The sequence below is a fragment of the Exiguobacterium sp. SH5S4 genome (genome assembly GCF_004337045.1).
GTDB classification, from domain to species: domain Bacteria; phylum Bacillota; class Bacilli; order Exiguobacteriales; family Exiguobacteriaceae; genus Exiguobacterium; species Exiguobacterium aurantiacum_A.
In genome coordinates, this window is the sequence record NZ_SJUQ01000011.1 from 1 (window position 1) to 83,702 (window position 83,702).

81 protein-coding genes and 1 rRNA gene are annotated in these 83,702 nt (G+C 50.1%); 25 read left to right on the forward strand and 57 right to left on the reverse strand.

Annotated features, from left to right (window positions below):
* Positions 1–233 precede the first annotated feature (233 nt).
* The 5 genes from EVJ32_RS07710 to EVJ32_RS07730 form a co-directional block, all read right to left on the reverse strand.
* On the reverse strand, positions 234–635 hold the full coding sequence (locus tag EVJ32_RS07710) for a hypothetical protein (RefSeq protein WP_131457771.1): 402 nt from the start codon (positions 633–635) through the stop codon (positions 234–236).
* Positions 636–735: 100 nt separating this feature from the next.
* Positions 736–1,440, reverse strand: a complete 705-nt coding sequence (locus tag EVJ32_RS07715) for a hypothetical protein (RefSeq protein ID WP_131457772.1) — start codon at positions 1,438–1,440, stop codon at positions 736–738.
* A gap of 24 nt (positions 1,441–1,464) precedes the next feature.
* The gene (locus EVJ32_RS07720) at positions 1,465–2,418 is read right to left on the reverse strand and encodes an ABC transporter substrate-binding protein (RefSeq protein WP_131441310.1); all 954 of its coding nucleotides are present in this window, start codon (positions 2,416–2,418) and stop codon (positions 1,465–1,467) included.
* A gap of 19 nt (positions 2,419–2,437) precedes the next feature.
* The gene (locus tag EVJ32_RS07725; protein WP_035386808.1) at positions 2,438–3,439 is read right to left on the reverse strand and encodes a FecCD family ABC transporter permease; all 1,002 of its coding nucleotides are present in this window, start codon (positions 3,437–3,439) and stop codon (positions 2,438–2,440) included.
* On the reverse strand, positions 3,436–4,500 hold the full coding sequence (locus tag EVJ32_RS07730; RefSeq protein ID WP_131457773.1) for a FecCD family ABC transporter permease: 1,065 nt from the start codon (positions 4,498–4,500) through the stop codon (positions 3,436–3,438). Before EVJ32_RS07730 ends, EVJ32_RS07725 begins: the two co-directional genes overlap by 4 nt.
* A gap of 137 nt (positions 4,501–4,637) precedes the next feature.
* Between EVJ32_RS07730 and EVJ32_RS07735 the strand changes: the two genes are divergently transcribed.
* On the forward strand, positions 4,638–5,474 hold the full coding sequence (locus tag EVJ32_RS07735) for an aldo/keto reductase (RefSeq protein ID WP_131457774.1): 837 nt from the start codon (positions 4,638–4,640) through the stop codon (positions 5,472–5,474).
* A gap of 33 nt (positions 5,475–5,507) precedes the next feature.
* Here EVJ32_RS07735 and EVJ32_RS07740 read toward each other — a convergent pair whose 3' ends face one another.
* Genes EVJ32_RS07740 through EVJ32_RS07750 form a run of 3 tightly spaced genes read right to left on the reverse strand, consistent with a single transcriptional unit; the run spans position 5,508 to position 7,750 of the window.
* Positions 5,508–6,323, reverse strand: coding sequence for a MetQ/NlpA family ABC transporter substrate-binding protein (locus EVJ32_RS07740; RefSeq protein WP_131457775.1), 816 nt, complete (start codon positions 6,321–6,323; stop codon positions 5,508–5,510).
* Positions 6,324–6,348: 25 nt separating this feature from the next.
* Entirely contained in the window at positions 6,349–7,011 is a 663-nt protein-coding gene (locus tag EVJ32_RS07745) for a methionine ABC transporter permease (protein ID WP_071398721.1), read from the reverse strand.
* Positions 7,004–7,750, reverse strand: coding sequence for a methionine ABC transporter ATP-binding protein (locus EVJ32_RS07750; RefSeq protein WP_131457776.1), 747 nt, complete (start codon positions 7,748–7,750; stop codon positions 7,004–7,006). Before EVJ32_RS07750 ends, EVJ32_RS07745 begins: the two co-directional genes overlap by 8 nt.
* Positions 7,751–7,940: 190 nt before the next feature.
* Here EVJ32_RS07750 and EVJ32_RS07755 point away from each other — a divergent pair, with 190 nt between their 5' ends.
* A complete protein-coding gene (locus EVJ32_RS07755) occupies positions 7,941–9,725 on the forward strand; it encodes an SLC13 family permease (RefSeq protein WP_131457777.1) in 1,785 nt (594 codons plus the stop codon).
* A 48-nt stretch (positions 9,726–9,773) separates the two neighbouring features.
* Here EVJ32_RS07755 and EVJ32_RS07760 read toward each other — a convergent pair whose 3' ends face one another.
* A complete protein-coding gene (locus EVJ32_RS07760) occupies positions 9,774–10,517 on the reverse strand; it encodes a hypothetical protein (RefSeq protein WP_131457778.1) in 744 nt (247 codons plus the stop codon).
* Positions 10,518–10,709: 192 nt separating this feature from the next.
* On the opposite strand from EVJ32_RS07760, the gene adhP reads away from it, so the two are divergent.
* From adhP to EVJ32_RS07775, 3 genes are all read left to right on the forward strand, one after another.
* Positions 10,710–11,741, forward strand: a complete 1,032-nt coding sequence (gene adhP, locus EVJ32_RS07765) for an alcohol dehydrogenase AdhP (RefSeq protein WP_070328005.1) — start codon at positions 10,710–10,712, stop codon at positions 11,739–11,741.
* Between the two features lie 161 nt (positions 11,742–11,902).
* Positions 11,903–12,337, forward strand: a complete 435-nt coding sequence (locus tag EVJ32_RS07770) for a MarR family winged helix-turn-helix transcriptional regulator (protein ID WP_070328004.1) — start codon at positions 11,903–11,905, stop codon at positions 12,335–12,337.
* Between the two features lie 104 nt (positions 12,338–12,441).
* The gene (locus EVJ32_RS07775) at positions 12,442–12,966 is read left to right on the forward strand and encodes a CarD family transcriptional regulator (protein WP_016510581.1); all 525 of its coding nucleotides are present in this window, start codon (positions 12,442–12,444) and stop codon (positions 12,964–12,966) included.
* Between the two features lie 30 nt (positions 12,967–12,996).
* Here EVJ32_RS07775 and EVJ32_RS07780 read toward each other — a convergent pair whose 3' ends face one another.
* The 3 genes from EVJ32_RS07780 to mqo form a co-directional block, all read right to left on the reverse strand.
* Positions 12,997–13,692, reverse strand: a complete 696-nt coding sequence (locus EVJ32_RS07780) for a uracil-DNA glycosylase family protein (RefSeq protein ID WP_131457779.1) — start codon at positions 13,690–13,692, stop codon at positions 12,997–12,999.
* Between the two features lie 14 nt (positions 13,693–13,706).
* A complete protein-coding gene (locus tag EVJ32_RS07785; protein WP_131457780.1) occupies positions 13,707–14,195 on the reverse strand; it encodes a hypothetical protein in 489 nt (162 codons plus the stop codon).
* Between the two features lie 114 nt (positions 14,196–14,309).
* Positions 14,310–15,809 carry a malate dehydrogenase (quinone) gene (mqo, locus tag EVJ32_RS07790; protein WP_131457781.1) on the reverse strand — a complete coding sequence of 500 codons (1,500 nt, stop codon included), beginning with the start codon at positions 15,807–15,809 and terminating at the stop codon, positions 14,310–14,312.
* 242 nt (positions 15,810–16,051) lie between these two features.
* On the opposite strand from mqo, the gene EVJ32_RS07795 reads away from it, so the two are divergent.
* Positions 16,052–16,465, forward strand: coding sequence for a (deoxy)nucleoside triphosphate pyrophosphohydrolase (locus EVJ32_RS07795; protein WP_070328000.1), 414 nt, complete (start codon positions 16,052–16,054; stop codon positions 16,463–16,465).
* Positions 16,466–16,485: 20 nt separating this feature from the next.
* On the opposite strand, the gene EVJ32_RS07800 is transcribed toward EVJ32_RS07795, so the two are convergent.
* Entirely contained in the window at positions 16,486–19,365 is a 2,880-nt protein-coding gene (locus EVJ32_RS07800; protein ID WP_131457782.1) for a DEAD/DEAH box helicase, read from the reverse strand.
* 112 nt (positions 19,366–19,477) lie between these two features.
* Between EVJ32_RS07800 and EVJ32_RS07805 the strand changes: the two genes are divergently transcribed.
* The gene (locus tag EVJ32_RS07805) at positions 19,478–20,020 is read left to right on the forward strand and encodes a histidine phosphatase family protein (RefSeq protein WP_131457783.1); all 543 of its coding nucleotides are present in this window, start codon (positions 19,478–19,480) and stop codon (positions 20,018–20,020) included.
* Positions 20,021–20,067: 47 nt separating this feature from the next.
* On the opposite strand, the gene EVJ32_RS07810 is transcribed toward EVJ32_RS07805, so the two are convergent.
* The gene (locus EVJ32_RS07810; RefSeq protein ID WP_131457784.1) at positions 20,068–20,931 is read right to left on the reverse strand and encodes a DegV family protein; all 864 of its coding nucleotides are present in this window, start codon (positions 20,929–20,931) and stop codon (positions 20,068–20,070) included.
* Positions 20,932–21,190: 259 nt separating this feature from the next.
* Between EVJ32_RS07810 and mprF the strand changes: the two genes are divergently transcribed.
* Positions 21,191–23,689 (forward strand): bifunctional lysylphosphatidylglycerol flippase/synthetase MprF, encoded by a 2,499-nt coding sequence (mprF, locus tag EVJ32_RS07815; protein ID WP_236639499.1) that lies wholly within the window; start codon positions 21,191–21,193, stop codon positions 23,687–23,689.
* A gap of 47 nt (positions 23,690–23,736) precedes the next feature.
* Here the strand turns inward: mprF and EVJ32_RS07820 are convergent, their stop codons facing one another.
* The 4 genes from EVJ32_RS07820 to EVJ32_RS07835 form a co-directional block, all read right to left on the reverse strand.
* On the reverse strand, positions 23,737–26,127 hold the full coding sequence (locus EVJ32_RS07820; RefSeq protein ID WP_201738371.1) for a carbohydrate binding domain-containing protein: 2,391 nt from the start codon (positions 26,125–26,127) through the stop codon (positions 23,737–23,739).
* Between the two features lie 220 nt (positions 26,128–26,347).
* Complete coding sequence (locus EVJ32_RS07825; RefSeq protein WP_131457787.1) at positions 26,348–26,656, reverse strand: DUF1349 domain-containing protein; 309 nt, start codon at positions 26,654–26,656, stop codon at positions 26,348–26,350.
* Complete coding sequence (locus EVJ32_RS07830) at positions 26,631–27,170, reverse strand: NUDIX hydrolase (RefSeq protein WP_131457788.1); 540 nt, start codon at positions 27,168–27,170, stop codon at positions 26,631–26,633. The genes EVJ32_RS07825 and EVJ32_RS07830 overlap by 26 nt, the downstream gene beginning before the upstream one ends.
* Before the next feature lie 13 nt (positions 27,171–27,183).
* Positions 27,184–27,675, reverse strand: coding sequence for an LURP-one-related/scramblase family protein (locus EVJ32_RS07835; protein ID WP_131457789.1), 492 nt, complete (start codon positions 27,673–27,675; stop codon positions 27,184–27,186).
* 129 nt (positions 27,676–27,804) lie between these two features.
* Between EVJ32_RS07835 and mntA the strand changes: the two genes are divergently transcribed.
* Positions 27,805–28,212: a type VII toxin-antitoxin system MntA family adenylyltransferase antitoxin gene (mntA, locus tag EVJ32_RS07840; RefSeq protein WP_131457790.1), complete on the forward strand. Its 408-nt coding sequence runs from the start codon at positions 27,805–27,807 to the stop codon at positions 28,210–28,212.
* Positions 28,205–28,612: a type VII toxin-antitoxin system HepT family RNase toxin gene (hepT, locus tag EVJ32_RS07845; RefSeq protein WP_131457791.1), complete on the forward strand. Its 408-nt coding sequence runs from the start codon at positions 28,205–28,207 to the stop codon at positions 28,610–28,612. Before mntA ends, hepT begins: the two co-directional genes overlap by 8 nt.
* A gap of 89 nt (positions 28,613–28,701) precedes the next feature.
* On the opposite strand, the gene EVJ32_RS07850 is transcribed toward hepT, so the two are convergent.
* Positions 28,702–31,479, reverse strand: coding sequence for a glycoside hydrolase family 3 C-terminal domain-containing protein (locus EVJ32_RS07850; RefSeq protein WP_131457792.1), 2,778 nt, complete (start codon positions 31,477–31,479; stop codon positions 28,702–28,704).
* A complete protein-coding gene (locus tag EVJ32_RS07855; protein ID WP_236634040.1) occupies positions 31,476–32,558 on the reverse strand; it encodes an alpha/beta hydrolase in 1,083 nt (360 codons plus the stop codon). The genes EVJ32_RS07850 and EVJ32_RS07855 overlap by 4 nt, the downstream gene beginning before the upstream one ends.
* 290 nt (positions 32,559–32,848) lie before the next feature.
* Here EVJ32_RS07855 and EVJ32_RS07860 point away from each other — a divergent pair, with 290 nt between their 5' ends.
* Entirely contained in the window at positions 32,849–34,294 is a 1,446-nt protein-coding gene (locus EVJ32_RS07860; RefSeq protein ID WP_131457793.1) for a DEAD/DEAH box helicase, read from the forward strand.
* A gap of 408 nt (positions 34,295–34,702) precedes the next feature.
* Here the strand turns inward: EVJ32_RS07860 and EVJ32_RS07865 are convergent, their stop codons facing one another.
* Positions 34,703–35,896: a DUF4317 domain-containing protein gene (locus EVJ32_RS07865; RefSeq protein WP_131457794.1), complete on the reverse strand. Its 1,194-nt coding sequence runs from the start codon at positions 35,894–35,896 to the stop codon at positions 34,703–34,705.
* Positions 35,897–36,151: 255 nt separating this feature from the next.
* On the opposite strand from EVJ32_RS07865, the gene EVJ32_RS07870 reads away from it, so the two are divergent.
* Together EVJ32_RS07870 and EVJ32_RS07875 are read left to right on the forward strand one after the other, a co-directional pair.
* Positions 36,152–36,784: an HNH endonuclease family protein gene (locus tag EVJ32_RS07870; RefSeq protein ID WP_016509106.1), complete on the forward strand. Its 633-nt coding sequence runs from the start codon at positions 36,152–36,154 to the stop codon at positions 36,782–36,784.
* Between the two features lie 18 nt (positions 36,785–36,802).
* Entirely contained in the window at positions 36,803–37,045 is a 243-nt protein-coding gene (locus EVJ32_RS07875; RefSeq protein WP_131457795.1) for a hypothetical protein, read from the forward strand.
* 33 nt (positions 37,046–37,078) lie between these two features.
* Here the strand turns inward: EVJ32_RS07875 and EVJ32_RS07880 are convergent, their stop codons facing one another.
* Complete coding sequence (locus EVJ32_RS07880) at positions 37,079–37,549, reverse strand: peptide-methionine (S)-S-oxide reductase (protein WP_131457796.1); 471 nt, start codon at positions 37,547–37,549, stop codon at positions 37,079–37,081.
* Positions 37,550–37,654: 105 nt separating this feature from the next.
* On the opposite strand from EVJ32_RS07880, the gene EVJ32_RS07885 reads away from it, so the two are divergent.
* Together EVJ32_RS07885 and EVJ32_RS07890 are read left to right on the forward strand one after the other, a co-directional pair.
* Positions 37,655–38,173 carry a hypothetical protein gene (locus EVJ32_RS07885; protein WP_236636033.1) on the forward strand — a complete coding sequence of 173 codons (519 nt, stop codon included), beginning with the start codon at positions 37,655–37,657 and terminating at the stop codon, positions 38,171–38,173.
* Position 38,174: 1 nt separating this feature from the next.
* The gene (locus EVJ32_RS07890; RefSeq protein WP_131457797.1) at positions 38,175–38,372 is read left to right on the forward strand and encodes a hypothetical protein; all 198 of its coding nucleotides are present in this window, start codon (positions 38,175–38,177) and stop codon (positions 38,370–38,372) included.
* A 252-nt stretch (positions 38,373–38,624) separates the two neighbouring features.
* On the opposite strand, the gene EVJ32_RS07900 is transcribed toward EVJ32_RS07890, so the two are convergent.
* The 26 genes from EVJ32_RS07900 to EVJ32_RS08025 all read right to left on the reverse strand — a co-directional run bounded on the left by EVJ32_RS07900 (position 38,625) and on the right by EVJ32_RS08025 (position 63,570).
* Positions 38,625–39,515 (reverse strand): hypothetical protein, encoded by an 891-nt coding sequence (locus EVJ32_RS07900; protein WP_236636036.1) that lies wholly within the window; start codon positions 39,513–39,515, stop codon positions 38,625–38,627.
* 40 nt (positions 39,516–39,555) lie between these two features.
* Complete coding sequence (locus EVJ32_RS07905) at positions 39,556–41,007, reverse strand: MBOAT family O-acyltransferase (RefSeq protein ID WP_131457799.1); 1,452 nt, start codon at positions 41,005–41,007, stop codon at positions 39,556–39,558.
* A 68-nt stretch (positions 41,008–41,075) separates the two neighbouring features.
* Positions 41,076–42,482, reverse strand: coding sequence for an AMP-binding protein (locus EVJ32_RS07910; RefSeq protein ID WP_131457800.1), 1,407 nt, complete (start codon positions 42,480–42,482; stop codon positions 41,076–41,078).
* Positions 42,479–42,724 (reverse strand): acyl carrier protein, encoded by a 246-nt coding sequence (locus EVJ32_RS07915; RefSeq protein ID WP_131457801.1) that lies wholly within the window; start codon positions 42,722–42,724, stop codon positions 42,479–42,481. Before EVJ32_RS07915 ends, EVJ32_RS07910 begins: the two co-directional genes overlap by 4 nt.
* 241 nt (positions 42,725–42,965) lie before the next feature.
* Positions 42,966–43,919 carry a hypothetical protein gene (locus EVJ32_RS07920; protein WP_131457802.1) on the reverse strand — a complete coding sequence of 318 codons (954 nt, stop codon included), beginning with the start codon at positions 43,917–43,919 and terminating at the stop codon, positions 42,966–42,968.
* Between the two features lie 240 nt (positions 43,920–44,159).
* Positions 44,160–44,498 carry a hypothetical protein gene (locus EVJ32_RS07925; RefSeq protein ID WP_131457803.1) on the reverse strand — a complete coding sequence of 113 codons (339 nt, stop codon included), beginning with the start codon at positions 44,496–44,498 and terminating at the stop codon, positions 44,160–44,162.
* 217 nt (positions 44,499–44,715) lie between these two features.
* Positions 44,716–45,651: an aldo/keto reductase gene (locus EVJ32_RS07930; protein ID WP_131457804.1), complete on the reverse strand. Its 936-nt coding sequence runs from the start codon at positions 45,649–45,651 to the stop codon at positions 44,716–44,718.
* A 146-nt stretch (positions 45,652–45,797) separates the two neighbouring features.
* Positions 45,798–46,655 (reverse strand): DMT family transporter, encoded by an 858-nt coding sequence (locus EVJ32_RS07935; protein ID WP_131457805.1) that lies wholly within the window; start codon positions 46,653–46,655, stop codon positions 45,798–45,800.
* A gap of 104 nt (positions 46,656–46,759) precedes the next feature.
* A complete protein-coding gene (gene rlmH, locus EVJ32_RS07940) occupies positions 46,760–47,239 on the reverse strand; it encodes a 23S rRNA (pseudouridine(1915)-N(3))-methyltransferase RlmH (RefSeq protein WP_016509065.1) in 480 nt (159 codons plus the stop codon).
* A gap of 83 nt (positions 47,240–47,322) precedes the next feature.
* A complete protein-coding gene (locus EVJ32_RS07945) occupies positions 47,323–47,484 on the reverse strand; it encodes a CxxH/CxxC protein (protein ID WP_131457806.1) in 162 nt (53 codons plus the stop codon).
* Positions 47,485–47,521: 37 nt separating this feature from the next.
* On the reverse strand, positions 47,522–48,790 hold the full coding sequence (locus tag EVJ32_RS07950; protein WP_131457807.1) for a S1C family serine protease: 1,269 nt from the start codon (positions 48,788–48,790) through the stop codon (positions 47,522–47,524).
* Positions 48,791–48,839: 49 nt separating this feature from the next.
* Entirely contained in the window at positions 48,840–49,631 is a 792-nt protein-coding gene (locus tag EVJ32_RS07955; RefSeq protein ID WP_131457808.1) for an MBL fold metallo-hydrolase, read from the reverse strand.
* Positions 49,632–49,644: 13 nt separating this feature from the next.
* On the reverse strand, positions 49,645–50,469 hold the full coding sequence (locus EVJ32_RS07960) for a two-component system regulatory protein YycI (RefSeq protein WP_131457809.1): 825 nt from the start codon (positions 50,467–50,469) through the stop codon (positions 49,645–49,647).
* Positions 50,456–51,841: a two-component system activity regulator YycH gene (gene yycH / locus EVJ32_RS07965; RefSeq protein ID WP_131457810.1), complete on the reverse strand. Its 1,386-nt coding sequence runs from the start codon at positions 51,839–51,841 to the stop codon at positions 50,456–50,458. The genes EVJ32_RS07960 and yycH overlap by 14 nt, the downstream gene beginning before the upstream one ends.
* Positions 51,841–53,682 carry a cell wall metabolism sensor histidine kinase WalK gene (gene walK, locus EVJ32_RS07970; protein ID WP_131457811.1) on the reverse strand — a complete coding sequence of 614 codons (1,842 nt, stop codon included), beginning with the start codon at positions 53,680–53,682 and terminating at the stop codon, positions 51,841–51,843. Before walK ends, yycH begins: the two co-directional genes overlap by 1 nt.
* Positions 53,683–53,685: 3 nt before the next feature.
* Positions 53,686–54,396: a response regulator YycF gene (gene yycF, locus EVJ32_RS07975; protein WP_070329347.1), complete on the reverse strand. Its 711-nt coding sequence runs from the start codon at positions 54,394–54,396 to the stop codon at positions 53,686–53,688.
* 118 nt (positions 54,397–54,514) lie between these two features.
* The gene (locus EVJ32_RS07980) at positions 54,515–55,804 is read right to left on the reverse strand and encodes an adenylosuccinate synthase (RefSeq protein ID WP_070329346.1); all 1,290 of its coding nucleotides are present in this window, start codon (positions 55,802–55,804) and stop codon (positions 54,515–54,517) included.
* 173 nt (positions 55,805–55,977) lie between these two features.
* The gene (dnaB, locus tag EVJ32_RS07985) at positions 55,978–57,330 is read right to left on the reverse strand and encodes a replicative DNA helicase (protein WP_131457812.1); all 1,353 of its coding nucleotides are present in this window, start codon (positions 57,328–57,330) and stop codon (positions 55,978–55,980) included.
* Between the two features lie 17 nt (positions 57,331–57,347).
* On the reverse strand, positions 57,348–57,791 hold the full coding sequence (gene rplI, locus EVJ32_RS07990) for a 50S ribosomal protein L9 (RefSeq protein ID WP_070329344.1): 444 nt from the start codon (positions 57,789–57,791) through the stop codon (positions 57,348–57,350).
* Complete coding sequence (locus tag EVJ32_RS07995) at positions 57,788–59,779, reverse strand: DHH family phosphoesterase (RefSeq protein ID WP_131457813.1); 1,992 nt, start codon at positions 59,777–59,779, stop codon at positions 57,788–57,790. Before EVJ32_RS07995 ends, rplI begins: the two co-directional genes overlap by 4 nt.
* A gap of 150 nt (positions 59,780–59,929) precedes the next feature.
* On the reverse strand, positions 59,930–60,160 hold the full coding sequence (gene rpsR, locus EVJ32_RS08000; RefSeq protein WP_015880232.1) for a 30S ribosomal protein S18: 231 nt from the start codon (positions 60,158–60,160) through the stop codon (positions 59,930–59,932).
* A 41-nt stretch (positions 60,161–60,201) separates the two neighbouring features.
* Positions 60,202–60,729 carry a single-stranded DNA-binding protein gene (ssb, locus tag EVJ32_RS08005; RefSeq protein ID WP_070329342.1) on the reverse strand — a complete coding sequence of 176 codons (528 nt, stop codon included), beginning with the start codon at positions 60,727–60,729 and terminating at the stop codon, positions 60,202–60,204.
* A gap of 37 nt (positions 60,730–60,766) precedes the next feature.
* On the reverse strand, positions 60,767–61,054 hold the full coding sequence (rpsF, locus tag EVJ32_RS08010) for a 30S ribosomal protein S6 (RefSeq protein WP_016509090.1): 288 nt from the start codon (positions 61,052–61,054) through the stop codon (positions 60,767–60,769).
* A 130-nt stretch (positions 61,055–61,184) separates the two neighbouring features.
* Positions 61,185–62,285 carry a redox-regulated ATPase YchF gene (gene ychF / locus EVJ32_RS08015; RefSeq protein WP_131457814.1) on the reverse strand — a complete coding sequence of 367 codons (1,101 nt, stop codon included), beginning with the start codon at positions 62,283–62,285 and terminating at the stop codon, positions 61,185–61,187.
* 153 nt (positions 62,286–62,438) lie between these two features.
* Positions 62,439–62,642, reverse strand: a complete 204-nt coding sequence (locus EVJ32_RS08020; protein WP_016509068.1) for a DUF951 domain-containing protein — start codon at positions 62,640–62,642, stop codon at positions 62,439–62,441.
* On the reverse strand, positions 62,632–63,570 hold the full coding sequence (locus tag EVJ32_RS08025) for a mechanosensitive ion channel family protein (RefSeq protein ID WP_131457815.1): 939 nt from the start codon (positions 63,568–63,570) through the stop codon (positions 62,632–62,634). The genes EVJ32_RS08020 and EVJ32_RS08025 overlap by 11 nt, the downstream gene beginning before the upstream one ends.
* Before the next feature lie 170 nt (positions 63,571–63,740).
* Here EVJ32_RS08025 and yyaC point away from each other — a divergent pair, with 170 nt between their 5' ends.
* Positions 63,741–64,367, forward strand: coding sequence for a spore protease YyaC (gene yyaC / locus EVJ32_RS08030; protein ID WP_131457816.1), 627 nt, complete (start codon positions 63,741–63,743; stop codon positions 64,365–64,367).
* On the opposite strand, the gene EVJ32_RS08035 is transcribed toward yyaC, so the two are convergent.
* From EVJ32_RS08035 to mnmE, 5 genes are all read right to left on the reverse strand, one after another.
* Entirely contained in the window at positions 64,340–65,122 is a 783-nt protein-coding gene (locus EVJ32_RS08035; RefSeq protein WP_131457817.1) for a ParB/RepB/Spo0J family partition protein, read from the reverse strand. The two genes, yyaC and EVJ32_RS08035, sit on opposite strands and share 28 nt — an antisense overlap.
* Before the next feature lie 42 nt (positions 65,123–65,164).
* Positions 65,165–66,043 (reverse strand): nucleoid occlusion protein, encoded by an 879-nt coding sequence (gene noc, locus EVJ32_RS08040; RefSeq protein WP_070329337.1) that lies wholly within the window; start codon positions 66,041–66,043, stop codon positions 65,165–65,167.
* Positions 66,044–66,122: 79 nt separating this feature from the next.
* A complete protein-coding gene (gene rsmG / locus EVJ32_RS08045; RefSeq protein ID WP_070329336.1) occupies positions 66,123–66,839 on the reverse strand; it encodes a 16S rRNA (guanine(527)-N(7))-methyltransferase RsmG in 717 nt (238 codons plus the stop codon).
* 4 nt (positions 66,840–66,843) lie between these two features.
* The gene (gene mnmG, locus EVJ32_RS08050; protein ID WP_131457818.1) at positions 66,844–68,730 is read right to left on the reverse strand and encodes a tRNA uridine-5-carboxymethylaminomethyl(34) synthesis enzyme MnmG; all 1,887 of its coding nucleotides are present in this window, start codon (positions 68,728–68,730) and stop codon (positions 66,844–66,846) included.
* 15 nt (positions 68,731–68,745) lie between these two features.
* Positions 68,746–70,125, reverse strand: coding sequence for a tRNA uridine-5-carboxymethylaminomethyl(34) synthesis GTPase MnmE (gene mnmE / locus EVJ32_RS08055; protein WP_070329335.1), 1,380 nt, complete (start codon positions 70,123–70,125; stop codon positions 68,746–68,748).
* A gap of 170 nt (positions 70,126–70,295) precedes the next feature.
* Here mnmE and EVJ32_RS08060 point away from each other — a divergent pair, with 170 nt between their 5' ends.
* Entirely contained in the window at positions 70,296–70,472 is a 177-nt protein-coding gene (locus EVJ32_RS08060) for a nucleotidyltransferase domain-containing protein (protein ID WP_131457819.1), read from the forward strand.
* Between the two features lie 18 nt (positions 70,473–70,490).
* Here the strand turns inward: EVJ32_RS08060 and EVJ32_RS08065 are convergent, their stop codons facing one another.
* From EVJ32_RS08065 to rpmH, 4 genes are all read right to left on the reverse strand, one after another.
* On the reverse strand, positions 70,491–71,033 hold the full coding sequence (locus tag EVJ32_RS08065; RefSeq protein WP_131457820.1) for an HdeD family acid-resistance protein: 543 nt from the start codon (positions 71,031–71,033) through the stop codon (positions 70,491–70,493).
* 119 nt (positions 71,034–71,152) lie between these two features.
* On the reverse strand, positions 71,153–72,013 hold the full coding sequence (yidC, locus tag EVJ32_RS08070) for a membrane protein insertase YidC (protein WP_131457821.1): 861 nt from the start codon (positions 72,011–72,013) through the stop codon (positions 71,153–71,155).
* Between the two features lie 103 nt (positions 72,014–72,116).
* Complete coding sequence (gene rnpA / locus EVJ32_RS08075; protein WP_070329331.1) at positions 72,117–72,470, reverse strand: ribonuclease P protein component; 354 nt, start codon at positions 72,468–72,470, stop codon at positions 72,117–72,119.
* A gap of 157 nt (positions 72,471–72,627) precedes the next feature.
* Entirely contained in the window at positions 72,628–72,762 is a 135-nt protein-coding gene (gene rpmH, locus EVJ32_RS08080; protein WP_083274156.1) for a 50S ribosomal protein L34, read from the reverse strand.
* A 778-nt stretch (positions 72,763–73,540) separates the two neighbouring features.
* Here rpmH and dnaA point away from each other — a divergent pair.
* From dnaA to EVJ32_RS08120, 8 genes are all read left to right on the forward strand, one after another.
* The gene (dnaA, locus tag EVJ32_RS08085; protein ID WP_070329330.1) at positions 73,541–74,914 is read left to right on the forward strand and encodes a chromosomal replication initiator protein DnaA; all 1,374 of its coding nucleotides are present in this window, start codon (positions 73,541–73,543) and stop codon (positions 74,912–74,914) included.
* A gap of 197 nt (positions 74,915–75,111) precedes the next feature.
* Entirely contained in the window at positions 75,112–76,251 is a 1,140-nt protein-coding gene (dnaN, locus tag EVJ32_RS08090) for a DNA polymerase III subunit beta (protein ID WP_070329329.1), read from the forward strand.
* Positions 76,252–76,385: 134 nt separating this feature from the next.
* Complete coding sequence (gene yaaA, locus EVJ32_RS08095; protein ID WP_070329328.1) at positions 76,386–76,601, forward strand: S4 domain-containing protein YaaA; 216 nt, start codon at positions 76,386–76,388, stop codon at positions 76,599–76,601.
* Position 76,602: 1 nt separating this feature from the next.
* Positions 76,603–77,721, forward strand: coding sequence for a DNA replication/repair protein RecF (gene recF, locus EVJ32_RS08100; RefSeq protein WP_070329327.1), 1,119 nt, complete (start codon positions 76,603–76,605; stop codon positions 77,719–77,721).
* A gap of 54 nt (positions 77,722–77,775) precedes the next feature.
* Positions 77,776–79,704 (forward strand): DNA topoisomerase (ATP-hydrolyzing) subunit B, encoded by a 1,929-nt coding sequence (gene gyrB, locus EVJ32_RS08105; RefSeq protein WP_131457822.1) that lies wholly within the window; start codon positions 77,776–77,778, stop codon positions 79,702–79,704.
* Positions 79,705–79,726: 22 nt separating this feature from the next.
* Entirely contained in the window at positions 79,727–82,315 is a 2,589-nt protein-coding gene (gene gyrA / locus EVJ32_RS08110; protein WP_131457823.1) for a DNA gyrase subunit A, read from the forward strand.
* A 61-nt stretch (positions 82,316–82,376) separates the two neighbouring features.
* Entirely contained in the window at positions 82,377–83,366 is a 990-nt protein-coding gene (locus EVJ32_RS08115; RefSeq protein WP_131457824.1) for an HD-GYP domain-containing protein, read from the forward strand.
* 225 nt (positions 83,367–83,591) lie between these two features.
* A 16S ribosomal RNA gene (locus tag EVJ32_RS08120) occupies positions 83,592–83,702 on the forward strand; the annotation flags it as partial.

An 83,702-nucleotide genomic window follows, 5' to 3' on the forward strand; every position in this document is an offset into this window, starting at 1 on the left:
ACAGCGTCGCCCCGAGGGCACGCCGACTCCCGGGGGAACAGCGGGCAAGGCGAGACCCAGCAGCGACATCGTCGCGATGCGGCTCGCTGACCGCCCCCAGGAAAGCGGCGTGCCGGACAGGGCGGCTCGAAGGGCAATGAAAGCAGATGAGCGTCATCCCATCCGGGACGACGCTCATCTGCTTAAAATCATTTGAAGTTTTTCAGTGCCCTCCCACGTGGGGACGAGTTTTTTTATAGTTCAAACGACTTCCCAGTGTCCGGGATGAACAGGATCGACTCCCCCGTCTCCGTTTCAAATACATACGCGACAGTTGAAACGAACGGATTCCATTCGTCCCCGTTCGTTCGCACACTTTCCGTATAAGTGACGCTCCCGTGCGTTGTGGACAATTCTTGTTCCGCGGCAGCGACCGAGTAAGTCGGAATCGAAAGTACGGTCGTAGTGCCGACTAAAAACACACTCACAAATGCGGACCATACTTTACGTCTCGGATACGTGAGCTTCACTAAAATCAATATCGAAATCATCCAACCGATCGGCACACCAAATGTCGCCGCACCCCCGTACCAAGCGTCATTCACGTAAAGTAACGCAACCGCCACTATCAAACCGATTGTCCACCACAACTTCATCCCAATCACCTCACTCATATTATCTCAAAAAATAATAATTCTTCAATCGAAATGAACGCATTTAAAAACCGCTCGGCAACGCACGAGCGGTTTCAACAAATCAATTATGCAACAACGGACACGTTCCGCAACATGAGGAACGATCACGATTTTGTTTCACGTACGCCAAGCAACAATGTTTGCGCACATAATAGCTCTCAGTTCCATTATCGATTAGCTTGAACGTCATATTCAACGGATTTGCGCTTTTCACTCCGTCATCGATCAGCGTATGCAGGTTCTGACGATATTCGTCTGCATGTTCAGGCTCTGATTGCTCCATCTGTAAATCGATTTGAAATAGATTATGTGAAATCAGGCTATACATGTGAGACAATTTTGCTTTTGTTTCGTCTGAAACTTTTGTTAGCAAAGGAGTAAGGTGACTGGTAAGCCAGCGAACCCAGGCTTCGTTCGTGTCGTGTCCGTCTTGAGACGAAAACACGTCATATTTATGAATAACAAATTCCATACAACCATCCTCGATGCACCGAATCCCGCCGCTATTAAGACGTGGAATTACTAGACAATCGAATCGGTTGAATGCGTCGAGTAACCCCATGAACAAAACCGAATAGCGTTTGGCAAACAGTGTCCCTGCCACGACCGGATGACAGTTTTCCATTTGCTGTTGTTGATGCCGTAGAAGGGAAGAGACCACACTTGCATCCGTCAGCAACTCATCGTAAGAAAAGTCTAGTGATGACGTCGAATCGATCACAATTCCATATTCGTCTTTTAAATAGCGATGCATTTCATCAGTCATCATGACTCCTCCTTTCTGTGCGGCTTATTTCAGTAGATGTCCTTCAAGTTGATCCATGATCAAATTTCGTCCTTTAGGTCCCCAGGCCATGTATACCCAATAGTCGTCAGGATGAACTTGATTTTTTTGAACGGCCGGGACGGATTGCCAAAGGTTACTGTTTTTAATCTCTTCCATGTGAGCTTTCCCGTTATTGTCGACTTGGAAAAATAAATGGTCAGCGTCAATTTCAGGCACTTTTTCGAAAGATAATTCACTCGATCCACCATCCGCTGGTACCATGTTCGCGGCATTTAATTTCAGATTCTCATACATCAACGTGTTCAACGGATGATCTGTTTTCGCATAAATGTTAAGACCTCGATCTTTCGGGCGCACGCGAAGGAATGCAACTTTTTCATCCCCTAGTTCAGTTTCAAATTGCGCAGATAACTCTTCCGCACGATCATTTGTCTGTTGGATGATATTTTCCGCTTCTGTTTCTTTACCGAACACTTCTGCTACTTTCAAAAAGTTCGTCTCCCACTCTTTCGGGTCCACGTCTCCCTCTTCCGAACCAATCAATATGGTCGGCGCAATCGCGTTCAATTGGTCATAAGATTCTTTCAACCAGACATCCCCGATGATAACGTCTGGTTCTGTCGCCATAATCGCTTCAAAATTCCCTTGATATGGGTCACCGACACGCTGGGCATCTTTCAAATCTTCTTGTAGATAAGGCAAGACCCCATCGCCAATTTGCTCAAAACCATTCGTGACACCGACCGGCGTAATGCCGAGTGACAACAAATAATCTTCCCATCCAGGGACAAGAACGACTACCTTCTCAACATCTGATGAAAGTTCTGTCGTCCCTCCGGCATGTTCAATCGTTCGTTTTTCAGTCGTCGCTGTTTTCGTCTCAGTCTCTGACTGGGCACATCCAACACCGATCACTAAAAGGAGTGCCGCCATTGTGGCAAGCCATAAATGTTTCATATCTCATCCTGCTTTCTGTTTATATTTTTTTAGCGAGCAAATGTAAAAAGTAAGGGGCTCCGATGATTGCGATAACAATTCCCGCCGGTATCTCACTAGGCTGTAAAATAAGGCGTCCGATTGTGTCAGCTGTCAAAACGAGCAGTGCTCCCACTAGACCTGAAATCGGAATAACATACCGATGCTTTGTCCCGATCAGTTGCTTCGTCAAGTGAGGTGCGATCAAACCGACAAAGCTAATGCCGCCACCGACGGCCACACAAGCGCTAGCAACCGCTACCGCAATCCAGCTCAACCACAGCCGGGTCTGTTCCACTTTCACCCCTAAGCCGACAGCCATGTCTTCTTTAAACGTCAACACATCTAAATAGCGGCTGCGGTACATTAAGAGCCCTCCACCGATCAAGAGCCAAGGGAGCAGTGAAGCAACTTTTTCCCAAGAAGCACCCCAAATACTGCCGGCCAACCAAAGTTTTGTGAATTGGTACTGAAAAGGATTCAACGCAAGTGTCAATACGATCATTAACGCACTCATCCCAGACGCCACACCGATTCCAACTAGAATTAACCGAATCGGCGGTGTTCCTTCGTTCCGATTGTAAGCTAACACATAAATGATGAAGGCGGTTAGCACCCCACCGATTAGCGCGACCACCGGTAAGCTGACCGCTTGAATCCACTCGTTTGAAGTGGTCGGCAACAAAGTGACGAATAATACGACGAATAGCCCTGCTCCGCCATTGATGCCTAATATACCTGGTTCAGCTAAGCTGTTTCGCATCGTCGCTTGTAAAGTAGCCCCTGAAATAGCAAGTCCGAAGCCGATGAATGAAGCCAAGAAAATTCGCGGCAACCTCAAATCGAACAAGATCATTGTCTGTTGACTTGTCCCTTGACCGAAGAGGGTGTCTAACACTTCTTGTGGAGTAAGGGATATGAACCCTGAATTGATGCTATACAGTGCAACTATCCACCAACTCACAATGAGCATACCGGTCCAAACAATATATGGCTTTCTCATAGTTCACGCCTCGCTTTTCGCGCGATGTGTAGGAAGAACGGGACCCCAATCAAAGCTAAAATTGCACCCACTGGGATTTCATAAGGGGGATTGATGGTTCGGGCCAACAGGTCAGAGATAAGCAATAACAAAGCACCGTATATAGCAGAACATGGAATGATATATCGATAGTCAACCCCGACAATCCCACGAACCATATGAGGAACTACTAAACCGATAAAGCCGATCGGACCGACCATCGAGACCGAGGCACCAGCTAACAGTAGGACGACTAACGCTAGCATAAATTTTGATTTCCTAACGTCTTCTCCTAAACCAATCGCCACATCTTCACCAAGACTTAACGTCGTAACTTTGCGACTGAATAGAATCGCAAACATCAACATGGCGACAATCCATGGTGCCACGACTTTTAATTGTTCGAACGAAACACCGATGAGTCCTCCGGCATACCAAAATGCCACATCTTGCGACACTTTAAAATAGATGGTGACTGCTTCACTTAAAGCAAAAAATAAGGCCGAGACTGCCGAACCAGCCAACACGAGACGCAGTGCGGTAACTTGACCGTATAAGCTCGTCACACCGAACGTTAAACCCATACTTATTACAGCTCCGATGAACGTAATAAACATTAACAGCGTAAACGAGATGTTCGGGAAAAATACGAATGAAATCGCCAATGCGAATGCAGCGCCTGCGTTAATCCCAAGAATACCCGGATCCGCTAAGCTATTTCGTGTCACTCCTTGCATGATGGCTCCAGCTACGGCAAAGGATGCTCCAACGAGTATAGCCGCAAACACTCTTGGCAAACGCAAATCCCAAATCACAACGTGTTGGGCATTAGATGAATCATAATGAAAAATGGCGTCTTGAATAGCAGAGATAGGGATTGTGGCTGCCCCGACTGTAATTGAGTAACTTGACACAATCACGATTGAACATAAGCCAAAAAGTATCCAATACGTAAATTTAATTAAATTTGATTTTGCTTGAATGAGTCGCACGTCAATTCCTTTCCGCTTCTTTTCATAGATAATGATAATCATTATCAACATAAGTATTATTCTTTACCTGCCTCAATCAGTCAAGGCTATTTTGTATAAAAATAGTTTTTAATACAGTTCAAACGTTTCATTCCCCGGGAAAGTGGAATAGCGGACAAGAGAACGGATTTTGAATGAGGAGGCATTTTATGAACATTCCGACCATCAAACTACACGACGGTTACGAGATTCCGGCTATCGGACTCGGTACCGTCTTCTTACGAGGCGAGACCGGTGTCGACGCGATCACGAGCGCGATTCGCAACGGTTATCGTCTCATCGACTCAGCGATTCGCTACGACAACGAAGGGGCGCTCGGGGAAGCGGTCCGCCAGTCCGGTATCCCGCGTGAGCAGTTATTTTTGACGTCGAAACTGCGTGGTCAGTATTTCGATTATGATGAGGCCCTCAATATGATTCAAGAGTCGCTCTACCGGGCCAACCTCGACTATTGGGACTTATTTTTACTCCACTGGCCGAACCCGAAGCAAGATAAATACGTCGAGGCATGGCGCGCGCTCATCCAAGCGAAACAGAACGGATGGATCCGCTCGATCGGCGTCTCGAACTTCATGTCCGAGCATCTCGACCGCTTAATCGAAGAAACGGGTGAGACACCGGTCATCAACCAAATCGAGCTCCATCCTTACTTCTCGCAAGTCGAGCAACGTCAAGCCGACAAAGAGCGAGATATCGTCACTGAGGCGTGGAGTCCGCTCAGCCGGGCCCGGACCGTCATTCATGACGAGACAATCACCGAGCTCGCCAACCAAAAAGGCAAGACCGTGTCGCAAGTCATCCTGCGTTGGCACATCCAACTCGGCGTCATCCCGCTCCCGCGTTCGTCGAGCGAGCTGCACCAACAAGAAAATCTCGCCATCTTCAACTTCGAGTTGACCGAAGACGAGATGGAGACCATCAATGCGTTGACGAAACCGGATGGCCGCATCGACAACCAAGACCCGAGAGAATACGAAGAATTCTAAAAAAAAATGAGCCGCATGGGCTCATTTTTTTCGTTAAAACGCCGGGATCGCCGTTTCTTCGTAATTCTCTTTTAAGAATGCACGGACTTCGTCGCTCGTGAGCGCTTCACCGAGTTTCTGGATTGCTTCATCGTCCTTGTTGTCTTCGCGGGCGACGAGCGTGATGGCGAAGTCGTTCTCGACCCCTTCCGTCAAGAGCGCGTCGCTCTTCGGCGTAAGGTTGAGCGGTGCCGCGTACGCCGGCGTCATGAGGACCGCGTCGACGTCGTCATAGGCACGCGCGAGCATGAGTAGATCGACTTCTTCGAACTTGATGTTTTTCGGGTTGTCCGTGATGTCCGCTTGCGTGTAATACGAACCGGTCTTCTCCCCAAGTTTGATCACGTCGTGCTGCGCGAGCAGCGAGAGTGAGCGGTCGATGTTCGAGACGTCGTTCGCGATTGCGATCGTCGCGCCTTCTGGGATGTCGTCGATGTTGTCGTACTCTTTCGAGTAGACGCCGTAGTTGGCGAAATAGATCGGTTCGATCGGAACGAGGTTGGCGTCATTACTGCGGTTGAACTCTTCCATGTACGGGACGTGCTGGAAGAAGTTCGCATCGACTTCTTTCGCCGCGAGCGCCGTGTTCGGTTGTACGTTGTCGCCGAGGACGACGATTTCGAGTTCGATGTTGTCTTCTGCGAGCTGGTCTTTCGCGATCTCGAGCATGTCGGTCATCGGCGGGATGAGCGAGGCGACTTTGAGCGTCTGCGGCTCGTTCGTCGGTGCTTCCGTCGTTGTTTCGTTGTCAGTTCCACACGCCGCGAGGACGAGGGTGAGTGAGGCGAAGAGTGCCATTAATTTTTTCATTGATTTTCCTTCTTTCTGTAGGTGATTAGCGTTTGTCGATGACCCGGGCCACCGTCGTACCGGTGAACTGGATCAGCTGGACGAAGACGAGCATGATGAAGATCATATACAGCATCAGCTCCGTCTTGAACTGTTGATAGCCGTAGCGGATGGCGAAGTCGCCGATGCCGCCGCCCCCGACCACCCCCATGATGGTCGAGTACGAGATGAAGCTGATGATCGACGTCGTCAGCCCGAGGACGAGTCCGGACCGGGCCTCGACGTATAAGAATTTGAAGATGACGTCTTTGATCGACGCCCCCATCGATACGGCCGCCTCGACGACGCCGCGCGGGACGTCTAGGAGCGACTGTTCGACGAGACGAGAGTAGTGGGCGATGGCGATGATCGCGAGTGGCACGGTCGCTGCCGCCGTCCCAAGCGCCGTTCCGATGATGAGCCGCGTAAATGGAATCAAAAACACGACGAGGAGCAGGAACGGGAACGAGCGGACGATGTTGACGACCAAGTTGAGCACCGAGAAGACGGCCCGATTCTCGAGCAACTGCCCTTTCCGAGACAAGTAGAGCCACGTTCCGAGCGGTAAGCCGACGAGGACGGCGGCGAGGATCGAGACGCCGACCATGATGAACGTCTCACCGATCGAGCGCCAAATCTCGGTCTGATATTGAACGAGCACGTCAGGCATTCGGCTCACCCGCCTTTCGCAACTCGTTGACGAACCAAGCCGGATTATTGTCGATTTCCGGGACACCACGCGGGACGAGATCGAGCGTCTCATACACCGATCCATCCGCCATGACGGTCACGCGGTCACACACTTGCTTGATGACGTCCATCTCGTGGGTGACGATGACGATCGTGACACCGAGCGCCTCGTTGATCGACTTCAGCACGCCGAGGATTTCGGCCGTCGTGTTCGGGTCGAGCGACGAAGTCGGCTCGTCACACAACAAGACGTGCGGTTCGTTCGCGAGCGCCCGGGCGATGGCGACGCGTTGCTTTTGCCCGCCGCTCAGCTGGGCCGGGTACTTGTCCTTAAACGACTCGAGTCCGACAAAGCGGAGGCATTCGAGCACCCGTTCCTCGTGCTTCGCCTGCGGTCGTCGTGCCAGTTTAAGCGGGGCGACCACGTTGTCATATACCGTCTTGTTGCCGACGAGGTTGAACTGTTGAAAGATCATCCCGATGACGTGTCGCTGTTCGCGGAGTTGCCGGCTCGATAGACTCGTCAGTTCGTTCCCATCGACCGTGACCGTCCCTGCGTCCGGCGTCTCGAGCAAGTTCATCAGGCGCAGCAGCGTCGACTTGCCGGCACCGCTCGCACCGATGATGCCATACATCTCGCCTCGTTCAATCTGGAGCGAGACGTCACGGACCGCCTCGTCACGACCAAACTGTTTGCTTACATTCGTTAACGTGATCATAGACCGTCCCCTTTCTTTCATACTGAAAAAGTGGATGATAACCGTTCTTCATTTTAGCGAACTAAAGAGCAATTGTCAGTTGAGGCGGCTCATCAAAATGGTTCGGTTTGAGCTTGAAGTACGTTTTACTTCACTTTAAGCCTTCTAGACACTTATAATAAAATCAACCAATACCACAGGGGGTATGTGAATGACTACCGAAATACTATTGACCTTCGCTGTCTTGGCGCTAGCGATCGTCTTATTCGTCACCGATAAACTCCGGACCGACCTCGTCGCCGTCTTGATCATGGTCATCTTGCCATGGACCGGTGTCATCACGGCTAATGAGGCATTTTCTGGATTCGCATCAAACGCTGTCATTTCTGTCATCGGGGTTATGTTGATCGGTTACGGGGTCGAACGTTCCGGCATCATGACCGTCGTCGCAGAGTTTATCACGAAACGAGTCGGGGTCAAAGAGAAGAACGTCATGGCAACGACATCGACAACCGTAGGACTCATCTCGGCGTTCATGCAAAACATCGGCGCGGCCGCCTTATTTTTACCGGCCTTAAAGCGGATCAGTAAAAATGCCAACATCCCGGCTTCCAAGCTGATCATGCCGATGGGGTTTGCCGCCATTCTCGGAGGAACGTTGACGATGGTCGCTTCGGGTCCGCTCATCATCTTGAACGACTTGTTGACCGAGTCCGGGTTTGACGCTTTAAACTTGTTCGCTGTCACACCAATCGGTCTCGTTTTGCTCGCGACCGGCATCCTCTACTTCTACTTCGCGGGCGGCCTCGTCTTGCCGAAAGCGTCCGGGGAAACGCAGACGACGAGTGCTTCTTTCATGGAAGAAACGCATCAATTGACGACCGACATCCATGAGCTCGACGTCAACGCTCGCCTTGCCGGACAAACGATTGAACAACTCGATATTTGGTCGACGTATGGGATCAACATTCTCGCACTTCGCGAAGGTGAGAGCCACGTCTATGGCCCTTGGCGCAAGACTCGCCTCGCCATCGGGCAGACGCTCGCCATCCTCGGAACGGACGAGGCGATCAGTCGCTTCGCGGCCGATTATGAACTGACCATCAAACCTGAACTTGAATACTTCGCTTCGCTTGAAAATGAAGACGAGAGCGGGTTCGCTGAGATCATCATCCCGCCGACGTCGCCGTTCATCGGGAAGACGCTCCGCGATATTGGCTTCAGAAAAAATTTCCGACTTGAGCCGCTTGCCATCGTCGGAAGCGACGGTACGCAGACAAAACTGGAAAACGTCCCGTTCGAAGCCGGCATGCAACTCGTCGTCTACGGCAGCTGGAAAGATTTGATCAATTTGCGGAACGGTCGCGAAGTCGCGATTTTAAGCGATGTGAAAGCACCCGAACTCGCACCACAGCAAAACAAGAAAAAACCAGCCTTGTTTTCAATCATCGTCGCCCTCGGTCTCGTCTTTCTCGGTTTTCCACTGTCGCTCAGCTTCTTTACGGGAGCCCTGCTGATGATTTTACTCGGTGTCATCCCGAAAGATGAGATTTACCCAGCCATTGACTGGAAGACCGTGTTCTTACTAGCCGGGCTCATCCCGCTCGGTATAGCCTTTGAAAAGAGTGGCGCTGCCGCTTATACGGCGGACGCCATCGTCAATCTCGTTGGCGGGTGGAGCACGCTCGCAATTCTATTCATCATCGGGATCATCACGATGTTCTTCTCACTCTTCATGTCAAACGTGGCAGCGACCGTCTTGCTCGTCCCGCTCGTTCTGATGATGGCCGATACGTTCAACATCGATCCGATCGGTCTCGCGCTACTTGTCGCGGTATCGGCTTCGAACTCGTTCATTTTACCGACCCATCAAGTCAACGCCTTCATCATGGGACCGGGTGGTTACCGCAACGCGGACTATATGAAGGCCGGAGGAGTCATGAGCCTCCTCTTCCTCGTTGTCTCGGTTATGATGATTTATGTGCTATATATGTAACGTTCGAAAAGGCAGAAAGCGCGATCGCGCTTTCTGCCTTTTGTGCACTCAAATCGGGTGACGCTTGAAATGGTCGGCAATATGAGACCTCATCGCGTCACGGTTCTCAGCGAAGATACGATGTCGGTGTCCGTTTCCGCCTGACGGATGCGGAAACCCGCTCACGACACGTTCTGGTGCGACGAGTCCTCGAGCGACGAGCGTCTCGACGGCCCGACGCACGTTGACACCCATCGGTAAAATGAGCGCATCTTCGAGGACGGCCATCTCGTCGGCGAAACTTCCCTCGACGTATGAACGGAACAGCTCCGTTCTTAACATGTCCGGACTCGAACCGTTATAGTTCTTGCCTTTGTAGAAGACCGGATAAGGCAACACAGCGGTGTTCTGCACGAGATGGTTCGCCTCACCGAACAAGTCGAGCGTCGATTCGATTTGGAGATGGTGATGCAAGTCCAAGTCGTCGAGCATCGTCACCAAGTTCTTCCGAATCGGCCCTGAGAAGCTGCCGCGCTGTTTGACGGCCTGGAGCGCTGCTTCATCCGAGGCGTCAGCCAAGTCGCGGATCGCCTCGAACGACTGTCGCATTTGATAGAGACCCGGCGTGATGCCAGCAATGACGATTTTAGCATTCGGATTGATGTATTCGAACGGGGCATAATAAATGGTCAATTGCTTCTTCGGGTCTTCCTCGAGAAGGAACATCTCGCTCTTCAACGTCGTTTCGTCCATATCAGGAAGCTCAATGATTTTCTGTTTATAGGCTTGAAACAGGTCGGTGCGTGTCGGCACGATTCATCCCCCTTTCGTGTTCTGTCTCATACTGTTTCCCGAAATCTATATGTGAAAAAAGTTCATGAAAGCGACAAGATTCCGCCGTTAGTTAAGCGTTTTCATTCCCTTTTTTATGCTATTCTTTTCTTATCAGTTTGGTAATTACATATCTTTAATTACCTATAATTAGGATGGGGAGCGTGGGATAAAGTGAAAGCAGTCGTAGTCAATTCATCTAACAAAGCGAATATCGAAGTGGTTGAAAAGGAGTTGCGCCCACTAAATTCTGGAGAGGCGCTTGTCGACGTCGAGTATTGTGGCGTATGTCACACGGACCTACACGTTGCCGCGGGAGATTTCGGTGATGTCCAAGGCCGCGTACTCGGACACGAAGGCATCGGGATCGTTTCAAAAATTGCTGACGACGTAACGAGTTTGAAAGTCGGAGACCGCGTCAGTATCGCCTGGATGTATCATGCCTGCGGGCGTTGTGAGTACTGTACGACCGGACGCGAAACGTTCTGCCGCCACGTACAAAACGCTGGATATAGCGTTGATGGCGGGATGGCCGAGCAAAGTATCGTAATGGCCGATTTCACTGTCAAAGTACCAGACGGACTCGATCCGGCACAAGCTTCGAGTATCACGTGTGCCGGTGTCACGACGTATAAAGCCATTAAAGTGGCTGACGTGAAGCCAGGTCAAATCGTTGTTATCTATGGATGCGGTGGTCTTGGTAACCTGGCAATTCAGTACGCCAAACACGTGTTCAATGCGTACGTCGTCGCAGTCGACATCAATGATGACAAACTCAAACTCGCTAAAGACAGTGGCGCCGATATGATCATCAATCCAGTGACAGAGGGCGCTGCGGACAAAATCATCCAAGAGCAACTCGGGGGCGCACATGCTGCGGTCGTCACGGCCGTTTCAAAAGTAGCCTTCAACTCTGCGGTCGACGCTGTAAGAGCGTGTGGAAAAGTTGTCGCGGTCGGACTTCCGTCTGAAACAATGGATTTGAATATCCCACGTCTCGTCCTCGATGGCATCGAAGTCGTCGGATCACTCGTCGGTACACGTAAAGACTTAGAAGAGGCTTTCCAATTCGGGGCCGAAGGAAAGGTCGTACCGGTCGTCCAGAAACGTTGCCTCCACGAAGTCCAAGATATTTTCGAAGAGATGGAACAAGGTAAAATTCAAGGACGAATGGTCATCGATTTCAAAAATAAAGAATGCCAGTAAAAAAAACGAGGCCATTTGGTCTCGTTTTTTTACTAGCGTCTAAACCGGGTCATCGTATGACATGATCATCTGTTCAGTTGAAATTGAGATACTAGCGCATTGACGCGCCCTATCCGCTTTTGTATAGTTAGGAACGACAAAACAGAATAGGAGTGACCAATTTGACTCCATACGAACAACTTACGCCAACGCACCTTTTGGATCTGCTCGGTGAGCGCCACGATCAAATCCGACGCATTAGCGAACGGGCATGGAACGAACAACATGATATTTACATCTCCAACTCGGAATGGTACATCCTCGCCCGCATCTACCGAAAGAATCCGACCATCTCCGAAGTGACACGGAACGTCCATGTGTCACGCCAGGCGATCCATAAACTGATCAAGAACTTGAAGACAAAAGAGCTCGTCACGGTGACCGACCACCCGACGAGCCGAAAAGACAAATGCATTCAGCTGACCGACCTCGGTATCCGCTGTTATGAACAAAACGAGGCGCTAAAAGCCGATCTCGAACAAAAAATTGCCACGACACTTGGCGACGATGCGTTTAATCAATTGCAGACGTTGCTCCAAACCGACTGGAAACTCTGATCTCTTCTCATCATAAGAAGAGGTTTTTTCCGTCTGTGCGGCCTTCAATGTCAACCGGGTTGACAATTTACATCAATTACCTCTATAATGGATATTAGGAAGAGGTGATCGATTTGTTCAAAATTGATGATTTAATCATCTATTCGACCCACGGAGTTTGTCGCATTGACGAAATTTCCGATATGACGGTCGCAGGTGAGACGAAGTCGTACTATACGCTCCATCCAATCAACAACGCGCAGAAGCTACAGATCAGTATTCCGGTCGATAGTGACAAAGTCATGATGTTGACACTCTTGGAAGCTAAAGAAGCAAAAGAGATCCTCGAATCGTTCCGCTCTCCTGGTGTCGAATGGAATCCCCATCCGAATAACCGGAACCGCGAATTCTTGCATGTCGTTCATTCGGGCAACCGTCACGATATCGCTCAAGTCATCAACACACTTGCTCGGAGACAAACCGAAGCAGTCTCGTTGAACAAAAAGTTATATGAACAGGATCGTAAGATTTTAGAAAACGCTAAAACGATTCTTGTGAAAGAACTTTCACTCGCGCTTCATTTGTCGGAAGAAGTCATCGATCAACAGATTGCCGCTTATTTGAGCGCTGAACCTGTTGCCGCCACTTGATTGGACCCTTCTATATGAAGTGGTCTTTTTTTATTGTCTGAACGCCTGTAACACTTGTTCCTTCAACGGTTGGAAGCTCATCCCTAAGTTCCCGTGGTACATAAAATGCTTCGAGCATAGCACCGTCCCGATTCCACCGTCACGGTATGTAAATGGAATCGGGCCTTTTGCAATCCAGTCGCAGAGTCGAAGGTTTCGATTGAATGTCTGACGTGGAACCATGTGCTCCTCTTCAAGCAAACCGAGCAGTTCGCCGAGTGCCTGTTTGCTATGGACAATAATTACTTTCGGTCGATAGGTGAATAACAATTCTCGGAACACTCGATTCCCATACTGAATCAAGTCAGGATTTACGCTAAGCAAATCTTTCGCTCGTCTCGTCGGATAGGCGTTCATATTCGTCTCAATCACTTCAACTTCTCCATTCGCCCTCAGCTCTAAATCTTCGACAAATTTATTCAAGCCGATCCGCGTGCGTGATAAGTCCGTCTTCCCTTGCGAACGGCGAATCATCTTCACGCGCTCTAAAAACTGCTCTCGATGACAAAATGTATCGATATACTCTTCAGCACTTGCAAAGTCGTCCTTATGCATCGGCGTCGCTGGATTGATGCCAACGATGAAGACGTTGCCTTTTGAACTCGGGGATTTACTGACGAACGGTCGGAAATAGTAGGGATGGGGCGCACGTTCGACCCAACTTTTTAACACTTCAACTGAACACATGCCCCGGTCTCCTCTCAATCAGTCTGTAAAGTCACATCTTCAGCTAATCCTGTATTGTTAATCTTGTTGTACTGGTCATAAGCTTCCGTCACTTCGTTCAAGTCTTCTGGATCAATCAAAAATGTTTGAGTCCCTTTCTCAATCAGCAAAAGCGGCTGCCCTTTGAACTTTACTTCATCCAAGATCTCGGATGCGTCTCGAACGATCACTGTCTCCGTTGTTGGCGTGAGGCACCGGACTTCTGTATGATCTAGCCACTCCAATATTTCTGTGACTTCCGACTCGATATCAAACAATATGGCGACCAAAACATAATGATCCCCTTGTTTCATCAGGACAGCATAGCAATCACCCATTTGGACGCATTCCGTCTTCGCCGTCTCCATATAGTCTTCGTAATGAGGGAGGACACAATACTCGTAACTGTCCGGATATTTTCGCAGGTGTTCGAGATAAGCACCATACTTTTTTCTTTCCCACTGTGTAAGCTTGATTTTATCCATCCTCTACCTCCTACATGATGGTATTCACCTTTTATTTATAACCAATATATGGTTTTTAATGTTGCAATTCAAAAGAAAAAGCGAGAATATTTTCGCATTCTCGCTTCAACCGATTCAATTGTGCACGACACCCTTTTCTTTCAAGCCGAGCGCCATTGCCGTCGATTCGTGGATCGTCTTGAACAGCTCAGGATGGTCTGAGAGCGAGACGCCATACGATGGCACCATTTGCTTGATCTTCGGCTCCCATTCCGGCAACTGCTCAGGGAAGCACTGCTCGAGCACTTTCAACATGACGTGGACGGCAGTCGACGCACCAGGTGACGCGCCGAGGAGCGCCGCGACCGAACCGTCTTCCGCACTGACGACTTCTGTCCCGAATTGGAGCGTGCCTTTGCCTGCTGGCGTGTCTTTGATGACTTGCACACGCTGACCAGCGGCGACGATTTCCCAATCCTCGTTTTTCGCGGTCGGGATGAACTCACGGAGCTCGTCCATCCGCTTGTCGTGCGACAAGAGCACTTGCTCGATCAAATATTTCGTGAGCGGCATCTCTTTCGCCCCGGCCGCAAGCATCGTCACGACGTTGTACGGTTTGACCGATTGGATGAGGTCGAGGTTCGAGCCTGTCTTCAAGAACTTCGGCGTAAAGCCGGCGAACGGTCCGAACAAGAGCTCTTTCTGTCCATCGATGTAACGTGTATCAAGATGCGGCACCGACATCGGCGGCGCGCCGACTTTCGCCTTACCGTATACTTTGGCGTGGTGCTGCTCGATAACGTCACGGTTTTTACAGACGAGGAACAACCCGCTCACCGGGAATCCGCCGATATGCTTCGACTCCGGGATACCCGTCTTTTGCAACAGCGCCAAGCTGCCGCCACCGCCGCCGATAAAGAGGAACGGCGCCGTATGCGTCTCGATCGTATTCGCCTCGATGTCCTTCACTTTCACTTCCCATAGCCCGTCTGGCAGCCGTGTCACGTCCTCGACGCTATGCTTGTAGTTGACCTCGACATCATGATTCGTCAAATGGTCAAACAGCACCCGCGTCAGCGCGCCGAAGTTGACGTCCGTCCCTGAGTCAATTTTCGTCGCGGCAATCGGCTCATCGATCGTGCGACCTTCCATGACGATCGGCATCCATTCGCGCAACTGCTCCGGATCGTCCGATAACACCATACCATCGAACAACGGATTATTTGTTAGCGCTTCCAAACGTTTCTTCAAGAAGCGGATATCTTTCTCCCCTTGGACCATGCTCATATGTGGGATCGAGCGGATAAAGTCTTCCGGTTGTTGAATCAATCCTTTGTTCACCAGATGCGCCCAAAACTGGCGCGAGATTTGGAACTGCTCGTTGACGTTAATCGCTTTTGAGATGTCGAGCGTGCCGTCCGAATTCTCGGTCGTATAGTTCAACTCGCAGAGGGCGGCATGCCCCGTTCCTGCGTTATTCCATTCGTTCGAGCTTTCTTCCCCTGCGCTTGCGAGCTTCTCGAACACTTTGACTTCCCACTCCGGTACGAGCTCTTTAAAGAGCGACCCGAGCGTCGCGCTCATAATTCCCGCACCAATCAAAATGACGTCTGTTCTCTTCTGGACACTGCTCATGAAAACCCCATCCTTCTCCCCTGAATTTGTGTATGAAACGACTCAGTAAATCCCCATTCGCCGATCGTTTCTTTGTACTCGTTATACTGATTATAACGCTTTTGTGATGAAAGATAAGGGTTAAGTAGTGAAAATAGAGATGAAACTTTTTATCGAGTTTACACTTCGGAAATCGCCGACGTCACACTTTGTTTCGAATGGTATGATGAAGGCAACTAAACGAACAGAGCGAGGTCAGAAGTATGAAAAAAAAAGTAAAAGTTGTAGCAGCTGTAATCGAAAATGAGAACCAAGAGATTTTGTGCGCACTTCGCTCAACCGATATGCTTATCTCAAATATGTGGGAGTTTCCTGGTGGGAAAGTCGAAGCTGGTGAAAATCTACAAGAAGCACTTGAGCGAGAAATTCTTGAAGAGTTAAACTGTGAAATCACAGCACATGAAGTGATTAATGAACACGTTCATGAATATGAGACGTTTATCATTCAATTAATTTCACTGCGTGCTGAATTGAAGTCAGGCACTCCGGTTGCAACGGAACATGACGCTTTGATCTGGTTGAAACGAGAAAACTTACATTCCCTCGTCTGGGCGCCAGCAGATATCCCTGCCGTAAATGACGTCATCAATCAAACGACGAAAGCCGAGAACGTGTAAAAAACACGTCTCGGCTTTTTTCAATGCGTTTGCTCATGAAGGTAGTCGTAGATTTGTTGATCGACGCTTTCCTGTAAAAGTAAATTCATCGTTACTACGGGCAATTCCTGTCCATCTTGATTCAGCATTGTCGTATCTTGAACTGATTCCAGATCCGGGGTCACTTCTCCTAAGTAGTAGAAATCTCCACCTTCATCGTCATCTTTCTTCACAAACAGATGAACGTCGATGTCTCGCTGTTTCGAATTTACAATTTTAATAACTTCTTCTGACTTAGTTGTTCTGCGACTTCTCGTAAACCAATGGAATACTTCAGGATTGATAAATGTATCTCCATAGTTCACACTTGCTTCCACGTCTTCACCTTTATGATACGTTACAAAAATCGGACACGTTTGATGTTTAACTTTGTAGCCGTATATCGTTGATTGCTCTTCTTTATCCCAGTTCAAAAGCCGGCACGCATCTTTTCTCGTATATTTCTCAAGTCTTGTCAAAGGTTTAGTTTGATCGTAACGCTCACTTCTTGCGAGCGAAGACTGTAACACGTCGTTAAACAAGCGGTAGAACCATTCATTTGTTAATAGCGACTGTAAGTGCGAAGACAACTGATACGCTTCATTTTCCAATGTAATGAGCGGGTGACCTCCGTATTTCAATTGATCTGCATCTTTGAAAAAGCCTAACGATAATACATTCTCTAAAGATTGCAACGTTGCTTCATCACAACGAACGCCTTGTTCAAGTAGCAAGTTCATAAACTCTTGTTTTGTCACTGTCTTCCGGTGTAGAAGTGCTTGTAACAACAAAACTTCATGAACTCGTTTCCCTGATAATAACTCTTGAGTCACCATCAATAATACTTGCGAATGAGAATGTGGAAGATTCGGAAGATCACGCTCTACTGTATTTAACAGTTCTCCATAGTGCCCCTTTTTCGTTCCCACGACAATTGGATCCATCGAATGATTTTCGATGAAATCAAGAAGCATTGGTGTACGGCCTAAACGGTTCTTTAAGTTTTGATAGGCTTCCTTCAATACTTTTAAATCCGTTAATCTTGCTTGGTTAATCGATTCATAAATACGTTCTTTTGCAATTGCTTCAAAATTGATTGTCGATGTTCCAGACATATAACTACGATCAATCACTTTCCGTCGAATCGAATCTTTATTTTGAGAATGGTCATCCGATAAAGCAACCGGAATTAAATAGTTATTTTTATAGTTTGCGATGAAATCGATTACTGTGACATACCGTTTCGAGTCATGTTTGCGCAATCCTCGTCCTAACTGTTGAACAAAAACAATACTCGACTCTGTCTGACGAAGCATAACGACTTGGTTAATGCTTGGAATATCAATTCCTTCGTTGAAGATATCAACTGTCAGAATATAATCTAAGCGCCCTTCTTCAAGATTCGCAACTTCAAGTCGCCGTTTCTCTTGTGAATCATCTCCAGTTAATGCACAAGTTCTAAATCCACGCCGATTCAATTCTTCAGATAATCGTTTTGCCTCTCGTTTTGAACTACAAAACATCAATCCGCACAAACGTTCTCCAGAAAATCCGTAGTAATCAATTTTTTCCACAATTCGTGTAACTCGCTCTAATGAAACGAGTTGATTAAACATATCCATTTCAACTTGATTTCCACTCACCGCAAGGTCTGTCACCCCAAAATAATGAAACGGGCACAGCATATCTTCTTCAAGCGCTTCTTGTAATCGGATTTCATACGCAATGTTGTAGTCAAACAGTTTAAACAAGTCATATCCGTCCGAACGCTCAGGAGTTGCCGTCATACCAAGTAAAAATCGCGGTGTAAAATACTCAATCATTCGTTGATACGTATTCGCACCGGCGCGATGACTTTCATCAATCAAAATATAGTCAAACGTATCCGGGTCAAATTGATTCAACGTCTCTTGTTTTGAAATCGTTTGAATCGTTGCGAACATATATTTAGCATTCGTTGCTCGGCTTGAACCCGAAAGGATACCAAAGTCTTCGTCTTTCCCGCCAATTACTCTTTGAAAATCTGCTTTTGCTTTTTGAAGAATTTGCTCTCGGTGAACGACGAACAGCATTCTATTCGGATGATAACGGCGTACATCAAAAGCGGCTAAATATGTTTTTCCTGTACCTGTAGCGGAAACGACGAGGGCACGCTGATTTCCTTGGGCACGAACTGCTTCGATTCCGTTTAAGGCAGCGAGCTGCATCGAATTCGGCTCTACTCGTAACGCGTCTTCGATTCGATTCACATCATACCGACTTGGAAACTCGGCAACCCGATCACCGAAGATCGGACGATAGACTCGTTCATACGCCGTAATCCATTCTGCCGTCAGCTGAATCGACTCATTCCACATGTCCTCAAATTGTAGTAAAAAGTGTTCAACAATTTCCCCATTCTCATGAGATGTCAATTTTACATTCCATTCATAATTCGTTTTTAACGCTCCAGACGTCAGATTGGAACTTCCAACAATTAATGAGTAGTATTCATTATGCTGAAAAATGTAACCTTTTGAATGAAACGCCTCAACTTCGGCGATGCGGACCTCAACGTTTTGAAGCTTAAGTAGTTCTTTAAAGACTTTTGGTTGGTTGAAGAATTGATACGTCGAGGTCATGATTTTTCCGCGAATTCCTTTTTCATGTAAGTCGAAGAGCGTCGATTTTAGTGTCGCTAACCCCGATTCGGTGATGAATGCGACAGAAAATAAAAAGGACCGACATACTTTTAACTCATCCGTCAAAGAAGTTAAGACGTCTTGCCGCTTGCTCTTCTCATTGACGAGTAGCTCTGGTTTAAATGGGCTGATATGATGATGATTCTTATCAAGAAACCCTTTTTCCAATGAATTTTTTAATTGGTCTGTAAAATGGCTCATTTGATCCTCCAGCTTGAATTATAATAAATTGAAATAATTCCTATTACATGAAATCGTTTTACATATATTTCATTATTATCTTCTCATCAAAAATGATCAAGGAGAATCCACCATGCCAACCATCTATCTCGTCCGTCATTGCTCGGCCACCGGTCAAGAGCCGGACGCTCCGCTCACGGAAACCGGTGAACAGCAAGCGCTCGACCTTTCTGCTTTCTTTCAAGACATCCCGATCGAGCGCATCATCTCAAGCGATTACACTCGGGCCGTCGCTTCAATCACACCTGTCGCTAACGAGCGGAACTTAACGATTGAACAGGAACCGAAGCTTCGTGAGCGCATCCTCTCGCTCGAACCGAGGGCTGATTGGTTCGACCTACTCCGCCACTCGTTCGACGACCCTTCGTTCAAGTTACCCGAAGCTGAATCGGGCCTAGACGCAACTGCTCGGATTTTGGACGTCGTCACTCAAATAAACGGTCCGACGATTCTCGTGACGCACGGCAATCTGCTCGCGCTCTTATTACAACATGTGGATAACCAGTTTGATTTCGAGACGTGGCGGAATCTTAGTAATCCGGACGTCTATCAGTTGAAAATTGTGGATAACTTTTTTTCAGTCAAACGCGTCTGGTCGGACCCGACCTGTGGATAACGTTATCCACAGAAAAAGCCGTCTCATCACGAGACGGCTTCACTGCTTCACTTTTCCACAAAGAACATCGAGATCGCACCTAGGCCGACGTGCGTGCCGACCGAGACACCCATCTGCATCAGATAGATCTCACCTTCGAAGTCCGATTCGGCTTGGATTTTCACTTTCAAGTTCTCAGCGATTTTCTGGTCCGACGTATAACCGATGATGATGAAGTTCGTGATGTCCTTGTCGTAGCGTTTAATGAACTCGTCCGTGTAGTGCTTGAGCACTTTCCGAGTTCCGCGTTCTTTGGCGACGATGGCACCTTTCCCGTTCTTCATGCTCATGATCGGCTTGACCATCAACAGCTTGCCGATGATCGCGCTCGCGTTCGAGATGCGGCCACTCTTGATCAAATGATCCAAGTCGTCGACCGACAAGAAGTGCTTCACTTTTATCTTATACGCCTCATTGAAGTCGACGAGTTCCTCGAACGTCGCACCCGCTTCACGCATCTGCGCGCTCTTCATAAGTAACCAACCACTGCCGTGGCTCATCGAACGGGAATCAACAATATGAATCTTCACCGTCGAATCCGGATGCGCCTCTTCAAAATATTCTTTGCCGAGCACGGCCGATTGATACGAACCACTCGTCCCACTCGACATGCAGATACATAAAATTTCGTGATGGCCGGCCGTGACGGCATCTTCCATCAGTTTCAAAAATGTCGCCGGGCTCGGCATCGCCGTCGTCGGAAATTCCGGTAGCGCTTCCAACATTCCGTAAAACTCATCGGGCTGAATATCGACGCGGTCTTCATACGATTTATTGTTCATCGTGATGATGAGTGGAGCTACACCGATATCATATTTTACTAAAATGTCGTCTGATAAATCGCAAGTTGAGTCGGCTAGTAATTTAATCATAATTTCCTCCAAAATGTCTCCTAAGGTGACGGGAATCGTCCTAGTTCACTACGCCGATCAAGACGTCAAGATAGGACACCTTTAGTGTACCAAATATAGGGGGTTTGATGTTTTTTTACTAGGCTCAATGTGCGACTTGTTCATGTTTTTGAATCGATGTGCGAATTCGGGTCGTATACACTACAGGATTAACTATTCCTGACAAGCAAAACAGCATATACTGCTAACACTAAGCTCGTAGCCGTAAGGAGAAAACATGATGCAAAAACGACTTTCTTGGAAGCAGCTGAAATGGTTGGTTCCATTCCTATTGATTGGCCTGATTCTTTATCAGAGCGGGCAAGAACTACAAAACTTATCGCTCGCAGCCGCCTTCTCGGCGTTAGAAAAACTGACAGGATTCGAACAATCCAGCTTGATTCTTCTCGGCTTGCTCGCTGTCCTGACGATGACCGGATACGACTACTTTTTACTCCGCTCATTGAACGTTCATATCCCGTTCCACAAGTTGCTTCGTGCGGCTTGGATCACCAACTCGATGAACGGCATGCTCGGGTTCGGCGGCGTCATCGGCATCGCACTCAGGACCTCGCTGTATCGTCCGTACACGGATACATTGCGACTGCTCCGGGCTATCGGTTGGATGACACCGACGCTGATCAGCGGACTGTCTCTACTGTCGATCGGGGTCCTATCCGGCCTATTTCCGGCCACAACGCTGATATCGACGAAGCAGTGGATTTGGCCCATATTGCTGGCAACGCTAGCCGTCTTGCCACTTTACATCTATATGACCCGCAAACGATCGAACTTGAGCTGGTCGACGTTACTCGGCTACATCGCCACATCATTCACGGAATGGGTGACAGCAGGACTCGTCGCCTTGTACGCCTTGTATCTCCTCGGCGGGGACGCCCCGATTGCTAGTATGCTGGGCGTATTCATCGTCGCCACAATCGTCGGGGTCGTTTCACTCGTCCCAGGCGGAGCCGGCTCGTTTGATCTATTGTATTTGGTCGGGATGACGCAGCTCGGCATCGATCAAGAGATTGTCTTGTCATCCTTGATCGTCTATCGGTTCGTCTACTTCATCGTCCCGTTCATGATTGGTTTGTTTTTAGCCGCGATCGCCTTCGGGGACCAGGTCGTCAAACAAATCGAATACAAACCGATCATCGGCTCATCGTATGAAATCGGGACGGTCGTCTGGCGCACCGTGTTGCGGACACTCGCCAAGACCGGTCGGCTCGCCGGCAGTCTGATCGCTTTGATGACGAGTCTCGTCCTCTGGTTTCAAACGCTGCTCCCGAGTGTGGCCCCGCTTTATGTGACAGCCCCTTGGATGCAATGGGTCGGGACGCTTTGTCTGTTCGTTGCCGGACTCCTGACGTTAGTGAGCACCTACGGCATGTATATCCGCACGAAACGGGTGCTGTGGATCACGGCTGTGTCGTTCTTCTTCGCGACGCTTGGTATATTCGCACGCGGGTTCAATTTGTTCGAAGCGTTGGTCGTGGTCGGATTTGCCTTGTTCGTTTGGCTGACCCGAAACCAGCACACGCGGTATCGCTCGATCCTGACCATCAGCCGCTTCTTCCGAAACGTGTTGTACGTCAGTCTATATGTCGGGACACATGCGATTTTGCTCCAGTCATTCAGTCAAAGCGACACGATTTTCTTTGAACCGGATCAAGCTGCCCTGTTAAGCGTGAGCGCTGTCATGATATCAGGCCTGCTATTGAGTGTCCTGTTCGTCTTGTTTAACCGTCTGAAGCGTCCCCGTCTTGGTGAGGCGTTCGAACCGGTGCGCTTTGAACGGTTCCAGACGACGCATGCGACATCACACACGTTTGATTTGGCTTACATGAATGACAAGCGCGTCTATTATGGGCCTGATGACAACGCCTGCCTGTTGTTCGCGTTATCTGGTAATCACGCAATCGTTTTAGGAGACATACAAGGTGAGACGAGTGCCGCCTCCGAGCTGTTGATTCAGTTCATTGAGGCGACCGATCATCTCGGCTATGTCCCGTTGTTCTATCAAGCCACACCGAACTGGATGCCGCGCCTGCATGACGCTGGCTTCACGTTTTTCAAGCTCGGCGAAGAGGCGACGATCAATGTCGATACGTTCTCACTGACAGGTAAAAAGCGCGCGAACATGCGCTCCCTAAACAACCAGTTCATAAAAAAAGGCTTTACCGTGGACGTGATCACGCGACCGAACGAGGCGATCATCACCTCGTTAAAAGATATTTCCGAAGAATGGATCGGTAATCGCAGTGAGAAAGGCTTCTCGCTCGGATTTTTCAACGAGCAGTCCCTATCCCATTATCCGATGGCGCTGCTGAAGGACGTCGATGGACAAATTGTCGCCTTCATCACGCTGCTGCGCGGGCATGGTACCGTATCGATTGACTTGATGCGCTCGTGTTGTGACGCCCCGCCCGGCTCAATCGAAATACTGATTCTTCACGTAATCGAGTGGGCGCGGGAGAATGGGTATGCCGATGTCGGGCTCGGAGTCGCCCCACTCGCATCGGTCGGTGAGCATACGTTCGCTTACTGGCCCGAGCGGATCGCGGCGGACATCTTCGAGAACATCAGCTACATTTATCCGTTCAGTGGGTTAAGGCAATTTAAGAACAAGTTCAAACCGACATGGGAAGGCCGCTACTTGGCGTTCCGGCAACGACGGACGCTCCTGCCTTCCTTGTTGCGCACGGCCCGGCTCATCAGTCGAAAAAACGTTCAATGACACGCGAAAGGAGCGCCTCGAAAATGTCGAGACGCTCCTTGTTTGCATTATTTCGTTGTCACACTGACATTATCGATCGTCACATCGTGCGCACCGAGCGGCGAACCGTCCGTGCGTCCGAGCAAGAATTTCAATCCTGTCATATCGGTTTGACCCATCGTGAGCTCAAACTCATACGTTTTCGTCTCAGGTCCGACTTGAACGATTTGGCTCAAGTAACGCGTATACGCCGCGTTCTCGACCGTCACTTCCATGTTGCGCGCGACTGTCGAAGAAGCATCGAAACGGACGACATACGTCTGTCCCTGGTGCAGTTCAAGACCGCCTTGCTCAAGCAAGACGCTCCAAGGTTCCTGTCCTTCTTGCCCGATCGAGATTTGAGCGGCTTCGTTCACCGCTTCAACCGCGGCTTGCGCATCGAAGTGCACGTAAGAGCCCCAATGTGTCAACCCGTCCGTGAACGATCCGTTCTTCAGCGGAGACGGGTCGATCGCGATCGGTGTCACATCGAACAGTTTGACGTCGTCAAGCTCAATCGAGCCTTTCGCCGAGCCGAGCACGAACTGGAGCTGGCTCAACAGGTCTGTCGCTTGTCCCATCGTGAACGGGATCTCGATCGTTTCAAACTCGCGCGTCAACGCGACGTCTTGAAGCGGGAGATACGTGTTGCCGTCGGCTCCATTCAAACCGACTTGAAGTGCTTTGATGCGTTCCGCTCTCGCTTTAAAGCGCAACACGTAGTCATGACCTTCCGTCAATTGAATCCCGTTTTGGACGAGCGTTGCCGGTTCGCCCTTTTTCGGGTTCGTCACGAACTTGAAGTGACGCAACTTCTCGTCAACTGTAGCCGTCCCTTTCGTTGCGCCCGGGTCGAACTGCCAGTATGTCAAGCGGTCCATCGCGCCTTGGTCAAACGTTCCGTTGTAGACCAAGTTCCCGTCGCCGAGCGCTGGTTTCGTAGCGTTCGGGTCGAGCGCTGCACGCTCGGTCTGTTCGACACGGACGTTCCCGATTTGAACGCCGGCCGTGCTGAGTCCGACATTGAACTCGAGACGTGCCGCGAGATCCGTGTCTTCCGCCATATCAAACGTCATCGAATATGTCTGTACGTCTGTCGTCAAATCGAATGAACCTTCATCCGAGTATTTCGCGTAGCCGCGGTCTGGTCCGCCGCCGACTTTCACGGCGATCGAACGGGCCGAATCGGCACTCGCGTCGAACGTCACTTTATAGTGTCCGCCTTTACCGAGTGAGACGTTTTGAATCAATTGGTGCGAATATGGCTGACTGCCGGCTTGAGTGATCGAGATGTCGGCAAAGCGTGAGCCTGCTTGTTCGATGACATCAACCGTCCCGACGCCGCCAAAGTCTGGCAAGGCCACATAGTTCCAGTACGTCGGATCGAGCGCTTGCGAACCGTTCGTCACGGTCGTGATCGGCTCCGTGTAATCTTGGTCGTAGACGAGGTTTCCGTCTTCAGACGGTTGTTTCGCTCCGTCCGGCAATACGATTTCTTCGTCCGTGTACACCGGTTCGACCGCCTTGCGGTAGTCGCGGTTCTGTAAATCGAACACACGGACGTAATCGACCTCCATCTCGGCCGGGAACGGTGTCGTCGCATCGACGTCCCCGTCAAACCAACCGCCGACGGCCAAGTTCATGATCAAGTAGAAGTTTTGGTCGAACGGCGCCGGGTAGCTGAACTTCGTCGCTTGGTTCAAACCTTTGGCGTACCAATCGTTTTGGGTCTGATACAGTTTTCCATCGACATACCAACGCAACTCGCCCGGCTCCCACTCGACGGCATATGTATGCCATTTGTCGATGCCGTTACCTTCTGCAAAGTGATAGTCTTTGCCCGTATACTTGTTGTTTGGCCACGTCTCACCGTAATGAATCGTCCCAGCGACTTTGTCTGGTTGACTGCCCCACGATTCCATGATGTCGATTTCACCCGAAGCGGCCCACCCACCGTAACGGTCATCTTCCGGAAGCATCCAAAACGCCGGCCATAGCCCTTTGCCGATTGGAAGTTTGGCCCGCATCTCGTAACGGCCGTACGTTTGATTGAACTTCCCTTTCGTCGTCAACTTCGCCGATGTATAGTCATACGTCCCAAGTTCGTCCGTCGTCTGCTCTTTTTGAGCCCGAATGACGAGCTTGCCGTCTTTTACGAAAGCGTTTTCGTTTTTGTCCGTATAAAATTGCTTCTCATTGTTTCCCCATCCTGGTGCCACTGGATTCCCATCCTTGCCGAGTAACCAGTTCCCCGTATCGAAATTCCATTTTGTCTGGTCGATCTCTTTCTTACTGAACTCATCCGCCCAGACGAGCTTCCATTTCGTATGGTCTTTTTTCTCTGGCTTTTCGGCAGATGCGCCTTGTGCGGCTGACAAGACAAGTCCGGTACCGAGAGCAAGTGCTACCCATTTCTTCATCAAAATTCCTCCTTTGACATAAATGAAGGCAGACACACTCCAGTCGTACCTGCCTCTCCTCTAACAACGCACGAACATTGAAAGCGTTTTCCGAAAGCGCTTTCGTTATGTCTATTATAATTTTTTCACCTACCTAGATTCAACCATTTTCTTGAAGTGAAATGAAAATGACACATAAAAAAGCACCAACCCATAAATCAGGTCGATGCTTAAGTTTTCCTCACTGTCCAATCTGAAAATGTGACTGAAAATCCTGAATGTATTCGATCGACGTCTTGAGCCAATGGTCGTCATTCACATACAACAAAATGCCAGCCTGATCGTATGTATAGCTCGGCTTCATCTCTACAGTCGCGCGACACGTGAACTGTTCGGTCGACACATCTGTCAACAAGGCGTGCGCCGTCATCCGGTTGAAACCGTAGTGGGTGTTGCGCCAAAAATCGGTGTCCGCTTCTGTCTCGAAGGTAAGTCTCTCCCGTACATCTGTTGCTCTCGGCTCGTTAATCCACGTGTACTGCTGCCACATGATTGATTCCTCCCCATTGGCCTCGCATCGCGAACAACAATGGAATCATCGGTTCGTGGTACGGGATGAACTCACCCGCTCGAATCATGTTAAGAATCGTCGCCTCATCCGCCCACTGCACCGCCTGCACTTCTGATTCTTGAAGCGTCAACTTATTCAAATCGACATCCATTTCGACAAGATAGATGTCGTCGAACCCTTCGTCAAAGTTGATCGTCAAATGTGGTCGCGTGTCTGTTAAGTCTAGTGTCAGACCGATCTCTTCTTCAAGCTCGCGCATCGCCGCCTGTTGGCTCGTGTCGCCGACCGTGGCACTGCCGCCGACCGTTATGTCCCACATGTTCGACCAGCCGTCTTTGAACGGCTGACGCTGCTGAATCAACATCTGTCCTTGCTTGTTAAAGATACAGACGTGGATGACAAGATGGTAATCGCCATTCTCGAGACGATTGCCCCGCTGCCACGTCCGCCCTGTTTTTTCTCGGTCAACGTTATAGACGTCCCAAAACTCCATCGTTCAATCCCCTTTATGTGGCCGCACTCGCTGCCGCTTGATCTGATTTCACACAATCGATGGCGACGACGATCGAGATGAGCATGTGCTCCATCGTCTCATCGATCACTTGAATCTCATACGTGTCGCCCCATGACAACCATTTCTTCTGGACGCTGCCGATGACTTGCCCGTTCTGTGTCACCTCGAAGTCCATATCCCACCAGTCGCCACCGATTTCAATCCCTGCTGCGTCAATCGTATAACGCGGTTTGAAGAAGGTGAACTCTTTTGAGATCGTCATCGTCTCTTCGCCCTCGACGTCGACGTAAAACTTCGGTAAGAAGCTGAACGTCTTTTTCGTAATGGTCGTGATCTCGCGCCCATCCTTGTCCGAGATGGTGAACGACTTCGGCAGCTTCATAAAGCTCCCTTCGACGAAATACATATCGTTTTCATCCGCGTCCTTGATCGTGAACCGTCCGCGCAAGCTGAAGACTTTCTGTTTCATGTAAAGCGTGTTCATTATCATTCCTCCATTTTTTCCGTGTTATCCTCTATACGACTCTTTATCCGATTATGATTCATTTTTTCTGACTGAATAAATGTTCAGGCCGATACTAGAGAGCGTATAATGAAATGAGGAGGTGAGAGTATGATTTCTGAAAAAGTAAGACAAATGATCATTGAAACGCTTCAACGTGAAACAGACGCGGATTTCATCTTGTTGTTCGGGTCATTCGCCAAAGGAACAGATCGTGAGGATAGTGATGTCGATTTAGCATACTTCGGTCAGAAGCGACTCTCACCATATGAACGCTTCAACTTGGCCAGCGAATTAGCACTTCTATGTGGACGAGATGTCGACCTCGTCGATATCCGTGAAGTCGATACCGTCTTTGCCATGCAGATATTCTCAGAGGGCATCCCTTTCCTAATTCGAGACGAAAATGAATGGGTACGGCAACGCATTAAAGCATATCGGATGTATGCCGAATTGAACGAACAACGAGACATCGTCTTGAAAGAAATCAAAGCTAGAGGAAGTGTATTCGATGAATGATGTTGTGTTGAACAAAGTGACGACAATCGAACGCTGTCTTCAGCGAATCCATGACGTGTATGACGATAATCCAGATCACCTACACGATTTCACGAAGCAAGACAGCATCATTCTCAATATCCAACGTGCGTGTGAAGCGAGTATCGATATCGCGATGTACCTAGTCAGCCAAAAGAAATTGGGCGTGCCCAAAGCGAGCCGGGACGGGTTCATCATGCTCGAGGAGGCAGGCATCATTGACAGCGCCCTAGCGAAGACGCTCGTGAACATGGTCGGATTCCGTAATATCGCCGTCCATGACTATCAAGCACTCCAACTCGATATTCTTGAAGCGATTCTCGAAAAGCACATCGATGATTTTAAGACGTTCACAAAAATCATTCTCCAACTGGATGTGTGACAACCACGGCTCTTCAGTGCCATGAATCGACGTGGAAATCCCTAAAAGCATATTAAAACGCCGCCTCTTTTCGAGACGGCGTTTTTCAATTATCCGTTCTTCATACTGAACGAGTCAGCGAGCGTGAACGTGATGTCTTTCACGTCGAGACCGCCGAGTGTGAAGTAGAGCTGCAAGTAGTTGTGTTGGTTCAAGAAGAACAGTTGCTTCGTCTGCGTCACCCATTCCCCGCCCGTTCCGTTAAACGTGAACGTCGGACCCGGGATGTTGTTCGCAAATAGCGTCACAGGCATTTGAGCGAGCTCTCCTGCTTCCGAACGGGCCGTGATCGTCACGTCGTACGTGCCCGTCTCATCGACCGATACGGCGAAGACGTGTGTGTTCCCCGTCGATGTGTCCGCGTCGATCAAGCTGACGCTCTCTCCGTTCGCAAGATGCTGATACGTCACATCGAAATCGATCGTTTGTCCTTCTTCTTCGTCGAGTCCGATCACTTCGACTGAACCGTCATGAAGCCCGAGCAGACGCTCCATCGCCGGAGACTGCAAGACGAAGCGGCAAATGTTCGCCGCACTCCGCAACAGTTCCGCCCGCGTCAACGTACCGGCAGCGAGTGCCGCTCCCGTATTGTCGTCGAACGAGTTCGTATCCGGACGGTCGACGACCATGTACAAGTCGTTCTGCGACTGGACCATCGCCGCCGTGTTCTGACGGTTCGCCGGCTCATCTTCATGGTGGTTCACTTTCGCCCACCAATCGGTCATGACGATGCCTTCAAAGCCCCACTCGTCGCGAAGGACACGTGTGTTCTGATCATATAGCCCGGCCGTCCAGACGCCGTTGACGGCACCGTACGTCGTCATGATCGACGTCGCCTTGCCTTCTTTGACCGCCATCTCGAACCCTTTCAAATAAATCTCGCGTAACGCCCGTTCCGAGACGACCGAGTCGATGTCGTGGCGGTGCGCTTCTTGGTTGTTGGCGCTGAAGTGTTTGAGCGTACCGGTCACGCCGACGCGGTGCATCCCGTTCAACTGGGCGATCGCCATCTTGCCCGTCACGTGCGGATCTTCCGAGAAGTACTCGAAGTTCCGTCCGTTGAGCGGATTACGATGGATGTTCATTCCTGGTCCGAGCAACGTGTCGACGCGGTTTTTCCGCATCTCGAGTCCCGTCATCTCGAACAGGTCTTCGATCAACGCCACGTTGAAGCTTGACGCTAACAGCGTCCCGTTCGGCAACGCGAACGCCTTCGTGCCGATGTCCATCCGGATACCAGACGGACCGTCCGCGCAACAAGCGGCCGGAATGTCGAGCTCGTTCAAACGGTCCGACACGCCGCCGAACGCGGCGGCCGTCCCTGGTGTCACGCGAGGCGAGTTCATGCCTTGTCCGCGGACGATACAGGCGAGGTCCTCATCCGTCAACTGGTCGAGGAACGTCTCAAGCTCGGCTTTCCCGTGATAGACGTCCGTCAGCTTCAAGCCGTTGTCGCTTGTCTGATGGCGCTGCATCGGACGTTCGGCGAGATAACGTGCCTCGACGTCAACCTGGCGCAGCGGTGTTTCTTCATAGCTGACTTCATATCCTTGGCCGCTTGCGACCGGCTTGATGCGGTCGAACGGTGTGACCGGCGCCATGTTCTCGCTGAGCGTCTCGACGACTTGTAGTTCGGCGAGCTCATAGTCGAAGACCGCGACAGCTGAACGGACGTCCGTCCCAGCGTGAATCCGGTACGTCCCCGCTTCTAAGACAAAGCTCGACGCGTGTCCGGTGACGCCACGATCGTCATAGCTCGCAAATTCCGTGACCGGGACGGAGAATTCGAGCGTTTGCCGCTCTCCTGGTGCAAGCAGACCTGTCTTATCGAACGCGACGAGGGCGCGCGCCGGGTTACCGAGGACGCCTTGCGGCTTCTCGACATACAACTGGACGACTTCTTTCCCGTCAACTGCCCCGGTGTTCGTCACCGCGACGTTGATCGTAATCAAACCGTTCTGTTCGCTCGTTTCAACGACTTCCGTGCTGAAACGTGTATACGACAACCCGAAACCGAATGGATAGAGCACCTCGTCTTTCGCGAACGTCTCGAAATAGCGATAGCCGACATAAATATCTTCTTGATAAATTCCTTTGTCGGCGTGACCGAAGTTTTTCGTCGACGGATAGTCGTCAATCGACCGGGCGATCGTGTCTGTCAACTTGCCGGACGGGCTGACTTTGCCTGTGAGTACATCGACGAGTCCCGTCCCACCTTCTAATCCCCCTTGCCATGCGTAAAGAATCGCGCTCGGCTCATAGTCCGTCGCCCACTTCATATCGATGATGTTGCCGACGTTCAAGACGACGGCCGTCTTCGTAAACGCCTTCGACACTTTCTCGATCAACTCGTTCTCGATCTCGGTCAACAAGTAGCTGCCCGGGTCGGCCGTGTTGTCACGGTCCTCACCCGCCGTACGCCCGATCATGATGAGCGCCATATCCGACTTGGCTGCCGCTTCCGCGACGAGCGCGTCCGTGACGGCCATCTCCGGCTGTGACCACGGTTCGCCGGCCCAGCCGACACCTTTGTCGAACGGGTTTTCTTCGACCCACGCCTCATACGTCTGAAGGAGCGACTCGTTCAGCTGGATGCCTTCACTCGCTTGGAGCGCCTCGAGCGGACTCGTCACGTGGGAGACGTTGACCATCCCTCCTGAGCCGGTCCCGCTCTTATAGTAGTTGAATTGGCTGCGACCGAACACGGACACGGTCGTCCCCGCCTGGATCGGCAGCGTCTGTTCGTTCTTTAAGAGGACAGCCCCTTCGGCGACCGCCGTTCGCGCCAGTTGTTTATACGTATCCCAGTTCAATGTGTAATGTTTCATGTTGTCAGCTCCTTCATTTCGTTTGCGATTTCGTTCATACAGTCTTCAGCTTGCGGATAGTCCCCGATTTTATCGAGGAAGGCGTGGTCCATCCCTCGGTATTGAATCAGTCTCGTCTTCACGCCGTCGCGCGCGAGTTTCCGCGCATACGCCTCGCCTTCTAAGCGCAAATAATCGTACTCCGCCGTCACGATAAGCGCGGGCGGGAGGTTCTTCAAGTCGTCCGCCAACAAGGGCGATACGAGCGGATGCGTCACGTCGGTCGCACCTTGTAAATAAATGTTGTTGAACATCGAATCCGAATCGCTGAGCGCTAGCACCATCCCGCGAATCAAGTCGTGATGATGTCGGATATCGTATTGTGCGATGTCCCATGCGTAATCATCTGTCGGGACCGAACCTAAATTGACGACCGGATAGATGAGTGCCTGGAAGCTGATCATGCTCGTCTGTTGCGCACGATCGAGTAAACAGCAGCCGGTCGCCAAATTTCCCCCGGCGCTATCGCCCGCGACGGCGATAGTGTCTCGCAACACCCCGAGCTCATCGGCCTGGTCGTATACCCATTTGACCGCTTGAAAGCAATCATGCAAGCCAGCCGGGAACGGATGCTCCGGCGCGAGCCGATAGTCGACCGAGACGACGACCGCGTTCGCTTTCTCAGCGAGCGCTTTGCACGGGTTCTCGACCGTATCGAGTGTCCCGCCGAAGAAACCGCCGCCGTGGAAGAACAGGACGGCCGGTAACGGCTCATCTGACTCGGGCCGATAGAGTCGGGCCGGGATGTCGCCTTCAAGACTTGGAATCGTGATCGGTTCCGTCGTGATCGGACGTGTCGTCACGTCACGGTTCGGCCAGCCCATGCTTGCGCGGACGGCCGCGAGGTCAAACGGTGCCGGTGCCTCATCGGCCGGTGCCTGCTGACTGGTGTTCGCCAACACGCGTGGGTCGAGGTCACCTTGTTTATTTGAGTCCGGGATCGGTTTGATCGTCGTCTCGACGCCAGCGATCATCTCTCGAATATGTACTGCACTTAACTCGTCAACTAACCGTTCGTACGGGTTACTTTGAGTCGACATGAACTGAATGCTCCTTTCTCAATCACCGCTACCTTGCTGATGACAGCTTTATCCGTTGACTTAAATCTTACTTCTTCAGACACGGCTTCAAATTCGGTCGTGTCATCGGTGAAGTGTTGACACAACTAGCGTTAGGCGGTAGAAGTCAGTTCGACCTCTCCCCTTTCGCACTCGCTCGATTTCACGGATGAACGACGAACTGCTCCCTTTCGTGTATAATGAGACGTAATCCAAATTGCTAATGAAAATTTCTGCAACAGAAGTTTCTTACACGAAAACGAGGTAAACATATGAATCAACCAAACTTTGCGGACTACCGCTTAAGTGAAGACATCCAACGCGCACTCGGTATCATGAAGTACGTGGCACCGACAGAAGTGCAACAGAAAGTCATCCCGCTCGCACTCGAGCACCAAGATCTAGTCGTCAAAGCACAGACCGGGAGCGGCAAGACGGCCGCATTCGGCATTCCTATCACTGAAATGATCGAGTGGGAAGAAAACAAACCACAAGTGTTAATTCTCACACCGACACGCGAGCTCGCCGTCCAAGTCCGGGAAGACATGACGAACATCGGCCGCTTCAAACGGATCAAGGCGACTGCCGTCTACGGGAAAGAACCGTTCTCGAAACAACGTGAAGACTTGAAACAGAAGACACATATCGTCGTCGGGACACCGGGACGCGTCATGGACCATATCGAACGTGAAACGCTCGTCTTGGACCAAATCAAGTACTTGATCATCGATGAGGCGGACGAGATGTTGAACCGCGGCTTCCTCGCCGACGTTGAAGCCATCATTCAAAAGCTACCGACTGATCGCGTCACGATGGTGTTCTCGGCCACGTTCCCGAATGACATCGAGCGTCTGTGTAAACAACACATGAACGAGCCGACCCGCATCTCGATCGAGTCTGCTGGCGTCACGGCCTCGACGATCGAGCACGGCTTGATCGAAGTCCGCAATGAAGACAAGTTGTCGGTGTTACAAAACATCACTGTCGTCGAAAATCCTGACAGCTGTCTCATCTTCTGCCGGACGAAAGAACATGTCGACACCGTGTACAGCGCGCTCGATAAGGCCGGCTATTCTTGTGAACGGCTCCACGGTGGACTCGAGCAAGAAGACCGGTTCGCAGTCATGGAAGGGTTCAAGACGGGCAACTTCCGTTATCTCGTCGCGACAGACGTCGCGGCACGCGGCATCGATATCGATAACGTCAATCTTGTCATCAACTATGACGTGCCGATGGAAAAAGAGAGCTACGTGCACCGGACCGGACGGACAGGCCGTGCCGGTAACAAAGGGAAAGCCCTCACGCTCGCGACTCCTTATGAAGGTAAATTCGTTCGCGCCATCGAAGCGTTCATCAAGTTCGAGATCCCGACGATGGACGCCCCTACCGAAGCACAAGTCGCTCGCGGCAAAGCGGCGTTCGAAGAGAAGTTGAGCGGTCGACGCGTCGTCCGTAACAACAAGACGGCCCGCATCAACCAAGACATCCTGAAGCTTCACTTCAGCGGCGGGAAGAAGAAAAAACTTCGTGCCATCGACTTCGTCGGCACGATCGCCAAAATCCCAGGTGTGACAGTCGAAGACATCGGCATCATCACGATCACCGATCAGATGACGTACGTCGACATCTTGAACGGCAAAGGCTCACTCGTCCTTCAGGCGATGGAGTCGACACCGATCAAAGGTAAAAAGCTAAAAGTGAGTAAAGCACATAAATAACCAATCCAGGTCTCGGAGAGTTTGATCTCTCCGAGCCTTTTTTATGTTTTGACCACGTTATCGAAAGCGCTTTCGAAAAACCGTAAAAAAATAATGTTTTCGAGAGAACGCTTTCAACAGAATCATACCGATAACACGTCTTGAATTCAACCTTCCTCACCTGATTGTCAAAAAAAGGCTCAGGCAATGTCGCCTGAGCCTTCATCTCTCACTCTAAAAATTTCAATTCCGCATTGTTTCGCGCACGATATCCCGTCACTTCTATCTTGCACACAGAGCACAGCTAGCGTGCGAATTATCGTTCGCCATTTCCCGTGAAATACATAACATCACAAAAACAACAATCGCTGCCAGCACATGCTCAATCAGCTCTGTCGGGTGCAACGGATTTTGTCCAGCCGAGATGAATTAGTCGAACAGTTCTTCCGAGATCAACTTGAATCCTTCGATTTCCGTGTCCTCTTCCAATTCGATTAACAGACATCGTTTGCCTTTCACGTTCACTTGCTTCACGTATTTCAAATCTTGCGGGCTGATCGTGATATTTGCGACTTTCGTGTTGATTTTAATCGACTTCGACGTATACTTCGGGACGACGCTGCTCGCCTTCATCTCGTATTGCGTATCATCGACGACTTGTTTGAACGCCTGCTCGACTTTCTCCGTCGTCACGTCCTCGACGCCACTCGCTTTCAACACGACCTCGACCGCTCGTGCGTCAAGCATCGGGACCGTCTCGTCCTCGTCCTCACGCTCTTCTTCCGCGACGATCAAATAATTGATCTCTTCATAGACGGTGGCGAGCGTCGCCAAGTTGACTTCTTCCCCGATGACGGCTTTGACGACTTCTTCGAACATCGCTTTCTCTTCAACCGCCGTCACGATTTCTGTGCCATTCAACACGTGCTCGATAAAACCGAAGTCCGGTTGATGCGCCTTCTGGGCCGCATACAGGACATGGTTGACGTCGGCCGCGTTGTCCGTGAAACACGGGAACAAGAAGCCGCCGACGGGTGCGTCGAGTTTGATGACAGGATTGATGAAGACGTTCGATTTGTACTCACGCTCGATAAAGTCGAACACGAGCGACTGTTTCGGCAGTTCGGTCTGGTTGATGCTGCCGAGGATGAACCGTGACGTGTACACCTCGTCGCGCATATCGATTTCCGTCTCTTCGGAATGACGCCGCGTCGGTTTATTGTATTGGAAACGAATGAACGTGACGACGACATCTTTCTCGAACGGGGCGTCTTGAACCATCTTCAACGCGATTTTCTGCATCGAGGCGGCCCAGTCCTCTAAGTCTTCTGTCTGCAGTCCTTTGTACAACAATGTCTGCGTATGGTCGGTCTGACCCGCTTCCGGGTGCTCGAACTTCACTTCAAACAGCTTCTCGTCGAGCTTGCCGCCGAGTACTTTCTTAAAACTCGTCAAAAATAGCTCTTGGTGCTCTTGCTCCAAAAACGGGAACGACCGCATCTCTTCGTGGAAGATCTCGTTGCTGTCTTGCCGGATGTAAATATTATAAATTTCAGCGATTTTGACCGCTTCCGCATTCAACTTGAAATGCTTTCGGATTGCCGCGATGTCTTTTTGATTCATCTGTTCCAACTCCTTCGTTCTTGACTACAAACCGACTTCATTATACCAATAGTTGTTGCTCACGCGTATGTCAGTAGTTCTAAAGCCGGGACGTCTGATGTCATGTCTCATGTCCCTGACCTCAACTTCTCTAATCTTTTGATTCATTTTCGTAAATTTCAATCTTTCAGCTGACTCTGCCGTGTATATTCGATGTGCATCCAGAAATTATAGATGTGAGTCGTTCAGTCGTCATACATAATAGGAGGCACAAACATGTTGAAAAAATGCATCAGTTCTTTGTTCGCCATCGTTTTAATCGTCACGTCGCTCCACTTAACCACTCCGACCGCTTCGGCGCTCCCACCTGGTATCCCGTCGAAATCGAGCGCCCTCACAAAGCTGAACGCGTTGACGGTCAAGACTGAAGGTGCGATGACCGGTTATAGCCGTGACTTGTTCCCGCATTGGAGCGGTCAAGGCAACGGTTGTGACACCCGTCAAATCGTCTTGAAACGCGACGCGGACTCATACGTCGGCGACTGCCCGGTCACGTCAGGGTCATGGTACAGTTACTACGATGGAGTCACATTCACGTCGCCATCTAGCCTCGACGTCGACCACGTCGTACCTTTGGCTGAAGCATGGCGTTCAGGCGCGAACAGTTGGACGACGACGAAACGCCAAAGTTTCGCCAACGATTTAACTGGCCCACAACTGATTGCCGTCTCAGCCAGCTCGAACCGCTCAAAAGGTGACCAAGATCCGTCAACATGGCAGCCGACACGGACCGGGGCACGCTGCGCTTATGCGAAGATGTGGGTCGAGACAAAGAGCCGTTGGGGACTGAGCCTTCAGTCATCAGAGAAAGCGGCCCTTCAAACCGCCATCAACGCTTGCATTTACTGATTCAGAAAGGAGTCCGCTATGCATCAACATTCCTCTACATTCAAAGCCTCACATGGCGTTATGACTGAAGAAGTCGGCGTCATTAGCGGAGAGCTCGAACTGAAGACGACGTGCCAAGAAGACGGCACGCTCGAACTCGCCATCACTTACGTCGGGGCGGCTGAGTGGTATACATTGCCCGGGAAAGACTATAAGCTACACGACGTACGTGACCATGACGTCGTGCATCAGTTGCTCGTCAACGTACTCACACGCGATTAACGAAACAGAGCCGACACAACGCTGTGTCGGCTCTTATTTGTATTTGTGGAGCAACGTTTGCGGGATATGGCAATAATCGTCCGGACAGCGTTCTAACCGGTCTTGATGCTCGTCCGCACTCCGTACGTAGTTCGTGAGCGGCAACACCTCGAGCGCAATCCGGTCGACATCACGCCGTCTGTGGATAAACGCACGGGCCGCATCCACATGCCGAAGATCCTCGCTATAGACACCGGTCCGATACTTCTCCCCAACGTCCTCGCCTTGACGATTGACGCTATACGGGTCGATGATCTCAAACAAGTAATCCATCAATTCATCGATCGTAACGACTTCTGGGTCAAACGTTGTTTTAACGCATTCGGCGTAGCCATCATAGTCCCCATCAAGTGTGTTCGTCGTCCCGTTCGCACGTCCAGCTTCCGTTTCAATGACACCAGGTAGCGTCTTGATGAACGCCTGGACGCCCCAGAGACAGCCACCTGCTATGTAGATTGTTTGCATCCGATCATCCCCTTTAAATTTTAGTAAATAAATCCCACAATTCGTAATAAATACACTACGATAAAAGCAAATCTTTGATCAGTGCACAGATACGGGGGACCTCCTTTGAAAAAACTCATGTTGACCACATTTTGTACGATCACGCTCGTCTCAGGCGTCTATCACACGGCAACAGGAGAATCATTCGTCTCGATGAGCCAATCCATTTCCGTTGATCAAAATGAGATCGAACGCTATTTGACGACAGAAGTGATGGAGCCAAACTTCGGCGGCGACGTATGGACGACGTATAAAATCCTCGACACGAATACAACGAAAAATGAGGTCTATGTTTGGGCGCTCATTCAAGAGTACATCCAAGAAGGAGACCGCTTCGAACAAGGCACGGGCATGTCGGTCCCACTTGTATTATACCTCGATGACAAAGACGAATCATTCACGATCCAAGGTCATCGGGTGCCTCGTGACGGTTCGTACTATCCGACCGATCTATGGACCATGTTCCCGGTCCACGTCCAAGTCTCGATTTCCCCACATCCGGATGGGACCGTCACCAAATTACATGCGCAAATGAAAGAAAAACTTTCACAAAGTCAGCAAGCGAAACACGGAAAGGGAGATTGAATTGAACATCACGAAACGCGCCATCCTTTTCTCGACCGCACTCCACCTCCTATACTTCGTCGGTACGTTCGGGATTGGCTTCATCCGAACACTCAACTATGAGCCAGACATAATCGCTCAAGCAGATTCGGTCGTCGTGTTGCAAGATGAGGTCATCCTTGGAACAACCTTGTCGCCGCTCATCTACGTGTTCACGTAGATCGGCCTCACGATCGTCCTGGCACTAGGACTGTTCGCGGCTCAACGCATGCGACGAACCCGTTGAATATCAATGACTTCGCAAAATCCAGCTCCGTTTTGTATTTATAAGTCGAACATCTCGAAACATGGATGGTCTTCTTTGAAGATTCTGAGGACAACACACATGCGTTGATGAGTGAAATCCATGCATAATGTGAAGCCAAACAAAAAGGAAATCTACACAACGATGTAGATTTCCTTTTTAGACTGCTTATAGATAACCGAGTCGCTTTAAATCTTCATAGACTAGCGAGGACAGCAGTTTCCGCCCGTCCCCGTTTAAATGATCCGGATTATGGAAATAATCTTTATTGCTGACAAATCGCTGATCACCCATATAGTTTAAGAACGGTATGTCTAGGTCGAGTGCCTCTAAATGTTGAAACACATGACGCTCCATCACGTCTTCGTCAAAGTATGCATGATACGACTCATGCACAGGCTCCATCGCCAATACGACGTTGTACCCTTGCTGTTCACAATAATCGATGATTTCTTGTAGTTGTTTCATATTTTGTTCGATGTCACGATTCTCCACAGCCTGTTTATACTGTGCTTCGACCATCTCGTATTTCCGTTCCGAATAATTTTTGCCGTTGTTCACCCACGGTTTGTGAGACTCCCATCTAAAATCACGAATCTCTCGTGACAGCGCCGTATAGACGCTCCCGCTGTTCAACGCAGGGATTGACGTGTACGTGTAGTAATCAAACGTACTGACGGGTTCGATGTCTTCCTGATCCAACACTTGATAATAGTTTTCTTTTCGTCCGATTTCCACGTTGCTGAACGTGATCTGCGAGAGCGAGACGATGACGACCCCGCCCGGACGAAGATGCTCGTCGTATTGCTTCAACATTTTAAAATCGTATTCAATCGTTTGGCTCGGCAGCGCCAAATCGAGATGCGACAGGCCGAGCGGTTTGAACGCATAGCCGAACATCGCGTGAGACGTTCCCAAGTTGATGATATCCAAAGGAAATGGGTCTTCTTGAAACGCCAACACGCCGCGGTTGTTATTATATGCCCACGACTCTTTGACAAAGTTGTTGAGCGGGATCAACAAGAGGACAACAGTGATCAACACCACCGCAATTTTCATCCATATACTTCTCATAGCAAATCCTTTCAATTGGCCCTTTTTAGAAACCACCGTAAATAAATCCTTCACTCGAAACACCGAACACAATCACCGACACAATTACGAACAGTTGAATCGCCACGTTCGTAAAGGCCGAACGCTCGGCCAGCCAGTCCCATGCCGATCCCTTCGTCCGTTCGATGTACTGAAACACGTGGACGGTCGTAAAGAAGAAAAGAAACACAATCAAATCGAGCAACGAGAATACTTCAAGTGCGTTCACCAGCTCCATCGGCGCCCATGACGAAGGCGTCACATACAGACGGGCATGATGAAACGCTTGCGCGACCGAGTCGGACACGAAGAAGACGCGTGAGAAACAAACTAACTGGAACGTGACCGCGATCTTCAACCATTTATGAAGCTCAGGCGTCCGGTCGAGTCGAATGAAGGATGCCATCTGTTCCCGCTGATGTTTCGTCGCATCCCCGAACACGCGGTACAGACCATGAATCAGCCCCCATAAGACGAAACTCCAAGCGGCCCCATGCCAGATGCCGCTCACCAAAAACGTGATGATGATAGCGACATAAATCTGATATCGCTTCTTTTTCCCTTTGCATAACGGGATGAATATATAATCCCTTAGCCACGTCGAGAGCGAGATGTGCCATCTGTTCCAAAAATCGGCGATGGACACCGCGAAGTGAGGTTGTCGGAAGTTCTCCGTCAACTTGATGCCGAATAGCCTCGCGCTACCGATGGCGATGTCGCTGCATGCTGAAAAATCGGCATACAATTGAATCGAAAATAACATCGTCCCGAGCACAATCTCCGAACCGGTCGGATCCGGCTGACTGAACACACTTGCGACTATCGGGGCCAATCGGTCGGCGATGAGCGTCTTTTTAAAGAAGCCCCACGCGATTCGCTTCATCCCATAGCTGACATGTTCATAGTCGAACCGTTGTTCCGCCTTGAATTGAGGCAGTAGCTTCTTGGCCCGCTCAATCGGCCCCGCCACCAACTGCGGGAAAAAGGCGAAGTAAATCGAAAAGTAGCCATAATGACGCTCGGCCTTCAATTTCCCGCGGTACAGATCGACGAGATAACTGATCGCCTGAAACGTATAAAATGAAATCGCTAACGGCAAGACGATGTCTCGATACGGGATGTCATAGTTCCAGCCCATCGATGCGGCCACCGTGCGCAGCGAGTCGTTCACGAAATTAAAGTATTTGAACCAACCGAGGAACAAAACTAGAGTCGTGACGCCCACGAGCATGAGGCGCTTTTTCTGTCGCTTGCCGTCTTGTCGTTCAATGAGGATTCCCGTGACATACGTAAAGACCGTGCTCACGAGCAACAACGGGATGAATTGGATGCTTACCGTCGCGTAAAATAAGTAACTGGCCGCTAACAACAGTATCCATCGAAAGCGATGCGGCACCGTATAGTACATCGCCACCAAAATGGCTAGAAAGAGTAAAAACTCAATTGAAATAAACGTCATATCTTCACCTGATTATTCTAAACTTATGCTGCTTTCAACAGAGGCTTCTCTTGCACCAGCTTGTTTGTTCAGGTGGTGATGAGCTCTCGTTTCGGTAACGCGGAATAGAGAATTTTTCCGGATTCGTTCCGGGGAATGGAGTCGATTCGTAGAATCGTGACTCCTCTTGTATGCATCGTGTCTTTAATGACTTGTTTCACGCCGAGAGCATCGTCACGTAGCGTATATACGTACAGTTCATCATCTGCTCCCGTACAAATACACTCATGACCGTTCGCTTGTAAGAGGTCTTCCACTTCATCGAGGCTAATCCGATTTCCATGCATCTTGATCATGCGTTTGATGCGTCCGACGATGAAGAAATACCCGTCTTCATCGACATAAGCCAAATCTCCTGTATGCAGGACACCCTCGTTCTCATCTCCGCTCGTGAGATCAGACAACGCATTGGCATAACCGAACGATACGTTGGCGCCTCGATAAATCAATTCGCCGACGACGTGCGGTGAAGTAATCGTCTCACCTGTTTCATTGCGCAATGTTAATTCCCCACCAGGGATGGCGATGCCAATACTGCCTGCCTTCTCACGATTCCGGTCCGGCGGCAAATACGACATGCGTGCCGTCGCTTCCGTTTGACCATACATCATGAAAAACTGAATACCTTTTCGTTCGCACACTTCCGCAAATTTAGTGGCTAAAGCAGGCTTCAATTTTCCCCCGGCTTGTGTCAGTTTCGTCAAACTCGGCAGCTCCATCGTCTCAAACTTGAGACGGTCGAGCATCTCGTATAAGAACGGGACGCCGCCAAACGTCGTGACGTTCTGGTCACGACATAACTGCCAAAATTCCTTCTGCATGATGGACGCATCTGTCACAATGATCGTCGCCCCAGACACGAGGTGACTGTTGATGATGGAGAGACCGTATGAGTAATTCATCGGAAGCGTCGTGATGGGACGGTCGTTTTCTCCAATGTCTAGATACGACACGATTGATTCGGCGTTGTTAAAGAGGTTGGCGTAACTGAGCCGAACCAGCTTCGGGCTTCCCGTGCTACCGGATGTCGTCAAGAGGAGCGCGAGCTCGGCATGAAGTTCGTGCTCAATCGCGTGTGGACAGACAAACAGTGCATAGTCACCGTATGCGTATGCGTAATCCATTTCCTGCGCTAATAGATCATGGTCCCGATCCGCCCAAATGTACGTCGGCTGATAGCGGTCAATTAATTTCTGCAGCTGGTCCGGATGAATCGCTGCATCTAACAGGAGCGGCACGATGCGGCCGCGGAGAAAGCCGACATAGCCGAAAATTGACTCTTTATTGTTGGCGCACAAACAAAAGACAAGCGTTCGATCACCGACCTCATCCGCGATTGAATCGGCCGCCTCCATCATCTCTGCGTAGGAGTACGCCCGATCCGCATAGATGGCGGTGCGTTCTCCATACTGCTCAATCGAGTCAAAGCGCTTCATTGTCCGAAGTCCACGCCCAGTCGTGTCAATAGGTCGATGCCGGATTGATACGTATTGAAATCTGTGATTAAATCCGAATCGATATAGACGTCAAACGCGTCCTCGAGCTCCGCAATCAACGTCATATGGCCAATCGAGTCCCACTCTTTTGTGACACCGAGCTCCATTTGTTCGAATGATGCGTCTGGCTCGACATCAAGTCCGTTTATAAATGCCGTTTTATAGAGTTCGATGTTGTTCATTGGATCAATCCTTCTCCATTTCATATATAGTGTTCGTATTTTTCGATTGATAATGATAATCATTTGCTAAGTGATTCTATCACATCGCATTTTTTACGGCAATATGGCATGGGATAATTCAGGCTGTGCATCAAGAAAAACCGGCCACCTTGTTTCGGTAGCCGGTACTCAATACAAGACTTTTAGATTAGAATGGATTGCAATCAGTGTCACGTTTTAACTTAACAGTCTGCTAGCAACTTTAATCTGCTTGAATCACTTCAGCCAGTCTCACAACTTGAAGTTCCGTCTTCACTTCATTGATAGAGGAAATCGTTTCTTTTGATCGCTCGGCCATTTCTTCAGGAAGATCTTTTAGGCGTTCTCTTGAATCCGTAAGCTCTTTTTCAATTCGATCGAATTCATCTTGATCAATTTTATTCTCATTCTTTTCTTCTTTCCAAAATTGTAGTGTCTCAATGGCTTTCCCACCTGTATTTTTGACCTTTTGATACGCAGAGATTGTATAGTTCGCCGCTACAATGACATCTGTAGAGGATTCTAGGGCTTCCCTCGCTTCAATCGTTGAGGTTCGAACGTCTTCAATGTGATACACCAGTTCTGTATCCAATTCGTGCTCCATCTCTAATAACAATGCTGGATCTTTCTCAGTTTGATAGGTCTCATACAATTGACTGACCCGTTCACGTGTCTGACCCATCTCTTGTTTGATACTCGATAAGTGTTCTAATCGAAATAATACGGCGTCCACTTCATTTAACGTGCTGTTGGCAGAACTTAAATAAGAACTCATCTTACCTAACACCGGACTACTCACCACACTGTTGACTCCTGAGATGACAAGCGTCGCTGAATTGATATGTTCTAATACGTTACGGACAGGGACCATATTTTGCTCTAACCAATCTACTTGTTGGACAAGCTGAGCTAAATCTTTATCGTATTCCTTTAAATCATGAATAATTTTTGGGACTTCTCTTTCAATAGTTGTGACAGACTCTTCTTGCATATCGTCGACGCGTGATTGCATCTCCGCTTGAGCGATAGATCCGTCCGCATTCCTATTCATATTGAATTGACTGACAAAGTACCCGACTGTGCCGGATACAACTACAGACGATGCGATTGTAATTGGAATCAAATAGGTTTGAAAAAATGATGTTCGTCTGCCAGTTCGCTCTCTTTTCGATTCCATTATGAAAAGCTCCTCTACTAATATTTTTATAAAAATTACCATTTTATGATTATTTTTATCTATATTGTAAATCCGAAACTAAATATCAACAATCCTTTTTAAGATTAGACTCACAAAAAAAAAGCGACTAGAACTATTCTCTCGTCGCTGTCTGCAGGAGACTTAATAAACTAACTCTGCTTGTTTGTAAGTTCCACTAATTAGACGAACCGGCTTATGATGTGGAATAATGCTTCACTTTTAAAAAGACCACCTGTGATCTTCTGGTAAACAGTCATCACACAGCAGTTTTCCTTCGAAAGTTGCTCCATTACACAACTGTAACAATGGATTACTTTTTTCTCTGTCTGTTATCCAACGTCCACAAGTTGAGCATTGTCCACAATTCAGTGAAACTGGATCTAAGACAACCGTGGAGCAACTTTCCCATTTCACATTCATTTCATTCGTACCTATTCTGATTGTTTGGTTATGACACAGCTCATTCGTAATCAAATCAATCATCCCAAAATCTTTATGTCCTTCAGTTTCTTCTACTTCCACCAAAAAAGATACATTGATTAAAACTGTTTTTTTCAAAGTTAAGTCTCCTTTTAGATATTCAATGCATGAGAGTTTTAATTAGAGTAGGTATCTTTTCCTCAAGTTTCCCTTCAACAAGACTACCATTCGGCAGCAGAGAAGATTCGCCTGCAAAAAGCGTCAAAACCAGTGAGTGGCTCTGACGCTTCAATCATTTTTTTATGTGATCACTTATGATACTGCTCGTTCCGATTGATCCGCCGACCTTCTTCAATTACCACGGTAGCTTCGAACCGCTTATTTCTTCTTCCCATAGTTTATGGAGCTCATTTAACACCTTCATCGACAGCTCACCTTCTGATGCAGAAATATTGTGTTGCAGTTGTGCAATATTTCTCGCCCCAGGAATGGTGGTAGACACTTCTTCGAAAGAGAGAACATATTGGAGTGCCGCTTGTACCATCGAGCGCTCTTCTCCAAGAATGAGACGAACTTTTTCTACCAATCGAGCTCTTCTCTGAATTTCTTCTTCACTCCATCTGTCCCGAATCCCGCTAAATTTACTATGACGATCATACTTTCCAGTTAGCCAACCTGAATCGAGTGGAATCTTGGCAATGATTCCGACGCCTTGTTGGCATGCCAGCTTGATTGACTCGGCTGGTTCCTGATGAAACATATTGAACATGACCTCAATCACCTGACTGTCGGTATGCTTGATTAATTCGGTCACTTCTTTTCCCGTATCAACCGAAGCCCCATACGCTTTAATTTTCCCTTCAGCTTTTAGCTGTTCTAGTAACTCAAACTGCGGAGATTCACTAGTTAGCGTTGAGAACGGAGGATTATGTAGTAAGAGGCAGTCTAAATAATCGGTCTGTAATCTGCGTAAACTACTTTCGACAGATAACCGTAACTGCTCTGGTTCAAAGTTCAGCTCTCCATTTGAATGATGGCCGCCCTTACTACTAATGACGACTTGATCTCGTTTTCCTCTAACGGCTTTTCCGATCAACTCTTCACTTTTCCCGGCTCCATAGTTTGGTGCTGTATCAAAAAACGTGCAATCTTCATCCATTGATTGTTCCACTAAATGGATAGCTTCTTCATCCGTCATCTTGCCCCAGTCTTTTTCATTACCTAACTGCCATGCTCCAAAGCCGATCTCCGATACTTCAATCCCTGAATGTCCCAATGGTCGTTTTTTCATTTTTAACCTTCCAACCTTTCTGTCTAGAAAGAGTTATCATCAAATGAGGGTTTTCAATTTATTATAGTGACTGATCTTTGGTGTTTCAATACACATAATTACTTCAGATAACTCCCAGTGATGGATACGATGTCTATGAATTCACTTTAACCTTTTTTCACGCTTAAGACGGTCACAGTTATCAATATGATCGCCATTCCACATAGTTGAACAACGTTGAGGGTTTCACTGAGGAGAAAAAATCCAAAAGAGGACGCAGTGACTGGCTCGACCATAGCAATAACAGAAGCTGAAGTTGGCGACGTTTCCTCCAAACCCACTACGTATAAAAAGAAGGATAAACCCGCACCAAAGATCCCTAATAGAATCATCCAGAACCAGTCTGGTGAGTAAATGACGGATACTGCTTCATTCAAATCTGTGAAGAACAACATGATTAACGTAAACGTAAGAAAAGCGATTGCCAAAATCCCTTGTGGTTCTCCATGCTTTGAAGCATATTTAAAACCAAAAATAAACAACGCATATGATAGTCCGGCGCCTAGGCCCGCTAGAAGTCCAATCGTTGTAACCTGATCAGAGCCGACATTGTAAACTTCCGTCAGCAAGACGACACCAACCATCACGAAAGCGATTGCTATGAATTTGAAGAGAGAAGGTTTTTCCAGATGAAATATAAACGAGATAAGGAGAACAAAGATAGGTGCCGTGTACATCAAGGCCGCCGCTACGGCGACGCTTGATTCTGAGATGCTAACAAAGTAAAAAACAAAGTTTCCTACTATCCCAATGCCTGCTACGACGGCCCAAAGGCATAAGCGTTTGTTTAACCGGACTGGTCGAAATACAAACCAAATTAGAAGACATATTAACCCTACAGTTCCTCTGTAAAAAGAAACGACCAAAGGGTCCCAACCTTTCTCCATTAAAAAACTGCCAAGTCCACCGGAGATACCCCATAAAATTGCCGATAAAGCCACTAACACCAGGCCCTTATTAAGCATATTATTACCTCCACATTCCTCATTTAATCTATGTGGAGGTAACTATACATTTTAATCAAAAATTTATAACTTGATTTTGGTGCGGTTAACGCCTAAAACCTCAGTTATTTATGGTACGGTTCATTCCGATTGATCCGATACGCCCGGTAAATCTGCTCACATAACACGAGCTTCATCAATTGATGCGGGAACGTCATCTTCGAGAACGAGATCGTATCGTCCGACCGTTTCATGACGTCGTCGGATAAGCCAAGCGACCCACCGATGACGAAGGCGATTTTGCTCTTGCCGTACGTTGCCAACTTGTCGAGCTCGCGGGCGAACTCTTCACTCGTCCGCTGCTTGGCATCGATGGCGAGAGCGATGACGTGCGTGTCCGGACTGATTTTCGCCAAAATCCGCTCGCCTTCTTTTTGTTTTACTAGAAACATGTCGGCTTCACTCAAATGTTCGGGCGCTTTCTCGTCCGCAACCTCGATTTCATGCACTTTCGCGTATGCCGACAGGCGCTTCGTGTACTCTGCAATTCCTAGTTTCAAATATTTTTCTTTTAATTTGCCGACCGTGATAATTGAAATATTCATCCAATTCTTCCTTTTTCCACAGTTTTTTCGGAGTTATCCATAGGGTTATCCACAGAGTTATCCACAAATCCACATGTTGACAATCATTTTTTGCTTGACACAACATATGTTGCGTCGTCGTCGCAGAACTCACATTTGACTTGTCCACTCGTGGATAGTTCTTCGAGCAACGGGTACTCCCCCGTCTCATCGACAATGATGTCTAAAGCGATTTCAACATGTTCCTTGCATACTTTTTTTTCCACAATTTTTCCTCCTTAAAAAAGAAGCGTCGCCGCTCCTTTACGTTGCTTCTGTTAATGTGGCCTCGGTCGTTCCTGTCTTGCCTCGCCGTGTATATTCGATGACGATGTTATCCCCGACCGCGGCGTCTCGGTACAAAGCGTCACGTAAATCGACGTAACGTTTAATCTCACGGTCGCCGATCTTCGTGATGACGTCACCGACTCGCAGCCCCGCTTGTTCGGCCGGACTACCAGGTGTGATCGCCTCGACGAACACCCCGTCCTCTTTGTCAAAACTGATGCCGTATTCTTCCCGGACGTTGCCCGGGACGGCGATGACCTCTTGGATCGTGACGCCGAGCTGAGCCCGTGTCACCCGTCCGTCACGCTCGAGCATGTCGATGACCGGCAACGCCACGTTGACCGGGATCGAGAAGCCGACCCCTTCGACGCTCGCTTCGGCGATTTTCATCGAGTTGATACCGACGAGCTCGCCGCGGATGTTGATGAGTGCCCCGCCCGAGTTGCCGGGATTGATGGCGGCGTCGGTCTGAATGACCTCGGCGTTATAGTCCATGAGACCGTCCGCGTTCGTATCGACCGGCACGGTCCGTTCGACACCACTGACGATACCACGCGTGACCGAGTTTGAAAAGACGCCGAGCGGGTTGCCGATCGCCATCACGGTCTCGCCGGCCTGTAGCACCGTCGAATCGCCGAGCACGATCGGATTGACGTCGATATTCTCCGGAAGTTTCACGGAGGCGACCGCCAAGTCGTTAAGCGGGTCTTCTCCTAAAATCGTGGCCGTGGCGACTTGCCCGTCCGCGAAGGCGACGTTGATCTCGTCCGCTTCCTCGATGACGTGGAAGTTCGTGACGATGTACGCCGTGTCCCGGTCCACTTTATAAACGACACCAGAGCCTGCACCTGCCTCCCATTGCGAGTCCGAGGTGAAGGCGCGCTGGATGTTCGTGATGCTGACGACGGACGTCTTCGCGCCCGTGACGGCGGCCGTGATGTCCGACTCCGTGACGGTGACGGCTTGCTCGGTACGGACCAGTTCGTTTGTAACAAAACGAGAGGTCGGCGAATCCCAGAGCATCATCGCGAAAAAGAATAACGCCGCTCCTAAGAATCCGCCAACCCCTCCGAGTAATAACGGTTTTACATTCAGCCGTGGCTTATGGCGCACGTGTTCCTCTTGCTTCGGACGCCACTCGCTTCGGGATGGATAAGTCGATGGTGAATCGTTCATTGATGCTGCTTCGTGCTCTAAAGGTTCGACGTCTTGAGGTTCATACTCATGGTGTCTCTCTTCGTTCACGACGCGCCCCCCCTTCAGGACAGTGTTACCTGTCTTTTCCCAAGTTCGCTTATAAAGAAACGAGCGGACATGGGATTAATGGGTCGGTGTCATGCAGTTTGATGCGTCCGAGATCGACGTCACGCATGCCGAGCGTCTGTGCGACGCTCATCTGCGCGAGTTCTTTCATATTGTTGTCTTTACTGAGGTGGGCCAAAAAGATCCGTTTCGTCCGGTCACCGATGACCTCGCTCATGGCGATGGCGGCGTCTTCGTTCGAGACGTGGCCATAGTCCCCGAGGATACGCCGTTTGACGCTCCACGGGTACCGTCCCATCTGCAGCATCGAGACGTCGTGGTTCGACTCAAAGATGAAGTCGTCCGCGCCGCGGATGAGCCCTTTCATCCGGTCCGAGACGTACCCGGTGTCGGTGATGTGGGCCAACCGCTTGCCGTCATGGGCGAACTGATAAAACATCGGGTCGGCCGCATCGTGGCTAACGTTGAACGACTCGATCTCGATGTCCCCGAACTGTTTGACGTCACCGACTTCGAAATGAAACTTCAAGGCCGGGTCGATCTTGCCGATTTTGTCTTCCATCGCTGCCCACGTCTTCGTGTTCGCGTAGATCGGCAAGTTGTACTTCCGGGCGAGGATCCCGACTCCTTTAATATGGTCGGAGTGCTCATGTGTGACGAGCAGTGCGTCGATACCCTCGAACGACTGGCCGATGTCTGTGACGCGTTGCTGCATCGCCTTGCCGGTCAATCCGGCGTCGACGAGCAATTTCGCCCGGTCCGTCTCAATATAGAGCGCGTTGCCGGTCGAACCGCTCGCGAGCACACTGTAGCGTAAAGTCACTCGATCACTCCTTTCAGTCTTCTAAATTAAATTCAACCCGTTCGACCGTCCCATCGATCGCATTGACGAAATACACGTTGTCGTCGATGGCGATCGACCAGAGCGGCGGCATGATGACCAAGCTGCCGGAACTGTCGAGCGGTAAGCTATAAAACCCGGTGTTGATGGCGCGCATCTCTTGGTTCGGCTGGAAGTACTTCCGGGCCGCGAGTTGTGAGATCGCCTCACTCGCTGTCAAGACTAGGTCGTCTTGCGATTTCGACGACAAGTTCGTCAAATGGCGCTGCTTGTAGTCGGTCACTTCGTAGTTTTCGTTCAATTGGAGCAATAATAGGGACGGACCGATATATGTCTCCGTACCCGCCTCGATTTCCGGGTTCGAGAAAATCTTATTTTTTTCATACGTCTGAACGAATGCGAGTTGGCGCGTCTCTTGGTCAAACCGCCAGTAGGCGTACTCTGACCCGAACGGCACGTACTCGGTGACGAACGTCGTCGCCGTCGTCCGCAAGTCGTTCTCGTCGAGCGGGACAGCTTGTTTGAGCTCAACTTCAAGCTGCATGTTGTCGAGCGTCGTCGCTAGTTGTACTTCACGATTTTTCGTAATCATCGACGCCGACATCTGCTCAGACGAGCCGGTCAAATAACCGATATCCCGTCCCATCCGCGGCAATTTCGATGCGTCGACGTCACGTTGGTCCAAGATTTGGGCGATTGACGTGTTGTCGCTCGTCACGACCTCGGTCGCCCACGTTTCCGTCAAGAGCTGGAACAACAGGTAGATGTTCAGCGCGAGGAAGGCGAGGATTAGAATCGTTTTCGCTTTACTCCAATCCACGGTACATCATCCTCTCTGTCCAATCTTCCGGCTTATCGTACGGGATCCATCTCCCAGCTTCACGGACGAACCAGTTCGGGGAGAACGTGACGTAACGGCTCGCGTCTTCATTGTATTCGATCTCATAACCGGGACGAATCTCGGTCACGTTTTCGAACCGGTCTGCGTTGACGAGCGTATCGATGACGTCTTGCCCGTCCGCAAGCTGTGTCGTCCCGACCGAGATCAACCGATCGATCTCGAGATGGTGACGCGTGATGGACCGGACTTGTGCCCCGTCATTTTCAACGCGCAGTGTGGATAAGTCGATCGCATCGTTGTTGATAAACGCATCACGTTGGCTAAAAACAGGGTGCCCTTTCACGTGAAACCGAAACACGGTCGTCTCAAAGCCTTTGTTCGCTGGTGTGATCGCATCGAAACGAAGGGACAGCCCTTGACTCTCTGACGTCTCATCGACCCAGCCGCCATGAAAGTTGACGAAGTCGACGATCGTATCAAGCCCGATCGCCGACTCGCGCTCGGTGCTATTGCGTGACAAGTTACGGTAGCGGCTCGCGTTCAACGTCGCGTCATACTCGGCGACGCTGATCCCGTTCGTGAGTGCGCCGACCGAACTCGCCGGATCGACTTCTTGAACGTTCGGGTCCCCGGGGAAGAACGTATCGCGCATCCAATCAAGGCGTGCCGAGATTTGGATTTGTGAGACGTCATAAGCGAACAGCTCGTTCATCTCAGGCCCGACGACCGGGATATAGTTGACCCGCTCATCCGTGTACGTGACCCGTTGCATCGCGCGGTTCGAATCTTTTAAGAACAAACTGTTGACGTCCCCTTGTCCGGCTTTAGAGAGCCGACCTTCCCACAACGACTGATCGCTCATGATCGCCCGGACTTTCCAGACGTTGTCGTCCATGAAGATGAGCGCCCGTTGCGGTACTTTCCCTGACAGGCTGTAAGATCCGGGCAGAATGTAACTGAGTGTGTCTGCATAGTATGGTTCCGGTAAAATCAGTTCAACTGCCTCGTTGACACCGGCATACAAGCTCGGTACGTTTTTGACGGCGAGCGGTTTAAACTCGTTCGCCTCGAACGCGTCGCGAATGACCCGAGCGATTTGCTTCGGCGTGTTCTTCGTCGCAAAGACAGCGTTGTTCTCGTGGACGACCGTCTGGGTTGGCACGATAATTTGCCTCGCCTGACGTTGCAGCGACTCATCCACCGTCGCCACTTGGGTCTCGGATTGAACCGATTGATACTTCGGATGGTAATCCCAAAGGATGACCGTTTGGACGATCGACGTGACGATCAAGGTAAGCAAGACGAGCGATTTCACTAGTTCTGGCTTCGCCAAGAAGCGAGGTCGTCCCATCAGTCATTCACCTCCACGATCGTATCGAACGGGATGGTGAAGTAAATCGTCGTCCCACGTCCAAACTCGCTCTCCGCCCAAATGTCGCCACCGTGGGCTGAAACGACTTCCTTGGCAATCGACAGACCGAGTCCGGTCCCGCCGATATTTCGCGCTCGGGCCTTGTCGACCCGGTAAAAGCGTTCAAAGATTTTCTTCAAATTCGACTTCGGAATCCCGACACCTTCATCTTTGATACCGATGACGAGCCGTTTCGCCCGCAGCATCGTCCGGAACGTGATCGTCCCACCTTCTGGAGAGAACTTGACCGCGTTCGTGATGATGTTGTCGATGACTTGCGTCATCTTATCTTGATCGGCGTGCACGTAGACGCGACGCTTCATGAGTTTCCGGCGGAACTGGATCGTTTCGCCTTTCGTCATCTCATGGCGCTCGATGATATCGTTGAAGAATTGGATGAAGTCAAACTTCACTTTTTGCATCGTATACTCTTTACTGTCCATCTTCGAGAGCTGGAGTAAGTCGTTGACGAGACGAATCATCCGTTCGGTCTCGTTTTGAGTCGTCTCAAGGAACCGCGGTGCGAGCTCATCATCTTTGTACGCGCCTTCGGCGAGCACTTCGAGATAGCTCCGCATCGTCGTGAGCGGCGTCCGCAGCTCGTGGCTGACGTTGGCGACGAACTCACGGCGGTCTTGTTCGACTTGCTCTTGCTCGGTCACGTCGTGCAAGACGACGATGAGTCCGGTGATCGGACCGCTATGTTTTTGAATTGGTGAGAAGTAGGCGCGGACGAGGAACAGTTCTTCGTCCGTGCTCAGATCGATTAATTTCGTCGGCATCGTCCCGTCTTCCGGGATGACGATCTCATCATCAAACTCGAGCAGGCTCTGCAGATTCGCTCCCATCGCCTCTTCTTCGGCGACGCCAATCATATCGCGGGCCTGATCGTTCATGAGGATGACCCGGAGCGAGCGGTCGGTCGCGACGACACCGTCCGACATGTTCTCTAACACGCTCGTCAAGCGCCGTCGTTCCGCCTCGGTCGTCGCGTTCGCTTCCATCAGTTCATCGGTCAATTCGTTAAAGGCGTAGGCGAGTTGACCGACCTCATCGTCAGAATAGACTTTAACTTTCCGCGAGAAGTTTCCTTTTCGCATCTCGACGGCTTGACGACGCATGTCCGCAATCGGCCGCGTGATCGTCCGTGACAGCAAAATTCCGAGGATGGACGTGATAATCAAGGCGATGAGCGTACCGGTCGCAAGGATCCTCGTCACTTGCTCCATCTGGTTGTATATCGATTGCATCGACGCCTCGATATAGATCATCCCGGTCGTCGTCCCATCGACCTCAGATTTGATCGGGACGGCGACGACGCGCATCCGCTCGTTCGAGTCCTCATAGACGAGCGTCTCTTGCGCACCGCTTGTCGCGAACGATTTTTGAATGAATGAACTCGCCGTCCGTTGTCCGACGAGGCTTTGGTTGTTTTGGTTCGAAGTCGCCCGGACGACACTGTTCGTGTCGATAATTTGGACTTCGCGAATGTCGTCAGCTAGCGTCGTGCTCTCCGTAAACTCAGACAGCAGTTGATCCAGTACCTGGTTCAACTGCTGATCAGTAGTCGAGTCACCGCCGTTCGATGCGATCCCTTCACTGACGTTGTAGCTCAGAAGGTTGGCCCGATCGACGAGCGACTGCGAGAAGTTGTTGATGTATTGTCGTTCGAGGGAGCGTACGAAGTACACTCCGATGACTTGCATCGCAACAAGGATGAGCAGCGCATAGATGACGACGAGCTTCCACTGGATAGATTTAAAGAAGTTCGTCCGTTTCATCGTTTAGTCTTCTTCTCCCGCTTTTAAATAGTACCCGACACCGCGGCGCGTAATAATATACGTCGGTGTACTCGGGCTGTCTTCGACCTTCTCCCGCAAACGGCGGACCGTCACGTCGACCGTACGCACGTCTCCGAAGTAGTCGTAACCCCACACCGTCTGAAGCAAATGCTCGCGCGTCATCACTTGGCCGATGTTTTGGGCCAGGTAATGGATGAGCTCAAATTCACGGTGCGTCAGTTCGATCTTCTCTTCGCGTTTCGTGACCATGTATGAATCCGGATGAATCGTCAAGTCACCGATCACGATATCGTTCGCGTTGGCGCCTTTCGCTTCGACAGCCGGTGCCGTCGCGTGACGACGCATGTTCGCTTTGACGCGGGCTAAGAGCTCGCGTGAGCTGAACGGCTTCGTGACGTAGTCGTCAGCGCCGAGTTCGAGACCGAGTACTTTGTCGATCTCCGAGTCTTTCGCCGTCAACATGATGATCGGCATATCATACTTCTTACGCACTTCACGACACACTTCCATGCCGTCTTTGAGCGGGAGCATGATGTCAAGCAAGATCAAATCAGGCTTGACCTCCTCGACTTTCACGAGTGCCTCTTCCCCGTCATAAGCGACGTGGACGACATAGCCCTCTTTTTCAAGTTTAAACTTCAATATATCAGCGATTGGTTGTTCGTCATCTACCACTAAAATCGTACGATCCATTCAGTGAGTCCTCCTCTATCGTTAAACGTACACGTCTTATTGTAACTCTTTTTCAATGGGTTAGAAAGCGTGGTCCATTTCCACGGAAATGAAAAAAGAGCCGCGAGGGCTCTTAGTCTTATGCTTCGTAGATGTCACGCAAGATGACTGTCTGTTCACGCGCCGGTCCGACCGAGAACGTCAACAGTTCGATGCCCGTCAACGCTTCGATGCGCTTGACATAGCGCTGTGCGTTCACCGGCAAGTCTTCGAACTTGCGGACCCCTGTGATGTCTTCCGTCCAGCCTGGGAGCTCTTCAAACACCGGCTCACACTTCTCGAGGACGCGGAAGTTAGGTGGGTACTCATCGAGGAGCTTGCCTTCGTACTCGTACGCCGTACAAATTTTAAGCGTCTCAAGACCTGTCAACACGTCGATCGAGTTGAGGCATAGGTCAGTGATGCCGCTGACACGACGCGAGTGGCGGACGACGACCGAGTCGAACCAACCGACACGGCGCGGACGTCCTGTCGTCGTACCGTACTCCTTACCGACTTCACGGATCATGTGACCGATCTCGTCATCGAGCTGGGTTGGGAACGGGCCGTCTCCGACGCGCGACGTGTACGCTTTACAGACGCCGACGACGTGGTCAATCTTCGAAGGTCCGATTCCGGCACCGCTCGATACCCCGCCTGACGCCGCGTTCGACGATGTGACGAACGGGTACGTCCCGTGATCGATGTCTAACAGCACACCTTGCGCGCCTTCGAATAGGATTTTCTGTTCTTCGTCGAGCGCATCGTTCAACACGACCGATGTATCACACACGTACTTGGCAAACTGTTGGCCGTACGCATAGTATTCTTCAAAGATATCATCGAACTCGACCGCGTCGACTTCATACATCTTGACGAACATCCGGTTTTTAATTGCGAGGACCGTCTTCAGTTTCTCGGCGAACACTTCCTTGTCGAGTAGGTCAGCGATCCGGATCCCGATCCGTGCCGCTTTGTCCATGTAACAAGGGCCGATCCCTTTGAGCGTCGTCCCGACTTTCGCGTCACCTTTCGCATCTTCTTCAAGCTTGTCTTGAAGCTGGTGATACGGCAAGATGACGTGGGCCCGGTTTGAGATGCGGAGGTTGTCCGTGCTCACGCCGCGCTCATGTAAGTATGCAAGCTCTGTAATAAGCGACTTCGGGTTGACGACCATCCCGTTCCCGATGACACATGTCTTGTCCGAATAGAAGATCCCCGATGGAATCAAGTGAAGTTTATACTTCGTATCATTGAAGACGATCGTATGACCAGCGTTGTCTCCCCCTTGATAACGCGCGACGACGTCGGCTTGTTTAGACAAGAAATCGGTGATCTTCCCTTTTCCTTCATCGCCCCACTGCGTTCCCACTACGACTACTGATGACATAATGAATCCTCCTTGTAGATAAACGTTCTGTTCAAACCATTGGTAAGTGTACACTTGACACTTCAGAAAGTCAACCTAATACCGAACGATAATTTTATGTATTAACCTTTCGTTCGTTATTGACTCGCATTCAATTACTATTTTCCCGATTCTACAAAAAAACACCACCGATCTCACATCGGTGGTGCGAAGGCTTGCGTCTCCATGTTGACGAACTTGTTGTACTCTTTCCGGAACGAGAGTTTGACCGTGCCGGTCGGACCGTTACGCTGTTTGGCGATGATGATCTCGATCGTGTTGGCGTCTTCACTCTCTTTATCGTAATAGTCGTCCCGGTACAAGAAGGCGACGATATCGGCATCTTGCTCGATTGCTCCGGATTCCCGGATATCCGACATCATCGGCCGTTTGTCTTGACGGCTCTCTACGCCACGCGAGAGCTGCGACAAGGCAATGACCGGTACTTGGAGTTCCCGGGCGATCGCTTTGAGCGTACGCGAGATCTCAGAGACTTCTTGTTGCCGGTTCTCGCCCGGCTTGCCGTTCCCGACAATGAGCTGCAAGTAGTCGATCATGATCATGCCGAGACCGTACTCTTGCTTCAAGCGGCGGCATTTGGCCCGAATCTCGTTGACGCGAAGACCTGGTGTATCATCGATAAAGATACCGGCCTGTGATAACGACGACATCGCGAGCGATAGCCGTCCCCAGTCCTCAGACTCGAGTCGCCCGGTCCGCAGACGCTGCGCGTCGATATTGCCTTCCGCACAGAGCATCCGCATGACGAGTTGTTCGGCACCCATCTCAAGACTAAAGATGGCGACGTTTTCGCCCGTACGGACGGCGACGTTTTGCGAGATGTTGAGGGCGAAGGCCGTCTTCCCGACAGAAGGACGGGCAGCCACGATGATGAGGTCGTTACGCTGGAACCCGGCCGTCATCTTGTCGAGGTCACTAAAGCCGGTCGCGATCCCGGTGATCTCACCGCTCGATTGATGCAGCTTCTCGATCGTCGAATAGGCATCCGACAAAACCGAACCGATCGAATGGAAACTCGATTGGCCTTTCCGCTGCGAAACTTTTAAAATGTTTCGCTCGGCATCAGATAGGACCGCATCGACTTCGTCTTGACGCTCGTATCCGTCCGAGACGATATTCGTCGCCGTCCGGATGAGACGCCGGAGCGCCGCCTTTTGATCGACGACGTTCAAATAGTACCCGATGTTCCCGATGGCAGGAACCGCCTCGGCGATTTCGGCCAAGTAGTTCAATCCACCGATCTCATCGAGGATTCCTTGTGATTGGAGCTCCGAACTGAGCGTGACCAAGTCGACGAGTTCCCCGCGGTCGTTGATCTTCAGCATCGCTTCGAAGATCCGTTGATGGCTGACACGATAAAAGTCGTCCGGGTCGACTCGTTCCGAGGCCGTGATCAGCCGGTCAGAATCGAGAATAACTGCCCCAAGGACGGCTTGTTCCGCCTCAACGCTATGTGGCGGAGTATTGACTTGAATCGCATCACTCATTCGTTTCTACCTCGCCTTCAAGCTTCTTGAACATGTACGTTTAACAGTGCCGTGACGTCATGGTGCAACTTCACGGGCACTTTTGTGAAACCGAGCGCTTTGATCGGATGTTCAAGTTCGATTTTACGCTTATCGATCTTGTAACCCATCCCTTTGAGCGCTTCACCGATCTGTTTACTCGTTACCGAGCCGAAGACACGGCCACCTTCGCCTGATTTCGTCTTGACGACGATCGTCTCTTTTTCAAGCTTGTCTTTCAACTGTTGTGCGGCTTTCAGCTCTTCTTCGGCTGCTTCCTCGGCACGGCGTTCTTTCGCTTGAAACGCCTTCAAGTTGCCTGGTGTCGCCTCGACTGCCAAATTTTGCTTGAAGAGTACGTTTTTTGCGTAAGCATCGGCGACGTTTTTCACGTCCCCTGCCTGTCCTTGACCTTTAACATCTACTTTTAAAATGACTTTCATTCCGATTCCTCTCCCTCGTTTTCATCTGTCGTGTAATGATCGATCGCTTCTTTTAACAGCTGTTTCGCCTCGTCGCGACCCACGTTCAACTGCGTGGCCGCGTTCGTCAAGTGGCCGCCTCCGTCGAGCATCTCCATGATGACTTGAACGTTGACGTCGCCGAGCGAACGGGCACTGATCCCGGTCCGACCGTCTGGCAAGATGGCGATGACGAACGACGCCTTGACGCCTTCCATGTTCAGGAGTTGGTCCGCCGATTGGGCGATCAACACTTGATGATGGGCCTCGTCGTCTGAAGCGACCGCGATTGCCATACCGCCTGCATAAATGTCGGTATTCTCTAAAATATGCGACTGTTCGATATAAGAATCGAGGTCTTGCCGCATGAAATGTTGGACGAGCACGGTGTCCGCTCCTTGAATCCGGAGGAATGAAGCGGCATCAAACGTCCGCGACCCGGTCCGGAGCGTGAACCCTTTCGTATCGACCATGATTCCGGCAAGGAGCGACGTCGCCTCTAAAATCGACAGTTTGCGGGTACCCGCTTGATATTCAATCAACTCTGTCACGAGTTCACACGTCGACGACGCGTAAGGTTCCATGTAGACGAGCACCGGGTCCTCGATAAACTCTTCGCCGCGACGATGATGGTCGATGACGACGACTCGTTCGGCCCTGTCTAAAAGATCCCGTGAGATGACGAGTGAGGGACGATGCGTGTCGACGATGACGAGAAGTGTCTGGTCATCGATGAGCGGTTGCGCCTCAAACTCCGTCAAAAAGTGGCTGTACAAGTCTTCATCATTCTCGACTTCGTGGACGAGCCGTTGAATCCCGACACTCGTCTCGCCGGCCGGGATGACGACGTACGCCTCACGACCGACAAACTCAGCGAGCTTCATGATTCCAATCGATGCGCCGAGCGAATCCATGTCCGGGTTTTTATGTCCCATGATGAGGACACGGCTCGACTCTCGAATCAAATCACGCATCGAGTTCGAGATGACGCGGGCACGTACCCGCGTCCGTTTCTCGGTCGGATTCGTCTTGCCGCCGAAGAAGCGGACTTTTCCGTTATGACGTTTGACGACGACTTGGTCACCACCGCGCCCGAGCCCTAAATCGAGGCTCGATTGGGACAAGTTGCCGAGTTCGGTCAGCGTCGTCTCGCCGCAGCCGATTCCAATCGAGAGCGTGAGCGGAATTTTATGTTCCTTCGTCGCTTCCCGGACCTCATCAAGAATCGAGAAGCGATTGGTCTCGAGTTCCGAGAGCGTTCGTTCGTTCATGACGAGGAAAAACCGGTCGGCAGCCGTCCGACGCATATAAATGTGATATTTTTGCGCCCACTGGTTCAAGAGAACGGTCACACGGCGGTTGATTTCGCTGCGGACCTGTTCATCGACCGCAGTCGACATCTCATCGTAGTTGTCTAAGTAGAGGACGCCGATCACTGTCTGCGTTTCAGAGTACTTCTGTTCAATCTCCGCCTCGTCCGTCATATCGAACAAGTACAGCGTTTGATATTCCTTATTGTACAGGACACGGTATACACGGTCCCCGACTTCAATCGTCGCCTCGTCCTCTTCCTCCTCGATCAACTCCGTAAAGGCCGAATGAATCGAGTCAATCGAGATGCCCAGTTCCATCTCAAGTTCAAAGATGAGTCGGGACTGTTCATTGAACCAACTGATGCGCCGGGTCTCATCGAATATTAGAATCCCGATTGGCATACTCGTGAGCGCTTCTTTGCCGACATCCTCAATCCGATGTGAGAGCGAGTGGACATAACGTTCCCACGCTTTGCGTTCTCGCCGGATCGTCACTTGCTGATACGTGAAGAAGATCAGCGTGCCCACGAACAGGGTGATTGCCGCCACAATGCTGTAGAACGCCAATCCTAACGAAACGAGCATTCCAATCACATACGGAATCGCGTAACGTGCGTATTGGTTCTTCACTGATGTTATTGCTTCACCACTGTGCATGTGTGCCTCCTAAAATGAGTGCCTAGCACTCATGATGTCTAAATGGTTTCTGCTCTATCATACCATATCTGCCGGTTTCACTTACACTCCTACGTGGAGACAGAAAACAAAAAAACGACTTACCCCAAAGGATAAGCCGTGTGTCAAACATTACTCTGCAACGTATGGAAGCAAAGCCATTTGACGTGAACGCTTGATAGCGACAGTAAGTGGACGTTGGTATTTCGCTGAAGTACCGGTCACACGACGTGGAAGAATTTTCCCACGCTCTGAAACGAAGCGCTTGAGTAATTCTACGTCTTTATAATCGATATGAGTGATGTTGTTCGACGTAAAGAAACATACTTTACGACGACGACGACCTCCTGGACGACGTGCCATGTGAAGACCTCCTTTATTAGTTTAGTTTCGAATCGACGCGATCAAAATGGTAGATCGTCATCCGATAAGTCGATTTTGCCGCCACCCGAGAACGGATCTGCTTCAAAACCTTTGTTTGAAGATTGGTTTGAAGATTGGTTTGAGGACTGAGATGAAGTCGAAGAAGCGGCTGCGCCCCATCCTGATCCACTTGACTCACCACCACCGAAAACATCTCCCGCTGGTGCTGTATCACGTTGCGCTGAGGCACCGCGTGGTTCAAGGAAGCGTACGCTATCTGCTACGACTTCTGCCCGGTAACGACGTTGGCCATCTTGACCCTCGTAACTACTGATTTGAAGGCGACCGTCTACGCCGGCCATGCTGCCTTTTTTCAAATATTGCGCCACGTTCTCTGCTTGTTTGCGCCAAACGACACAATCAATAAAGTCCGCCTCACGCTTCCCATCTTGTCCAGTAAATGGACGATCGCAAGCGAGAGTGAAGCGAGTTACGGCGATTCCGCTCTGCGTATAACGCATTTCTGGATCGCGTGTCAATCGACCAACTAACACAACTCGGTTAATCATCTCAAAGCTCCCCTTTCACAATATGAAGCGTCAAGAATCAACGCTCATCTTTAGTTGTCATTTGACGGACAACGTCATCAGAGATCTTCATGAGACGCTCTGTTTCTTGGATCGCTTTAGGTTCAGCAGTGATGCTAAGAAGAACATAGTATCCTTCGCGCATTTTGTTGATCTCGTAAGCGAAACGACGTTTACCCATATCTGTTGTTTTTTCAACAGTACCTCCGTTTTCAGTGATGACGTTGTTAAAACGTTCAACCAACGCTTTTTTAGCTTCCTCATCAACTGATGGACGGATAATGTAAAGTAGTTCATATTTACGCATTATCTTTCACCTCCTCTTGGACTAGCGGCTCCTACCGGTTGCAGGAGCAAGGAGCAAACAATTGTTTTACTCACGTCATAATATACTATCAAACTTATTTGCATTTTACAATACGTTTCAAGGAAATGTCTTAAACATTGAAGCGGAACGTGACTACGTCGCCATCTTCGAACACATATTCTTTACCTTCTGAACGCAACTTGCCTTGCTCTTTGACGAGTGCCATGTTGCCGGCAGCCGACAAGTCTTCGTACGAGACGACTTCGGCCCGGATGAATCCGCGCTCAAAGTCCGAATGGATGACGCCGGCACACTGAGGAGCCTTCATCCCTTGTTTGAACGTCCAAGCACGGACTTCTTTCTCACCTGCCGTGAAGTATGTGGCGAGACCTAGCGTCGAGTACGCGGCATGGATCAGCTGATCGAGGCCAGACTCTTCAATCCCGAGGTCTTGTAAGAACTCAAGGCGCTCTTCTGGCTCAAGCTCAGAGATTTCTTCCTCGATGCGCGCACAGATGACGATCACTTTCGCATCTTCCGTCGCGGCGTGTTCACGCACGGCTTGCACGTACTTGTTGTTGTCCGAGTCCGCGACTTCGTCTTCGCTCACGTTCGCGACGTAAAGCATCGGTTTCATCGTCAACAGTTGGAAGTGTTTGACGATCGCGAGTTGGTCTTCCGTCAATTCGGCTACACGGGCCGGGCGCTCTGATTCGAGGACCGCTTGAACGATCTCGAGTGCTTCAAGTTCTTGGGCGGCCCCTTTATCTTTTGACTTCACCATTTTTTGAACGCGCGTGATGCGCTTGTCGACAAGTTCGAGGTCCGCCAAGATGAGCTCGAGGTTGATTGTCGTGATGTCATCGATCGGCGACACTTTACCGGCGACGTGGGTGATGTTGTCATCTTCAAAACAACGGACGACTTGGCAAATCGCGTCCACTTCACGGATGTTGGCTAGGAACTTGTTCCCGAGACCTTCTCCTTTTGATGCTCCTTTGACGATTCCAGCGATATCTGTAAATTCGAACGCTGTCGGTACCGTCTTCTTCGGTTTGACGAGTTCCGTCAACCGGTCCAAACGCGCGTCCGGTACTTCGACGACTCCGACGTTCGGGTCGATTGTAGCAAACGGATAGTTGGCCGCTTCTACACCTGCTTGCGTGATGGCGTTAAATAATGTCGATTTCCCGACGTTCGGTAACCCGACGATTCCTGCTGTTAATCCCACTTATATTTCCTCCTCATCCGGTGTTTCCCGGGAAATGTTGATCCGTCTGTGGAGTGGGTACGTTCAGTACACCACACCGTCACATCCTTCACAATTATAGATAGTCCTCGATTAAACCGCAACTCACGGTTGCAACATAGAGAAGAACGCCACTTATTCAGCGGCGTTCTCTTGTTTAAGCACTTTTTTCAAACGTTTGTCAAAGTCACGTCGCGGCATTAAGACGCTCGCTCCGCAGCCTTGACATTTGATTCGGATGTCCATCCCGACCCGTGTGACTTGCCAACGGTTCGTCTGACAAGCGTGCGGTTTCTTCATCTCTACAAAATCGTTTAACTCATACGATTTAGCCTGCATTTTCGGGCGCTCCTTTAGTCGAAGTCGTTGGAGGCATCATGACCGTGCGTGGATATGGAATTTCAATCCCGCGCTCATCAAGTCCGGCCTTCAACTCTTTATGCAAAATCCGGCCTGCCGCGAAATGTTGCGTCGGCGGCACTTCGGCCATGAGACGGTACACGACTTCCGACGGTCCGAGCGACTGCACGCCGGCGAGTGTGATCGGTTCGATGAACAGATCGTGATACTTTGCCTCGACCGCCTTCGCGATTTCTTTCAGCGCTTTTTCGACCCCTTCTACCTCTTCCTCATAAGCGACCCCGATATCGACGACAGCGACGCTGTTCTCAAGCGAGTAGTTCGTCACTTGCATGATTTGGCCGTTCGGAATGATCGTCACTTGTCCGTTCAATCCTTTAAGTTTCGTCGTCCGGATGCCGACTTCAATGACGGTCCCGTCGACTTGTTGGTTCAAGTTCACATAGTCCCCGTTCTTGTACTGGTTCTCAAAAATAATGAACGCGCCTGTGATGACGTCTTTGACCAAGTTTTGGGCACCGAACGAGATGGCGAGACCCGCGACCCCGGCCGATGCGATCAAACCAGCGATATTGACCCCGAATTGACCGAGTACGGTCAAAATCATAATGAGTCCGATCACATAACGGATCGTGTTTTGCGCCAGTTTCAAAAGCGTTTCATTTTGCCGTTGCGCCACGATGTTATCTTCATGGATTTTACGTAACGTGAACACGCGCTGGACCATCGACGTCAATATTCTTGTCGCCGCATACAACGCCACGATGATGAGCACGACCCCGGTCAGCTTAATCCCAAGGGCGATCCACATCTCTGTGTCTTGAAAATACGCGACGAAGCGGTTGACGTTATTAATCGTCTCGTCGGCCACCGTACTTAAATCTGTTTCTGTATTCTGTGAAGCCATGTTGTCACCTCTAAAGTCATATATTCTAACCCATCAAACCATAATTGATGACTTTTCTCAAACCCTACATCCGGACGTTATAAGTTTCCTTGTTCCGGGAATGGGTTAATACGATATCCTTCCGCAAATGCAACTAGATCACAAACAGCTTAGAAGAGAGGATGAGATTCATGCCGTTTCGCCTAAAACCTCATAAACCATACTCTTTCTTCATCGAACATACTGAACGGAGTGGATCCAAACTTTTTGCTGACCAGCTTCACGAACAGTTGGCGAGCGAGACACACCGTCCGATCGTTCTCGTCTGCATCGGATCCGACCGTTCGACCGGAGATTCGCTCGGTCCCCTCGTCGGTACGTTTCTCGAGGAAAAAATGGTTCGGAACTTGCACGTCTACGGAACACTCACGAAACCGGTCCACGCATTAAACCTAGTAGAAACGCTCCATGAGATTCAGACACGCTTTCACCGTCCGCTCATCATCGCCATCGATGCCTGCCTCGGCCGCTTATCGAGCGTCGGTTACGTCTTCTTCTCGGAAGGCCCGCTCGCACCGGGCGCTGGCGTTCAAAAAGAACTCCCCTCGGTCGGCGAATACAACATCAAGGCGGTCGTCAACGTGAGCGGCTTCATGGAGATGATGATTCTACAAAACACGCGTCTCCACCTCGTTTACGAACTGGCGCACTTCGTCACCGCCGGATTCGTCGAATTCGATTCGCGAATCGGAAACATCCACCATGAAGAGGCTGCGTTCACAAGACTTCGTCAATCACGTGACGAATCAAAATCTTGAGGTGACAACAGCGTCAACAAATGTTCCAAGTCTTCCTGCGAAAAATATTTCAACTCGAGGACGCCGCCTTTTCGACGTGACCGAATCGAGACATCCATTTGAAGACGTTCCGCAAGCACGGCCTCGACGGCTTCGACGTCGGCGTCTGAGCGTTTGAGCGTCTTTTTTTCTGTGCGCTCTTTTTGCAAATGGCGCTCGAGCCGGCGGACCGTCCACTGCTCAGCAATGACACGTCGCGCGATTTGTTCCATCGCCGCCTCCGACTTCATGCCGGTAATGGCACGGGCATGACCCATCGTCAGTTCCCCGACCATGACCGCGTGTTGGACCGCGCTCGGCAGTCTCAGGAGCCGGAGGCTATTCGTCACATGGCTCCGGCTCTTCCCGACACGTTCGGCGAGCTGTTGTTGCGTCAGCCCTAACGTCTGCATGAGTTGCTCATAGGCGAGCGCTTCTTCGATCGCGTTCAAATCAGCCCGTTGGATGTTCTCGATGAGCGCGAGCTCCATGACCCGATCCGAGTCGGCCGTCACGATGAGCGCCGGAATATCTTCCTTTCCGGCAAGCATCGCCGCCTGATAGCGCCGCTCGCCAGCGATGATCTCATAATAGCCGCTCGCCTTACGGACGACGATGGGCTGCAAGACACCGTACCGTTCAATCGATTGTCGCAGCTCTTCTAGCTTCTCGGCTTCGAATTGCTTCCTTGGTTGGTTCGGGTTGGGACGGATAAATTTGAGCGCTAACTTTTCCATCGTGACGCCTCCTTGTTCATGAATTATAAAAAAAGCACGAGCTCACTTTTGTGGCCGTGCTTTTGGGATTCGGATTCGAATTTCAACAAACTCTTCTTCATCGACTTCTTCGGTTTGAACTTCGATACCGGTTTTCCCGATCAGATCAATCGAGTCACGGATCGTGTTGATCGCGATTCGAGTGTCTCGGGCAAAACTTTTCGTCCGCCGGCGTTGCTTCTTCGGTTTCCGTTTTTCTTCCTCAATCGGCGTCGTCAGGAACGCGACACGTTGTTCCGTCTCTTTGACGTTATAGTCTTCTTCAAGGATCTCCGTGAGTACTTGAATTTGCAGCAACTCTTCTTTGAGCGGCAAGAGCGCCCGGGCATGTCGTTCGTTGATTTGACGGTCACGTAAACATTGTTTGACGTCGTTCGGCAGCTTCAAGAGGCGTAGCTTGTTCGCGATTGTCGACTGGCTCTTACCGAGGCTCTTCGCGAGCGCGTCTTGCGTCAACTGTTTCATCGACAACAACCGGTCATACGCTTCCGCTTCTTCAATCGGGCTAAGCTGTTCGCGTTGTAAGTTTTCGATGAGCGCCAAGGCGGCCGTTGTATCGTCATCCATGTCACGGACGATGGCCGGAATGACGGACCATCCTAACGATTTGACCGCGCGAAAACGACGCTCCCCAGCGATGATCTCATAGCGGTCCCCTTCCGCCTTACGAACGACGATCGGCTGAAGCAATCCGTGCTCTTCGATCGTGACGGCCAACTCTTCAATCTTAGCCGGTTCAAATACTTTACGCGGTTGATAACGGTTTGGAAGAAGTAATGCTAAAGCGATTTCTTGGACCGTGTCGTTCGGTTTAACTTGCGTCATTTCCGTGACGGCCACTTCTTGACGACTTCCGAACAGTTTAGCAAATGTTTTCTTCAACGTCGGCACCCCTTTATGTAAAAAATAAGCAGATTCCACCACTGGAATCTGCTTTTAGTTTCACGTGAAACAAGAATACTCAGATTAGCGGCTCTTTCGCCGGCGTTCCCGCTTTACGCGGATATTTCCCGGGCGTTTTACGTAATTTATCTACAATTACGATATTACGCTCACTCATCTCTCCTGGCAATAGGAACTGGTGTGTCGCTTTTACTTTCCCACCGAGCACCGCCAAGGCATTCTTCGCGTCCACAAGTTCGTCGGAAACTTTCGCGGCTTTGAGCGCCACGAACGTTCCGCCGACTTTTGCGAGCGGTAGACAGTACTCGGCGAGCACCGTCATCCGCGCGACGGCACGGGCCGTCACGACATCAAATTGCTCACGGAATTTTTTATTTTTCCCGAACTCTTCGGCGCGTCCATGGTGGAACGCGACGCCATCTAGCTCGAGAGCGAGGGCGAGTTCGTTCAAGAACGTGATGCGCTTGTTGAGCGAATCGACAATCGTTACATGTAAGTGCGGGAACAAGATTTTGAGCGGTAAGCTCGGGAATCCTGCCCCGGCGCCGACGTCACATACCGTCTCGACGGCCGTGAAGTCGAAATGAAACGCAGCGCTCAGCGAATCATAGAAATGCTTCAAATAGACTTCTTCTTTATCCGTGATCGCCGTCAAATTCATCTTCTCGTTCCATTCGACGAGCATCTCGAAATACCGTTCGAACTGGGCGAGTTGTTTCTCGCTCAGTTCGAACCCTTCTGCCTGTAAGGCTTCAATAAATTGGGATTGATTCATCGTCTCACTCCACCGTTGCGTATTGTCCCTGCTCGATATAGACAAGAAGAATCGATACGTCGGCCGGGTTCACCCCGGAAATACGTGACGCTTGTCCAATCGAGAGCGGACGAACTTGTTTCAATTTCTGTTGTGCTTCCGTCGCAAGACCACTGATCGCGTCATAGTCGAGCTTCTCAGGGATGCGCTTCTCTTCCATACGACGCATTTTTTCGACTTGCTCGAGCTGTTTCGAGATGTAGCCTTCATATTTCACTTGAATCTCGACTTGTTCAGCCACTTCGAACGGCACTTCGACCAGAGCCGGTGCAAACCGCGTCAGCGTCGCGTACGTCACTTCGGGCCGCTTCAACAAGATGTTGGCATGTGCTGCTTCTTTGAGCGGGTTCGCCCCGACTTCTTCCAAAATCGCATTCACTTCAGCCGACGGTTTGATCACGAGCGACTGGAGCCGCTTCACTTCCGCAGCGATGGCTGTACGTTTGTCTTCAAGATTTGCATGGCGCTCAGCCGACAACAAACCGACTTCGTGTCCGATGTCGCTGAGGCGAAGATCGGCGTTATCGTGGCGAAGGAGCAAGCGATATTCGGCACGTGACGTCAGCAGACGGTACGGCTCGTTCGTCCCTTTCGTCACGAGGTCGTCGATCAAGACACCGATATACGCTTGCGACCGGTCCAAGATGACCGGGTCTTTCCCGAGCACTTTGCAGGCGGCGTTCATACCGGCCATGATACCTTGCCCGGCTGCCTCCTCATATCCGCTCGTCCCGTTGATCTGCCCAGCCGTGAACAGACCGCTGACCGCCTTCGTCTCGAGTGTCGGCCACAGTTGCGTCGGTACAACCGCGTCGTATTCGATCGCGTAACCGGGGCGCATCATCTCTGAGTTTTCAAGACCCGGGATCGTCCGGAGCATCTGGTGCTGGACGTCTTCCGGCATGCTCGTCGAGAAACCTTGGACGTAGATTTCTTCCGTGTCGCGGCCTTCTGGCTCAAGGAAGATTTGATGACGCGGCTTGTCGTTGAAACGAACGACTTTATCTTCGATCGACGGACAGTAGCGTGGCCCTGTCCCTTTGATCGCGCCCGAATACATCGGCGAACGATGCAAGTTCTCGTCAATCAACTGGTGCGTCCGCTCGCTCGTATACGTGAGCCAGCACGGGATCTGTTCGATCGGATTGAGGTCGGTCGACGTGTAAGAGAAGAGCGACGGGTTCTCGTCCCCCGGCTGAATCTCCGTTTTTGAATAATCGATCGTCTTCCCGTCGATTCGCGGCGGCGTACCCGTCTTGAAACGAACAAGTTCAAGCCCGAGCTCTTCGAGATGCTTCGACAGCTCGACAGAAGGCATTTGGTTGTTCGGACCGCTCTCATAAGACAGTTCTCCGATGATGATCTGTCCGCGCATGAACGTACCGGTCGTGACGATGACCGCGTTCGCCCGATACTCCGAGCCTGTGTTCGTGATGACACCGCGTACTTGCCCGTCTTCGACGATGAGTCGCTCGACGAGTGCTTGACGAAGCAACAGGTTCGGCTCGTCTTCAAGCACTTTCTTCATGTGATTTTGATATTGGAATTTGTCCGCTTGCGCCCGTAACGCACGCACCGCTGGACCTTTTGATGTGTTGAGCATTTTCATTTGAATATATGTCGCGTCAATCGCTTTCGCCATCTCGCCTCCGAGGGCATCGATTTCACGAACGACGATCCCTTTAGCGGGACCTCCGATCGACGGATTGCAATACATAAACCCGACCATGTCCGGGTTCATCGTGAGCATCGCTGTCTTCGCGCCCATGCGCGCCGATGCAAGTGCCGCTTCGATCCCCGCGTGACCGGCTCCGATGACGATGACGTCAAACTCGCCTGCCGTGTAAGCCATAGTGTTTCCTCCTTCTTATTTCCCAAGACAAAACTGTGAAAACAGTTGATCAATTAAACTTTCCTGGACCGTGTCCCCATTGATTTCCCCGAGCGTATCCCACGCCCGACGTAAATCGATTTGGACCATGTCAATCGGCATGTTCATGCCGGCGCTACCGAGCGCTTCATCGATTTGCTCGATCGTTCGTTTAATGAGTTGAATGTGTCGTGCGTTCGAGATATATGTCATATCTTGCGACTCGACGCCTTTGGCGAAGAACAAGTTCGAAATCGCCTTTTCAAGCGCATCGATCCCTTCTTCCAATAATAGCGATGTAGCCACAATCGGGCGCCCTGCCGCTAATTTCTCTAGCTTAGAAGAATCCATGTTTTGTGGCAAGTCTGTCTTGTTGATGATGATGATCGCATTCATGCCGGCAATCGCCTCGAATAGCGCCTCATCTTCGACCGTCAAGCCCTCATGACCGTTCAAGACGAGCAAGATGAGATCGGCGCCCGCAAGCGCCTTCCGCGATTTTTCGACACCGATCCGTTCGACGATGTCTTCCGTCTCGCGAATCCCGGCCGTATCGATCAGCTTGAGCGGAACGCCTTTGACGTTCACGTACTCTTCGATCGTGTCGCGCGTCGTTCCCGCGATTTCCGTGACGATCGCCTTCGTTTCCTGGACGAGCGTGTTCAACAGCGAGGACTTGCCGACGTTCGGCCGTCCGATGATCGCTGTCGCGAGACCTTCGCGCAAAATCTTTCCTTGGCGAGCCGTTTCGAGCAGTTGTTCGAGCACACGTTTCACTTCGCCCGCCTTCTCTTCAACGATCGCTTGCGTCATCTCTTCAGCATCGTACTCTGGGTAATCGATATTGACCTCGACGGCTGCGATCGTTTCAAGCAACAGTTGACGCAAATCGCGGACGAGCCGCGACAAACGACCTTCCATCTGTGACATCGCCACGGTCATGGCGCGGTCGGTCTTCGCCCGAATCAAATCCATGACCGCTTCCGCTTGTGACAAGTCGATGCGGCCATTCAAAAAGGCGCGCTTCGTGAACTCGCCTGGTTCTGCCAATCGAATGTTCGGTTGTTCGAGGATCAGCTCGAGGACACGATTGACCGCGACGATTCCTCCGTGACAGTTGATTTCGACGACGTCTTCTCGCGTGAACGTCTTCGGCGCCCGCATGACGCTGACCATCACTTCATCGATGACCTCGTCTGTGCCAGGCCGTTTCAGTTTTCCGTAATGAATCGTGTGCGAGTCCACTTCCGTCAAGTCTTTGCCCGCGAACACGTTCGCCGTCGTCTCGACAGCCTTGTCACCGGACAAACGGACGATTCCGATTGCCCCTTCACCCATCGGCGTCGAAATGGCTGTAATCGTGTCAAACTCTAGCATAATCTTCCCCTCCCATACTTCAAACATCTTTATCTATCATATGCATAACGCACCTACTATACACGATATTTAGCTCGAACGAAAGGGTCCGACCTTTACGTTACAAGTTGCTTTTTCAGTTTTTACTTTTGTACAATAGCGGAATATATTTCCAAAGGAGGCACGACGGAATGAGACAACTTGAGGCCATTTCTAAACTGACGGACGTGTTACAGCAAGACGAAGCCGTTCAAGCGATTTTTCTTAAAGGATCGTTTGGACGCGGGGAAGGCGATGAGCATTCGGACGTCGACCTTTATGTCATGGTCGCCCCGGATTGGCTCCAATGCGAAAAGAGCCGCCTGTGAAATCAGGCGGCTCTTCGTTCATCCGTGCTGGCGTCTTGCAGACCGAAGCGTGAAATAGAGTACTAATTCGATGAGACCGACGGCAATTAAAAAGCCGCCGAACAATTGAAACAAGACGAGTAAGCTGTCGAACGGGTTCGCCAGCATGAGTAGCCCGATCCCGATCCACAACAAGCTGCTCAATAGAAAGAACATCCACCGACTCGCAATCGTCTTGCGAAAACCAACGGCTTGAATGAGCCGGATGAGCCCGCCAAACAAGAACAAGAAACCGATGAAGAGCGGCAAGAGGCTGGCTAACGTTTCAGCGAAGAAAAAGACGATCAAGGCAATCAAGATATAGACGATCCCCATAAAGAAGGATGGCGGCAACCCATCTTTTCGTTGGCGAAGACCTTGGAACAACACCCAAAGACCGAGCACAGCAAAATAACCGGCGACGAGATAAACGATGACGTCAAAGAAAAAGCGCGGATTAAATAAAATCAGTAACCCGATCACCAAATAAATACCGGCTTGGACTAACGTCGAACGCTCAAGCCGTTTGATCAGCGTCTCCATTAGGAATGCTCCCTTCTTGATTCAGATAATTGGTCCTTAATCCTATTCCCGCATTTTATCCACAATACTTCTCTTGTCACAAAAAAAGGCTGTGGATCATTTATCCACAGCCTCAACGTTTATTTGCGTTTTTTCTTTTTGTTCTGTTTTTCTTCTTCTGCGAGTACCGCACGCTCTGCTTCTTTTGCAGCGATTTTCGCCTCAGCTTGAACTTTCATCTTCTCACGCATCGGCAACATGATCGCCATCGTCACAATGATTGAGATGATGTAACCGACGACCCAGTACATCGAGAGGGCTGCCGGGAGGGTGATCGACATGACGAAGATCATGACCGGGAAGATATAAAGCATCATCTTCAACTGCGGGTTTTGTTCTTGCCCCGCCATTGAGATTTTTTGTTGGGCATACGTCAAGATCGCAGCAAGGATCGGCAAGATGAACGTCGGATCCGGCGCACCAAGGTCGAACCAAAGGAAACTTGCTTCAAAGATTTCAGGTGTCCGACGAATCGCATCATAGAATGCGAACAAGATCGGCATTTGAATCAAGATTGGCAAACACCCTGCGAGCGGGTTGATTTGGTAGTCTTGATACATCTTCATCATTTCTTCTTGCAGTTTACGCTGTGTCTCTTGGTCTTTCGAGCTATACTTCTCACGAAGCTTGAGCATTTCCGGCTGCAACACTTGCATCGCACCCATACTCTTCGTCTGCTTGATCATGAGCGGTAAGATCAAGAGGCGGACGATGATCGTCGCAATGATGATCGAATACCCGTACTGCCAAGTGCCGCCGATTAAATAAGCCGCTTCTTTTAACAACCATGCTAGTGGCCATACAAAGTATTGAGACCAGAAGCCTTCCGTTTCAGCCGTGATCGGCTCTCCTTGGATTGTCGATGGATCGACACATCCGGCCATCAACAAGATGACACCAGTCATGACGGCCAATAATCCTAATTTCAGGTTTTTGCTCATAATTCCTCCTACGCTTTCTGTATCGATTCTTTTAGTTGCGTCACACGTCTATCGGTCAATCCTAATTAGTTCGCGTTATATATGAAAGAACGAGCTCGGATTGTTATGATCGATCGACTTGTCTCTGTTGCCAAACTTTAGCTCGTTTGAAGACATGCTTCAAGCTTTCCGTCACTTCATCTTGCGAGAGCGACGTCGCCGGTTTACGAGCGATGATGACATAATTATGCGGAGCTACGTTCGGTTCGAGCAAGCGAAGCGATTCACGCATCAATCGTTTCATTCGGTTTCGTTCCACTGCGTTCCCTAACTTTTTGCTGACAGAAAGTCCAACCCGGAAATGCGCTTGATCCGCCTTCTGCGTGTAGACGACAAACTGACGATTAGCCACGGAGCGTCCTTCGCGAAACACCGCTTGGAACTCTTCATTCTTTTGGAGGCGGTATTCTTTTTTCAAAATTCTCACTCCATCCTTCGCTTCAAAAATCGTCACCTAACATCATATCATATCCCATTCATTTCAACGAGTGAGAATCAATTTTTTCCGTTCGATTCTGTGACGATAAAAAAAGATTGCCCGAGGATCAGTTCCCCGGGCAATCTTTTGATCTTTATTAGACAGTCAAGGCTTTGCGGCCTTTACGACGACGAGCTGCAAGAATGTTGCGGCCGTTTTTAGTCGCCATACGCGAACGGAATCCGTGAACTTTTTTACGCTTACGGTTGTTAGGATTAAAAGTTGGTTTCATGGTTAAAGCACCTCCTCAAGGTTAACGCTCTATTAGCAAGTTATAGTTTCATTTAAGGCAGTCTTTAAGATTATATAAACTGTTCTACCGATTGTCAATGGCATTTCAAGAGGTTTTCGAATCGGGCACGAATAGTTGGCAGCGATGGACTTGATCTCCCCAGCTAGACGGATCAGGCTAGACATCGATAAAATAGGGGACTAAACGAGACGCAACCTTTACATTTGAGCCGTCATTCCTTTACAAATAGCTTGATAAAGCCATTTTATCCACATATCCACCTAGTTATCCACACTTATATGTGTATAACTCCGTCTTTTTCAACAATTGTAACGTGTGGTTTCTTAAAATTCCACTTTCTTCTCTTACAAAAACAATACGTTATTTTCTTTCTCCCTCTTTTGTGCATAACTTTTTCATGACGGCTCGTTCACTTTAAGTTTATCCACAACATATCCACAGCTTATCCACACTGTCCACAGCATGTGGATAAGTGCCTGTGGATTGTTTTTTAAATCTGTGGATAAATGTCAAAAACCGTTGCCACGTCTATTTTATTTTGCTAAACTAAATGTGCACAACTCGTGGATGATATTTCATCAATTCCGAGATATACACAGCCTGTGGATAACTGTTATCCCCATAGTTAACACCTTGTGGATAACGTTATCCACAGTTTTTGTTTCCTGGGGATAAGCCTAGTTTCTACTATAAGAATAGTGAATGTGTATATCATGTGAATAAGTTTCGCCAATATGTGAGTAAAGGAGGTCTTTCATTGAAAAATGCTCGCGAGATTTGGAGAAATGTTTTATCTCTAATCGACGAAGAAGAACGAACACCAAAAGCTAGCTTTGACATGTGGTTGAAGTCAACGGAAGGAATTTCATTGATGGGAACGACACTCGTCGTATCTGCACCCGCTAGTTTCATTGTCACTTGGCTCGAACGTCAGTACTTGTCATTACTGCAAGATACGGTTGAGGAAGTGACGAACAATCGACTTGAGATTCATTTTATCGAGGAGTCGCAAGCGCACAAGTATGCTCCTGCCGAGGGATCAAAAGAAGCGATTGCCGCTACAGAAACGAGAGAGCAGCCGGTTCCAGTACGATCAAAAGAGGAAGGGAACCTCGGTCAATTAAACGATAAGTATATCTTTGAAACGTTCGTCATCGGTTCGGGCAACCGGTTTGCCCACGCTGCCTCACTGGCTGTGGCCGAAGCGCCTGCGAGAGCTTACAACCCGCTCTTCATCTATGGGGGAGTCGGACTTGGAAAGACACACTTGATGCATGCGATCGGTCATTACGTGAAAGGGCAGAAGCCAGGCGCACGAATCGCCTACGTTTCGTCGGAAAAGTTTACAAATGAGTTCATTAACTCAATCCGCGACAATAAGACAGAGGAGTTCCGTAACCGTTACCGGAACATCGATGTTCTATTAATAGATGACATTCAGTTCTTGGCCGGGAAAGAACAGACGCAAGAAGAGTTCTTCCACACGTTCAATGCGCTCCATAACGATCAAAAACAAATCGTCATCTCGAGCGATCGGCCGCCTAAAGAGATTCCGACGTTAGAAGATCGTCTCCGATCTCGGTTCGAATGGGGACTGATCACGGATATCACGCCGCCTGACCTCGAGACGCGGATCGCGATTTTACGGAAGAAAGCGACAGCTGAAGGGCTTGATATCGCCAATGACGTCATGCTCTACATCGCGAATCAAATCGACACGAACATTCGTGAGCTTGAAGGCGCACTTACCCGCGTCGTCGCCTATGCGAAGCTGGTCGCCCGGCCGATTGACCCTGATGTCGCTGCCGAAGCGCTCCACAACATCATGCCGGTGCAAGAGGCGAAGAAGATTGTCATCCGTGACATCCAAGAGATCGTCGGTCATCACTTTAACATCGAGGTCGATGAGCTCAAAGCGAAAAAACGGACGAAGACGCTCGCTTTCCCGAGACAGATCGCGATGTATTTATCACGCGAGATGACCGAGAGCTCACTCCCTAAAATCGGAGAAGAGTTCGGTGGGCGGGATCACACTACAGTTATCCACGCTCATGAGAAGATTAGCACGTTACTCAAGCATGATCCGGAGATGCAAGAGACGATTAAAACATTGAAGAAGGCGCTGTCGTAACCGTCTCATTCCTCTTGTGGATATCCTGTGGATAAACAAGCCGAGTTATCCACACGTTATTCACAGGCAGATTGGCTCAACACCAGTTGTTCAAGTGAGTTATCCCCACTATCCACAGCCCTTATTACTATTATGACTTAAATAATACTATTATTATTAAACTATATGACTCATTTCACTTAGGAGGAATTATCCACATGCACTTAACGATTCAGCGCGATGTATTCATGCAAGCCGTACAAGATGTATCAAAAGCTGTTGCTTCTAGAACGACGATCCCGATTTTGACAGGATTAAAACTTGAAGCCCATGCAGATGGATTGACGCTCACAGGAAGTGATACGGAAATTTCGATCGAACGATTGATCCCGGTCGAAGAGGGTGGAATCGAACTCATCCAAATCCAACGTGCCGGTAGCGTCGTCTTGAACGCCCGTTTCCTTGGTGAAATCGTCAAGAAGCTTCCGACGAACGAAGTCACACTCGAAGTCTCACCAAACTTCATGACGCGTATCGAATCAGGTCAAGCGGAGTTCCATCTGAACGGACTCGACCCAGACGAGTATCCACGTCTCCCTGAACTAGCTAGCGACCGCCGGTTCTATCTTCCGGCCGATTTGTTGAAGACGATCATTCGCCAAACAAGCTTTGCCGTCTCGTCGCAAGAGACACGGCCAGTCCTGACAGGTGTGAATTTCTCAGCTGAAAAAGGATTTTTGACATGCGTCGCGACGGATAGCCATCGGTTAGCACTGCGCCGGGCCCGTTTTGAAACAGATGACGATTTGACGTTCCAAAACGTCGTCGTACCTGGTCGTTCGCTCAATGAGCTCGCGAAATTACTCGACCGTGAAGAGTTGCCGATTGAAATCGTCTTGACGGACCAACAGATTCTATTCCGTCTGAAAAACATTTCGTTCTTTTCACGTCTTCTTGATGGAGCGTACCCAGATACGTCTCGCTTGATCCCAGAAGAATATCGGACTGCAGTTCGTTTGAATGCGAAAGATTTCTTACAGGCGATTGATCGTGCATCGCTGTTGGCACGTTCGGATCGCAACAATGTCATCAAGTTCGTGGCTGAAGAAGCGAACACGGTCGAAGTCTCTTCACACTCGCCTGAAGTCGGGAAAGTGTCCGAGCGGGTCAGCATCTTATCGCTCGAAGGTGAAGAACTCAAAATTTCGTTCAACTCGAAATTTGTCATGGATGCGCTTCGTGCGCTCGATGCGACGGAAATCGAGGTTCAATTCACAGGTTCGATGCGCCCGTTCATTTTGCGTCCGGTCGAACAAGATAGTGTCCTTCAGTTGATTTTGCCAGTCCGCACATCGTAATCAAGATGGAGCGAATCGGGGATGATGAGGTGTTTCACCTTATCATCCCTATTTTTGCCTTATTCGACGTTTTTCGATAAACTAATATGTATGGCGATTTTTTGTGAAAAGTATGAAGGAAAGGAAGTGACGACATGGAAAAAGTGTCGATTACGACCGAGTATGTAACACTCGGACAATTTTTAAAATTAGCTGATATTATTTCAAGCGGAGGCCAAGCGAAATTCTTTTTGGAAGACGTTGAGATCAAAGTGAACGGCGAGGTCGATCAACGCCGCGGCCGTAAACTCCGCGACGGAGACAAGATTGAAGTCGAGGGCTACGGGGACTTCCAAATCGAGGGGAACTAACGTGCACTTATTGTCGATTCGACTGCAAAACTACCGCAACTACGAAGCCCTTGAGCTAAATTTTTCAGAACAGACGAATGTTCTCATCGGTGAGAACGCCCAAGGCAAAACGAATCTGCTCGAATCGATTTACGTACTTGCGCTCGCAAAGTCGCATCGGACGACGCAAGACCGTGAACTGATCGGGTGGGAAGCGGAAACGGCCATCGTCGAGGGTCGGATCCATAAACGTACCGGTGAAACGGTACAGTCGCTGAGCTTTTCTCCGAAAGGGAAAAAAGCGAAACTGAACCACCTCGAGCAACGACGGCTCAGTGACTACGTCGGAGCGTTCAACGTCGTCTTGTTCGCGCCAGAAGATCTTGCAATCGTCAAAGGCAGCCCTCAAGGAAGAAGACGTTTTTTAGATATGGAAATCGGACAAGTCAGTCCGATTTACTTACATGACTTGAATCAGTATTTGAAAACACTGAAGCAACGGAATGCATTTTTAAAACAACTGTCGATCAAAGGTGGGGACGAGACATTGCTCGAAGTGCTCACCGACCAACTGATTGAGCTTGCCGTCAAAATCGTCTCCAGGCGCCACCATTTTATCGATCAACTCGAGAAATGGGCCGGACCGATCCATGCAGGAATCACTCGGAACTTAGAAACGTTGACGATTCAATACGTCTCGGACACGTTTCAAAAAGAACGTCACACGAAAGAACAGATGTTTGAAACGTATCGGCAAAAGTTTGATAAAATAAGAGAGAACGAACGAAGAAGAGGTGTGACCTTGTTCGGTCCCCATCGCGACGACTTCGAACTGTACGTCAATGATCGGAACGTCCAAACGTTCGGTTCACAGGGCCAGCAACGCACGGCGGCCTTGTCGTTAAAACTAGCGGAGATTGAACTGATCCACGAAGAGGTCGGGGAGTATCCGCTGCTGTTGTTAGACGACGTCTTATCTGAATTAGATGATCATCGCCAAACCCATCTGCTTGATACGATGGGGCAGAAAGTCCAAACGATTATTACGACGACCAATATCGATGGAATTGCTCACGAAACGATTCAACAAGCCAAGTTGTTTCACGTGAAACAAGGTAAAGTTGAGACGGAATCTGTCTAACGTACGACCAATCCTTATGAACACCAATTCATGTATAGTAGGTGAATGAAACCGATGAGTAACGAAAATGAAAAACAAATGCAAGATTACGGTGCCGATCAGATTCAAGTGCTTGAAGGGTTAGAAGCCGTTCGTAAACGCCCAGGGATGTATATCGGTTCGACGGGTTCGCGCGGGCTCCACCACTTAGTGTGGGAAGTCGTCGACAACTCGATTGATGAAGCGCTCGCCGGTCATTGTGAAACGATTACCGTGACGATCGAACCAGGCAACTCTGTCGTTGTCGAAGATGATGGCCGGGGGATTCCGGTTGACATTCAGAAAAAGACAGGACGTCCTGCCGTTGAAGTCATCTTCACCGTTCTCCACGCCGGAGGTAAATTTGGCGGCGGTGGATATAAAGTGTCGGGTGGTTTGCACGGAGTCGGGGCGTCCGTCGTTAACGCCTTGTCGAAGAAACTCGAAGTATTCGTACGCCGAAACGGTAACGTCTACTATCAAGCGTTCAAACGCGGCGCCCCTCAAGGTGAGCTCGAGATTGTCGGTACGACAGACACGACCGGTACGACGGTTCGTTTCTTCCCAGATGGAGACATCTTCGACGAAACACTCGAATACGATTTTGATCTTCTAGCAACGCGCTTGCGTGAACTTGCTTTCTTGAACAAAGGACTTCGCATCGTCGCAAAAGATGAGCGGGGCGACGAAACGATTGAGCGAAACTATTGTTACGAAGGCGGGATCAAGTCTTACGTCGAGCATTTGAACCGTTCGAAGTCTTCGATCCACGATGAGCCGGTTTATGTACACGGTACGAAAGACGGGATCGAAGTAGAAATCGCGCTGCAGTACAACGAAGGGTTCTCTAGCAATATTTACTCGTTCACAAACAACATTCCGACACACGAAGGCGGGACGCACGAGACCGGGTTCAAAACGGCACTGACACGGGCGATCAACGATTACGCCAAACGCTTTGGATTGATGAAAGAGGCTGATGGCAGTCTTTCCGGCGACGACGTGCGTGAAGGGATGACCGCGATCGTCTCGGTCAAACACCCGTCACCGCAGTTCGAGGGACAGACGAAGACGAAGCTCGGTAACGCTGACGCCCGTACGGTGACAGATTCACTCTTTAGCGAGACGTTCGAACAGTTCTTGCTTGAGAACCCGTCGGTCGGCCGACTCATCGTCGACAAAGGGCTCATGGCAGCCCGTGCCCGCCTCGCGGCCAAACGCGCCCGTGAAATGACACGTCGTAAAGGCATCCTTGAAGTCAGCTCGTTGCCAGGTAAGCTGGCCGACTGTTCATCGAAGGACGCATCGAAATCTGAACTGTACATCGTCGAGGGTGACTCGGCCGGTGGATCAGCCAAGTCAGGACGCGACCGTCATTTCCAAGCGATTTTGCCAATCCGAGGTAAGATCATCAACGTCGAGAAAGCAAGACTCGATAAAATCTTAGCCAACCAAGAAGTTCGGACAATCATCACGGCACTTGGGACCGGGATCGCCGACGAATTCGATCTCGGCAAGGCGCGTTACCATAAGTTGATCATCATGACCGATGCCGACGTCGATGGTGCCCACATCCGGACACTGTTGCTGACGTTCTTCTATCGTTACATGCGGCCACTTATTGAGAGCGGCTACGTCTACATCGCCCAGCCGCCACTCTACGGTGTAAAACATGGTAAAGAGATTGTTTACGTCCAAAACGACCGCGAACTCCAAGAAGCAATCAAACGACTTCCTGAGAACGCGCGCTATAGTGTACAGCGCTACAAGGGTCTCGGTGAGATGGACCCGGAACAACTTTGGAGCACGACGATGAATCCAGAGTCTCGCTCGATGCTTCGTGTCGACCTTCAAGACGCCATCGAGGCAGATGAGGTCTTTGAGACGCTCATGGGCGACAATGTCGAGCCGCGCCGTGACTTTATCCAGTCACACGCACACTACGTGAAAAACCTCGATATTTAAAAAGAAGGGTAGGCAATAACGAATGGCAGAACAAGAAAATATCAAGGATATAAATATTAGCCAAGAGATGCGGACGTCGTTCATGGACTACGCGATGAGCGTCATCGTGTCGCGTGCCCTCCCGGACGTACGAGATGGTCTCAAGCCGGTTCACCGCCGTATCCTTTACGCGATGAACGAGCTCGGGATTCGTGCCGACAAGCCCCATAAGAAGTCTGCCCGTGTCGTCGGGGACGTCATCGGTAAGTATCACCCACACGGTGATTCAGCTGTTTACGAGACGATGGTTCGGATGGCACAAGACTTCAGTTATCGCTACGAACTCGTTGATGGCCACGGAAACTTCGGGTCCGTCGATGGAGACTCGGCAGCGGCAATGCGTTACACGGAAGCCCGGATGTCGAAAATCGCGATGGAACTCGTGCGCGATATTGGTAAAAACACGATTGACTATCAAGCAAACTTTGATGGTGAAGAGAAAGAACCAGTCGTTATGCCGGCCCGTTTCCCGAACTTCCTCGTCAATGGTACGAGCGGGATCGCGGTCGGGATGGCGACGAACGTACCACCACATAACTTGAACGAAGTAATCGATGGCGTGCTTGCGCTCACGCACAATCCGGACATCACGATTTCAGAGCTCATGCAGTACATTCCGGGTCCGGACTTTCCGACGTCTGGTGAGATTTTAGGACGCAGCGGTATTCGCCGGGCGTATGAGACAGGTCGCGGATCGATCACGATGCGCGCGAAAGCCGAGATCCAAGTGTTGAAGAACGGCCGTGAACGCATCCTCATCCATGAAATTCCGTATCAAGTGAACAAGGCCCGTCTCGTTGAAAAGATTGCTGACCTAGTTCGCGACAAGAAAATCGAGGGCATCACAGACCTTCGTGACGAGTCGGACCGAAACGGAATGCGCGTCGTCATCGAGGTACGCCGCGATGCGAACGCAAGCGTCATTTTGAACAACTTGTATAAACAGACGCCGATGCAAACGACGTTTGGGGTGAACATGCTCGCGCTCGTCGGAGGACGTCCGAAAACGCTCAACTTGAAACAAGCGATCTATTATTACATCGAACACCAAAAAGAAGTCGTTCGGCGCCGGACGCAGTTCGACCTCGATAAGGCAGAAGCGCGTGCGCATATTCTCGAAGGTCTCCGTGTCGCGCTCGACCACCTCGATGAAGTCATCGCCATCATCCGCAGCACGCGGACCGGTGACGAGGCCCGTGAGAAATTGATTGCTCGCTTCGGACTATCAACAGAGCAGACACAAGCCATTCTCGATATGCGTCTCCAACGGTTGACCGGTCTTGAACGCGAGAAGATCGAAGGCGAGTATCGCGAGATCCGTACGTTGATCGAAGAATTGCGTGCGATTTTAGGGGATGAGGAACTCCTTCTCGAAATCATTCGCAATGAGTTGACTGAAATCAAAGAGCGTTACGGCGATGCACGTCGTACGGTGATTCGTACCGACATCATCGAGCTTGAGGATGAGGATTTGATCCCGGTTCGGGACATGATGATCGCACTGACGAGCGAAGGCTACATCAAATCGATTCCGAGTGACTCGTATCGCACACAACGTCGCGGCGGTCGAGGGAAACAAGGAATGGGTACGAATGACGAAGACTTCGTATTGCGCCTCTTATCTGCTTCAACGCACGATACGATCTTGTTCTTCACGAACTTCGGTCGCGTGTTCCGCTTGAAAGGATATGAGATTCCTGAGATGAGCCGAACCGCGAAAGGGATGCCGATTATCAACTTACTCCAAGTCGATAAGGGTGAGAAGGTCGAAACGATGATCCCGGTCGACTTTAATAGCTATTTGGCGGACAAAGCCATCGTTGAGGACGCTGGTGAAGGTTCAGAAGAAGAAGAAGAAGTGGCTGATGAGCAATTGTCACTCGTGTTTATCACGAAGCACGGACTTGTCAAACGGTCACCGCTTTCTGCCTATGCCCGCATCAACAAAAACGGATTGCGTGCCATCAGCTTGAACGATAGCGATGAGCTCGTTACTGTACGTCTAGCGAAGAGCGACGACGAGATGTTGATTGTGACACACGCCGGGATGTCGATTCGCTTCCCGCTCGAAGGTGAGGTCCGTTCGATGGGCCGTACGGCTCGCGGTGTACGTGCGATTCGATTGAAGAAGGATGATGATCGAGTCGTTTCGATGGAAATTGTACGCCCGACACAAGACGTGCTCATCATCACGGAAAAAGGATACGGCAAACGCACAGCGATGGAACAATTCCGGACACAAGGTCGAGGCGGTTCTGGAATTATCGGAATCAAGACAGACCGCGGAACTGTCGTCGGGATGCGCGTAGTCGATGAAGATGATGACATCATGCTCATGACCGAGCTCGGTGTCGCGATTCGAATCGATGCCCAAACAATTTCGCAAATGGGGCGTAGCACGCGCGGTGTTAAAGTCATGAATATCGAAGATGGCGACCGCTTGGCGACAATTGCTAAACTGAAAAAAGATGAATTAGAAGATGAATTAGAAGAGGAATCGACAGTTGATGTGGAGAATGGGTTTGTTGATGAAGCACCCGAAGTTGGCCCATCGTCTGAAGAGACTGAGTAAGACGAAAAGGTTGAACGGTGCTTCCGTTCGACCTTTTTTCATATAATCAGGAGGGATGAGCATGCGACTTGCCATTTCAAACGTTCACGTTGGGATGACGCTTTTGACGTCAGTTTCTTCGTTAGAGGCAGGAACGAAACTGACAAACGAACATTTACGCTTGCTCCGTTTTTTAAAGGTAGGAGCCATTGATGTTGCTCCGGTCGAATGTCGCCATCTTACCCGCGACGAGGAAATCGATCTATGTGCAAAAGTGCTCCAATACGAACGGCATTACAATCAATGGGAAGAACGGATTGCCCCCAACCCTTACGAAGCGCTTGAATTCGTCCATCAACTGTTCAAACGTGAATATCCGCTATCGGCCGTCGTCACGTTCTTTACGAATCAACCACTTCGAAAAAATCATGTGATTCATCATGCGATTTATCGAGCTTTAGTAGCCAAGACGCTATCGAAATACCGAGGAGACGAACACCGCATTCAATTCGATTATGGTGTTGCTTCTTATTTCGCAGATGCGAGCTACGCTAAAATACGAAAATGGTCCCACATGCGCTATTTCACAAAAATGGAACGAGAGCTATTGTATCAGCACCCGCTCGTCTCGCTTACGATGTTACCGCAAGATCAGACACTTAGAGCCAGGGTCGGTAAATTGATTGCCGAACATCATGAGCGTTTAGACGGGTCAGGTTTTCCGAGTCGGTTAGAAGAACGAGCCCTTCATCCTGCATCACCGTTGTTCATCGTCGCCGACCGATTCTGCCAATTGACAGCCCCACGTACGTTCAGAGAAGCGTTGACACCAGAAGAGGCTTATTTTTATATGTGGCAAAATGAGGCATACGATGGGGAAGCGTTGACGCTCTTAGCTACACTGCTTGGCTTTTACGAAGTAGGACGGACTGTCTTACTGAGTAGCGGTGTGCGCGGAACGATTCAATGCTACACGCCGAGCGTGGAACAACCGGTCGTAATCTCTGAACCAACACAAGAAACATACGATTTATCTCAACTTGATGAGGTTCGAATCGTCGCTTTTCAGTAACCGTCTAGCGTGTTCCTTCTATATAGTGCCGTCGAAAGAATACGCTAGATATTATTCTTTCAAAATATTTTATTTTTATAGTTGACGAATATAATCACAGATGCTATTATTAATGAGTCGCTAAGAGCGGCAGACGAACTTTGAAAACTGAACGATGAGGCAAAAAAAGTTTTACAAGTTTTGATTGAAGCGCAAGCTTCGTCATTTTCAAGAGCTATATCAAATTCTTTGGAGAGTTTGATCCTGGCTCAGGACGAACGCTGGCGGCGTGCCTAATACATGCAAGTCGAGCGCAGGAAATCGACGGAACCCTTCGGGGGGAAGTCGACGGAATGA

What these genes read in the sequence shown, in the direction of transcription:
- EVJ32_RS07835 (WP_131457789.1), bottom strand. Translation starts at nt 27,675, where the DNA reads ATGAACACGCTTTACATGAAACAGAAAGTCTTCAGCTTGCGCGGACGG.
- EVJ32_RS07735 (WP_131457774.1), top strand. Translation starts at nt 4,638, where the DNA reads ATGAACATTCCGACCATCAAACTACACGACGGTTACGAGATTCCGGCT.
- EVJ32_RS08060 (WP_131457819.1), top strand. Translation starts at nt 70,296, where the DNA reads ATGAGACAACTTGAGGCCATTTCTAAACTGACGGACGTGTTACAGCAA.
- dnaB (WP_131457812.1), bottom strand. Translation starts at nt 57,330, where the DNA reads ATGAGTGATGCGATTCAAGTCAATACTCCGCCACATAGCGTTGAGGCG.
- EVJ32_RS07730 (WP_131457773.1), bottom strand. Translation starts at nt 4,500, where the DNA reads ATGTTGATAATGATTATCATTATCTATGAAAAGAAGCGGAAAGGAATT.
- yyaC (WP_131457816.1), top strand. Translation starts at nt 63,741, where the DNA reads ATGCCGTTTCGCCTAAAACCTCATAAACCATACTCTTTCTTCATCGAA.
- EVJ32_RS07725 (WP_035386808.1), bottom strand. Translation starts at nt 3,439, where the DNA reads ATGAGAAAGCCATATATTGTTTGGACCGGTATGCTCATTGTGAGTTGG.
- EVJ32_RS07715 (WP_131457772.1), bottom strand. Translation starts at nt 1,440, where the DNA reads ATGACTGATGAAATGCATCGCTATTTAAAAGACGAATATGGAATTGTG.
- mqo (WP_131457781.1), bottom strand. Translation starts at nt 15,809, where the DNA reads ATGAGCAGTGTCCAGAAGAGAACAGACGTCATTTTGATTGGTGCGGGA.
- gyrA (WP_131457823.1), top strand. Translation starts at nt 79,727, where the DNA reads ATGGCAGAACAAGAAAATATCAAGGATATAAATATTAGCCAAGAGATG.
- EVJ32_RS07910 (WP_131457800.1), bottom strand. Translation starts at nt 42,482, where the DNA reads ATGAAGCGCTTTGACTCGATTGAGCAGTATGGAGAACGCACCGCCATC.
- EVJ32_RS07740 (WP_131457775.1), bottom strand. Translation starts at nt 6,323, where the DNA reads ATGAAAAAATTAATGGCACTCTTCGCCTCACTCACCCTCGTCCTCGCG.
- yaaA (WP_070329328.1), top strand. Translation starts at nt 76,386, where the DNA reads ATGGAAAAAGTGTCGATTACGACCGAGTATGTAACACTCGGACAATTT.
- rsmG (WP_070329336.1), bottom strand. Translation starts at nt 66,839, where the DNA reads ATGAATCAATCCCAATTTATTGAAGCCTTACAGGCAGAAGGGTTCGAA.
- EVJ32_RS07800 (WP_131457782.1), bottom strand. Translation starts at nt 19,365, where the DNA reads ATGAGCCATTTTACAGACCAATTAAAAAATTCATTGGAAAAAGGGTTT.
- EVJ32_RS07865 (WP_131457794.1), bottom strand. Translation starts at nt 35,896, where the DNA reads ATGAATCAAAAAGACATCGCGGCAATCCGAAAGCATTTCAAGTTGAAT.
- EVJ32_RS07870 (WP_016509106.1), top strand. Translation starts at nt 36,152, where the DNA reads ATGTTGAAAAAATGCATCAGTTCTTTGTTCGCCATCGTTTTAATCGTC.
- walK (WP_131457811.1), bottom strand. Translation starts at nt 53,682, where the DNA reads ATGAAACGGACGAACTTCTTTAAATCTATCCAGTGGAAGCTCGTCGTC.
- EVJ32_RS07750 (WP_131457776.1), bottom strand. Translation starts at nt 7,750, where the DNA reads ATGATCACGTTAACGAATGTAAGCAAACAGTTTGGTCGTGACGAGGCG.
- ssb (WP_070329342.1), bottom strand. Translation starts at nt 60,729, where the DNA reads ATGATTAACCGAGTTGTGTTAGTTGGTCGATTGACACGCGATCCAGAA.
- EVJ32_RS07880 (WP_131457796.1), bottom strand. Translation starts at nt 37,549, where the DNA reads ATGCAAACAATCTACATAGCAGGTGGCTGTCTCTGGGGCGTCCAGGCG.
- EVJ32_RS07860 (WP_131457793.1), top strand. Translation starts at nt 32,849, where the DNA reads ATGAATCAACCAAACTTTGCGGACTACCGCTTAAGTGAAGACATCCAA.
- rpsR (WP_015880232.1), bottom strand. Translation starts at nt 60,160, where the DNA reads ATGGCACGTCGTCCAGGAGGTCGTCGTCGTCGTAAAGTATGTTTCTTT.
- mnmG (WP_131457818.1), bottom strand. Translation starts at nt 68,730, where the DNA reads ATGGCTTACACGGCAGGCGAGTTTGACGTCATCGTCATCGGAGCCGGT.
- EVJ32_RS07795 (WP_070328000.1), top strand. Translation starts at nt 16,052, where the DNA reads ATGAAAAAAAAAGTAAAAGTTGTAGCAGCTGTAATCGAAAATGAGAAC.
- EVJ32_RS08025 (WP_131457815.1), bottom strand. Translation starts at nt 63,570, where the DNA reads ATGGCTTCACAGAATACAGAAACAGATTTAAGTACGGTGGCCGACGAG.
- EVJ32_RS08065 (WP_131457820.1), bottom strand. Translation starts at nt 71,033, where the DNA reads ATGGAGACGCTGATCAAACGGCTTGAGCGTTCGACGTTAGTCCAAGCC.
- EVJ32_RS07780 (WP_131457779.1), bottom strand. Translation starts at nt 13,692, where the DNA reads ATGTGTTCAGTTGAAGTGTTAAAAAGTTGGGTCGAACGTGCGCCCCAT.
- yidC (WP_131457821.1), bottom strand. Translation starts at nt 72,013, where the DNA reads ATGAGCAAAAACCTGAAATTAGGATTATTGGCCGTCATGACTGGTGTC.
- EVJ32_RS07820 (WP_201738371.1), bottom strand. Translation starts at nt 26,127, where the DNA reads ATGAAGAAATGGGTAGCACTTGCTCTCGGTACCGGACTTGTCTTGTCA.
- EVJ32_RS07745 (WP_071398721.1), bottom strand. Translation starts at nt 7,011, where the DNA reads ATGCCTGACGTGCTCGTTCAATATCAGACCGAGATTTGGCGCTCGATC.
- EVJ32_RS07900 (WP_236636036.1), bottom strand. Translation starts at nt 39,515, where the DNA reads ATGAAAATTGCGGTGGTGTTGATCACTGTTGTCCTCTTGTTGATCCCG.
- EVJ32_RS07920 (WP_131457802.1), bottom strand. Translation starts at nt 43,919, where the DNA reads ATGGAATCGAAAAGAGAGCGAACTGGCAGACGAACATCATTTTTTCAA.
- EVJ32_RS07805 (WP_131457783.1), top strand. Translation starts at nt 19,478, where the DNA reads ATGCCAACCATCTATCTCGTCCGTCATTGCTCGGCCACCGGTCAAGAG.
- EVJ32_RS07720 (WP_131441310.1), bottom strand. Translation starts at nt 2,418, where the DNA reads ATGAAACATTTATGGCTTGCCACAATGGCGGCACTCCTTTTAGTGATC.
- EVJ32_RS08115 (WP_131457824.1), top strand. Translation starts at nt 82,377, where the DNA reads ATGCGACTTGCCATTTCAAACGTTCACGTTGGGATGACGCTTTTGACG.
- EVJ32_RS07755 (WP_131457777.1), top strand. Translation starts at nt 7,941, where the DNA reads ATGACTACCGAAATACTATTGACCTTCGCTGTCTTGGCGCTAGCGATC.
- mntA (WP_131457790.1), top strand. Translation starts at nt 27,805, where the DNA reads ATGATTTCTGAAAAAGTAAGACAAATGATCATTGAAACGCTTCAACGT.
- EVJ32_RS07905 (WP_131457799.1), bottom strand. Translation starts at nt 41,007, where the DNA reads ATGACGTTTATTTCAATTGAGTTTTTACTCTTTCTAGCCATTTTGGTG.
- EVJ32_RS07785 (WP_131457780.1), bottom strand. Translation starts at nt 14,195, where the DNA reads ATGGATAAAATCAAGCTTACACAGTGGGAAAGAAAAAAGTATGGTGCT.
- EVJ32_RS07915 (WP_131457801.1), bottom strand. Translation starts at nt 42,724, where the DNA reads ATGAACAACATCGAACTCTATAAAACGGCATTTATAAACGGACTTGAT.
- EVJ32_RS07980 (WP_070329346.1), bottom strand. Translation starts at nt 55,804, where the DNA reads ATGTCATCAGTAGTCGTAGTGGGAACGCAGTGGGGCGATGAAGGAAAA.
- rlmH (WP_016509065.1), bottom strand. Translation starts at nt 47,239, where the DNA reads ATGAATATTTCAATTATCACGGTCGGCAAATTAAAAGAAAAATATTTG.
- EVJ32_RS07855 (WP_236634040.1), bottom strand. Translation starts at nt 32,558, where the DNA reads ATGTCGACTCAAAGTAACCCGTACGAACGGTTAGTTGACGAGTTAAGT.
- EVJ32_RS07710 (WP_131457771.1), bottom strand. Translation starts at nt 635, where the DNA reads ATGAAGTTGTGGTGGACAATCGGTTTGATAGTGGCGGTTGCGTTACTT.
- mprF (WP_236639499.1), top strand. Translation starts at nt 21,191, where the DNA reads ATGCAAAAACGACTTTCTTGGAAGCAGCTGAAATGGTTGGTTCCATTC.
- rplI (WP_070329344.1), bottom strand. Translation starts at nt 57,791, where the DNA reads ATGAAAGTCATTTTAAAAGTAGATGTTAAAGGTCAAGGACAGGCAGGG.
- dnaN (WP_070329329.1), top strand. Translation starts at nt 75,112, where the DNA reads ATGCACTTAACGATTCAGCGCGATGTATTCATGCAAGCCGTACAAGAT.
- EVJ32_RS07995 (WP_131457813.1), bottom strand. Translation starts at nt 59,779, where the DNA reads ATGCACAGTGGTGAAGCAATAACATCAGTGAAGAACCAATACGCACGT.
- rpsF (WP_016509090.1), bottom strand. Translation starts at nt 61,054, where the DNA reads ATGCGTAAATATGAACTACTTTACATTATCCGTCCATCAGTTGATGAG.
- mnmE (WP_070329335.1), bottom strand. Translation starts at nt 70,125, where the DNA reads ATGCTAGAGTTTGACACGATTACAGCCATTTCGACGCCGATGGGTGAA.
- hepT (WP_131457791.1), top strand. Translation starts at nt 28,205, where the DNA reads ATGAATGATGTTGTGTTGAACAAAGTGACGACAATCGAACGCTGTCTT.
- EVJ32_RS07930 (WP_131457804.1), bottom strand. Translation starts at nt 45,651, where the DNA reads ATGAAAAAACGACCATTGGGACATTCAGGGATTGAAGTATCGGAGATC.
- EVJ32_RS08035 (WP_131457817.1), bottom strand. Translation starts at nt 65,122, where the DNA reads ATGGAAAAGTTAGCGCTCAAATTTATCCGTCCCAACCCGAACCAACCA.
- EVJ32_RS07875 (WP_131457795.1), top strand. Translation starts at nt 36,803, where the DNA reads ATGCATCAACATTCCTCTACATTCAAAGCCTCACATGGCGTTATGACT.
- EVJ32_RS07810 (WP_131457784.1), bottom strand. Translation starts at nt 20,931, where the DNA reads ATGATTAAATTACTAGCCGACTCAACTTGCGATTTATCAGACGACATT.
- yycF (WP_070329347.1), bottom strand. Translation starts at nt 54,396, where the DNA reads ATGGATCGTACGATTTTAGTGGTAGATGACGAACAACCAATCGCTGAT.
- EVJ32_RS08020 (WP_016509068.1), bottom strand. Translation starts at nt 62,642, where the DNA reads ATGCAGGCTAAATCGTATGAGTTAAACGATTTTGTAGAGATGAAGAAA.
- EVJ32_RS07935 (WP_131457805.1), bottom strand. Translation starts at nt 46,655, where the DNA reads ATGCTTAATAAGGGCCTGGTGTTAGTGGCTTTATCGGCAATTTTATGG.
- yycH (WP_131457810.1), bottom strand. Translation starts at nt 51,841, where the DNA reads ATGGGACGACCTCGCTTCTTGGCGAAGCCAGAACTAGTGAAATCGCTC.
- EVJ32_RS07830 (WP_131457788.1), bottom strand. Translation starts at nt 27,170, where the DNA reads ATGGAGTTTTGGGACGTCTATAACGTTGACCGAGAAAAAACAGGGCGG.
- EVJ32_RS07825 (WP_131457787.1), bottom strand. Translation starts at nt 26,656, where the DNA reads ATGTGGCAGCAGTACACGTGGATTAACGAGCCGAGAGCAACAGATGTA.
- gyrB (WP_131457822.1), top strand. Translation starts at nt 77,776, where the DNA reads ATGAGTAACGAAAATGAAAAACAAATGCAAGATTACGGTGCCGATCAG.
- EVJ32_RS07850 (WP_131457792.1), bottom strand. Translation starts at nt 31,479, where the DNA reads ATGAAACATTACACATTGAACTGGGATACGTATAAACAACTGGCGCGA.
- rpmH (WP_083274156.1), bottom strand. Translation starts at nt 72,762, where the DNA reads ATGAAACCAACTTTTAATCCTAACAACCGTAAGCGTAAAAAAGTTCAC.